The sequence below is a fragment of the Streptomyces sp. A0642 genome (genome assembly GCF_004795105.1).
In the GTDB taxonomy this organism is placed as follows: Bacteria; Actinomycetota; Actinomycetes; order Streptomycetales; family Streptomycetaceae; genus Streptomyces.
The window spans coordinates 1-115,083 of sequence record NZ_SSBL01000015.1 but is presented as its reverse complement, the minus strand read 5'-3'; the positions used below and the strand labels follow the sequence as shown (position 1 = coordinate 115,083).

At 72.0% G+C, this 115,083-nt stretch carries 99 protein-coding genes, 2 pseudogenes and 1 riboswitch (1 of these 102 only partly in view); of the genes and pseudogenes, 48 read left to right on the top strand and 53 right to left on the bottom strand.

Features of this window, described 5'->3' with window-relative positions; genetic code table 11:
* Positions 1–1,233, top strand: partial view of a PH domain-containing protein gene (locus E6R60_RS23730; RefSeq protein ID WP_136328649.1) — the 3' portion only. The gene continues 279 nt to the left of window position 1, outside the view; 1,233 of the gene's 1,512 nt are visible here — the last part of the coding sequence; its start codon lies beyond the left edge, outside the window; the stop codon is at positions 1,231–1,233.
* 109 nt (positions 1,234–1,342) lie between these two features.
* On the opposite strand, the gene pgl is transcribed toward E6R60_RS23730, so the two are convergent.
* Genes pgl through tkt form a run of 5 tightly spaced genes read right to left on the bottom strand, consistent with a single transcriptional unit; the run spans position 1,343 to position 7,922 of the window.
* Positions 1,343–2,128 (bottom strand): 6-phosphogluconolactonase, encoded by a 786-nt coding sequence (pgl, locus tag E6R60_RS23725; protein WP_136328648.1) that lies wholly within the window; start codon positions 2,126–2,128, stop codon positions 1,343–1,345.
* On the bottom strand, positions 2,125–3,147 hold the full coding sequence (opcA, locus tag E6R60_RS23720) for a glucose-6-phosphate dehydrogenase assembly protein OpcA (RefSeq protein ID WP_136328647.1): 1,023 nt from the start codon (positions 3,145–3,147) through the stop codon (positions 2,125–2,127). Before opcA ends, pgl begins: the two co-directional genes overlap by 4 nt.
* The gene (gene zwf, locus E6R60_RS23715) at positions 3,144–4,676 is read right to left on the bottom strand and encodes a glucose-6-phosphate dehydrogenase (protein WP_136328646.1); all 1,533 of its coding nucleotides are present in this window, start codon (positions 4,674–4,676) and stop codon (positions 3,144–3,146) included. The genes opcA and zwf overlap by 4 nt, the downstream gene beginning before the upstream one ends.
* Positions 4,677–4,681: 5 nt before the next feature.
* Positions 4,682–5,800 (bottom strand): transaldolase, encoded by a 1,119-nt coding sequence (tal, locus tag E6R60_RS23710; protein WP_136328645.1) that lies wholly within the window; start codon positions 5,798–5,800, stop codon positions 4,682–4,684.
* Positions 5,801–5,834: 34 nt separating this feature from the next.
* On the bottom strand, positions 5,835–7,922 hold the full coding sequence (gene tkt / locus E6R60_RS23705) for a transketolase (protein ID WP_136328644.1): 2,088 nt from the start codon (positions 7,920–7,922) through the stop codon (positions 5,835–5,837).
* Between the two features lie 532 nt (positions 7,923–8,454).
* Between tkt and E6R60_RS23700 the strand changes: the two genes are divergently transcribed.
* Together E6R60_RS23700 and E6R60_RS23695 are read left to right on the top strand one after the other, a co-directional pair.
* A complete protein-coding gene (locus tag E6R60_RS23700; RefSeq protein ID WP_168713669.1) occupies positions 8,455–9,402 on the top strand; it encodes a heme o synthase in 948 nt (315 codons plus the stop codon).
* Positions 9,403–9,551: 149 nt separating this feature from the next.
* Positions 9,552–9,908 carry a hypothetical protein gene (locus tag E6R60_RS23695; RefSeq protein WP_136328643.1) on the top strand — a complete coding sequence of 119 codons (357 nt, stop codon included), beginning with the start codon at positions 9,552–9,554 and terminating at the stop codon, positions 9,906–9,908.
* A gap of 177 nt (positions 9,909–10,085) precedes the next feature.
* Here the strand turns inward: E6R60_RS23695 and E6R60_RS23690 are convergent, their stop codons facing one another.
* The 3 genes from E6R60_RS23690 to E6R60_RS23680 form a co-directional block, all read right to left on the bottom strand.
* Entirely contained in the window at positions 10,086–11,099 is a 1,014-nt protein-coding gene (locus tag E6R60_RS23690; protein ID WP_136328642.1) for a COX15/CtaA family protein, read from the bottom strand.
* A gap of 75 nt (positions 11,100–11,174) precedes the next feature.
* Complete coding sequence (locus E6R60_RS23685) at positions 11,175–11,942, bottom strand: ABC transporter permease (RefSeq protein ID WP_136328641.1); 768 nt, start codon at positions 11,940–11,942, stop codon at positions 11,175–11,177.
* On the bottom strand, positions 11,939–12,886 hold the full coding sequence (locus E6R60_RS23680; protein WP_136328640.1) for an ABC transporter ATP-binding protein: 948 nt from the start codon (positions 12,884–12,886) through the stop codon (positions 11,939–11,941). The genes E6R60_RS23685 and E6R60_RS23680 overlap by 4 nt, the downstream gene beginning before the upstream one ends.
* Before the next feature lie 136 nt (positions 12,887–13,022).
* On the opposite strand from E6R60_RS23680, the gene E6R60_RS23675 reads away from it, so the two are divergent.
* The 9 genes and pseudogenes from E6R60_RS23675 to E6R60_RS23635 all read left to right on the top strand — a co-directional run bounded on the left by E6R60_RS23675 (position 13,023) and on the right by E6R60_RS23635 (position 21,162).
* Positions 13,023–13,763 (top strand): metalloregulator ArsR/SmtB family transcription factor, encoded by a 741-nt coding sequence (locus E6R60_RS23675; protein WP_136328639.1) that lies wholly within the window; start codon positions 13,023–13,025, stop codon positions 13,761–13,763.
* On the top strand, positions 13,760–15,181 hold the full coding sequence (gene sufB, locus E6R60_RS23670; protein WP_136328638.1) for a Fe-S cluster assembly protein SufB: 1,422 nt from the start codon (positions 13,760–13,762) through the stop codon (positions 15,179–15,181). Before E6R60_RS23675 ends, sufB begins: the two co-directional genes overlap by 4 nt.
* Before the next feature lie 182 nt (positions 15,182–15,363).
* The gene (gene sufD, locus E6R60_RS23665; protein ID WP_240802659.1) at positions 15,364–16,461 is read left to right on the top strand and encodes a Fe-S cluster assembly protein SufD; all 1,098 of its coding nucleotides are present in this window, start codon (positions 15,364–15,366) and stop codon (positions 16,459–16,461) included.
* Positions 16,461–16,778, top strand: a complete 318-nt coding sequence (locus E6R60_RS23660) for a bifunctional 3-phenylpropionate/cinnamic acid dioxygenase ferredoxin subunit (protein ID WP_136328637.1) — start codon at positions 16,461–16,463, stop codon at positions 16,776–16,778. The genes sufD and E6R60_RS23660 overlap by 1 nt, the downstream gene beginning before the upstream one ends.
* A gap of 7 nt (positions 16,779–16,785) precedes the next feature.
* Positions 16,786–17,550, top strand: coding sequence for a Fe-S cluster assembly ATPase SufC (gene sufC / locus E6R60_RS23655; RefSeq protein ID WP_136328636.1), 765 nt, complete (start codon positions 16,786–16,788; stop codon positions 17,548–17,550).
* Positions 17,547–18,815 (top strand): cysteine desulfurase, encoded by a 1,269-nt coding sequence (locus E6R60_RS23650; protein ID WP_136328635.1) that lies wholly within the window; start codon positions 17,547–17,549, stop codon positions 18,813–18,815. Before sufC ends, E6R60_RS23650 begins: the two co-directional genes overlap by 4 nt.
* Positions 18,816–18,836: 21 nt before the next feature.
* A complete protein-coding gene (sufU, locus tag E6R60_RS23645) occupies positions 18,837–19,292 on the top strand; it encodes a Fe-S cluster assembly sulfur transfer protein SufU (RefSeq protein WP_136328634.1) in 456 nt (151 codons plus the stop codon).
* The gene (locus E6R60_RS23640; protein ID WP_014156915.1) at positions 19,289–19,627 is read left to right on the top strand and encodes a metal-sulfur cluster assembly factor; all 339 of its coding nucleotides are present in this window, start codon (positions 19,289–19,291) and stop codon (positions 19,625–19,627) included. Before sufU ends, E6R60_RS23640 begins: the two co-directional genes overlap by 4 nt.
* A 198-nt stretch (positions 19,628–19,825) precedes the next feature.
* Positions 19,826–21,162 (top strand): annotated as a pseudogene (locus tag E6R60_RS23635) (DUF3616 domain-containing protein).
* A gap of 39 nt (positions 21,163–21,201) precedes the next feature.
* Here E6R60_RS23635 and E6R60_RS23630 read toward each other — a convergent pair.
* The 4 genes from E6R60_RS23630 to E6R60_RS23615 all read right to left on the bottom strand — a co-directional run bounded on the left by E6R60_RS23630 (position 21,202) and on the right by E6R60_RS23615 (position 24,150).
* Positions 21,202–22,221 carry a hypothetical protein gene (locus tag E6R60_RS23630; protein ID WP_136328633.1) on the bottom strand — a complete coding sequence of 340 codons (1,020 nt, stop codon included), beginning with the start codon at positions 22,219–22,221 and terminating at the stop codon, positions 21,202–21,204.
* Between the two features lie 163 nt (positions 22,222–22,384).
* On the bottom strand, positions 22,385–22,651 hold the full coding sequence (locus E6R60_RS23625; RefSeq protein WP_206309493.1) for a hypothetical protein: 267 nt from the start codon (positions 22,649–22,651) through the stop codon (positions 22,385–22,387).
* 126 nt (positions 22,652–22,777) lie between these two features.
* Complete coding sequence (locus E6R60_RS23620) at positions 22,778–23,383, bottom strand: TIGR03086 family metal-binding protein (protein ID WP_136328632.1); 606 nt, start codon at positions 23,381–23,383, stop codon at positions 22,778–22,780.
* 122 nt (positions 23,384–23,505) lie between these two features.
* A complete protein-coding gene (locus tag E6R60_RS23615) occupies positions 23,506–24,150 on the bottom strand; it encodes a TetR/AcrR family transcriptional regulator (RefSeq protein WP_136328631.1) in 645 nt (214 codons plus the stop codon).
* Between the two features lie 202 nt (positions 24,151–24,352).
* On the opposite strand from E6R60_RS23615, the gene E6R60_RS23610 reads away from it, so the two are divergent.
* A complete protein-coding gene (locus E6R60_RS23610) occupies positions 24,353–24,907 on the top strand; it encodes a hypothetical protein (protein ID WP_136328630.1) in 555 nt (184 codons plus the stop codon).
* A 9-nt stretch (positions 24,908–24,916) separates the two neighbouring features.
* A complete protein-coding gene (dapD, locus tag E6R60_RS23605; protein WP_136328629.1) occupies positions 24,917–25,906 on the top strand; it encodes a 2,3,4,5-tetrahydropyridine-2,6-dicarboxylate N-succinyltransferase in 990 nt (329 codons plus the stop codon).
* Here dapD and dapA read toward each other — a convergent pair.
* Together dapA and E6R60_RS23595 are read right to left on the bottom strand one after the other, a co-directional pair.
* Complete coding sequence (gene dapA / locus E6R60_RS23600; protein ID WP_136328628.1) at positions 25,903–26,796, bottom strand: 4-hydroxy-tetrahydrodipicolinate synthase; 894 nt, start codon at positions 26,794–26,796, stop codon at positions 25,903–25,905. The genes dapD and dapA overlap by 4 nt on opposite strands.
* Before the next feature lie 242 nt (positions 26,797–27,038).
* Entirely contained in the window at positions 27,039–28,160 is a 1,122-nt protein-coding gene (locus tag E6R60_RS23595; protein ID WP_136328627.1) for a peptidoglycan bridge formation glycyltransferase FemA/FemB family protein, read from the bottom strand.
* Positions 28,161–28,294: 134 nt separating this feature from the next.
* On the opposite strand from E6R60_RS23595, the gene E6R60_RS23590 reads away from it, so the two are divergent.
* The 4 genes from E6R60_RS23590 (at position 28,295) to E6R60_RS23575 (ending at position 32,829) form a co-directional block, all read left to right on the top strand.
* The gene (locus E6R60_RS23590) at positions 28,295–28,999 is read left to right on the top strand and encodes an antibiotic biosynthesis monooxygenase (RefSeq protein WP_136328626.1); all 705 of its coding nucleotides are present in this window, start codon (positions 28,295–28,297) and stop codon (positions 28,997–28,999) included.
* 208 nt (positions 29,000–29,207) lie between these two features.
* Complete coding sequence (locus E6R60_RS23585; protein WP_136328625.1) at positions 29,208–30,695, top strand: hypothetical protein; 1,488 nt, start codon at positions 29,208–29,210, stop codon at positions 30,693–30,695.
* A gap of 154 nt (positions 30,696–30,849) precedes the next feature.
* A complete protein-coding gene (locus E6R60_RS23580; RefSeq protein WP_136328624.1) occupies positions 30,850–32,328 on the top strand; it encodes an alkaline phosphatase PhoX in 1,479 nt (492 codons plus the stop codon).
* 270 nt (positions 32,329–32,598) lie between these two features.
* On the top strand, positions 32,599–32,829 hold the full coding sequence (locus E6R60_RS23575) for a hypothetical protein (protein ID WP_136328623.1): 231 nt from the start codon (positions 32,599–32,601) through the stop codon (positions 32,827–32,829).
* Positions 32,830–32,933: 104 nt separating this feature from the next.
* Here E6R60_RS23575 and E6R60_RS23570 read toward each other — a convergent pair whose 3' ends face one another.
* Together E6R60_RS23570 and E6R60_RS23565 are read right to left on the bottom strand one after the other, a co-directional pair.
* A complete protein-coding gene (locus E6R60_RS23570; RefSeq protein ID WP_136328622.1) occupies positions 32,934–34,172 on the bottom strand; it encodes a TerD family protein in 1,239 nt (412 codons plus the stop codon).
* Positions 34,173–34,249: 77 nt separating this feature from the next.
* Positions 34,250–35,059, bottom strand: a complete 810-nt coding sequence (locus E6R60_RS23565; RefSeq protein ID WP_136328621.1) for an NAD(P)-dependent oxidoreductase — start codon at positions 35,057–35,059, stop codon at positions 34,250–34,252.
* Positions 35,060–35,935: 876 nt separating this feature from the next.
* On the opposite strand from E6R60_RS23565, the gene E6R60_RS23560 reads away from it, so the two are divergent.
* On the top strand, positions 35,936–36,880 hold the full coding sequence (locus tag E6R60_RS23560; protein WP_136328620.1) for a 5-dehydro-4-deoxyglucarate dehydratase: 945 nt from the start codon (positions 35,936–35,938) through the stop codon (positions 36,878–36,880).
* Positions 36,877–38,046: a hypothetical protein gene (locus tag E6R60_RS23555; RefSeq protein WP_136328619.1), complete on the top strand. Its 1,170-nt coding sequence runs from the start codon at positions 36,877–36,879 to the stop codon at positions 38,044–38,046. Before E6R60_RS23560 ends, E6R60_RS23555 begins: the two co-directional genes overlap by 4 nt.
* On the opposite strand, the gene E6R60_RS23550 is transcribed toward E6R60_RS23555, so the two are convergent.
* Complete coding sequence (locus E6R60_RS23550; RefSeq protein WP_136328694.1) at positions 38,038–39,246, bottom strand: MFS transporter; 1,209 nt, start codon at positions 39,244–39,246, stop codon at positions 38,038–38,040. The genes E6R60_RS23555 and E6R60_RS23550 overlap by 9 nt on opposite strands.
* 266 nt (positions 39,247–39,512) lie before the next feature.
* Between E6R60_RS23550 and E6R60_RS23545 the strand changes: the two genes are divergently transcribed.
* From E6R60_RS23545 to E6R60_RS23485, 13 genes are all read left to right on the top strand, one after another.
* Complete coding sequence (locus E6R60_RS23545) at positions 39,513–40,169, top strand: GntR family transcriptional regulator (protein ID WP_136328618.1); 657 nt, start codon at positions 39,513–39,515, stop codon at positions 40,167–40,169.
* A 32-nt stretch (positions 40,170–40,201) separates the two neighbouring features.
* Positions 40,202–41,104 carry a dihydrodipicolinate synthase family protein gene (locus tag E6R60_RS23540; protein ID WP_136328617.1) on the top strand — a complete coding sequence of 301 codons (903 nt, stop codon included), beginning with the start codon at positions 40,202–40,204 and terminating at the stop codon, positions 41,102–41,104.
* Entirely contained in the window at positions 41,101–42,828 is a 1,728-nt protein-coding gene (araD, locus tag E6R60_RS23535) for an L-arabinonate dehydratase (protein WP_136328616.1), read from the top strand. The genes E6R60_RS23540 and araD overlap by 4 nt, the downstream gene beginning before the upstream one ends.
* Positions 42,829–42,971: 143 nt before the next feature.
* Complete coding sequence (locus tag E6R60_RS23530) at positions 42,972–43,901, top strand: sugar ABC transporter permease (protein ID WP_136328615.1); 930 nt, start codon at positions 42,972–42,974, stop codon at positions 43,899–43,901.
* On the top strand, positions 43,898–44,818 hold the full coding sequence (locus E6R60_RS23525) for a carbohydrate ABC transporter permease (protein WP_136328614.1): 921 nt from the start codon (positions 43,898–43,900) through the stop codon (positions 44,816–44,818). Before E6R60_RS23530 ends, E6R60_RS23525 begins: the two co-directional genes overlap by 4 nt.
* Before the next feature lie 5 nt (positions 44,819–44,823).
* Positions 44,824–46,164, top strand: a complete 1,341-nt coding sequence (locus E6R60_RS23520) for a pectate lyase (RefSeq protein WP_136328613.1) — start codon at positions 44,824–44,826, stop codon at positions 46,162–46,164.
* Positions 46,161–47,498 carry a Gfo/Idh/MocA family oxidoreductase gene (locus E6R60_RS23515; RefSeq protein ID WP_136328612.1) on the top strand — a complete coding sequence of 446 codons (1,338 nt, stop codon included), beginning with the start codon at positions 46,161–46,163 and terminating at the stop codon, positions 47,496–47,498. Before E6R60_RS23520 ends, E6R60_RS23515 begins: the two co-directional genes overlap by 4 nt.
* Positions 47,495–48,322 carry a PmoA family protein gene (locus tag E6R60_RS23510; RefSeq protein ID WP_136328611.1) on the top strand — a complete coding sequence of 276 codons (828 nt, stop codon included), beginning with the start codon at positions 47,495–47,497 and terminating at the stop codon, positions 48,320–48,322. The genes E6R60_RS23515 and E6R60_RS23510 overlap by 4 nt, the downstream gene beginning before the upstream one ends.
* Positions 48,319–49,878, top strand: a complete 1,560-nt coding sequence (locus E6R60_RS23505; RefSeq protein ID WP_136328610.1) for a glycoside hydrolase 43 family protein — start codon at positions 48,319–48,321, stop codon at positions 49,876–49,878. Before E6R60_RS23510 ends, E6R60_RS23505 begins: the two co-directional genes overlap by 4 nt.
* Before the next feature lie 110 nt (positions 49,879–49,988).
* A complete protein-coding gene (locus E6R60_RS23500; protein ID WP_136328609.1) occupies positions 49,989–51,989 on the top strand; it encodes a pectinesterase family protein in 2,001 nt (666 codons plus the stop codon).
* A 69-nt stretch (positions 51,990–52,058) separates the two neighbouring features.
* Complete coding sequence (locus tag E6R60_RS23495) at positions 52,059–53,393, top strand: sugar ABC transporter substrate-binding protein (protein ID WP_136328608.1); 1,335 nt, start codon at positions 52,059–52,061, stop codon at positions 53,391–53,393.
* A gap of 151 nt (positions 53,394–53,544) precedes the next feature.
* Positions 53,545–54,372, top strand: a complete 828-nt coding sequence (locus tag E6R60_RS23490) for a rhamnogalacturonan acetylesterase (protein ID WP_136328607.1) — start codon at positions 53,545–53,547, stop codon at positions 54,370–54,372.
* A gap of 65 nt (positions 54,373–54,437) precedes the next feature.
* Positions 54,438–55,769 (top strand): pectate lyase, encoded by a 1,332-nt coding sequence (locus E6R60_RS23485; protein ID WP_136328606.1) that lies wholly within the window; start codon positions 54,438–54,440, stop codon positions 55,767–55,769.
* A 98-nt stretch (positions 55,770–55,867) separates the two neighbouring features.
* On the opposite strand, the gene E6R60_RS23480 is transcribed toward E6R60_RS23485, so the two are convergent.
* From E6R60_RS23480 to E6R60_RS23435, 10 genes are all read right to left on the bottom strand, one after another.
* Positions 55,868–56,713 (bottom strand): pectate lyase, encoded by an 846-nt coding sequence (locus E6R60_RS23480; RefSeq protein ID WP_136328605.1) that lies wholly within the window; start codon positions 56,711–56,713, stop codon positions 55,868–55,870.
* Positions 56,714–56,824: 111 nt separating this feature from the next.
* Positions 56,825–57,553: a hypothetical protein gene (locus E6R60_RS23475; protein WP_136328604.1), complete on the bottom strand. Its 729-nt coding sequence runs from the start codon at positions 57,551–57,553 to the stop codon at positions 56,825–56,827.
* On the bottom strand, positions 57,550–58,119 hold the full coding sequence (locus E6R60_RS23470) for a SigE family RNA polymerase sigma factor (RefSeq protein WP_136328603.1): 570 nt from the start codon (positions 58,117–58,119) through the stop codon (positions 57,550–57,552). Before E6R60_RS23470 ends, E6R60_RS23475 begins: the two co-directional genes overlap by 4 nt.
* Positions 58,120–58,364: 245 nt before the next feature.
* The gene (locus tag E6R60_RS23465; RefSeq protein ID WP_136328602.1) at positions 58,365–59,816 is read right to left on the bottom strand and encodes a penicillin-binding transpeptidase domain-containing protein; all 1,452 of its coding nucleotides are present in this window, start codon (positions 59,814–59,816) and stop codon (positions 58,365–58,367) included.
* A gap of 89 nt (positions 59,817–59,905) precedes the next feature.
* On the bottom strand, positions 59,906–60,565 hold the full coding sequence (locus E6R60_RS23460) for a response regulator transcription factor (protein ID WP_136328601.1): 660 nt from the start codon (positions 60,563–60,565) through the stop codon (positions 59,906–59,908).
* Positions 60,562–61,821, bottom strand: coding sequence for a histidine kinase (locus E6R60_RS23455; RefSeq protein WP_136328600.1), 1,260 nt, complete (start codon positions 61,819–61,821; stop codon positions 60,562–60,564). Before E6R60_RS23455 ends, E6R60_RS23460 begins: the two co-directional genes overlap by 4 nt.
* On the bottom strand, positions 61,818–62,840 hold the full coding sequence (locus E6R60_RS23450; protein WP_136328599.1) for a hypothetical protein: 1,023 nt from the start codon (positions 62,838–62,840) through the stop codon (positions 61,818–61,820). The genes E6R60_RS23455 and E6R60_RS23450 overlap by 4 nt, the downstream gene beginning before the upstream one ends.
* A 92-nt stretch (positions 62,841–62,932) precedes the next feature.
* The gene (locus E6R60_RS23445) at positions 62,933–64,216 is read right to left on the bottom strand and encodes a phosphatase PAP2 family protein (RefSeq protein WP_276614021.1); all 1,284 of its coding nucleotides are present in this window, start codon (positions 64,214–64,216) and stop codon (positions 62,933–62,935) included.
* 396 nt (positions 64,217–64,612) lie between these two features.
* Positions 64,613–65,086: a GNAT family N-acetyltransferase gene (locus tag E6R60_RS23440; protein WP_136328598.1), complete on the bottom strand. Its 474-nt coding sequence runs from the start codon at positions 65,084–65,086 to the stop codon at positions 64,613–64,615.
* A 2-nt stretch (positions 65,087–65,088) separates the two neighbouring features.
* Positions 65,089–65,859 carry an IclR family transcriptional regulator gene (locus E6R60_RS23435; protein WP_136328597.1) on the bottom strand — a complete coding sequence of 257 codons (771 nt, stop codon included), beginning with the start codon at positions 65,857–65,859 and terminating at the stop codon, positions 65,089–65,091.
* A gap of 155 nt (positions 65,860–66,014) precedes the next feature.
* On the opposite strand from E6R60_RS23435, the gene E6R60_RS23430 reads away from it, so the two are divergent.
* The 4 genes from E6R60_RS23430 (at position 66,015) to E6R60_RS23415 (ending at position 69,672) form a co-directional block, all read left to right on the top strand.
* A complete protein-coding gene (locus tag E6R60_RS23430; protein ID WP_168713668.1) occupies positions 66,015–67,535 on the top strand; it encodes an aldehyde dehydrogenase (NADP(+)) in 1,521 nt (506 codons plus the stop codon).
* The gene (locus E6R60_RS23425) at positions 67,532–68,143 is read left to right on the top strand and encodes a DUF1349 domain-containing protein (RefSeq protein ID WP_136328595.1); all 612 of its coding nucleotides are present in this window, start codon (positions 67,532–67,534) and stop codon (positions 68,141–68,143) included. Before E6R60_RS23430 ends, E6R60_RS23425 begins: the two co-directional genes overlap by 4 nt.
* 383 nt (positions 68,144–68,526) lie before the next feature.
* Positions 68,527–69,105, top strand: a complete 579-nt coding sequence (locus E6R60_RS23420; RefSeq protein WP_136328594.1) for a hypothetical protein — start codon at positions 68,527–68,529, stop codon at positions 69,103–69,105.
* A gap of 123 nt (positions 69,106–69,228) precedes the next feature.
* Positions 69,229–69,672 (top strand): potassium channel family protein, encoded by a 444-nt coding sequence (locus E6R60_RS23415; RefSeq protein WP_240802655.1) that lies wholly within the window; start codon positions 69,229–69,231, stop codon positions 69,670–69,672.
* Positions 69,673–69,866: 194 nt separating this feature from the next.
* Here E6R60_RS23415 and E6R60_RS23410 read toward each other — a convergent pair whose 3' ends face one another.
* Positions 69,867–70,886: a zinc-dependent alcohol dehydrogenase family protein gene (locus E6R60_RS23410; RefSeq protein WP_136328593.1), complete on the bottom strand. Its 1,020-nt coding sequence runs from the start codon at positions 70,884–70,886 to the stop codon at positions 69,867–69,869.
* Between the two features lie 103 nt (positions 70,887–70,989).
* On the opposite strand from E6R60_RS23410, the gene E6R60_RS23405 reads away from it, so the two are divergent.
* From E6R60_RS23405 to E6R60_RS23390, 4 genes are all read left to right on the top strand, one after another.
* Positions 70,990–71,931: an AraC family transcriptional regulator gene (locus E6R60_RS23405; protein ID WP_136328592.1), complete on the top strand. Its 942-nt coding sequence runs from the start codon at positions 70,990–70,992 to the stop codon at positions 71,929–71,931.
* A 41-nt stretch (positions 71,932–71,972) separates the two neighbouring features.
* A complete protein-coding gene (locus E6R60_RS23400; RefSeq protein WP_136328591.1) occupies positions 71,973–72,692 on the top strand; it encodes a hypothetical protein in 720 nt (239 codons plus the stop codon).
* A 126-nt stretch (positions 72,693–72,818) separates the two neighbouring features.
* Positions 72,819–73,538: a DsbA family oxidoreductase gene (locus E6R60_RS23395; RefSeq protein ID WP_136328590.1), complete on the top strand. Its 720-nt coding sequence runs from the start codon at positions 72,819–72,821 to the stop codon at positions 73,536–73,538.
* Positions 73,539–73,902: 364 nt separating this feature from the next.
* Positions 73,903–74,964, top strand: a complete 1,062-nt coding sequence (locus tag E6R60_RS23390) for an aminotransferase class V-fold PLP-dependent enzyme (protein WP_136328589.1) — start codon at positions 73,903–73,905, stop codon at positions 74,962–74,964.
* Between the two features lies 1 nt (position 74,965).
* Here the strand turns inward: E6R60_RS23390 and E6R60_RS23385 are convergent, their stop codons facing one another.
* Positions 74,966–75,451 carry a MarR family winged helix-turn-helix transcriptional regulator gene (locus E6R60_RS23385; RefSeq protein WP_136328588.1) on the bottom strand — a complete coding sequence of 162 codons (486 nt, stop codon included), beginning with the start codon at positions 75,449–75,451 and terminating at the stop codon, positions 74,966–74,968.
* Between the two features lie 167 nt (positions 75,452–75,618).
* On the opposite strand from E6R60_RS23385, the gene E6R60_RS23380 reads away from it, so the two are divergent.
* A complete protein-coding gene (locus tag E6R60_RS23380; RefSeq protein WP_136328587.1) occupies positions 75,619–76,689 on the top strand; it encodes an alkene reductase in 1,071 nt (356 codons plus the stop codon).
* Positions 76,690–76,784: 95 nt separating this feature from the next.
* On the opposite strand, the gene E6R60_RS23375 is transcribed toward E6R60_RS23380, so the two are convergent.
* From E6R60_RS23375 to E6R60_RS23360, 4 genes are read right to left on the bottom strand one after another with little or no spacing between them, the layout of a single operon-like run.
* Entirely contained in the window at positions 76,785–77,819 is a 1,035-nt protein-coding gene (locus E6R60_RS23375; protein WP_136328586.1) for a LacI family DNA-binding transcriptional regulator, read from the bottom strand.
* 41 nt (positions 77,820–77,860) lie between these two features.
* On the bottom strand, positions 77,861–78,703 hold the full coding sequence (locus E6R60_RS23370) for a carbohydrate ABC transporter permease (RefSeq protein WP_240802658.1): 843 nt from the start codon (positions 78,701–78,703) through the stop codon (positions 77,861–77,863).
* Positions 78,704–78,723: 20 nt separating this feature from the next.
* Positions 78,724–79,650, bottom strand: a complete 927-nt coding sequence (locus E6R60_RS23365) for a sugar ABC transporter permease (protein ID WP_136328584.1) — start codon at positions 79,648–79,650, stop codon at positions 78,724–78,726.
* Positions 79,647–80,963: an extracellular solute-binding protein gene (locus E6R60_RS23360; RefSeq protein ID WP_136328583.1), complete on the bottom strand. Its 1,317-nt coding sequence runs from the start codon at positions 80,961–80,963 to the stop codon at positions 79,647–79,649. The genes E6R60_RS23365 and E6R60_RS23360 overlap by 4 nt, the downstream gene beginning before the upstream one ends.
* Positions 80,964–81,143: 180 nt before the next feature.
* Between E6R60_RS23360 and E6R60_RS23355 the strand changes: the two genes are divergently transcribed.
* Positions 81,144–83,189, top strand: a complete 2,046-nt coding sequence (locus E6R60_RS23355) for a beta-galactosidase (protein ID WP_136328582.1) — start codon at positions 81,144–81,146, stop codon at positions 83,187–83,189.
* A 58-nt stretch (positions 83,190–83,247) separates the two neighbouring features.
* Positions 83,248–84,816 carry an arabinogalactan endo-1,4-beta-galactosidase gene (locus tag E6R60_RS23350; RefSeq protein WP_136328581.1) on the top strand — a complete coding sequence of 523 codons (1,569 nt, stop codon included), beginning with the start codon at positions 83,248–83,250 and terminating at the stop codon, positions 84,814–84,816.
* A 279-nt stretch (positions 84,817–85,095) separates the two neighbouring features.
* On the opposite strand, the gene E6R60_RS23345 is transcribed toward E6R60_RS23350, so the two are convergent.
* From E6R60_RS23345 to E6R60_RS23320, 6 genes are all read right to left on the bottom strand, one after another.
* A complete protein-coding gene (locus tag E6R60_RS23345) occupies positions 85,096–86,121 on the bottom strand; it encodes a VOC family protein (protein ID WP_136328580.1) in 1,026 nt (341 codons plus the stop codon).
* Positions 86,122–86,222: 101 nt separating this feature from the next.
* Positions 86,223–87,116, bottom strand: a complete 894-nt coding sequence (gene thpD / locus E6R60_RS23340; protein WP_136328579.1) for an ectoine hydroxylase — start codon at positions 87,114–87,116, stop codon at positions 86,223–86,225.
* A 3-nt stretch (positions 87,117–87,119) separates the two neighbouring features.
* Positions 87,120–87,518: an ectoine synthase gene (locus tag E6R60_RS23335; RefSeq protein ID WP_136328578.1), complete on the bottom strand. Its 399-nt coding sequence runs from the start codon at positions 87,516–87,518 to the stop codon at positions 87,120–87,122.
* A 104-nt stretch (positions 87,519–87,622) separates the two neighbouring features.
* Positions 87,623–88,885 carry a diaminobutyrate--2-oxoglutarate transaminase gene (gene ectB, locus E6R60_RS23330; RefSeq protein ID WP_136328577.1) on the bottom strand — a complete coding sequence of 421 codons (1,263 nt, stop codon included), beginning with the start codon at positions 88,883–88,885 and terminating at the stop codon, positions 87,623–87,625.
* 132 nt (positions 88,886–89,017) lie between these two features.
* Positions 89,018–89,548 carry a diaminobutyrate acetyltransferase gene (gene ectA, locus E6R60_RS23325; protein ID WP_276614010.1) on the bottom strand — a complete coding sequence of 177 codons (531 nt, stop codon included), beginning with the start codon at positions 89,546–89,548 and terminating at the stop codon, positions 89,018–89,020.
* A gap of 320 nt (positions 89,549–89,868) precedes the next feature.
* Positions 89,869–90,975 (bottom strand): aminotransferase class V-fold PLP-dependent enzyme, encoded by a 1,107-nt coding sequence (locus tag E6R60_RS23320; RefSeq protein WP_136328576.1) that lies wholly within the window; start codon positions 90,973–90,975, stop codon positions 89,869–89,871.
* Between the two features lie 319 nt (positions 90,976–91,294).
* On the opposite strand from E6R60_RS23320, the gene E6R60_RS23315 reads away from it, so the two are divergent.
* Both E6R60_RS23315 and E6R60_RS23310 read left to right on the top strand, forming a co-directional pair.
* Complete coding sequence (locus E6R60_RS23315; RefSeq protein WP_136328575.1) at positions 91,295–92,395, top strand: amidohydrolase family protein; 1,101 nt, start codon at positions 91,295–91,297, stop codon at positions 92,393–92,395.
* A gap of 332 nt (positions 92,396–92,727) precedes the next feature.
* The gene (locus E6R60_RS23310) at positions 92,728–93,900 is read left to right on the top strand and encodes an SCO1860 family LAETG-anchored protein (RefSeq protein WP_136328574.1); all 1,173 of its coding nucleotides are present in this window, start codon (positions 92,728–92,730) and stop codon (positions 93,898–93,900) included.
* 258 nt (positions 93,901–94,158) lie between these two features.
* Here the strand turns inward: E6R60_RS23310 and cobC are convergent.
* The 5 genes and pseudogenes from cobC to cobM all read right to left on the bottom strand — a co-directional run.
* Positions 94,159–95,265: pseudogene (cobC, locus tag E6R60_RS23305) on the bottom strand (Rv2231c family pyridoxal phosphate-dependent protein CobC); the annotation flags it as partial.
* Positions 95,237–96,148, bottom strand: a complete 912-nt coding sequence (locus tag E6R60_RS23300; protein ID WP_136328572.1) for a sirohydrochlorin chelatase — start codon at positions 96,146–96,148, stop codon at positions 95,237–95,239. The gene E6R60_RS23300 and the pseudogene cobC, both read right to left, overlap by 29 nt.
* Before the next feature lie 53 nt (positions 96,149–96,201).
* Positions 96,202–97,908: a precorrin-3B C(17)-methyltransferase gene (cobJ, locus tag E6R60_RS23295; protein WP_136328571.1), complete on the bottom strand. Its 1,707-nt coding sequence runs from the start codon at positions 97,906–97,908 to the stop codon at positions 96,202–96,204.
* Positions 97,905–99,161, bottom strand: coding sequence for a precorrin-6y C5,15-methyltransferase (decarboxylating) subunit CbiE (gene cbiE / locus E6R60_RS23290; RefSeq protein WP_136328570.1), 1,257 nt, complete (start codon positions 99,159–99,161; stop codon positions 97,905–97,907). The genes cobJ and cbiE overlap by 4 nt, the downstream gene beginning before the upstream one ends.
* Positions 99,158–99,997, bottom strand: coding sequence for a precorrin-4 C(11)-methyltransferase (gene cobM / locus E6R60_RS23285; RefSeq protein ID WP_136328569.1), 840 nt, complete (start codon positions 99,995–99,997; stop codon positions 99,158–99,160). Before cobM ends, cbiE begins: the two co-directional genes overlap by 4 nt.
* A gap of 90 nt (positions 99,998–100,087) precedes the next feature.
* Here cobM and E6R60_RS23280 point away from each other — a divergent pair, with 90 nt between their 5' ends.
* The gene (locus E6R60_RS23280) at positions 100,088–100,810 is read left to right on the top strand and encodes a ZIP family metal transporter (protein ID WP_136328568.1); all 723 of its coding nucleotides are present in this window, start codon (positions 100,088–100,090) and stop codon (positions 100,808–100,810) included.
* Positions 100,811–100,815: 5 nt separating this feature from the next.
* On the opposite strand, the gene cobI is transcribed toward E6R60_RS23280, so the two are convergent.
* The 9 genes from cobI to E6R60_RS23235 all read right to left on the bottom strand — a co-directional run bounded on the left by cobI (position 100,816) and on the right by E6R60_RS23235 (position 114,080).
* On the bottom strand, positions 100,816–101,544 hold the full coding sequence (cobI, locus tag E6R60_RS23275) for a precorrin-2 C(20)-methyltransferase (RefSeq protein ID WP_136328567.1): 729 nt from the start codon (positions 101,542–101,544) through the stop codon (positions 100,816–100,818).
* A complete protein-coding gene (locus tag E6R60_RS23270) occupies positions 101,541–103,046 on the bottom strand; it encodes a cobyrinate a,c-diamide synthase (RefSeq protein WP_136328566.1) in 1,506 nt (501 codons plus the stop codon). The genes cobI and E6R60_RS23270 overlap by 4 nt, the downstream gene beginning before the upstream one ends.
* Positions 103,040–103,639 (bottom strand): cob(I)yrinic acid a,c-diamide adenosyltransferase, encoded by a 600-nt coding sequence (gene cobO, locus E6R60_RS23265; RefSeq protein ID WP_136328565.1) that lies wholly within the window; start codon positions 103,637–103,639, stop codon positions 103,040–103,042. Before cobO ends, E6R60_RS23270 begins: the two co-directional genes overlap by 7 nt.
* Positions 103,639–105,669, bottom strand: a complete 2,031-nt coding sequence (locus tag E6R60_RS23260) for a putative cobaltochelatase (RefSeq protein WP_136328564.1) — start codon at positions 105,667–105,669, stop codon at positions 103,639–103,641. Before E6R60_RS23260 ends, cobO begins: the two co-directional genes overlap by 1 nt.
* A 160-nt stretch (positions 105,670–105,829) precedes the next feature.
* Positions 105,830–109,480, bottom strand: a complete 3,651-nt coding sequence (gene cobN, locus E6R60_RS23255) for a cobaltochelatase subunit CobN (protein WP_136328691.1) — start codon at positions 109,478–109,480, stop codon at positions 105,830–105,832.
* A gap of 20 nt (positions 109,481–109,500) precedes the next feature.
* The gene (locus E6R60_RS23250) at positions 109,501–111,042 is read right to left on the bottom strand and encodes a cobyric acid synthase (RefSeq protein ID WP_136328563.1); all 1,542 of its coding nucleotides are present in this window, start codon (positions 111,040–111,042) and stop codon (positions 109,501–109,503) included.
* A complete protein-coding gene (locus tag E6R60_RS23245; protein WP_240802654.1) occupies positions 111,039–112,127 on the bottom strand; it encodes a cobalamin biosynthesis protein in 1,089 nt (362 codons plus the stop codon). The genes E6R60_RS23250 and E6R60_RS23245 overlap by 4 nt, the downstream gene beginning before the upstream one ends.
* A 134-nt stretch (positions 112,128–112,261) precedes the next feature.
* Positions 112,262–112,393, bottom strand: a riboswitch (cobalamin riboswitch).
* 151 nt (positions 112,394–112,544) lie between these two features.
* Positions 112,545–112,778 (bottom strand): hypothetical protein, encoded by a 234-nt coding sequence (locus tag E6R60_RS23240; protein WP_136328562.1) that lies wholly within the window; start codon positions 112,776–112,778, stop codon positions 112,545–112,547.
* A gap of 24 nt (positions 112,779–112,802) precedes the next feature.
* Positions 112,803–114,080 carry an inorganic phosphate transporter gene (locus E6R60_RS23235; protein ID WP_136328561.1) on the bottom strand — a complete coding sequence of 426 codons (1,278 nt, stop codon included), beginning with the start codon at positions 114,078–114,080 and terminating at the stop codon, positions 112,803–112,805.
* A gap of 236 nt (positions 114,081–114,316) precedes the next feature.
* Here E6R60_RS23235 and E6R60_RS23230 point away from each other — a divergent pair, with 236 nt between their 5' ends.
* On the top strand, positions 114,317–114,985 hold the full coding sequence (locus tag E6R60_RS23230) for a class II aldolase/adducin family protein (protein WP_136328560.1): 669 nt from the start codon (positions 114,317–114,319) through the stop codon (positions 114,983–114,985).
* The last annotated feature ends 98 nt before the right edge of the window (positions 114,986–115,083 follow it).

Genomic DNA, 115,083 nt, shown 5'->3' with positions numbered 1-115,083 from the left:
CTGCTCAAGCGGCGCTCCCTCGCCAGGGAACGCATCCGCAGCGTCGACCTCACCGCCCACCTCCTGCTGCGGATCCTCGGCCTGGTCACCGTCCGGATCGGCACCGGCGAACACACCGGAGGCGAACCGCCCCTGGAACTCGATCCCGTCACACGCGCCGAAGGCGAGCGGCTGCGGCGTGAACTCCTGGACCGGGCCACCGCCGGGGCGCCCGGCACGCACCGGGACGGCACGCTGGCCACGCTGGACCCCGGGTGGATCCGCTACGCCCCGGTCTCCTTCGTCGCCCCGATGCTCGGGGGAGCCGCGGTCGGCGGCGTCCTGCAGGTCAGCGACTGGGCGGGTGCTCAGGGCGAGGTCATCGACTGGGCCGCCGACCGGTTCCGGGACACCCCCCTGCTCTGGACGCTCGTGGTCCTGGTGGCCGCCGCTCTGGCGGCCGGCGTGGCGGGGGCGCTCGGGCTCTGGGTCGAGGGGTGGTGGAACTACCGCCTGGAGCGCGAACCCGGAGGGACCCTGCGCGTACGCCGCGGCCTGCTGACCTCGCGCTCGCTCTCGGTGGAGGAACGGCGGCTGCAGGGCGTCGACCTGGTGGAACCGCTGGGGGTCAGGCTGTTCGGCGCCGCCCGGCTGGACGCGATCACGACGGGTCTGACGAAGGACGAGGAGGAGCGGGGCGCCGACCACGACACCCTGCTCCCGGCCGTACCACGCCCCCTCGCCGACGCGATCGCCGCCGAAGTGCTGCGCGCACAGGGCTCTCCGGCCGCCGCCCCGCTCACCGCTCATCCTCGGGCCGCCCGGGGCCGCCGCCTGCGCCGGGCCGCGGCGGCGTGCCTGCTTCCCGCGCTGCTCCTGGCGGTCCTGGGCGCCCTGCTGACGCCCGTACTGCTCTGGGTGGCGCTCGGCTGGGCGGTGGTGTCCGTGTCCCTCACCGTGCCGCTGGCCCTCGACGCGTACCGGTCCCTTGGGCACACCGTGAGCGGCGCCTACCTCGTGACCCGCTCCGGCACGCTCCGGCGCTCCACGGCCGCACTGCGGCGGACGGGAGTGATCGGGTGGACGGTGCGGCAGTCGTACTTCCAGCGCCGGGCCGGGCTGCTGAGCGTGACCGCCACGACCTCGGCCGGCGCGGGCGCCTACACGGTGCACGACGCGGACGCCTCCGAGGGCCTGGTCTTCGCGGCGGAGGCCGTCCCCGGCCTCCTGGAGCCGTTCCTCGAACGGCCCTAGGACCTTTCGTCCGGATCAGGCCGGGCTCGCACGTGCTCCCCGTCCGGGTCCGGCACGGCGAACGGCCCGGCACACCCTCGCGGGCGGGCCGGGCCGTTCGGTACGACGCTCAGGCGGAGGCCGGCGGGTACAGGGCGCGGGGCAGCCGGGAGGCCGCCGCCGCGTCCAGCAGCCACAGCGTGCGGCTGCGGCCGTACGCTCCCGCCGCCGGGGCCTGGATCGCCCCGGCGCCCGACAGGGCGATGGCCGCGGCCTCCGCCTTGTCCTCGCCCGCCGCGAGCAGCCACACCTCGCGCGCCGCCCGGATGGCGGGCAGCGTGAGCGAGACGCGGACGGGCGGCGGCTTGGGCGCCCCGTGCACACCGACGACGGTGCGCTCGGTCTCCCGTACCGCGGGCAACTCGGGGAAGAGGGAGGCGACATGGGTGTCGGGCCCGACACCCAGCATCAGCACGTCGAACACCGGCACCGGCCCGTGGTCCTCCGGGCCGGCCGCCGCGGCCAGTTCGGCGGCGTACGCGGCCGCTGCCGCGTCGACGTCCTGGCCGTGCGGCCCGTCCGACGCGGGCATCGCGTGCACCCGGGCCGGGTCCAGCGGCACCGAGTCCAGCAGGGCCTTGCGCGCCTGCGTGACATTGCGCTCCGGATCGCCCTCCGGCAGGTAGCGCTCGTCGCCCCACCACAGGTCGAGCCGCGACCAGTCGATCGCCTCCCGGGCGGGCGCCTCGGCGAGCGCGGCCAGCAGACCGTTGCCGTTGCGCCCGCCGGTGAGCACCACCGAGGCGTGACCGCGTGCGGCCTGGGCGTCCACGATCTTCGTGATCAGCCGGGCCGCCGCGGCCTGCGCCATCAGCTCCTTGTCGCGGTGCACGACGAGCTGCGGGACGACGCTCACTTGGACGCCGCCTTCTTCGCCGGTGCGGCCTTCCTGGCAGCGGCCGGCGCCTCGGACGACGGGGCCGCCTTCTTCGCGGCCACGGGCTCCGCCACCTTTCCGAGGCGCTCCACGCCGAACTTCACCGTGGCCTCGTACACGTTGTCCGGGTCCAGACGCCGCAGCTCCTCCGCGAGGAGTTCCGAGGTCTCCCGGCGCTTCAGCGCCACCGCACGGTCCGGCTGGCCGACCATGCACAGCGTGGCGAGCGAACCGTCCGCCCGGTCCAGGACGATGTCGCCGTTCTTCGTCGTCATCCGGACCGCCGTCAGGCCGGGGCCGCCGGACGTCGTGCGCTCCACCGGCACCTTGAGCCGGTCCGCGAGCCACATGGCCAGCAGTTCGCAGCTCGGATTGTCCGACTCGCCCTCGACCGTGGCCGAGAGGACCTGAGCGGGCTGCTGGTCGAGTGCCGCCGCCAGCATCGAACGCCAGGGCGTGATGCGGGTCCAGGCCAGGTCCGTGTCACCCGGCTGGTACGTCTGCGCACGCACCGCCAGCTCGTCGAGCGGGTGCTCGGCGGAGTACGTGTCGGTGATGCGACGCTGGGCGAGAGCGCCCAGCGGGTCCTTGGCCGGGTCCGCGGGGGCGTCCTCGGGCCACCACACCACCACCGGGGCGTCCGGCAGCAGCAGGGGCAGGACGACCGACTGGGCGTGATTGGCCAGCTCGCCGTGAAGGCGCAGCACGACGGTCTCGCCGGAGCCCGAGTCGGAACCGACCCGCACCTCGGCGTCGAGCCGGGCGTCGCGGCGGGCGCGCGGCGAACGGCTGACCCGCTTGATCACCGCGATGATCCGCGAGGGGTGCTCGCGGGAGGAGTCGCTCGCCGCCTTGAGCGCGTCGTAGGCGTTCTCCTCGTCGGTGACGACGACGAGGGTGAGGACCATCCCGATGGCCGGGGCGCCGACTGCGCGCCGGGCCGAGATCATGGCCTGGTTGATCTTGCTGGACGTGGTTTCCGTGAGATCGATCTTCATGGCCGGCGCCAGCTCCGTCCGTCGCGTGCGAGCATCTCGTCCGCCTCGGCCGGGCCCCAGGTGCCGGCCGGATACTGGGCGGGCTTGCCGTGCTTGTCCCAGTACTCCTCGATCGGGTCGAGGATGTTCCAGGAGAGCTCGACCTCCTGGTGACGCGGGAAGAGGTTGGCGTCGCCGAGCAGGACATCGAGGATGAGGCGCTCGTACGCCTCCGGGCTGGACTCGGTGAAGGACTCGCCGTAGGCGAAGTCCATCGTGACGTCCCGCACCTCCATGGAGGTGCCGGGCACCTTGGAGCCGAACCGCACCGTGACGCCCTCGTCCGGCTGGACCCGGATGACCAGGGCGTTGCCGCCCAGCTCCTCGGTCGCACCGGACTCGAAGGGCAGGTACGGGGCGCGCTTGAAGACGACCGCGATCTCCGTGACCCGGCGGCCGAGCCGCTTTCCGGTACGGAGGTAGAACGGGACGCCCGCCCAGCGGCGGTTGTTGATCGTCAGCTTGACCGCGGCGAAGGTGTCGGTCTTCGACTTGGGGTCGATTCCCTCTTCCTCCAGGTAGCCGGGCACCTCCTGGCCGCCCTGCCACGCGTGCGTGTACTGGCCGCGCACCGTGTGCTTGCCCAGGTCCTCCGGCAGTTCCACCGCCGTGAGCACCTTGAGCTTCTCGGCGACCAGTGCCTTGGGGTGGAAGGAGCCGGGCTCCTCCATGGCGGTCAGCGCCAGGAGCTGGAGCAGGTGGTTCTGGATGACGTCGCGGGCCGCGCCGATGCCGTCGTAGTAGCCGGCCCGGCCGCCGATGCCGATGTCCTCGGCCATCGTGATCTGGATGTGGTCGACGTAGGACCTGTTCCAGATCGGTTCCCACATCGTGTTGGCGAAGCGCAGCGCCAGGATGTTCTGGACCGTCTCCTTGCCGAGGTAGTGGTCGATGCGGAAGACCTCGTTCGGCGGGAAGACGTCGTGCACGAGCTGGTTGAGCTCCTGCGCGCTCTCCAGGTCGTGACCGAACGGCTTCTCGATGACGGCCCGGCGCCAGCTGCCTTCCTTCTGGTCGGCCAGCCCGTGCTTCTTGAGCTGCTCGACGACCTTCGGGAAGAACTTCGGCGGCACGGACAGGTAGAAGGCGAAGTTGCCGCCCGTGCCCTGGGCCTTGTCGAGCTCCTCGATCGTGGCGCGCAGCGTCTCGAAGGCCACGTCGTCGTCGAAGTTGCCCTGGACGAAACGCATGCCCTGGGCGAGCTGCTGCCAGACCTCCTCACGGAAGGGCGTGCGCGAATGCTCCTTGACGGCGTCGTGGACGACCTGGGCGAAGTCTTCGTCCTCCCAGTCGCGGCGCGCGAAACCGATGAGCGAGAAGCCCGGCGGCAGCAGGCCGCGATTGGCCAGGTCGTAGACGGCGGGCATCAGCTTTTTACGGGACAAATCGCCCGTGACGCCAAAGATGACCAGGCCCGACGGCCCCGCGATGCGCGGGAGCCGTCGGTCCTGGGCGTCACGGAGCGGGTTGGCTCCGGGAACACCAGACAAAGTGGTCAGCCCTCCGAAGGGGCGAGGCGCTTGAGCTCCGCCTCGGTCGAGTTGAGCAGGTCGTTCCAGGCCGCCTCGAACTTGTCGACGCCCTCGTCCTCCAGCAGCTGGACGACGTCGTCGTAGCTCACCCCGAGCTTCTTGATCGCTTCGAGGTCGGCACGGCCCTGGTCGTACGAACCGGCGACGGTGTTGCCGGTGATCTCGCCGTGGTCGGCCACCGCGTCCAGAGTCGCCTCCGGCATGGTGTTGACCGTGTTCGGCGCGACGAGGTCGACGACGTAGAGGGTGTCCTTGAGGGACGGGTCCTTCACGCCGGTGGAGGCCCACAGCGGGCGCTGCTTGTTGGCGTGCGCCTTGTCGAGGGCGGCCCAGCGCTCACCGGCGAAGACCTCCTCGTACGCCTCGTAGGCCAGGCGCGCGTTGGCGAGCGCGGACTTGCCCTTCGCGGCCTTGGCCTCGTCGCTGCCGATCGCGTCGAGCCGCTTGTCGATCTCCGTGTCCACACGGGACACGAAGAACGACGCCACCGAGTGGATCTTGGAGAGGTCCAGGCCCGCGGCCTTCGCCTTCTCCAGGCCCGCCAGGTAGGCGTCCATGACCTCGCGGTAACGCTCCAGCGAGAAGATCAGCGTGACGTTGACGCTGATGCCCCGGCCGATCGTCTCGGTGATCGCCGGCAGGCCGGCCTTCGTCGCCGGGATCTTGATGAGCGTGTTCGGGCGGTCCACCAGCCACGCGAGCTGCTTGGCCTCGGCGACCGTGGCCAGGGTGTTGTGCGCCAGGCGCGGGTCGACCTCGATGGAGACCCGGCCGTCCTGGCCGTCCGTCGCGTCGAAGACCGGGCGCAGGATGTCGGCCGCGTCCCGGACGTCCGCGGTGGTGATCATGCGGATGGCTTCCTCGACGGTCACCTTGCGGGCGGCGAGGTCGGTGAGCTGCTGCTCGTAACCGTCACCCGAGGAGATCGCCTTCTGGAAGATCGAGGGGTTGGTCGTGACACCCACGACGTGGCTCTGGTCGATCAGCTCAGCGAGGTTGCCCGAGGTGATCCGCTTGCGCGAAAGGTCGTCGAGCCAGATCGCCACGCCCTCGTCGGAGAGGCGCTTGAGTGCGTCTGTCATGAGAATTACATCTCCTACTTGTCGTATAACGGCGTCAGCGCGTGGCGGCGGCGAGAGATTCCCGCGCGGCGGCGGCGACGTGCTCGCCGGTGAAACCGAACTCACGGAACAGGACCTTGGCGTCGGCCGAGGCGCCGAAGTGCTCCAGCGAGACGATCCGGCCGGCGTCCCCGACGTACCGGTACCAGGTCAGGCCGATGCCCGCCTCGACGGCGACGCGGGCCTTCACGGACGGCGGCAGGACGCTGTCCTTGTACGCCTGGTCCTGCTCCTCGAACCACTCGACACACGGCATCGAGACGACACGCGTGGGGATGCCGGCCGCCTGGAGCTCCTCGCGCGCCTCGACGGCGAGGTGCACCTCGGAACCCGTACCGATCAGCAGGACCTGGGGCTCGCCGCCCTCGGCGTCGAAGAGCACGTAGCCGCCCTTGGCGACGTTCTCGTTCGCCTCGTACGTCGGCACGCCCTGCCGGGTCAGCGCCAGGCCGTGCGGGGCGCCCTTGCCGAACACCTTGGTGTAGCGGCGCAGGATCTCGCGCCAGGCGAGGGTCGTCTCGTTGGCGTCCGCCGGGCGGACCACGTTCAGGCCCGGGATGGCGCGCAGCGAGGCCAGGTGCTCCACCGGCTGGTGGGTCGGGCCGTCCTCGCCGAGACCGATCGAGTCGTGCGTCCACACGTACGTCACCGGCAGGTGCATCAGCGCGGACAGACGCACGGCGTTGCGCATGTAGTCGGAGAACACCAGGAAGGTGCCGCCGTAGATGCGGGTGTTGCCGTGCAGCGCGATGCCGTTCATGGCCGCGGCCATGGCGTGCTCGCGGATGCCGAAGTGGATCGTGCGGCCGTACGGGTCCGCGCCCGGCAGCGGGTTGCCGGCCGGGAGGAACGACGACGTCTTGTCGATCGTGGTGTTGTTCGAGCCCGCGAGGTCGGCGGAGCCGCCCCACAGCTCGGGGATGATCCCGCCGAGCGCCTGGAGCACCTTGCCGGAGGCGGCGCGGGTGGCGACGCCCTTGCCGGGCTCGAAGACCGGGAGTGCGTCCTCCCAGCCCTTGGGCAGCTCGCCCGCGGCGATCCGGTCGAACTCGGCGGCGCGCTCCGGGTTGGCGGAGCGCCATGCGTCGAAGGACTTCTGCCACTCGGCCTTGGCCTCGCGGCCGCGGTCCAGCGCCTCACGGGTGTGCGCGATGACCTCGTCGGCGACCTCGAAGCTCTTCTCCGGGTCGAAACCGAGCACGCGCTTGGTCGCGGCGACCTCGTCGCCGCCGAGCGCGGAGCCGTGCGAGGCCTCGGTGTTCTGGGCGTGCGGGGCGGGCCAGGCGATGATCGAGCGGGCCGCGATGAACGACGGGCGCTCGGTCTCGGCCTTCGCGGCCATCAGCGCCTTGTACAGACCCGCCGGGTCCAGGTCGCCGCTGGGCAGCTGCTCGACGCGCTGGACGTGCCAGCCGTACGCCTCGTAGCGCTTGAGGGTGTCCTCGGAGACCGCGGTCTCGGTGTCGCCCTCGATGGAGATGTGGTTGTCGTCCCACAGCAGGACCAGGTTGCCCAGCTTCTGGTGCCCGGCCAGCGAGGACGCCTCCGCGGAGATGCCCTCCTGGAGGCAGCCGTCACCGGCGATCGCCCACACCATGTGGTCGAAGGGGGAGGTGCCGGGGGCGGCCTCCGGGTCGAACAGGCCGCGCTCGTAGCGGGCGGCCATGGCCATGCCCACCGCGTTGGCGACGCCCTGGCCCAGCGGGCCGGTCGTCGTCTCCACGCCGGTGGTGTGGCCGTACTCCGGGTGCCCCGGGGTCTTGGAGCCCCAGGTGCGGAAGGCCTTGAGGTCATCGAGCTCCAGGCCGTACCCGGCCAGGTAGAGCTGGATGTACAGCGTCAGGCTGGTGTGGCCCGCCGAGAGCACGAACCGGTCGCGGCCGGTCCAGTCGGCGTCGGCGGGGTCGTGCCGCATCACCTTCTGGAAGATGGTGTACGCGGCGGGAGCCAGGCTCATGGCCGTACCCGGGTGGCCGTTTCCGACCTTCTGTACGGCGTCCGCGGCGAGGACGCGGACGGTGTCCACGGCCCGCTGGTCCAATTCGGTCCACTGGAGGTCTGTGGTGGTCGGCTTGGTGCTCACCCTGAGTCAGGGCTCCTCTCCACTGTCGTCAAAACCGGTGACTGTGACGCACCGGGCATGGCCGAGCCTACCCCCGTCAGGACCCATGATTTCCGGCTCCTTCCAGGGTGCGGGCGGCCCGTCGAATCCGCCTCCCGTATGAGCGCGGAGGCTCACCGATGGGCTCACTCCGATGAGCGCGCGGGCCCACTCCTGAGGCCTCCGATGAGCGTCACCGGGCACCCTTGAGACCTCCGTTCGAGCGCGCCGGGGTACGTCTGTGCGGCGCGTCGGAATGCGTCTGTGCGAGCGACACGCGTGCGGGCCGCCGGCGAGGCGCGGGAGCGGGGCGGGTGGTGCGCGCACCGGTGCCGCGCGGGAATGCGTGCGAGCGTTCGCACATGTGCCGCGGCAACGCCACGCGCCGCATGAACACGACCCCACCCCCGCGAAGGGCGCCCTGCCCCCAACGTCTACAGTGGTCTGGTTCGCGCAAGTCTTTACCGGGCCTTCACGCCCGGAGCTTGCTGGGATTTCTCTGTCAGGGGTGTGCGTGACGGCCGTCGAGTCCCGACCCGCAGGGGTCGCCTTGACTCCGAGCCCAGGGGGCCATCGCCCATTCGGGGCCCGTGTCAAGGCATTCGTGGCACTGACCAAGCCTCGGATCATCGAGCTGTTGCTGATCACCACTGTTCCGGTGATGTTCCTGGCCGCTCAGGGTGTACCCGACCTGTGGCTCGTACTCACTACCACCATCGGCGGGTATCTGTCCGCCGGCGGTGCCAATGCGCTGAACATGTACATCGACCGTGACATCGACGCGCTGATGGACCGCACGTCGCAGCGTCCGCTGGTCACCGGCATGGTCGGCCCGCGCGAGTGCCTGGCCTTCGGCATCGCCCTCGCGGTGATCTCGACGGCCTGGTTCGGCCTGCTGGTGAACTGGCTGTCGGCGGCCCTGTCGCTCGGCGCCCTGCTCTTCTACGTCGTCGTGTACACGATGATCCTGAAGCGCCGTACGTCGCAGAACATCGTCTGGGGCGGCATCGCGGGCTGCATGCCGGTGCTCATCGGCTGGTCCGCCGTGACGAACTCGATGTCATGGGCCGCGGTGATCCTCTTCGCCGTCATCTTCTTCTGGACGCCGCCGCACTACTGGCCGCTCTCCATGAAGGTGAAGGACGACTACGCGCGGGTCGGCGTCCCCATGCTCCCGGTCATCGCCTCCAATCGGGTGGTGGCCCGCCAGATCGTGCTCTACAGCTGGGTGATGGTGGCCGTCTCGCTGCTGCTGACCCCGCTGGGCTACACCGGCTGGTTCTACACGGCGGTGGCGGTGCTGACCGGCGGCTTCTGGCTCTGGGAGGCGCACGCCCTGCTGAACCGGGCCAAGTCCGGTGTCACCGGCGGGAAGCTCAAGGAGATGCGGCTGTTCCACTGGTCGATCACCTACGTGTCCCTGCTGTTCGTCGCCGTGGCCGTGGACCCCTTCCTGAGGTGACACGCCCGCCCTTCCGTACGAACCCGCTTTCTGCACGACCTGCTTTCCGTACGACCTTTCCGTACGACCTGCCGACGGGCGGGGAGCGTGGCACAGGCCACGGTCCCCGCCCGTCGCACGTTCTTCTACCCATCGGTAGCATCCTGTGCATGGCAGAGACGGCTGAGACCCAGCAGGTGGACGGCAAGCAGGCGGCGCGCGCGGAGCGCAGGGCGGCCCGGCTGGCCAAGCAGATCAGTGCGTTCGCGAAGGCGCACGGCGGGGCGGAGGGTCAGCTCGCCTACATCGGGCAGACCGGCACCCGCATCGTCCTCGTCGGTGAGGACGGCGGCTGGGGCGACCTCGTCGCCCCCTCGTACGCGGTCGCCGAGAGCGCCGCGCAGAAGTCCGGGATCACGATGCACGAGTCCTTCGACGGCGAGTTCGCGGCGAAGGTCCACACGGGCCCGTACGAGTGGAGCCGGATGGCCGGCATCCAGGTCGGCGGCCCGTCGAACAAGGCGTAACGCCCTGCGCCTGGCGCGGGGGGCGTCACCTCACCGCAGGGGTCCCGCCCCACCCCGGGCGTATCGCCCCACCACAGGCGTCACGCCCCACCACGCGAAGAGGGGCTCCCCGTACGACGGCACGCGTGCCGTCGTACGGGGAGCCCCTCTTCGCGTGGGAGGACTCCGGGAAGGGCGTCAGCCCGCCGTGGCGGGCTCCGGCCGCTCGGCCGCCGGGCCGGGCACCGGGGCCTCGGCCGCCGGCCGCTCCCGCAGCGACAGCAGGACGCGCACGACGCCGATCCACACCAGGCACGAGCCCAACATGTGCACCCCGACCAGGATCTCCGGCGTGTCGGTGAAGTACTGCACGTACCCCACCACCCCCTGGGCCATCAGGATCAGGAAGAGGTCACGGGCGCGGTGCAGGGGGCCCACGGGCGCGTCGACGGCCTTCAGGACGAACCAGAGCGCGACGGTCAGCGCCACCACGACCCAGGCCAGGTCGGCGTGCAGCTGGGCGATCGTCTTCCAGTCGACCGGGATGCGGTGGACGTCGCTGGAGTCGCCGGCGTGCCGGCCGGCCCCCGTGACCACCGTGCCCACCGCGATCAGCAGCCCCGCCGCGACGGCCAGCAGCCAGGTGAGCTGGGAGACGGCCTTGCCGACCAGGGGGCGCGGCGCCGTGTCGCCCTCCCGGGCGCGCTGCCACGTCACCAGGGCGACCGTCAGCAGCGCGGTGGAGAGCAGGAAGTGCGCCGCGACGGTGTACGGGTTGAGGCCGACGAGCACCACGATGCCGCCGAGCACCGCGTTGCCCATGACCACCCAGAACTGTGCCCAGCCGAGCCGCGTGAGGCTGCGGCGCCAGGGCTTGGCGGACCGGGCGGCGATGATCGCCCATCCGACCGCCGCGCACAGGACGTAGGTGAGCATCCGGTTGCCGAACTCGATGGCGCCGTGGAAGCCCATCGCACTCGTCGCCGTCAGGCTGTCGTCGGTGCACTTGGGCCAGGTCGGGCAGCCGAGGCCGGAACCGGTCAGCCGCACGGCACCGCCGGTGACGACGATGACGACGGCCATGACGACCGCCGACATCGCCGCACGGCGCACGGTCCGGGGGGACGGCGTCCAGCGCTCGGCGATGAAAAGGAGGGGGTTCCGCACGGCTTGAGCGACGTGGGCTCGGGTCAGCTTGGGCACGCGCACCATCGTAGGCGGCCGCTTGTGCAAGCTTTCACGAGGGGGACGAGTTGCGCCAAAGCGCGACGCAACGCATCCGCGGGCTCACTCCCAGCGGAAGAACCTCGCCGCCGCGCCCAGGCCCAGCACCGTCCACACCGCGAGGATCCCGAGGTCTCCCCACGGCATCGCGGCGCCGTGCTGCAGCACGTCCCTGAGGCCGTCCGAGAGGGCGGCGATCGGCAGCAGCCCCAGCACGGACTGCGCCGCGTCCGGGAACTTGTCCAGCGGCACGATGACCCCGCCGCCGACCAGCAGCAGCAGGAAGACCAGATTGGCGGCGGCCAGGGTCGCCTCCGCCTTCAGCGTCCCGGCCATCAGCAGGCCGAGCCCGGAGAAGGCGGCGGTGCCCAGCACCAGGAGCAGCAGCACGGCGAACGGGTTTCCGTGCGGCGACCAGCCCAGCGCGAAGGCGATCACCGTCAGCAGCACGACCTGGAGCACCTCGGTGACCAGGACCGCGAGGGTCTTGGCGGTCATCAGCGCCCACCGGGGGAGCGGCGAGGCGGCGAGCCGCTTGAGCACGCCGTAACGCCGCTCGAACCCGGTCGCGATGGCCTGGCCGGTGAACGCCGTGGACATCACGGCGAGGGCGAGGATGCCGGGGGTCAGGAAGTCGACCGACTCGCCCGAGCCGGTGTCCACGATGTCGACCGCGCTGAACAGCACGAGCAGCAGCGTCGGGATGATCACCGTCAGCAGCAGCTGCTCGCCGTTGCGCAGCAGCATCCGGGTCTCCAGCGCGGTCTGCGCGGCGATCATGCGCGGCAGCGGGGCGGCGCCCGGCCGGGGGGCGTACGTACCGGCGCTCATGCGCGCAGCTCCTTGCCGGTCAGTTCGAGGAAGACGTCCTCCAGGGTGTGGCGCTCGACGGAGATGCCGGAGGGCATCACACCGTGCTGGGCGCACCAGGAGGTGACGGTGGCCAGCAGCTGCGGGTCGACGTCGCCGGTGATGCGGTACGCGCCGGTGGCGAGCTCGGCCGCCTGCGTGCCGTCGGGCAGCGCCTTCAGCAGGGAGCCGAGGTCGAGACCGGGGCGGCCGGTGAAGCGCAGGGTGTTCTCGGCGCCCCCGCGGCACAGCGTCTCGGGGCTGCCCTGGGCGAGGAGGCGGCCGGCGTCGATGATGGCGACGTCGTCGGCGAGCTCCTCGGCCTCGTCCATGAAATGGGTGGTCAGGACGACCGAGACGCCGTCGGCGCGCAGTTCACGCACGAGGTCCCAGGTGGAGCGGCGGGCCTGCGGGTCGAGACCCGCGGTCGGCTCGTCCAGGAACACGAGCTCCGGGCGGCCGACGACAGCCATCGCCAGGGCGAGCCGCTGCTGCTGGCCGCCGGAGAGTCGGCGGTAGGTGGTGCGGCCGCAGCCGCCGAGGCCCAGCCGTTCGATGAGGGCGTCCACGTCCAGCGGGTGGGCGTGCAGTTTCGCCATGTGGCGGAGCATCTCGTCGGCGCGCGCGCCGGAGTAGACGCCGCCGGACTGGAGCATGACGCCGATCCGGGGGCGCAGACGCGCCGCGTCGGCGACCGGGTCGAGGCCCAGGACCCGGACCGTCCCGCCATCCGGACGGCGGTATCCCTCGCAGGTCTCGATCGTGGTGGTCTTGCCCGCACCGTTGGGGCCGAGGACCGCGGTGACCGCGCCGGCCCGGACGTCCAGGTCGAGGCCGTCCACCGCGGCTTTGCTGCCGTACCGCTTCACCAGGCCGCGGACCTGGACGGCCGGGCCGGAGAGGGGTGGGGCGGGCTCGCTCTTCATGGGCGGTAAGTCTAGGCAGCCGCTCACGGGCACCCGGTCCGGGGGCTTGATTAGGTAACCCTAAGTGATGAACTGCACCCTTGATCGTTCCGGACCGTGGTTGTCAGGGCCGAGGGAATTACGCAACAATGGCGTTGTGAAATACCAGGGCGAGGCTCCGCAGGAGGAACTCGCGACCGGAGAGCGCTCGACGCGCAACCGGGTCGCGCGCTCCATCCTGGACCACGGCCCGTCCACCGTCGCCGATCTGGCGAAGCGCCTGGGACTCACCCAGGCGGCCGTCCGCCGCCACCTCGACGCCCTCGTCTCCGACGACGTCGTGGAGGCCCGCGAGCAGCGGGTGTACGGGGCGCGGACCCGTGGCCGCCCGGCCAAGGTGTTCGCCCTGACCGACTGCGGCCGGGACGCCTTCGACCAGTCGTACGACAAGCTCGCCGCGGATGCCCTGCGCTGGATCGCCGAGACCTCGGGCGACGAAGCGGTCATGGCGTTCGCCCGGGCCAGGGTCGCCGACCAGTCGGCGGCCTACCGCGCGGCCGTGGAGGCCGCGGAGCCCGAAGCCCGCACGGAGGCACTGGCCAAGGCCTTGTCCGCCGACGGGTACGCTGCAACGGCGCGCAGCGCGCCGGGCCCGCAACAGGGTGAGCAGCTGTGTCAGCACCACTGCCCGGTCGCCCATGTCGCCGAGCAGTACCCACAGCTGTGCGAGGCGGAGACGGAGATCTTCTCCAGCCTCCTGGGGACCCATGTGCAGCGTCTGGCCACCATCGCCCACGGCGACGGCGTGTGCACGACGTACATTCCGCGCAGCGGACACCCCACCCCACAGACCACCGATTCAGCATCTGCAAGCACGGCCGGGAGGAACCCCGCATGACGCTCCCTACGGAGACTGCCCACCCTGAGCTCGATGGCCTGGGCACGTACGAATTCGGCTGGGCCGACTCCGACGCGGCAGGCGCAGCGGCCAAGCGCGGCCTCTCCGAGGCTGTCGTCCGCGACATCTCGGAGAAGAAGAACGAACCCGAGTGGATGCTGAAGCTGCGGCTCAAGGGCCTCAAGCTCTTCGGCAAGAAGCCCATGCCGAACTGGGGCTCGGACCTGTCGGGCATCGACTTCGACAACATCAAGTACTTCGTGCGCTCCACGGAGAAGCAGGCGGAGTCCTGGGAGGACCTGCCCGAGGACATCAAGAACACGTACGACAAGCTCGGCATCCCCGAGGCGGAGAAGCAGCGCCTCGTCGCCGGTGTCGCCGCGCAGTACGAGTCCGAGGTCGTCTACCACCAGATCAACGAGGAGCTGGAGGCGCAGGGTGTCATCTTCATGGACACCGACACCGCGCTGAAGGAGCACCCGGAGCTCTTCAAGGAGTACTTCGGCACCGTCATCCCCGTCGGTGACAACAAGTTCGCCTCGCTGAACTCGGCCGTGTGGTCCGGCGGCTCCTTCATCTACGTGCCGAAGGGCGTGCACGTAGAGATCCCGCTCCAGGCCTACTTCCGTATCAACACGGAGAACATGGGCCAGTTCGAGCGGACGCTGATCATCGTCGACGAGGACGCCTACGTCCACTACGTCGAGGGTTGCACCGCGCCGATCTACTCCTCGGACTCCCTGCACTCCGCGGTCGTCGAGATCATCGTGAAGAAGGGCGGCCGCTGCCGCTACACGACGATCCAGAACTGGTCGAACAACGTCTACAACCTGGTGACCAAGCGCGCCGTCGCCTACGAGGGCGCGACCATGGAGTGGGTCGACGGCAACATCGGCTCCAAGGTCACCATGAAGTACCCGGCCGTCTACCTGATGGGCGAGCACGCCAAGGGCGAGACCCTGTCCATCGCCTTCGCCGGCGAGGGCCAGCACCAGGATGCCGGCGCCAAGATGGTCCACATGGCTCCGAACACCTCCTCGAACATCGTCTCCAAGTCGGTGGCGCGAGGCGGCGGCCGCACCTCCTACCGCGGTCTGATCGAGATCGGCGAGGGCGCGCCCGGCTCGAAGTCCAACGTGCTCTGTGACGCGCTGCTGGTCGACACGATCTCGCGCTCCGACACGTACCCGTACGTCGACGTCCGCGAGGACGACGTGTCGATGGGTCACGAGGCGACCGTCTCCAAGGTCTCCGAGGACCAGCTCTTCTACCTGATGAGCCGCGGCATGACCGAGTTCGAGGCGATGGCGATGATCGTGCGCGGCTTCGTCGAGCCGATCGCGAAGGAACTCCCGATGGAGTACGCCCTCGAGCTCAACCGGCTGATCGAGCTCCAGATGGAGGGTTCGGTCGGCTAGCAGGCCGGCGCCCGAACCCCCCTGACATCTGTCCGACTGAGAAAGCGAGCACTACGACAGCCATGGCTGAGGCTCAGAACTCCCCCACTCTCGGCTCCGCTCGAGCGGGGGGACCCCCACCGGCCGGTTCGACGACCGCCGGCTCCATCGCGGTGGCCGCCGAGTCGACCGTCGCCACGCGCATGAGCGCGCCCCCGTCCTTCGACGTCGCGGACTTCCCGGTCCCGCACGGCCGCGAGGAGGAGTGGCGGTTCACGCCGCTGGAGCGGCTGCGCGGGCTGCACGACGGCACGGCCGTCGCCACCGGCAGCGGCGTCAAGGTCGCCATCGAGGCCCCCGCGGGCGTCACGGTCGAGACCGTCGGCCGCGACGACGCCCGCCTCGGCAGGGCCGGCAAGCCCGTGGACCGGGTCGCCGCGCAGGCGTACTCCTCCTTCGAGCAGGCGTCCGTCGTCACCGTCGAGAAGGAGGCCGTGCTCACCGAGCCCATCCGGATCGCCGTGCACGGCGAGGGCGGCGTGGCCTACGGCCACCAGGTCGTCGAGCTGGGCGCCTTCGCCGAGGCCGTCGTCGTCATCGACCACACCGGTGACGCGGTGCTCGCCGCCAACGTCGACTACGTGCTGGGCGACGGTGCCAAGCTGACCGTGGTCTCCGTCCAGGACTGGGACGAGCAGGCCGTCCACGTCGGCCAGCACAACGCGCTGGTCGGCCGCGACGCCTCCTTCAAGTCCATCGTCGTCACCTTCGGCGGCGACGTGGTCAGGCTCCACCCGCGGATCGCGTACGCGGGCACCGGCGGTGAGGCCGAGCTCTTCGGTCTGTACTTCACCGACAAGGGCCAGCACCAGGAGCACCGCCTCCTGGTCGACCACAACACCCCGCACTGCAAGTCCAACGTGGCCTACAAGGGCGCGCTGCAGGGCGACGGCGCCCACGCCGTATGGATCGGCGACGTCCTCATCCAGGCCGCCGCCGAGGGCACCGACACCTACGAGATGAACCGCAACCTCGTCCTCACGGACGGTGCACGGGTCGACTCGGTGCCGAACCTGGAGATCGAGACCGGTGAGATCGTCGGCGCCGGCCACGCCTCCGCGACCGGCCGCTTCGACGACGAGCAGCTGTTCTACCTCCAGTCCCGCGGCATCCCGGCCGAGGAGGCCCGCCGCCTCGTCGTGCGCGGCTTCTTCGCCGAGCTGGTCCAGCAGATCGGCCTGCCGGACGTCGAAGCCCGTCTCCTCGACAAGATCGAGACCGAGCTGAAGGCGTCGGTCTGATGACCTTCGTCAAGGCGTGCGCGCTGAGCGAGCTGGAGGACGACACCCCGAAGCGGGTGGAACTCGACGGCACGCCGGTCTCCGTCGTCCGCACCGAGGGCGAGGTGTTCGCGATCAACGACATCTGTTCGCACGCGAACGTGTCGCTGTCCGAGGGCGAGGTCGAGGACTGCATGATCGAGTGCTGGCTGCACGGATCGAGCTTCGACCTCCGCACCGGCAAGCCGTCCGGCCTCCCCGCGACGCGCCCCGTCCCCGTATACCCCGTCAAGATCGAAGGGGACGATGTGCTCGTCTCCGTCACCCAGGAGTCCTGAGTCACCCATGGCAACGCTTGAAATCCGCGACCTGCACGTCACCGTCGAGGCCGACAACGCCACGAAGGAGATCCTCAAGGGCGTCGACCTGACCGTGAAGCAGGGCGAGACCCACGCCATCATGGGCCCCAACGGGTCCGGCAAGTCCACCCTCGCCTACTCGCTGGCCGGTCACCCCAAGTACACGGTCACCAGCGGCACGGTGACCCTGGACGGCGAGAACGTCCTCGAGATGACCGTCGACGAGCGCGCCCGTGCGGGCCTGTTCCTCGCCATGCAGTACCCCGTCGAGATCCCCGGTGTCTCGGTCTCCAACTTCCTGCGCACCTCCGCCACCGCCGTCCGCGGCGAGGCGCCCAAGCTGCGTACGTGGGTGAAGGAGGTCAAGGAGTCGATGGCTCAGCTGCACATGGACCCGGCCTTCGCCGAGCGCAACGTCAACGAGGGCTTCTCCGGCGGCGAGAAGAAGCGCCACGAGATCCTCCAGCTGGAGCTCCTCAAGCCGAAGGTCGCGATCCTCGACGAGACCGACTCCGGTCTGGACGTCGACGCCCTGCGCATCGTCTCCGAAGGCGTCAACCGGGTCCGTGAGACCGGCGAGGTCGGCACCCTGCTGATCACGCACTACACCCGGATCCTCCGCTACATCAAGCCCGACTTCGTCCACGTGTTCGCCAACGGCCGCATCGCCGAGTCCGGTGGCGCCGAGCTCGCCGACAAGCTGGAGAACGAGGGCTACGAGGCATATGTGAAGGGTGGCGCTTCCGCGTGACTGACGCCCGACAGGGGCTCACCGGCCTCCTCGACACCGAGGCGATCCGCAAGGACTTCCCGATCCTGGACCGCACGGTCCACGACGGCAAGAAGATCGTGTACCTGGACAGCGCTGCGACCTCGCAGAAGCCGCGCCAGGTGCTCGATGCCCTCAACGAGTACTACGAGCGGCACAACGCCAATGTGCACCGCGGCGTGTACACGATCGCGGAGGAGGCCACGGCGCTGTACGAAGGCGCCCGTGACAAGGTCGCCGCGTTCATCAACGCGCCCAGCCGCAACGAGGTGATCTTCACCAAGAACGCCTCGGAGTCGCTCAACCTCGTCGCCAACATGCTCGGCTGGGCCGACGAGCCGTACCGCGTCGACCACGAGACCGAGATCGTCACCACGGAGATGGAGCACCACTCCAACATCGTGCCGTGGCAGCTGCTCTCGCAGCGCACCGGCGCGAAGCTGAAGTGGTTCGGCATCACCGACGACGGCCGGCTCGACCTGTCGAACATCGACGAGATCATCACCGAGAAGACGAAGATCGTCTCCTTCACGCTGGTCTCGAACATCATGGGCACGATCAACCCGGTCGAGCAGATCGTCCGGCGCGCCCAGGAAGTCGGCGCGCTGGTCTGCATCGACGCCTCGCAGGCCGCCCCGCACATGGTGCTCGACGTGCAGGCGCTGCAGGCCGACTTCGTGGCCTTCACCGGCCACAAGATGGTCGGGCCGACCGGCATCGGCGTGCTGTGGGGACGGCAGGAGCTCCTCGAGGACCTGCCGCCGTTCCTCGGCGGCGGCGAGATGATCGAGACCGTGTCGATGCACTCGTCGACCTACGCCCCGGCACCGCACAAGTTCGAGGCCGGTACGCCCCCGATCGCCCAGGCCGTGGGCCTCGGCGCGGCCGTGGACTACCTGTCGGCGATCGGCATGGAGAACATCCACCGCCACGAGCAGGCCATCACCGCGTACGCGGTGAAGCGCCTGCTGGAGGTCCCGGACCTCCGGATCATCGGTCCGCCCACCGCGGAGGACCGCGGCGCCACGATCTCCTTCACGCTCGGCGACATCCACCCCCACGACGTGGGCCAGGTGCTCGACGAGGAGGGCATCGCGGTCCGGGTCGGACACCACTGCGCACGACCCGTCTGCCTGCGGTACGGAATTCCTGCGACGACGCGAGCGTCGTTCTATCTGTACTCCACGCCCGCCGAGGTCGACGCCCTGGTGGACGGTCTGAACCACGTCCGGAACTTTTTCGGTTAGACAGCGGCTGAGGGTTGACTGGTGAAGCTTGATTCCATGTACCAGGAAGTGATCCTGGACCACTACAAGCACCCCCACGGGCGCGGCCTGCGGGACGGCGATGCCGAGGTGCACCACGTCAATCCGACGTGCGGTGACGAGATCACGTTGCGGGTGCGGTACGACGGCGAGACGATCGCCGATGTGAGCTACGAAGGCCAGGGCTGCTCCATCAGCCAGGCCAGCGCCTCCGTGCTGAACGAGCTGCTGGTCGGCAAGGAACTGGCCGAGGCGCAGAAGATCCAGGCCGCGTTCCTGGAGCTGATGCAGTCCAAGGGACAGCTGGAGCCGGACGACGCGATGGAGGAGGTGCTGGAGGACGCGGTCGCGTTCGCCGGCGTCTCCAAGTACCCGGCCCGGGTCAAGTGCGCGCTGCTGAGCTGGATGGCGTGGAAGGACGCGACGGCGAAAGCGCTGTCCGAAGGGAAGACGGCATGAGCGAGAACGAGACTCTGACCACCAAGCCGGCCTCCGAGGAGGAGGTCCGCGAGGCGCTGTACGACGTCGTCGACCCCGAGCTGGGCATCGACGTCGTCAATCTGGGCCTGATCTACGGCATCCACATCGACGACGCCAACATCGCGACCCTCGACATGACCCTGACGTCCGCGGCCTGCCCGCTGACCGACGTCATCGAGGACCAGGCGAAGTCGGCCACCGACGGCATCGTCAACGAGCTCCGGATCAACTGGGTCTGGATGCCGCCGTGGGGCCCGGACAAGATCACTGACGACGGCCGCGAGCAGCTGCGCGCGCTGGGCTTCAACGTCTGAGCACGTCCGTACGCGTGTGAACGGCCTCCGGCATCCGCCGGGGGCCGTTCGGCGTTGTTCGTCCGCCGTACCCCTGGCGTGCCCCCGAGGTTGGCACGGGAACCGCAACCTACTCCTCGACACCACGCCGACGAGAGGTACACCGTGCCGCATCCCCCCGTCCTCCGCCGCCGGACCGGCGCCGCCGCAGCGGGCGCCCTGGCGCTGGCCGCCCTGGGTCCCGTCGCACCCGCGCACGCCGCGAGCTATGGAACGCCCACGATCACACTGTCCGCCGGCTACCTCTCCGGCGCCGTCGGCGCCACCGGCGACCCGGCCGTGACGGTCACCGTCGCGCAGAGCGGCGCCGACGCCGGCTCCCTCGGCGTGACCGCCTCCGCCAGCTCCAGGGCGTCCGTCGCCGGCACCGGCGACGTGACCGTGACCGGCACCGGCGCCACCCGGCAGCTCCGGGTCGCCGCGCACGCCCGCGGCTACGCCGACCTCACCATCAAGGTCACCGGACTCGGCGGCAAGAGCGCCACCAAAACCCTGCGTTTCGCGGCCTCCGCCGCGGTGCAGAACGCCCCCGACACCCGCTACCTCACCGGATCGTCCGATTCCTCGGCCGCCGTCGACGCCGGGGACGGCTATGCGGTGGTCGCCGACGACGAGTCCAACACACTGCGCCTCTACGACCGCTCCTCCTCCGGCGCGCCCGTACGGACGTGGGACGTGGCCTCGGCACTCGGTGTGTCCAAGGAGATCGACATCGAGGGCGCGGCCCGCGTCGGCGACACCGTCTACTGGACGGGCTCGCTGGGCAACAACAAGGACGGCGAGTACAAGGCCGACCGGAACACCGTCTTCACGACCACGGTGAGCGGTTCCGGCGCCACGACCCAGCTGACCGTCACAGGCTCGTACAAGAGGCTCCGCGACGACCTCGTCGCCTGGGACAAGGCCAACGGCAACCGTTACGGTTTCGCCGCGGGCACGGCCGACGGGGAAGCGCCCAAGCAGATCGACGGCTTCAACATCGAGGGACTGGAGTTCGCCCCCGGTTCGACGACCACCGCCTACCTCGGCTTCCGCGCGCCCCTCGTCCGGCCGGAGCCGGGCGGCAAGGCGCTGATCGTGCCGGTCACCAACTTCGACAAGGTGGCCGGCTCCGGGGCGAAGGCGGTGATCGGCACGCCCATCGAGCTGGACCTGGGCGGGCTCAGCATCCGTGACATCCGCAAGAACTCCGCCGACCAGTACCTGATCGTGGCCGGTTCCTGGGCGGCGGACGACAACTCCGACCCGTACGCCCTCTACTCCTGGGACGGCGTCGCGGGACACGCGCCGCAGAAGCGGCTCGACCTGCCGACCGCCGACCCGGGCGGCTGGGAGGCGGTCGTCGGCGTTCCGGACCTGAACACGCCCGGCGCACGGGCGCAGCTGATCACGGACGCGGGTCGGCGGACCTGTACGGGGACGGCACCGAGGCCAAGGACCTCGACCACGCCGAGTGGAAGAAGTCCCGCGCCACCTGGTTCACGGTGGGCGGCTGATGTCGTGCCGCACCGGCTGAGCGCCGCCCGGACGCGGTCTCAGGCCGTGTACTGCGGCGGCACCGCCGCGGCCTCGGCGAGGACCGGGCCCAGGTTCTCGGTGCGGATGCGGCGGTCGACGTACAGCAGCCCGGCGACCAGCGGCGGGAACGTGGCCACGATCATCTGGGACACCAGCTGGCCGACGAGCAGCGACAGCACATAGCCGCTCATGGCGACGACGACCGACGCCGGATTCGGGTCGGCGCCCAGATTCATCGAGCCCAGCGCCCCGGAGAACATGCCGAGCAGCGTGAACGGCAGCTGGATCACATAACTGGCCACCCCCGCCATGGCGCCGGCCAGCAGGGTGATCCCGAAGATCCGCCACCAGTCCCCGCGCACCAGCCGGGACGAGCGGCGCATCGCCGCGATCGGGCCCTGGTTCTCGAAGACGACGGCGGAGGGGGCCAGGCTGAACTTCACCCAGAGCCACGTCGCCAGGGGGGCCGTCGCCAGGGCGCCCAGGACGCCGATCAGGATCACGGCGAACTGGGCGCCGCCGCCGTCCGTGCTGACCGCGGCGACCACGAGGGCGACGAAGCCGACCCAGGCCAGCAGGATCGGGACCAGCATGATCAGCCAGGTCAGCAGGACCGTCCCGATCACGGCGGGCATCCGGCTCCAGGCCCGCCTCCAGATGACGGGGAACGTGGTCGGCCGGCCCAGCACCGCCTCCTGCAGGACCGCGGGGGCCGCCGTGTACATCAGGGCCGTGGACAGCACGGCGGCGATCATGCCCACCACCGCGACCGAGCCGAAGGCGACGACCAGCGGTACCCAGTCCTCGCTCCGGGCGTTCTCGTCGGCGCCGAGCGCCAGGATCCGGTCCAGATGATCCGCGACGGCCGCGTACGCGATCGCGGCGGCGGCCACCACCACGGCCAGCGCCCCGCTGTACGCGGCGGCGCCGACACCGAGCAGCTGCTTGCCGTAGCGGCCCACGACGGCGAAGGCGCCGCCCAGAAGATCCCCGAGCCGCAGCGGCCCCAGGGGTATCACCCCAGGCTTGGGCGGCATCCAGCCACCGCCCCAGCCACCCCACCCGGGCTGTCCCGGAGGCCCCCCGTACGGCGCACCCCCGTACGCACCGCCGCCCCACCCTGCGTCCTGCGCCACTGCTGCTCCGTCGGTCCGTCACTCATGAACTGGCATGTACTGGACGGCCACGGTAGCGCCCCCGTCACCCTTTCGGCCCATGGCCTCCCCGTCGCTGGCGCCTGCCCCCCCGGAACAGCTCGGCCTCGACATCGGGCGAGACGCGCCCGCCGCTGCCCACGCCCAGGGCGGCGATCCCGTTCCAGTGCCCGAACTCGCCGGCGGGGTCGATGTCCCACCACGGCCATCGCACCGCCAACTCGTCCCACGTGACGCCCCGCTCGACCGTGGTCGTCGTGGGGCAGGCGACCGACAGCACGTCGCCGACCCGGAAGTCCCCCGCATCCCTCATCCGGCCAGGGTAAAGGGGCGACGTCGGCGGTCCGCACGGATCCACCCGTCGGGGCGTGGCTCGCAGCGGCGGGACGATGCCGATGCCGAGGGTCCGGCGGCGCGCCGGGCCGACCGGGCGGCGGGTTCAGGGGGCCGCCCGGGCCGGGGTCCAGTCCGGTGATCTGCCGAGCACGGTGAGAACCAGGTCGAGCGTCGGCGCCCCGGGGGCCGGGGGAAGCGCCGGCCGGAACGGCGCCGCCGGGGCTGTCCTGCGATCGTCGTCCGGCACCCGCAGGGCGAGGGCGAGCGCGGTTTCGACGGTTTGCTCGTCCAGGTCGAGGCCGACTCCCAGGGTCCGGGCCAGGTCCCAGCCGTGGACCACTTGGTCGAGGAAGTGGAAACCGATCGCTTTCGACGCGGGGAAGCGGAACGTGGTGCTGATCTCCGGAAGGGCGAACTCCCGTGTGGTCACGCTCGGCGGGGCGAAGGCGTCGATGACCGCGTCGGCCGCGGCGCGGTAGGTCCTGAACGCTTCGCCGCCGAGCGCGCGGGGCCGCCACGCGGAGAGGTCACCCCCGTTCCCCGCCGCGGCGGCGGCGAAGCCGTGGTGCTGGCCGGCCATATGGGCCACGAGTTGGCCCAGGGTCCAGTCGGCGCAGGGGGTGGGCCGGTCCCAGTCCCGGGGGTCGGCCCGTTCCAGGATGCGTACGGTCTCCAGTACGGCGTCCCGGTCCAGCTTCCGGATGTCCATGCGGAACCTCTCAGCGAGTAGCGGACCACGTGTCCCCTGGCGGGGTGAGGAAGAAGCTAGCACGATCGTGCGTGCAGTTACCTGGCGTTTAAGGCGCCACCCCCGAGGGGTCCCGGAGGGTGTCAGGGGGATTCGGGGAGCTGGGACGGGTCGGTGGCGACGCCGCGCAGACGGCTCAGGATGGCCTTGGCCGCCTTGTCGTAACTGGTGAACTCGTCGTGCAGAACGGATTCGGCGTTGGCCATCTCCATGAACGCGGTCAGCTCGAAGACCAGTTGGGGGACATCGGCCTCCGTGTCGAGCCCGCCCGCCACCTGCGCCTCGCGCGCGGACTGTTCGAGGAACGCGATCCAGTTGGTGCGCGCCGCGGCGAGGAGGTCGTGGACCTTTCCCCGGCGGGCGTCGTACTCGGCGGAGACCGAGTAGAAGAAGCAGCCACCCGGGAAGACGCGCGTCCTGGAGTAGTCCAGCCAGTTCTCGCACAACGCCCACAAGTGCGTGACGCCCGGCGGCAGATCGCGGGCGGGCTGGACGACGTGCTCCTGGTAGACATGGACGGCGGCCCGGACCGTGGCGAGCTGAAGGTCCTCCTTGGAGCCGAACAGGGCGAACACGCCGCTCTTGCTCAGCTTCAGCTCGGTCGCCAACTGCCCCAGGGAGAGCCCTTCCAGGCCGCTGACCGAGGCGATGTCCACCGCGCGTTCGAGGATCAGCCGGCGTGTCTGGTTCCCGCGCGCGATCCGCCCGTCGGTGTGTGTCGCTGCCATGGCCGCCTGTCTCTCCTGCGCCGGACCCGTCGCGGTGCCGAGGGCGTTCCAGTCTACCGAGTAGGCGGACGACTGTGCGTTCGGTGAGGAGCGAGCGTCCTGTGAGCTCGGTCCTCGTTCGGGAGAGGGGAGGTAAAAATACGCACGGGCGTGCTTATATATGCATGCCAGTGCACCGCCCCCCAGCGAACAGGAGCACGCCATGTCGGCCACCGTCTGGTTCACCTCGTGGAAGTCCGGCCCCGCGGGGGGCCCCTCGGCCGGGGGACCCGGCGGCGGCGCCGCACTCGTGAGCGTCACCGAGTTCACCCCGCGCCGGCCCTGGTCCGCCCCCGGTGTCGCCATGGCCGGGATGGCGCTGCGACGCGTCTGGGACGGCCTCGACGGCGCGGTCGGCCTCTGGCTGTGGGTCGACCCCGACCCGCTGCGCCCGCGGTCCGGTTCCGTCTCCGTGTGGCGCGCGGAGCGGGATCTGTACGCCTTCGTGGCCCGCCCGGACCATGCGCGGATCGTGCGCTCCCACCGCGACCGGGGGAGCATGCGCTCCACCACCTGGACGACCGGGAGCTTCGACCCGGACGCCACCCGGGAGGCGGCCAGGTCCTTGCTCTCCGGCCGTTCCGCCTGGCCCGTCCGACGTCGGGAGCGCGGGCCGGAGGCCGCAGCGGTGCCGGGCCTCCCCTCGTGCGGGGCCGCCCGGGCCGCCGCTCGCCCGGACGCTGAGACCGGTTGGCCCGGGCCGCCCCCCGCCGGTTAGGTTCTGGTCATGACCGACACGACTTCCCCCCGTACCACCGGCGCCGTCGCCGCCGGCCTCGCCACCATCGCCGGCGACGGTTCCGTTCTCGACACCTGGTTCCCCGCTCCCGAGCTCACCGACGAGCCCGGACCGGCCGGAACCGAGCGGCTCACCCCCGACGCCGCCGTCAACCTGCTCGGCGAGGGCGCCGCCAAGGCCATCGGCCTGGACGCCCGCCGCGGGGTCGAGGTCGTCGCCGTCCGCACGGTCATCTCCTCGCTCGACGACAAGCCGCTCGACGCGCACGACGTGTACCTGCGCCTGCACCTGCTCTCGCACTGCCTCGTCCAGCCGCACGGCCAGAACCTGGACGGCATGTTCGGCCTGCTCACCAACGTGGCCTGGACCTCGCTCGGGCCGGTCGCCGTCGACGACCTCGAGAGGGCCCGGCTCAACGCCCGCGCCGACGGCCTGCACCTCCAGGTCACCTCCGTCGACAAGTTCCCCCGCATGACGGACTACGTCGCGCCGAAGGGCGTCCGCATCGCCGACGCCGACCGGGTGCGGCTCGGCGCGCACCTCTCCGCCGGCACCACCGTCATGCACGAGGGCTTCGTCAACTTCAACGCGGGCACCCTCGGCACCTCCATGGTCGAGGGCCGGATCTCCGCCGGCGTCGTCGTGGGCAACGGCTCGGACATCGGCGGCGGCGCCTCCACCATGGGCACGCTCTCCGGCGGCGGCAAGGAGCGCATCGTGATCGGCGAGCGCTGCCTGGTCGGCGCGGAGGCCGGGGTCGGGATCGCGCTCGGCGACGAGTGCGTCGTCGAGGCCGGTCTGTACGTCACCGCCGGTACGCGGGTCACCCTGCCGGACGGTCAGATCGTCAAGGCGCGCGAGCTGTCCGGCGCCTCGAACATCCTGTTCCGCCGCAACTCGGTGACCGGCGCCGTCGAGGCGCGGCCGAACAACGCGGTCTGGGGCGGCCTCAACGACGTCCTGCACAGCAACGACTAAGAAGCGGCGAGCAGCCGCTCGTACGCCCCGCGCAGCCCGTCGGCCGTCTCCCGGCCGGCGGGCTGCAGCGGTTCGCGGACCGGGCCCGCGTCCAGAAGGCACTTCGCCGTCACCGTGCCCGGCAGCCCGGACGCCATCATCAGCTCGGTCAACGGGGCCAGGAGGCCGTTCAGCCGGGCCGCCCCGGCCGTGTCCCCGGCGTCGAAGGCGTCCAGTACGGCGCGCAGCGGACCGGGCGCCACATTCGCCACCGTGCTGACGTATCCGGCGCCCCCCACCGCGTACAGCGGCAGGTTCAGCTCCTCGCAGCCCGAGTAGTACGCGAGCGCGGTGCCGGCGATCACCTTCGTCGCGCCCAGCAGGTCGTACGAGCAGTCCTTCACCGCCACGACGCGCGGGTGCTCCGCCAGCCGCAGCATGGTCTCCGGCTCGATGCGCGTGCCGGTGCGGCCGGGGATGTCGTACAGCATGAGGGGAAGGCCGGCCGACTCGGCGACGCGCAGGAAGTGCGCCTCCACGGCGGCCTGCGGGGGGCGGCTGTAGTACGGGGTGACGACGAGGAGGCCGTCCGCGCCGGCCTGTTCCGCCTGCGCGGCGAGCTCCAGGGTGTGCCGGGTGTCGGCGGTGCCGATGCCCGCGACCAGCGACACCTCCGGGCCGACCGCCTCCCGTACCGCGCGCACCAGGGCGGCCTTCTCGGCATCGGAGGTGGTGGGGGACTCGCCGGTGGTGCCGCTGAGCACCAGGCCGTCGCAGCCGCCGGCCACGAGCGCCGCGGCGTGCGCGCCGGCGGCCTCCGCGTCGAGGGCGCCGGTGGCGGTGAAGGGCGTGACCATGGCGCACAGGGTGCGGCCGAAGGGGCGGGGGCGGGAAGGTGAGGACGACGTCATGCCGGAAGTGTCCGCCGTCGGACCATGAAGGTCCACTTAGTTGTTCTCCGGGTGAAGGTGAAGCAGTGCTCAACTGTGGCCGGATCGGAGGGCGATCCGAAGCCCTCATGACGCGCGGACAAGCCCGGCGGGCAGATCCTGACGGGTGGCACCCGGCATCACGTCCCGGATGCTCGCGCCCGCCCCGGACACGGCGTCGCGCAGCCACCCGCCCGCGCCCGCGCCTGCGTGCGTACGGCGGCTCAGCGCCGGGCCATGTACAGGCCGAACGCCTTGTGCAGCAGCTTGTTGACCGGATAGTCCCACTCGCCGACGTACTCCGCGGCCCGCCCTCCGGTGCCCGCCTTGAACCGCAGCAGGCCCAGCAGGTGGTTGCCCTCGTCGAGGGTGTCGGTGATGCCCCGCAGGTCGTACACGGCGGCTCCCCGCTCGTGCGCGTCGCTCATCATCCGCCACTGGATCGCGTTGTTGGGCTGCACCTCGCGCCGACGGCTCGTCGAGGCGCCGTACGAGTACCAGACATGGGTCCCCACGGTCAGCATCGTCGCCGCCGACAGCACCTCCCCGTCGTGGTGGGCGAGGTAGAGCCGCATCCGGTCCGGGTCCTCGGCCCGCAGCGCGGTCCACATACGCTGGAAGTACGCGAGCGGGCGGGGGACGAAGCGGTCGCGCTCGGCGGTCTCGCGGTACAGCTCGTAGAAGACCGGAAGGTCGTCGAGGCCGCCCTCGACGACCTTCACGCCCGCCTTCTCCGCCTTCTTGATGTTGCGCCGCCACTGCTGGTTCAGCCCGTCGCGGATCTCCTCCAGCGACCGTCCGGCGAACGGCACCTGGAACACGTACCGCGGCTGACCGGCGCTGAAGCCGTCCGCGTCCCCGTCCGCGCCCTGCTGCCAGCCCAGCCGGCGCAGCTGCTCCACGACCTCGGCGGCCCGGGGCTCCGTCACATCCGCCTCGACGTCGCGCAGCCGCCCCGCGGCCGGGTCCGCGATGGCGTCCTTGACCGTCGCCGCCTCCCAGCGGCGGGCGATGACGGGCGGGCCCATCCGTACCGTGAACGCGCCCCGGGCCCTGGCGTGCGCCACCAGCGGATCGAGCCACGGGCGCAGGTCGCCCTCGTCCCACGGGACGACCGGGCCCTCCGGGAGATAGGCCAGGCACCGCTTCAGCCCGGGGACCGGGCGGTACAGGACCAGAGCGGCGCCGACGACCCGCCCCGCGTCGTCGATCCAGCCGATGCTCTCCGCGCGCCAGTCGGGCTTCACCCCGCCCCACGACGGGACCTGCATATGGCTCGCCGAGCCCCGGCCGGCGACGAACGCCAGGTGCTGCTCGCTCGTGATCTCCTCGACCCGCAGCGTCATGCGGTACTCCGTTCGTTGTCCGATCCGTCAGCCCGGAAGCGGCGCGCGGGCCGCGGTTGACCTCAAGCGTGCTTGACGTATCAGGGTGGCTGTCACGGGCGCACCGCAAGGGTGCGCCGGTGGGAGGAGCAGTCATGACAGTGGAGTTCGTGTCCCGGCCCGATGTCACCCGAGCGGATGCGGGGCTCGTCGGGGCCGGCACCTGGGACGTCGGCACGCCGGAGCGCGGGCGGCGGGCCGTCGAGGCCGTCCGCGCCGCGTGGCGGGCCAGGCCCTGGCCCCACCCGGGCCTGCTCTCGTACAGCGTGTACGCCGGGGAGAACGGCAGGACGCTCTTCCACTACGCGCAGTGGACCACCGGGCAGAGCTACCAGGACTTCGTCCGGGAGGGCCGCGACGAGCGGAACGCCGAGATCGACGCGGCCGTGCCCGGCATCGAGCGGCTCGGCCCGCACACCTACGAGCTCTACCGCTCCTCGTCGCCCGGCGGCGCCGAGCCCGGTTGTGTCGTCGTGGTCGACGTCGAGTTCGACGGGGCGGACAAGGCCCGCCAACGCGACTGGGTGGACGGTGTGTTCGAGGCCCTCGGGACGGACCCCGCCCCCGCGCCCGGCGGACTCGCCGGCCACTTCCATGTGAGCACCGACGGGAGGCGGGTGCTCAACTACGCGGAGTGGGTGAGCGCGCAGGCCCACATCGACGCCCTGGCCGCGCCCGGCGACGGCATCGGATCGCGCACGCCCCAGTGGGAACGGGTGCGGACCTACCCCGGTGTCACCGGCGGCGGCGTGCGCCGCTACACCCCCGTGCTCACCCTGCGGCCGGGGGAGGGCGGATAGACAGCGGGGGCGGAAGCCCTTCGCGTGGGCGCCTCCGTCCCTGCGGGAAGCGGTTTTCCCGCCCTTCCGGCGGCGGGCCGCCTTCCGTTCCGTGCACCGGGCGGCAGGGGAGGAAATGCGTCTAGGCTTGGGCCGCCCTACCCCGTACACGCCCGGAGCCGCGGCCCCGGCGAGGTGTACGCCCGCACGTTTTCGAGGAGACCCCGTGATGTCCGCAGAGCGTCCCACCCTGCCGCCGGTAGGGCTGCACACCGAGGCGGAGCTGGCACGGGACGCGCTCGCCGCGCCGCTGCTCGCCCGTGCCGTCCGGCTCGCCCGCTGGGCCGGCCCCGACACCCGCGTCGGCGCCGGCGGTGAACTCGTCGAGGCGCAGTTGCCCGCGGCGGCCGAGCACCTGGGCCTCACCGCGGACGAGGACGGTGCCGCGGAGGCCAGCGAGGCCTGGCGGCTCGCCGTCGACACCGGCCTGGTCGAGGTCGAGGACCCGGAGCCCGAACTGGACGCCGACGCCGGCACGGACGGGGAGGACTTCCCCGGCGAAGCGGAGGGGACCGTCACCGTCGGGGAGAATCTGGCGCTGCTGACCGGCGGTTCGCCGCAGGACGTCCTGTCGATCTGGCTGGAGGGCCTGGAGGCCGTTCACGCCGACGCCACCGCCCCGGTCTTCGACGACTTCGCCGACCTCGTCGGCGAGGACGGATCCGTCGACTTCGACGCGCTGGACTGGGACCCGGAGACCGAGGCGGAGTTCCTCGACGGAGTGCTCGGCAACCTCTACCTGCTCACGGCCGGCGAGGGCGCGGCCGACGAGTCCGTACCGCTGCCCGCGCTGGCCGCCTCGATGATCGTCCCCGACGACATGGGCGAGCCCACCGACGACATCCTGGAACAGGTGTCGGACGCGATGATGCGCCTCGACGACCAGTTCCGCGTCCTCGAACCCATCGGCATCGTCGAATACCGGCCGGTGGACGAGGCGTTGCTCGCCGAGGAGGGCGAGGAGTCCGTGCCGCCCGACGACGACGACGTGACCCGGTACGGCATGGTGAAGCTGACCCCGCTCGGCGTCTACGGGATCCGCGCCCGGATGCTGGACGCCGGTGTGGACGCCCCGGCCATCGGCGATCTGGCGGACAAGGGCGCCGACGTCCTGCTCGGCGGCATCGCGTACTACCCCGAGGCGGCGGCCCGCGGCGAGATCGAGCTGTGGCTCGCGCGGCACGGCGCGGGCGGGGCGGCCGGCGAACTGCTGGACGCCGCACGGGGCGAGGACCCGCAGGCCCCCCTGCGGCGGCTGCACTGCCAGCAGGCGCTCGCCCTGGTGGGCGCGGACGCCGAACCCGCGGTGCGCGCCGTGCTGGACGACCCCCAGCTCGGCGGACTCGCCCGGGTCTGGCTCGCCGAGCGGGGCGCCGCCGACGTACCGGCCCCCTCCGAGGCGATGATCTTCTGGCTCGCCATCGACACGATCGCCGCCCAACTGGAGGTGGACGGCGATCTCGACGAGCTCCAGGGCCTGGTCGAAGGGCTGTCCGGCCAGCACAGCGGCTTCTTCGACGAGGCCTGGCGGGTCGACCACCCCGCCACGGCGGACGTCCTGGAGGCGATGGGGCGGCTGCACAGCGACAAGAAGCAGGCGAAGGACGCCCGCAAGGCCGCGTTCAAGGCCCGCTCTCGGGGCGGTTCGGGCAGCTGAGACGCGGCAGGTGGCGGCCGGCGGGGCCCGGCCGCCACCGAGGATGTTCACGGAAGGCATTCCCTCGAAGTCGTCCTCAGTTCAACTGGTGTTGGGGCAGGGGCGGGACGGTGATCCCGCAATCAACCCGCCCCAGCAGCACCAGGAGTACGTGATGGCCTTCACGCGCAGGGAATTCACCAGACAGTCCGCCCTCACCGGTGCCGGCATCGCCCTCACCGGAACCGTCGCCGCGCTGGCCACCGCACCCGGCGCCCTCGCCGCCGAGGACTCGAAGCACGGCCACGAAGGCCAAGGCCACGGTCATGACCACGACGGACACGGGCACAGCCGCGAGCCCGGCTACGGGCCGCTGCTGCCCGACCCGAAGGGCATACTGGCGCTGCCCGCCGGATTCTCGTACAAGGTCATCACGCACAGTGGCGTCACCAAGCTGGAGACCGGTGAGTACACCCCCTCCAACCACGACGGCACGGCCGCCTTCGAGGGTGCGCGCGGCGTGACCCTCCTGGTGAACAACCACGAGCTGAACGGCACCCGGGCCGGCTGGGCGCACCCGGTCCCGCTCACCGACGGCCTCGTCTACGACCCGGTCGCGGCCGGCGGCTGCACCGTCGTGGAGACCCGCCGCGACGGCCGCACCGCCGAATGGGTCGGCATCGCGGGCACCTCCACCAACTGCGCCGGCGGCTCCACCCCCTGGGGCACCTGGCTGACCTGCGAGGAGACCGAGGACAAGGCCGGGAAGAACGGTCTGCTCAAGGACCACGGCTACGTCTTCGAGGTCGATCCGTACGACAAGCGCGCCAACCGTGATCCGCGCCCGATCAAGGCGTTCGGCCGCTACGCCCACGAGGCCGTCGTCATCGACCCCAAGCGGGGTCACGCCTACCTCACCGAGGACGCCTCCGGGCCCAACGGGCTGTTCTACCGCTGGGTGCCGCCGCAGGGCTTCGAGCACGGCCGCGGCAAGCTCCGCACCCTCGCCGACGACGCCGGTGTCCTCCAGGCCACCAAGTGCTTCGACAAGAGCGGAAAGTTCGTCGACGACCTCTCGCGCGCCACGCAGATCGGCACCGTGTACGGCGTGGACTGGGTCGACGTGCCCGACCGCGACGCGAAGACCGTCTCGGTGCGCAAGCAGTTCGGCGCCCAGGACGTCACCCGCGCCCGCAAGCTCGAAGGCATGTGGTGGGGCGACGGCGGCGCCTACGTCGTCTCCTCGTTCGCCCGTGGCGAGAGCCCCGTCGCGCACGACGGCCAGGTCTGGTTCTACGACCCGAAGCGCCGCACGCTGACGCTGAAGGTGCTCCTGGGCGTCAACGCGGACCCGTCCAAGGACGGGGCCTTCGACGGCCCGGACAACATCACCGTCTCGCCCTACGGCGGCCTGGTCATCTCCGAGGACGGCGAGGGCGTCCAGCACCTGTTCGGGGCGACCGAGAGCGGCCGCACCTACCCCATCGCGCGCAACGAGCTGAACATCGGCACGGAGGCCGAGCCGGAGTACAGCGAGTTCACCGGCGTGACGTTCTCGCCCGACGGCAGGACGCTCTTCGCCAACATCCAGACGCCCGGCATCATGCTGGCCATCACCGGTCCGTGGAAGCGCCACCCGCGTCGGGAGCAGTAACCCCCAGCGGATGGACCGGCCCGCTCCCGCGGCGGCACCGCCGCACCGGAGCGGGCCGGTCCGGTGCCCGCCCACCACGCCCCGCGGGGAAGCGATAACCGCCACATCCGGGCCGGTTCCGCGGACGCCGCCGCACGGCCGGCGCCCTTGGCGGAAGCGGGGAGGAGCGGCCCACCGTCCCGGAACCGCTGATTACGAATCCGGCATCAGTGCGGCCCCAGGAGCGGTCGGGCATGGCGTCGGGCGTTTCCAGGGCGCATACTCAAGGTAATGAAACAGTCAGCCGGATCCCGGCGTCACCTGCCTTCCAGTCCCTTCAACCGCCCGGCCCAGGCGGCCCCACCGGTCGAAATGTTCGATGTGGGCGACAGGGTGTCGCACGACCAGTTCGGACTCGGCCGAGTCCTTGCTGTCGAGGGCGACAACGACGCAGTGCTCATCGACTTCTCGGGGCGACAGGGGAGGATCCTGAGCCCGTACTCCAAGCTGACCAAGCTCTGAGAGAAGCGACGAGCACGCGCCGCGTACGCCGTATTTCTCTCGCCGACCGCCCTTCAGGGGCACCCGCGTCAGCCGGGTGCCCCTGAAGACGTTTCCGTCCGCCCCTACAGGGACTGGGCGGCGGGCTTGACCATGCCGCGGACGGTGCGCGACTTCACGAAGTCGCCCATCGCGGTCATCTCCCACTCACCGGAGAACTGCTTGATCAGCTTCGCCATCATCACGCCGGTCTGCGGCTCGGCACCCGTCAGATCGAAGCGGACCAGCTCCTCGCCGGTGGCCGCGTCGATCAGCCGGCAGTAGGCCTTCGCCACCTCGGTGAACTTCTGGCCGGTGAACGAGTTGACCGTGAACACCAGGCCGGTCGCCTCCGGGGGGATCCGGCCCAGGTCCACGACGATCACCTCGTCGTCTCCGGCGCCCTCACCGGTGAGGTTGTCCCCCGAGTGCTTGATGGCCCCGTTCAGGATGGAGAGCTTGCCGAAGTAGCAGCTGTCCAGGTGGTTGCGGCTGGGGCCGTAGGCGATCACCGAGGCGTCGAGATCGATGTCCTTGCCACGGAACGCGGGCTCCCAGCCGAGGCCCATCTTGACCTGGGAGAGCAGCGGGCGGCCGCCCTTGACCAGCGACACCGTCTGGTTCTTCTGCAGGCTGACCCGGCCCTTGTCCAGGTTGATCTTGCCCGAGGCGGGGGGCCCCGGGGGTGCGGCGGGCGGGGCCGCCGGAGCGGCCGCCACCGGGGGAGCGGCGATCCGCGGGTCCACCGGCGCGGCGGCGGGGGCCGGGGGCGCGACCGGCGCGGCGGCGGGGGCCGGGGGCGCGACCGGCGCGGCGGCGGGCTCCTCCTCGACCGAGACGCCGAAGTCGGTGGCGATGCCCGCCAGTCCGTCGGCATAGCCCTGGCCGACCGCCCGGGCCTTCCACGCGCCGGCCCGGCGGTAGATCTCCATGACCACGAGCGCGGTCTCGGCACCCAGCCGGGGCGGGGTGAACGTGGCCAGCACACTGCCGTCGTCCGCGTTGCGCACCGTGGCGGTGGGCTCGACGCCCTGGAAGGTCTGCCCCGCCCCGTCCGGGCTCGCCGTGACGACGATCTTCTCGATGGCGGGCGGCACGGCGGCGGTGTCCACCACGATGGCGTCCGGCGCGGAACCGCCGCCGGAACGGTAGGTCACACCGGGGCCCGCGGGCTGGTTGTAAAAGATGAAGTCCTCGTCGGATCGCACCTTGCCGTCGGCGGTGAGCAGCAGGCCCGACACGTCGAGCCGCACGGGAGCGGCGACGTCCACCGTCACGCGGAGGGCGGAGAGGGGGATGTTCGAGCCGGGTGTCATAGCGGTCATGCAGGGGGTAACGAATGACCCGGCTTTGCCGTTCCCTTACCTTCGGCCGGCTTCGCCCGTACGGCGGCACCATCCGCTCAGTACGGCCAGATCGGCGGGTTGGTGCAGAAGTGGCCGCCGAGGTGGGCGTGGTCCGGATTGTCCGGGTCGAGCTCGCCCTGCTCGGCGATGAGCTTCGCCGCGTACTCCTCCGAGTCGTCCTGCGGTTCGTAGCCGAGGGAGCGGGCCGTCGACAGGTCCCACCACAGGCGGGTGTTGTCCGAGGAGCCGTGGATGACGGTGTGCCCCACGTTCTCCGCGGTGAGCGCGGCGTCGAAGAGCCGGGCGCCGTCGGCGGGGCTCATCCACACCGACAGCATCCGGACGGACGTCGGCTCGGGGAAGCACGAGCCGATCCGCACCGAAACGGTCTCCAGCCCGTGCCGGTCCCAGTACAGCTGCGCGAGGTCCTCGCCGAACGACTTGGAGAGGCCGTAGAACGTGTCCGGGCGGCGCGGGGTGTCGACGGGGATGAGCGGGTCCCCGTCGCGCGGCCGCGGGGTGAAGCCGATCGCGTGGTTCGACGACGCGAAGACGATCCGCCGCACGCCCTCCGCGAGGGCGGCCTCGTACAGGTTGTACGTGCCCTCGATGTTCGACCGGAGGATCTTGTCGAACGAGGCTTCCAGGGAGATGCCGGCCAGGTGGATGATCGCGTCGACCCCCCGCACCGCGTCGCGCAGCGCCTCCTTGTCGGCCAGGTCCGCCGTGATCGCGTCCGGCTCGCCCTCGATGGGGAACATGTCGAGCAGGCGGAGTGCGTAGCCGTGAGCGGGCAGCAGTCCGCGCATCAGGGTGCCGAGACCGCCGGCTGCGCCGGTGAGCAGGACGGTGCGGGGAGCGGTCATTCGCGGATCTCCTCGATGTACGGGGGCGGCGGGGGCGGCTTCGCTCGCCGGGTCCGTGGACTGCATTCACATGCGTGGACAAGTTACGGAGCGGTGGGGTTTTGCGTCAAGGTCGCCCGGCGACCCTCGCGGGTGCGGGTCCCCTTGCGGGGTGCGGGTCCCCTTGCGGCGTGCGGGTGCTCCGCGGGGCGGCGGTGCTCCGGCGGGCCGGTTCCGTCCTCAATCGCCGGACGGGCTGTGGTGGTGCGGGTGCGCCGTGTTGTGCGGGTGTTCGCCTCTGTCCGGTGGGTGGGGGTGGGGGCCCTCCGGGGAGACTCCTCAGAAATGGCGTGTGCGGCTGGGTGGGAAAACGGCTGGGGTCGTACGCCATTTCCTGCGGGGACTCCCCTGCACGCCCCCACCCGGCCTCAGTCGCGTGTGCACACCGGCCCTGCGACTGTCGCAGACGCACGGCGGGCAGGTTCGGGGGCGTGCAGGGGAGTCCCCGCAGGACGACGAACATCGACCCGGGTCCGCTGCGTACCGGCGGAACGTTCGTCGTTTGAGGAGACGCCCCGGAGGGACCCCGAACCCCCACCCACCGGGTCAGGGCGCCTCCGCAACACGGTGCACCCGCGCATCTCAAGCCCGTCCGGCGTTTGAGGGCGGAACCCCCCGCCCCGGCAAGGGGCAACGAAAACAGGGCGCCGCGCCCCGCAAGGGCCCCGCCCCCGCAAGGGGACCCGCACCCCGCAGGGCCCCGCCCCGCCCCCCGCAGGGGCAAGGCGGGGGCAGTCGTCTTGACCCGCGGCGGCTCCCTGGCTAGCGTACGTTCATAAGTATGGACGTCAGTCAGAACTGTGCACGCCTGCATCCGCATCCGCTCAGGGAGCGCCCGTGACCTCAGCCCCACTCGCCGCCCGACTCACCGCTGTCGCCGGGCCGCTCTTCTTTCCCGTCACCGCCTACGGGCCGGACGGCTCCGTCGACCTCGACGTCTTCCGTGCGCACGTGCGCAAGGGCGTCGACGCCGGTGCGGCGGCCGTTTTCGCGTGCTGCGGCACGGGTGAGTTCCACGCACTGACGCCCGAGGAGTTCCGCCTCGTCGTCGCCGCGGCCGTCGAGGAGACCGCCGGGGCGGTGCCCGTCGTGGCGGGCGCCGGATACGGCACCGCGCTGGCGGTCCAGTTCGCGAAGCTCGCCGAGGAGGCCGGCGCGGACGGCCTTCTCGCCATGCCGCCGTACCTGGTCGTCGCCGACCAGGAAGGGCTGCTGGCCCACTACACCGCGCTGGCCGCCGCCACCGGCCTGGAGACGATCGTCTACCAGCGCGACAACGCGGTCTTCACGCCCGAGACCGTGGTCGCGCTGGCCCAGACGCCGGGCATCATCGGACTCAAGGACGGCTACGGCGACCTGGACCTGATGCAGCGCATCGTCAGCGCCGTCCGCACCGGGCTGCCCGGGCGGGAGTTCCTCTACTTCAACGGGCTGCCCACCGCCGAGCTCACCGGCCTCGCCTACCGGGGCATCGGCGTCACGCTCTACTCCTCCGCCGTGTTCGCCTTCGCGTCCGACATCGCGCTGGCCTTCTACCGCGCCCTGGAGTCCGGCGACGACGGCCTCGTCAACGCGCTGCTCGACACGTTCTACCGTCCGCTCGTCGAACTGCGCGCCCAGGGCCGCGGCTACGCCGTCTCGCTGGTCAAGGCGGCCGTCCGTCTCCAGGGCCTGGACGTCGGCGAGGTGCGCAGCCCGCTCACCGAGCCGCCGGCCGCGCACATCAAGGAGCTGACGGCGATCATCGAGGCCGGCCGCGCCCTGCTGGGGGAGCGCGGGTGAAGACCTCCGTCTTCCTGTATCCGTGGGACGTCGTCGGTGACCCGGGCGCGGCCGAGCGCGTCGCCGGGCTCGGCGTCCAGCAGGTGACGCTCGCCGCCGCCTACCACTCCACCCGGGCGCTGACCCCGCGCCATCCCGCCCGCCGCATCGTCACGGCGGAGCACGCCGCGGTGCTCTACCCGCCGGACGCCGACCGGTGGGCGGGGCGGACGCTGCGCCCGTACCCGCAGTCCTGGGTCGATGCGGTCGACGCCTACGCGGAGGCGGCCGGGGCGCTGGCGGGAGCCGGGCTCGACGTGCACAGCTGGGTCGTGCTCGCGCACAACTCCCGGATGGGCGCGGAGCATCCGGAGACGTCCGTGGTCAACGCCTACGGGGACCGGTACCCGTGGGCCCCGTGCATCGCGCAGCCCGAGGTCCGGGCGTACCTGGTGGACCTGGCCGCGGAGGCGGCCGTACGGGACGGGGCGCGCGGCACGGAACTGGAGTCGTGCGGCTGGTACGGCTTCGCGCATCTGCACGCCCACGACAAGATCGCGGGCGTCGGCCTCGGCGACGCGGCGCAGTACCTGATGTCGCTGTGCTTCTGCCCGGACTGCCGGGCCGGGTACGGCGGGCAGGGCCTGGACGCCGAGGAGTTGGGCCGGGCCGTGCGCCGGGCGTTGGAGCCGGTGTGGTCCGGCGCCGGGGCGCCGGAAGCGGGCTGGGGCGGTGTCGAGAAGCTGCTCGGCGCCGATCTCGCCGCCGCCACCCTGCGGTGGCGTACCGGGGTGGCCCGCGGGCTCCAGGAGTCGGTGGTCGCCGCGGTGCGGGCGGCCGCCGGGACCGGGTTCCAGGTGCTGTTGCACGCCGACCCCGCCCCGTACCGCTCCGGCGCCAACGTCGGCGTCGACCCGGAGCACATCCTGTCCGTGGCCGACGGCGTGGTGCTCCCCTGCACCGGCGACGACGCGGCGCGCGAGGCCGTGCTCGGCCCGTTCGCCGGTCGCGGCGGCGTCCTCGCGGCCAACCTCACCGTGGTGCGGGGGATGGGCGGCAGCCCCGGGACGCTGGCGGGAGACGCCGCCCACGCGGCCTCGCTCGGCGCGAACGAACTGCGCCTGTACCACGCGGGGCTGGCCTCGGGACCGGACCTCGCGGCCGTCGCCGCAGCGCTCTCAGGCTGATACGCGCGGGCCGGCGGGGACGGAACCCCGCCGGCCCGTGACCAGCCAGGCCGCCGTCAGCAGGGCCGCCGCGCCCACCAGCGGCAGCAGCACCGTCACGTCCACCAGGGAGACCAGCCCCGCGCCGAGTGCCAGCGCCACCGCGTTGGGCGCCATCATCAGCGTGCCCGCGGTCGCGGCCGTCCGCCCCAGGACGGCGTCCGGGGTCTCCCGCTGCACCGCCGTCATCGCGGCGATCAGCACGCACGGCAGCCCCGCCCCGATCAGGCCGCAGGCGAGGAGCGCGACCGCGTCGTACGGCAGGGCCCGCAGCCCCACGCCCACCGCGAACGCGGTGATCCCCGCTGCCGTGAACACCCGTTCCGGCAGCCGCCGCAGCAGCGGTCCGGCCAGCAGACCGATCGTCACGGACCCGGCGCCCTGCACGGCGGAGAGCACACCGGCGTACGCGGGGGAGTGGCCGAGCGTCTTGTCGACGACGGCGTAGAGCGCCGCCCCGTTGAGTCCGGCGCACAGCATCGTGACCGATCCGGCGAGCACCAGCGGCCCCAGAACGGGCGAGTCCCGGAGCTGCCGCAGCCCGGAGCGCCGCCCGCCCCCGCGGTCCGCGGCCGGGGCGGGCGTCCGTACGCGCAGCAGTGCGTAGAGCCCCCCGGCCAGGGCGAAGGAGGCCGCGTCCAGCAGGGCCACGGCGCCGCCGCCGAAGCGGGCGTAGAGCGCCGCGCCGGTGAGCGGGGCCACCAGTTTCATGCCCTCGTTGGCCATCATCCGCAGGCCGTTGAAATCGCCCAGCAGGCGGGTGTCCACGGCCTGGGCGACCACCGCCGACTCGGCGGCGTCGTTAAGGACGTAGCTGGTCCCGTACACCACGAGGACCGCGAACAGGAGCCAGATCCGTCCCGCCGAGTCCACCGCGGTCAGCGTGGTCAGCAGCAGGGCCATGACGAGGTTCGATCCCACCAGCAGGGGTTTCCTGGGCAGCCGGTCGGCCACCGTCCCGATGACCGGCCCGAAGAGCACCGGGAGCCAGACGGCGGACAGGGCGAGCGCCGCCAGGCTGTCCGAGCCCGTCAGCGACTTGACCCAGACGCCGGCGGCCAGCGACATCGCGGTGCTGCCGAATCCGGACACCACGATCGCCGCGAGGAACAGGGCCGCTGTCCCGTCCCGCAGTACGCGCCCCGTCGCCGATCCCGTCATCGCGCCCACCGAACCTCCCTGACCTGCGCCTTCATGAGGCAATCAGGCTGTCCCGTAAGGCCGTTGCGGAGCATCGGGCAGATGCCGTACGCCGCGCGGCGGAGGCGGCCGGGCCATGGGATCGGTGTACGGCACACGTCGTAGTCCGGTGAACTTCTTCTGTCAGAAGCGTTGACGAAACATTCGCGCCGCCTCTAGCTTCATCGCGTCGTACTTCGTACGTCATATATGAGACGCGATACGCGAGATGCGAGAGCCCTTCACTCATGACCTTTGCGCCCACCCCGATTCCGTCCCGCACCCAGTACGTGCTGGAGGCGATCAAGCACGCGATCCTGACCGCGCAGCTGAGACCAGGGCAGGCGCTCGTCGAGACCGAACTCGCCGCGCAGTTCGGGGTGTCCAAGACCCCCGTCCGTGAGGCGCTCAAGACGCTCGCCGGGACCGGCCTGGTCGTCATGAGCCAGTACAAGGGCGCCATCGTGCGGCTGGTCGACGCGTCCATGGCCCGAGAGGTGTACGACGTGCGGCTGCTGCTCGAGCCCGAGGCGCTGCGCCGTTCCATCACCCGCAGGGCCTCGCTCGACGCGGCCCAGGAGGCCCTGGAGCGCGCCGACTCGGCGGGCGACCAGGCCGACAGGTCGCTCGCCAACCGGGACTTCCACCGGGCGCTCTACCTCCCGTGCGGCAACCCGCTGCTGGCCCGGATGCTCGACGAGGTCCGGGACCAGGCGGCGCTCGTCTCGACGGTCGCGTGGACGGCCATCCCGTCCTGGGAGCGGGAGGCGGCCGAGCACCGGGAGATCCTGCGGCTCGCGCTCGCGGAGGACGCGGAGGCGGCGGCCGGGGCTCTCCACGACCACATCGCGTCGTTCGTGCGCCGCGCGTTCCCCGACGACGTGGACGGGGGCGGGGCGGCGTGAACCAGCAGCACACCGACGAAAGGCCTGTCCGCATGGACCTCACACCGCTGAAGGCGGCCCTCGCAGACGTCGTGGCGATCCCGGTGACCCCGTTCGCCGGGGACGGCGCCATCGACACGCAGGCGCACCGCGCCCTGCTGCGCAGGCTGCTCGACGGCGGCGTACGCATCCTCACCCCGAACGGCAACACCGGGGAGTTCTACGCGCTCACCCCCGAGGAGCGGCGCACCGTCACCGAGCTGACCATCGACGAGGCCGGCGGCCGCGCCACGATCCTGGTCGGCGTCGGGCACGACGTGCCGACCGCCGTCGCCGCCGCCGAGCACGCCCGCGACGCCGGCGCAGAGATGGTGATGGTGCACCAGCCCGTTCACCCGTACGTCTCGCAGGACGGCTGGATCGACTACCACCGGGCCATCGCCGAGGCCGTTCCCGGGCTCGGCGTCGTCCCCTACATCCGCAACCCGCACCTCGACGGGGAGTGCCTGGCGGTCCTCGCCGACAGCTGCCCCAACGTCATCGGCGTCAAGTACGCCGTCCCGGACGCCGCGCGCTTCGCCGCCTTCGCCCGGGACGCCGGACTCGACCGCTTCGTCTGGGTCGCCGGCCTCGCCGAGCTGTACGCCCCCGCCTACTTCTCCGCGGGGGCCACCGGATTCACCTCCGGCCTCGTCAACGTCGCCCCCGGCGTCTCGCTGGCCATGCTGGAGGCGCTGCGGGCCGGTGACCATCCGGCGGCCATGAAGGTCTGGGAGCAGATCCGCCGCTTCGAGGAGTTGCGAGCCGACCAGCAGTCCGCCAACAACGTGACGGTCGTCAAGGAAGCCCTGGCCTCCCTCGGCCTGTGCGGCCGCGACGTCCGCCCGCCCAGCCGGGTGCTGCCCGAGTCGCAGCGCGCCGAGGTCGCCGACCAGGTCGCCGGGTGGTCCATATGACCGGCCGCATCGCCCCCGAGGAGCTGCGCAGCCACCAGTGGTACGGCACCGACGGGCTGCGCTCCTTCAGCCACCGCGCCCGCACCCGCCAGCTGGGCTACCTCCCCGAGGAGCACCTGGGCAAGCCGGTCATCGCGGTCCTCAACACCTGGTCCGACATCAATCCGTGCCACGTCCACCTGCGCGACCGCGCCCAGGCGGTCAAGCGCGGGGTGTGGCAGGCCGGCGGCTTCCCGCTCGAATTCCCCGTCTCCACCCTCTCGGAGACGTTCCAGAAGCCGACCCCGATGCTCTACCGCAACATGCTGGCGATGGAGACGGAGGAGCTGCTGCGCTCCTACCCCGTCGACGGTGCGGTGCTGCTGGGCGGCTGCGACAAGTCGACGCCCGCCCTGCTGATGGGCGCCGCCTCCGTCGACCTGCCCGCCGTCTTCGTACCGGCCGGGCCGATGCTGCCGGGGCACTGGCGCAACGAAGTCCTCGGTTCCGGCACCGACATGTGGAAGTACTGGGACGACAAGCGGGCCGGCCTCATCGGCGACTGCGAGATGGGCGAACTGGAGAACGGGCTCGCCCGCTCACCCGGCCACTGCATGACGATGGGCACCGCCTCGACCCTCACCGCCGCCGCCGAGGCGCTCGGCGTCACCGTCCCCGGGGCCTCCTCCATCCCGGCCGTCGACTCCGGCCACGACCGGATGGCGGCGCAGTCGGGCCTCCGGATCGTCGAACTGGTGTGGCAGCAGCGGAAGCTGTCGTCGATCCTCACCGCGGAGGCGTACGAGGACGCCGTCGCCACGGTCCTCGCGCTCGGCGGCTCCACCAACGCCGTCATCCATCTGATCGCCATGGCCGGCCGCTCCGGCGTCAAGCTCACCCTGGACGACTTCGACCGCATCGCCCGCACCGTGCCCGTGCTGGCCAATTTGCGGCCCGGCGGGAAGTACCTCATGGAGGACTTCCACTTCGCCGGCGGGCTGCCCGGGTTCCTGGCCCGGCTGACCGACGTCCTGCACCTGGACCGGCCCACGGTCGCGCACGACACCCTGCGCGCCCAGCTCGACGGCGCGCTCGTGCACAACAGCGACGTCATCCGCGCACGCGACAACCCCCTGGCCGACGAGGGCGGCGTCGCGGTCCTGCGCGGCAACCTCTGTCCGGACGGGGCGGTCATCAAGCACATCGCCGCCGAGCCCCGGCTGCTGCGCCACACCGGTCCCGCGGTCGTCTTCGACGACTACAAGGAGATGCAGCGCACCATCAACGACCCGGCCCTGGCCCTCACCCCGGACCACGTCCTGGTGCTCCGCAACGCCGGCCCCAAGGGCGGCCCGGGGATGCCCGAGTACGGCATGCTGCCGATCCCCGACTACCTGCTGAAGCAGGGCGTACGGGACATGGTGCGGCTCTCCGACGCCCGGATGAGCGGCACCAGCTACGGCGCCTGCGTCCTGCACATCGCTCCCGAGTCCTATGTCGGCGGACCTCTCGCCCTGGTCCGCACCGGTGACCTCATCACCCTGGACGTCGAGGCACGCCTGCTCCACCTCGACGTCACGGAAGAGGAGCTGGCGCGGCGCGAGGCCGAGTGGACGCCACCGGCCACCCGGTACGTGCGCGGCTACGGGGCGCTGTACCACGACCAGATCACCCAGGCCGACACCGGCTGCGACTTCGCCTTCCTGGCCCGGCAGGGAGAAGTCCCCGACCCCTACGCCGGCTGAACGGCACCCCGGAATTCCGGCGCCCCGCCTCGTTCGGCCCGCCGAACGGCATGCGGTAAGCGCTTGTGCACGCCACGCACCACCTCGCACAGCACCCTCAGCACCACCTCGCACCCCCGTACCTGAGAGAACGGAGACGTGTCATGGCCCAAGCCGCCGCTGTGGCCACACCACCGAAGGTGCCCAGGCGCCGCTCCGCGAGCCCACGCCGACTGCCGTACCTGCTGATCGCCCCCGCGGGGCTGCTGATGCTGGGCTTCATCGCCTATCCGGTGATCAGCGTCTTCTACTACAGCCTGCAGAACTACAACGTCACGAAGCCGTGGCGGAACGGCTTCGCGGGCTTCGACAACTTCACCCGGATCTTCACCGAGGACGACCAGTTCTGGACGACGCTGGGCTTCAGCGCCCAGTGGGTGGTGGTCCAGGTCGCGCTCCAGCTCACCCTCGGGCTCGCCCTCGCCCTGATCGTCAACCAGAGCTTCATCGGCCGCGGCATCTCCCGTGCGATGGTCTTCTCGCCGTGGGCCGTCTCCGGGGTGCTGACCAGCACCATCTGGATCCTGCTCTACAACTCCTCGACCGGGTTCAGCCGCTACCTCGCGGACGCCGGGATCGGTGACTACGGAACCTCCGTGCTCTCCGACACCGGAACCGTCTTCTGGGCCGCGACGGTCGCCGAACTCTGGCGCGGGGTCCCCTTCTTCGCCATCCTCATCCTCGCCGACCTGCAGTCCGTCTCCAAGGAGCTGTACGAGGCGGCGTCGGTCGACGGCGCCGGGCGGATGCGCCAGTTCTTCCACATCACCCTGCCCCACCTGCGGGACGCGATCATCCTGTCCACGCTGCTGCGCGGGGTGTGGGAGTTCAACAACGTCGACCTGCTCTACACCCTCACCGGCGGCGGGCCTGCCGGCGAGACCACCACCCTGCCGCTCTACGTCGCCAACACCGGCATCGAGGGCCACGACTTCGGATACGCCTCCGCGCTCACCACCGTCGCCTTCGTGATCCTCCTCTTCTGCTCGATCGTCTATCTGCGCCTGAGCAAGTTCGGAGGCGACCACAAGTGACTGCCGCACTGGCCGAGAAGCACGGCACCGACGCCGCACGGCCGTCCGCCGAGGACAGCCCTCCCCCTTCCCCGCACCGGCGCACCAGGCCCGGCCGCGAACGCGCCTTCGACGACGTGCCGCGCTGGCAGATCTACGTCCCGCTCGGCGTCTACCTCGTCTTCACCCTCGTCCCCTTCTACTGGATGTTCCTGTTCGCCGTGCGCCCCTCGGGGTCCACCTCGCTGGTGCCCTGGCCGATGACGGGGGAGCACTTCTCCAAGGTCTGGAACGAGCGCAGCTTCGCCGTCTTCTTCCAGAACAGCATGATCGTCGGGGTCTGCACCCTGATCAGCACGACGCTCGTCGCGCTGGCGGGCGGCTACGCGCTCGCCCGGTTCAACTTCAAGATCAAGAACGCCTTCATGCTGGCGCTGCTCTGCTCGCAGTTCATCCCGGGCGCGCTGATGCTCGTACCGCTCTTCGAGATCTTCAAGAACCTCCAGATGATCAACTCCCTGGGGAGCGTCGTCATCGCCGAGACGGTGTTCCAGCTGCCGCTCTCCATCATCCTGATCAGCGGATTCATCAAGAACGTGCCGGTCACGCTGGAGGAGGCGGCCTGGGTGGACGGCTGCTCGCGCTTCCGCGCCTTCTGCGCGGTGGTGCTGCCGCTGCTGCGGCCGGGCCTCATCGCGGTCGGCTCCTTCGCCTTCGTGCACAGCTGGAACCACTTCCTGTTCGCCCTGATGTTCCTCAGCGAACAGGACAAGCAGACGATCCCGGTCGGCCTGAACACCCTCATCGGCGCGGACAGCGTCGACCTGGGCGCGCTCGCCGCGGGCGGTGTGATCGCCGCGGTCCCCGTGGTGATCGTCTTCGCCTTCATCCAGAAGTGGCTGATCACCGGCTTCAGCGCCGGCGCAGTGAAGGGCTGACGCACATGACCGCACTCCGCACGCGACCTGCGCGCCGCACCGCCGCCGCGCTCACCCTGCTCCTGGCGGGCGTCGCCTTCCAGCCGGGCGCCGAGGCAACCACCGCGCAGCCGCCCGCCGCCCCCGCCCGGGACCTGGGCCGCGAGGTCCTGCCCGACGGTGACGGCTGGGCCGCCGAGGGACCCGGCACCACCGGCGGCTCGGCGGCCGACGACGCCCACGTCTTCACCGTGCGCGACCGCGCCCAGCTCGTCGCCGCACTGGACGGCGGCAGCTCCGTACCCAAGATCGTCAAGATCGTCGGGACGATCGACGCCAACACCGACGACAGCGGCCGCCGGCTGGACTGCGCCGACTACGCGACCGGCGGCTACGACCTGAAGGCGTACCTCGCCGCCTACGCCCCCGCCACCTGGGGCGCCGCCAAGCCCGCCGGGCCGCAGGAGGACGCCCGCAAGGCGTCCGCCGCCCGGCAGGCCGAACGCGTCGAGCTCCTGGTCGGCTCGAACACCACCCTCGTCGGCCTCGGCCGGGGCGCCGGCATCAAGGGCGGGAGCCTCCAGGTCAGGGACGCCGGCAACGTCATCGTGCGGAACCTCGAACTCCGTGACGCCTACGACTGCTTCCCCGCCTGGCAGCCCAACACCGGCGGCCTCGGCGACTGGAAGACCGCCTACGACACCCTGTGGCTGCGGGGCGCGAACCACGTCTGGGTCGACCACGTCACCGCCAGTGACAAGGGCCACCCCGACGACCACGAGCCCACGTACTTCGGGCGCAACTACCTGCGCCACGACGGACTGCTCGACATCACCAACGGCGCCGACCTGGTCACCGTGTCCTGGAGCCGGTTCGCCGACCACGACAAGGCGATGCTGATCGGCAACGGCGACGGTGTCACCACCGACCGGGGTAAGCTGCGCGTCACCCTGCACCACAACGAGTTCGACTCCGTCGTGCAGCGCGCCCCGCGCGTGCGCTTCGGCCAGGTGCACCTCTACAACAACCACTACACCGTCCCCGCGGACGGGGAGTACCGCTACTCCGTCGGCGTCTCCACCGAGTCCCGGATCATCGCCGAGAACAACGCCTTCACCACGCCCGGCCACGTCGAGGTCGCCGACCTGGTGAAGAGCTGGAACGGCAGCCTGCTCCAGGAGCGGGGCACCGAGTTCAACGGATACCCGGTCGACCTGGTCTCCATCTACAACGCCTACAACTCGGGCAGCGAGAAGGACCTGGCCACCGACGCGGGCTGGGAGCCCACCCTGCACGGCCCGGTCGGCACCGCCGCCCGCGCCGCCGCCGACGTGGCCCGCGCGGCGGGAGCGGGGAGGCTCGGATGAACGCCCGCCCGACCCCCCTGCCGATCGTCCTCGCGGGCGCCCGGGGCCACGGCCGCTGGCACCTCGCCAACATCCGACGCCTCCAGCACCAGGGCCTCGTCCGGCTCGCCGGAATCTGCGAGCTGAAGCCGCTCGACGACAGTGAACTCGGCGCCTTCGCCGGGGAACTCCCCAAGCAGTCGGACGACTTCGGAGCGCTCCTGGACTCCACCGGGGCCCGCGCCGCCGTCATCTGCACCCCGATCCAGACCCACACCGCACTGGCGCTCACCGCCGCCGCCCGAGGCGTCCACCTCCTGCTGGAGAAACCGCCCGCCGCGACGCGGGCCGACTTCGAACGGATCCTGGCCGGGGTGCGGGACGCCGGCATCGCCTGTCAGGTGGGGTTCCAGTCCTTCGGCTCGCACGCCGTGCCCGCCATCCGCGAGCTGGTGAGCGGCGGCGCCATCGGCACCGTCGAGGGCTACGGCGCCGCGGGCGCCTGGGTCCGCGACGAGGCCTACTACCGGCGTGCGCCCTGGGCCGGGCGGCGCCGGATCGGGGACACCGACGTCGTCGACGGGGTCCTGACCAACCCGCTCGCCCACGCCGTCGCCACGGCCCTCGAGCTCGCCGGCAGCGGCACCGCCCAGGACATCGCCTCCGTCGAGACCGAACTCTTCCGGGCCCACGACATCGAGGCCGACGACACCTCCTGCGTACGCGTCACCACCACGGCCGGGGTCCCCGTCACCGCCGCCGTCACCCTCTGCGCCGAACAGGCGGGGGAGCCCTATGTGATCGTCCACGGCGACCGCGGCCGGATCACCTTCTGGTACAAGCAGGACCGGGTCCTCGTCCAGCGCGCCGGACACGGCCCCGACGAGGCGGTGCACGGACGGACCGACCTCCTGGAGAACCTCGTCGACCACCTGGCGGGGGATGCCGCACTCCTCGTACCGCCGCACCGCACCGGCGCGTTCATGGAGGTCGTCGAGGCCGTGCGCACCGCCCCGGAACCGGTCGCCCTCCCGGCCGACGCCTGGTACACCGTGCCCCCGGCCGGCTCCGCCGCCGCCCGGCGCGTGGTGCGCGGCATTGACGGACTCGTCGCGGCGGGAGCCGACACCCTCACGCTCTACTCCGAACTCGGCGTCCCCTGGGCGCTCAGGTCCTGTCCGGAGCTCCCCCGCGGCGTCGCGGCGTCCGGCACCGCCGCCTCCGGCGTTGTCGTCAGCCGGGAGGGCTCCGCCTTCTCTCCCTCCTCCGCCCTGGATGCGGCGGCACCGGACGCCGCTCCTTCTCCCGCGCTGGAACCCCGGAAAGGACCTACCACCGAGGTGAGTTCATCGTGACGACCACCGCACTGCTGAGCTGCGCCGGCCGCCCGGTCGGCCGCTACACCTACCTCCCCGCCGCCGACGGCCGCCCCTACCTGCACCCCGTCACCACCCTCGCCGGCATCCCCGTCACCGAGGAGCGCCCGGCCGACCACGTGCACCACCTGGGCACCTCCGTCGCCGTCCCGGACGTCGCCGGACACAACTTCTGGGGCGGCCGCACCTTCGTCCGCGACCAGGGGCCCACCGTGCTCGACAACCACGGGGTCCAGCGCCATCTCGGCTGGAAGCTCCGCGATCCGGACGGATTCGTCGAGGAGCTGAGCTGGGAGGCGGACGACACCGAGCTGCTGCGCGAGCACCGCACGGTCGCCACCGCCGAACTCTCCGCCACCGCCTGGGCCCTGGACTTCTCCTTCTCGCTCGCCAACCGGGGGAGCGCGGACCTGTCGATAGGCAGCCCGGCCACCAACGGCCGGCCGGGCGCCGGATACGGCGGCTTCTTCTGGCGCGCGCCCAAGGAACCCTCGGCGCCCGTTGTGTTCAGCGCATCCGCGGACGGCGAGGAGGCGGTGCACGGACGGCCCGCCGACTGGGTGGCCATGAGCGGGGACGGCTGGACCCTGGTCTTCGCCGGGGCGACCGAGGAGACCCGCCGGGATCCGTGGTTCGTGCGGACCACCGAGTACCCGGGCGTCGGCTCCTCCCTCGCCGCCGACCACCGCCTCCCCGTCCCCGCGGGGGCGACGATCGTGCGCCGGGTCGTCACCGTCATCGCGGACGGCCGGCTCGACCGCGACGCGGCCGCCGCGTACGCCCGGCGGGCGGTGACCGCGTGAGCGCCCCGGACGAGCGCCCCTGGACCGCCGACCTCGGCGGCGGCACCTACCGCAACCCGGTGCTGAACGCCGACTGGTCCGACCCCGACGTCATCCGGGTCGGCGACGACTTCTACCTGACCGCCTCCAGCTTCGGCCGGGTCCCCGGACTGCCGCTGCTGCACTCGCGCGACCTCGTCAACTGGACCCTCATCGGCCACGCCCTGGAGCGGCTGGAACCTGCCGCGGACTTCGCCGTGCCCCGCCACGACTGCGGGGTGTGGGCACCGTCGCTCCGGCACCACGCCGGACGGTTCTGGATCTTCTGGGGCGACCCCGACCACGGCATCCAGCAGATCAACGCCGAGGACATCCGGGGCCCCTGGAGCGCCCCCCATCTGGTCAAGGCCGGCAAGGGACTGATCGACGCCTGCCCCCTGTGGGACGAGGAGACCGGCGAGGCCTACCTGGTCCACGCCTGGGCCAAGTCGCGCTCCGGCATCAAGAACCGGCTCACCGGCCACCGGATGAGCCCCGACGGACTGGAGCTCCTCGACGAGGGCAAGACCCTGATCGACGCCGACACGATCCCCGGCTGGTTCACCCTGGAGGGCCCCAAGCTCTACCGGCGGGACGGCGAGTTCTGGATCCTCGCCCCGGCCGGCGGGGTGACCAACGGCTGGCAGGGGGCCTTCCGCTCCCGGGAGTTCTTCGGTCCGTACGAGGAGCGCGTCGTCCTCGCCCAGGGCCGGACCGAGGTCAACGGGCCGCACCAGGGCGGCTGGGTCACGACCGCCGCCGGCGAGGACTGGTTCCTGCACTTCCAGGAGCGCGGGGCGTACGGGAGGGTGGTCCACCTCCAGCCGATGCGCTGGGACGCGGCGGACGGCGGCTGGCCGGTCATCGGCGACGGGGGCGAGCCCGTCTCCGTCCACACCAAACCGACCGCGCCCGAGCAGTCCGTCACGGCCCCGGCCAGTGGCGACCGCTTCCCGGGCGGCCGCTACGGCAGGCAGTGGCAGTGGACCGCCAACCCCCGCCCCGGCTGGACCGTCGAGCACGGCGGGGACGGGCTGCGGCTCAGCTGCGTACGGACCGCGTACGCGCACGATCTGCGGGCCCTGCCCAACGTGCTGGTCCAGCGGCTGCCCGCCGAGACGTTCACCGTCGAGACGGAACTGACCCTCGGCAGTGAGGTGGTGGGGGCCAAGGCCGGTCTCGCGGTCCTCGGGGACGCGTTCAGCTGGATCGGCCTGGAGCGTGCGGCGGACGGCGCCGACGGGATACGGCTCGTGCACCGGTACGCCGAGACGGTCGCCGAACACGAACGCGACGCCGAACACGGCAGGCCGGCCCCCGACGGCCGGGTCCGGCTCCGGATCGAGGTCGCCCCCGGCGCCCGCTGCCGCTTCTCCGCCGACACCGGGGACGGGGCCGGGTTCCGGCCCTCCGGCCAGGTCTTCGCCGCCACGCCCTGGCGCTGGGTCGGCGCCCTGCTCGGCCTGTTCGCCACCGCACCGCCCGGGACGGGGCCGGCCGGGACGGCCTGCTTCACCGGGTTCCGCACCACCGCGTGACCCGCAGGGACCTCACGCGCATCGCCTGACCCGCAGGGGCCTCTCCCGCACCGCCTGACCGCGGGGAAATCATCCGCACCGCCTGATCCGCATGTACAGGAGCCGCATCGATGCACCTGAGTAACAAGCGCACCAGAGCACGAACCCTCGCCACGGCCCTCGCGCTGGCCGCCGCGGTCCTCGTTCCGGCCGCCCCTTCGGCCGGCGCCGCCGCCCAGCCCGCAGGTCCGGCCGCCGCGCACGCCGGCTGGTCCGACACCGCGCACGGATTCGCCTCCCTGGCGGGCGGGACCACCGGAGGCGGCGGCGGAAAGGTCGTCACCGTCTCCACCCAGGCCGACCTGGTGCGGTACGCGGCCGCGCCGGAGCCCTACATCATCCGGGTCGCCGGAACGGTCGCCGTCGAACCGTTCGGCCACGACATCGTGGTCGCCTCCGACAAGACCATCGTCGGCGTGGGCGACACCGCTGAGATCGTCCACGGCGAACTGCACCTGAACCCCGGCACCCACAACGTCATCATCCGCAACCTCACCATCCGCGACTCGTACGTCGAGGGTGACTGGGACGGCAAGACCACCGATTTCGACGCCATCCAGATGGACTCGGCCGACCACGTCTGGATCGACCACAACCGCCTCACGCACATGGGGGACGGCCTGCTCGACATCCGCAAGGACAGCGAGTACATCACCGTCTCGTACAACCACTTCAGCAACCACAACAAGGCGTTCGGCATCGGCTGGACCGCGAACGTCAAGACGCAGATCACCATCGACCACAACTGGTTCGAGGGCACCAAGCAGCGCAACCCCTCCGCCGACAACTGCGCCTACGCCCACCTCTACAACAACTACCTCTCCGCGCAGGTCGCGGACGGCGACCCGGTGTGGACGTACGGCAACTGGGCGCGCGGCGCCACGAAGATGGTCATCGAGAACAGCTACTACCGGGACGTCCAGCACCCCTACCAGGCGGACGCCACGGCGGAGCTGGTCCAGCGCGGGTCGGTCCTGCGGAACACCACGGGACGCACCGACGCCTGGGGAGCCGCCTTCGACCCGCGCGACTTCTACCCGTACCGCCTGGACCGCGCGGCCGACGTGCCGAAGCTGGTCACCCGCGACTCCGGGCCGCAGGAGGACATCGGCACCGAGACCGTGCTCCGCGTCCCCGGCGCGTACGCCACCGTGCAGGCCGCCGTGGACGCCGTGCCGCAGGGCAACGACGGCCGGATCACCGTGCGGATCGCCCCCGGCGTCTACCGCGAGCACGTCAGGATCGGCAGGAACCAGCCGTACGTCTCGCTCGTCGGCACGGGCAGGCACCGCTCGGACACGCTCGTCGTCTTCGACACCCCGTCGGGCGAGCTCAAGCCGGACGGCACCACCCAGGGCTCCTGGGGCAGCGCGACCGTCGTCGTGGAGGGACACGACTTCAGCGCCCGCAACCTCACCTTCTCCAACGACTTCGACGAGGCGTCCGTCGAGCTGAACGGTGAGCAGGCCCTCGCCGTGAAGACCACCGGCGACCGGCTGACCTTCGAGAACACGGCGTTCCTCGGCAACCAGGACACCCTGATGACCGACACCCCGGTCCTCACCCAGAAGGCCCGGGTGTACCTCAGGGACGTCTACATCGAGGGAGACGTCGACTTCATCTACGGCCGCGCCACCACGGTCATCGAGCACTCCGTGATCAAGGCGCTGAGCCGTGGCTCGGCCACCAACAACGGCTACATCACGGCCGCCTCGACATGGAAGGACAACCCGTACGGCTTCCTGATCACCCGCAGCCGGATCATCAGCGACGCCCCCGCGGACACCTTCCACCTCGGCCGGCCCTGGCACCCGAGCGGCAACCCCGACGCGGTCGGCCAGGTACTGATCCGCGAGACCCTGCTGCCGGCGGCGGTCAAGGCCACGCCGTGGAGCGAGATGGGCGGCTTCCCGTGGCAGGAGGCCCGGTTCAGCGAGTACCGGACGTACGGGCCCGGCGCCGCGGTGACCGCGGACCGGCCGCAGATGACCGCCGCGGACGCCGCGCACCACGAGATCTCCGACTACCTCAGGGGCGAGGACGGCTGGTCGCCGCAGGGCGCCCACCACTGACCCGGAGCCCCTCGCACCCCCCATGCAGTGCACACGACCCACCAGAGAACCGAGAGAGAAGAGCCGACCATGACCATTTCGAAGACGCAGCGGGGGCGTGCCGCGGCCGCGGTGTCCCTGGCCGCGGTGCTCGCACTGACCGCGACCGCTTGCGGTGACGACGGCAGCGACACCGGCACCGAGGGCAGCGGCAAGGGCGAGATCACCTTCTGGGACAACAACGGCGGTCCGCGCACCGCCGTGTGGACCGAGATCATCAAGGACTTCGAGGCGAAGTACCCGGACATCAAGGTCAAGTACGTGCCGATCCCGATCGCCGACGTGCAGTCCAAGTACGACACGGCCATCGCGGGCGGCGGCCTGCCGGACGTCGGCGGCGTGGGCACCGCCTACCTCGCCAACATGGTCTCGCAGGAGGCCCTCGACCCGCTGAACGACCGGATCAAGGGCTCCTCGCTCAACGGCAAGCTCGTCGAGGGCATGGTCGCGAGCGTCAAGGCCGCCGGCGGCCGGGGCGACGACATGTACTCCGTGCCGACTTCCGCCAACAACGGCGCCCTCTGGTACCGCACCGACCTGTTCAAGGCGGCGGGCCTCGAAGCACCCACCACCTGGGCCAACTTCTACAAGGCCGCGGAGAAGCTCACCGCCGCCAAGGACAACAAGTTCGGCTACACCATCCGCGGGGGCGCCGGCTCCATCGCCCAGGCGATCGACGCCTCGTACGGCCAGTCCGGCATCACGGAGTTCTGGAACGGCGACAAGACGACGCTCAACGACCCGAAGAACGTCGCCGCGCTGGAGAAGTACGTGGCGTTGTACAAGAAGGCGACGCCCGCCGCCGACGTCAACAACGACTTCACCAAGATGGTCGCCCAGTTCGACACCGGAACCATCGGCATGCTGAGCCACAACCTCGGCTCCTACCAGGACCATCTGAAGGCGCTGGGCAAGGACAAGTTCGCCGGGATACCGAACCCGGTCGGTGACGGCGGCACTCGGGTCCAGGTCTCCAACCCGGTCGACGGGCTGGGCCTGTTCCGGTCGAGCAAGAACAAGACCGCCGCCTGGAAGTTCATCGAGTTCGCCGCCTCGCACGAGTCCAACAGCAAGTGGAACGAGTCCGCGGGCGCCATCCCCGCCAACACGGAGGCCGCCAAGGACCCGTGGGTCAGCGCCACCGAGCCGACCGAGCTCGCCGCGAAGGCCCTCACCGACGGCTCCACCAAGATCGTGCAGCTGCCGTACTACCTGCCGGACTGGAACAACATCAGCAAGGCGGACAACGAGCCGGAGTTCCAGAAGCTGCTGCTCGGCAAGGTCACGGCGAAGGCCTTCCTCGACAAGATCGCGGACGAGCTGAACAAGGCCCAGAAGGAGTGGAAGGAGATCGGCAACGGCTGAGGCCGGCCGGTCCCCCGGTGACCGGGGACCGGCGGCGGCTCGGGTCGCGTCCCGCCGCCGGTCCCTCTCCCCCTGCACTTCTCCTTGCACCCCGTACCGCCGTACGCCTCCGTACGCCCCGCTACGCATCCATGAGAGAGGCAGCCCCACCGTGTCACTCACCCGCAGGCAGACCGCGGCCGCCCTCGCGGCGCTGCCCCTGGTACTCGCCACCGGCACCGCCGCGGCGGCGCACAGCCCGGCCGGCCGCCCCCGGCCCCGTACCCTGCACATCGCCGGCGATTCGACCGCCGCGCAGAAGTACGCGGACGCGGCGCCCGAGACCGGCTGGGGCATGGCCCTGCCGTTCTTCCTGGGCCGCACGCAGACCGTCGCCAACCACGCGATGAACGGCCGCAGTTCGAAGAGCTTCATCGACGAGGGGCGGCTCGCCGCCCTGCTGGAGGAGGTGCGGGAGGGCGACCTCCTGCTGATCCAGTTCGGCCACAACGACGAGAAGACCGAGGACCCGGCCCGCGGCACCGACCCGTACACCACCTACCAGGACTGCCTGCGCCAGTACGTGCACGCCGCACGGTCCCGGCGGGCGCGCCCGGTCCTGCTCACCCCGGTGGAGCGCCGCCGCTTCGCCGCCGACGGCACGGCCAGGCCCACCCACGGCGAGTACCCGGCCGCGATGCGCGCGCTGGCCGCCGAGGAGCGCGTCCCCCTGCTCGACCTCCAGGCGCTCACGCTGGCGCGCTGGCAGGAGCTCGGCCCCGAGGGCACGCTCGGGTACTTCAACTGGCTCGAGCCCGGACAGTCGCCCAACTACCCCGACGGCCGGCAGGACAACACGCACTTCCAGCCCCGCGGCGCCGTCGAGGTCGCACGGCTCGTCGCCCGCGCCCTGGTGGCCGGGCGGGTCCTGGCCCCGCACGACGTACGGCGCACCGATTCCGCGATCCCGCTCGAATGGATCACCTGGCCGCAGGCCTGACGCCTGCCCCGCGCCACTTCACCTCCCCGCTCAGCTTCCCCTTCCTCACCACCGAAGGAACCGCCATGCCCGCACGCATCTGTCATGCTCGCGCCATCGCCTTGGTGCTGGGCTGCGCCTCCCTGGCGCTCGCCGTGTCCGTCCCCGCCCAGGCCACCGGGCGCGGCCACGGCCACCACCCGGGCATCGACCGGGCCGTCCTCGCCCAGGGCGACGGCTGGGCCGCAGCCGACGGCTCCACCACCGGCGGCGCCGCCGCGACCCCGGACCACGTCTACACCGTCAGCAACCGTGCCGAACTCATCGCCGCCTTCGAGGAAGCGGGAGACGCCCCGAAGATCATCAAGATCGACGGCACCGTCCACGGGAACTCCGACGCCGCCGGGACCCCGATCGACTGCGCGGCGTACCAGACCGACGGCTACACCCTGGACAGGTACCTCGCCGCCTACGACCCGGCCACCTGGGGCCGCGACGAGGTCCCGTCCGGCCCTCTGGAGGACGCCCGGCTCGCCTCCGCCGAGCTGCAGAAGGCCGCGGTCAACGTCTACGTGCCGTCCAACACGACGCTCGTCGGGGTCGGCAAGGACGCCACGGTCATCGGCGCCAGCCTCCAGATCCGAAACGTCTCCAACGTCATCGTGCGGAACATCTCGTTCGAGGACACCTACGACTGCTTCCCCCAGTGGGACCCCACGGACGGCGTCACCGGCCACTGGAACTCCGAGTACGACAACCTCGTCGTCTACGGCTCCGACCACGTCTGGGTCGACCACAACACCTTCAGCGACGGGGACCGCCCCGACGCCGGCCAGCCCCGCTACTTCGACGAGCTGTACCAGCAGCACGACGGTCTCTTCGACATCGTCAAGGGCGCCGACCTGGTCACCGTCTCGTGGAACGTCCTCAAGAACCACGACAAGACGATGCTCATCGGCAACAGCGACGGCGCCGGCGCGACCGACAGCGGCAAGCTGCGGGTCACCCTGCACCACAACCTCTTCAAGGACGTGAACGAGCGGGCCCCCCGCGTCCGCTTCGGACAGGTCGACTCCTACAACAACCACTTCGTCGCCACCACGGGCAGCGTCTACGGCTACACGTACGGCATCGGCTCCAAGTCCCAGCTCGTGGCCGAGCACAACGCGTTCAGTCTCGGGGCCGGATTCGACCAGGCGAAGATCCTCAAGAAGTGGTCCGAGTCCTCGCTGACCGCCGCGGACAACTACGTCAACGGCCGCCGGACGGACCTCATCGCCGTCCACAACGCGGGCGTCCCCGCGGAACAGCTCACCGCCGGAGCCGGATGGACGCCGGTGCTGCGCACCAGGATCGACCACCCGCGCGCCGTCCCGGGCCTGGTCGACCGGGGTGCCGGAGCCGGCCGCCTGCGCTGACGGGGAACGCCTGGGCCGGCCCGGAACGCCTGGGCCGGCCGGGAACGACGGAAGCGGTGGAGGCCCGGCGAGGGCCTCCACCGCTTCTTCGCGCGCTCCTAGTTGTAGGAGATGTCCGACGCGGAGTACTTGCAGTACGTGCCGTCCGGCCCGCTGCCCGTCTGCGTCGGCTCGTCGCCGTCGTCGTTGCCCGTGTAACGGACGCACGGCTTGATCTTCTTGCCGCTGTCACCGTGGATCCGGACGGACCTCAGCGTCGCGGTGTCCCCGTAGTTGGTGTTGATCCCCACCAGGGCCTTGCCGGGCGCCGTGACATCGACGTCGCTGACCGCGATCGTGCGCTTGTACTGCTTGGAGCAGTTGCCGCAGGAGCGGACGAGCTTGCCGAAGTCCGAGACCTGGAAGCCGCTGATGGTCAGCGTGCCCGCGCCGTTGAACTGGAAGACCTTGTCGTCGGCCTTCCTGGCGCCGCCGCCGGTCACCTTGTACGTGGCGCCCGACGAGGTGCCCTTGAAGGACGCCGCGTCCTCGCCGACGTCCTCCCACCACACGTTCTGGATCGTGCAGCTGCCCTTGCAGTGAATGCCGTCGGCGGCCGGCGAGCCGACGACGACGTTCTTCAGGACGGCCCCGTCGGCCAGTTCGAAGATCGGGTCCTGACCCTCGTCCTGGCCGCCGTCACCGAGGTCCCCGCTTCCGTAGAAGCGCTTCAGCTTGCCGTCGTACGTCCCCGAGACCTTGATGGTCGCCGAGACGGCCTGCGAACCCGCGGGCGTCGGCCAGGCGGCCGCCGCGGTCGCGGTGGTGGCCGCGCCGGCCTGGACCAGCAGGCCGGTGGTGAGCGCGGCGCCGGTGAGGGAGAGCGCGGCGGCCGAAGCGACGATCATGCGACGGCGGCCGGAGCGCCGGGCGTGGCTGCCGTGCGGTACGGCTCGTTTCTTCATGTCGGTGTCCCGTTCCTTATCGGTGGGGGGAGCGTTGCGCTCCTTGGTCGCCACCGCGGGCACAAAGGTTGCCGGGTCCCGTGGTCCTCTCGTCCCGTCCGCCGGATACGGTCAGCGTCCGGGGCCGAAGTAGTCGCCCACCGATGCCCGTTCACCCGTGGTGACGACCGCGTGCGCGGTCACGTAGTCGCCCGTGGCGTCCCGGGGGCCCTCGGCGTGGTTGTACTGCCCGGCGAACGTGTGGGTGCCGGCCGGTACGGTCCGCCCCGCCCGCAGCGCCCACCGGTAGACGAGATAGCCGCCGTCCTCGGACACCGACATGGTGAAGTCGTCCGCCGGCAGCGAGCGCCAGGCCCCCGTGCTGTTCACCCCGCCGGTGAACGCCACCCGCAACTCCACGGTGAGCGAGGACAGCGGCCGGTCCGTCCGCAGCGTCACATCGCTCTGCGCCCAGTACGCGTTGGAGTGCGGGTCCACGACCCCGTCCATCCACAGCGGCCCGTCCTCGGTACGCAGCCGGCCGAGGGCTGCGGGCGGGGTCACGGACGGCGTGGGGGAGGCCGTCGGCGGGGCGGCCACGCGCTCCCCGTGCCTTCCGTCCGCACCTTCCTCACCGGCGGAAGTGACGGCGACCGCACCGAACGCCAGCACCCCGCAGACCGCGGCCGTCGCCCCCGCCACCCGCAGCCACGGCCCCGCGGCCCGGCGCGGGCGCACCACCCGGCCCGGCGGACGGCCCTCGGTCACGCCGCGCTCCACCCGGGCCAGCATCCGCTCCCGGTCGGGGCGGTGGGCCTCGGCGGCCTCCCGCAGCCGCACGGACAGCTCGTCGTCCTTCACCGGTCTCCTCCGCTGCGGTGCGCCCCGACGGCCGCCTGCACCTGCGCGGCGGCGGAAGTCTCCGGACCGAGCAGCCGCTGCAGTTCCGCGACGGCGCGCGAGGTCTGGCTCTTCACCGTACCCACCGAGATGCCCAGCACCAGGGAGGTGTCGCGCTCCGAGAGGTCGAAGGCGTGCCTCAGCACCACGCAGGCGCGCTTGCGGAACGGCAGTCTGCGCAGCGCCCCCTGTACGTCGACGACCGCCGAGACGTCCGGACCGTCGACCGTCTCCCCGCCGCCGCGCGGCGCCCAGAACAGCGCGATCCGCCGTCGTTCGCGCACCGCGGTGCGGATCCGGGTCCGCGCCATGTTGGCGACGACCCCCCGCGCGTACGCCACCGGATGGTCGGCGCTCCTGACCCGGTCCCAACGGTGCCACAGCGCCAGCAGGGCGTCGGCCGCCAGATCGTCGGCGGCATCGGCCTCACCGGTCAGCAGATGCGCCAGCCGGGCGAGTTCGGCGTAGTGGGCCTCGAAGAACTCATGGAACTCGGCGGCAGCGGCATGGTCGGTGGACGTGCCCACAGCTACCTCATCTCTGCGTTCGAATCCCGGCGCCCGCCCGCTCGGGCTGTGTACGTTCCCAGCCGCCGCCCGGCCGCCTCCCACGGTGAGCGGGCGGGGCGAGAGCGTACCAGCGTGGCAGGGAAGCGCTTCGACGCGGGTGCGTAACCAAGTAAGACGTAACCGGGCGAAAACCTGAAGGGCCCGGACACGCGAACGTCCCGGCTCCCCGGGCGGGGGTGCCGGGACGCTGCTCCGGTTGCGGCCTACCGCCGGAGCGCGGCCTCCATCATCTTCTTCGCGATGGGCGCCGCGAGACCGTTGCCACTGACCTCCGAGGCCGCCGAACCCGAGTCCTCCACGATCACGGCGACCGCGACCTCCCGACCGCTGGAGTCGTCCTTCGCGTACGAGGTGAACCACGCGTACGGGGTGTTGCTGTTGCCCACGCCGTTCTCCGCGGTGCCCGTCTTGCCGCCCACCTCGGCCCCGTCGATCCGGGCGTTGGTGCCGGTGCCCTGCTCTACGACGGTCACCATGGCGCTCCGCAGCTGCCTGGCCGTGGACGAGGACACGATCCGCTCCGTGTCCCCGTCCTCGAAGTCCTCCAGCGTGCCGCCGTCCGCGTCCGTCACCTTGGACACCATGTGCGGTGCGGCGAGTTCGCCGTCGTTGGCGAGGGCCGCGGAGACCATCGCGATCTGCAGCGGCGTCGCGGTGACCTCGAACTGGCCGATGCCGCTCAGCGCGGTCTGCGCCTTGTCCATCCCGGACGGGTAGACGCTTTCCGAGGCCCGGACCGGCACGTCGAGCTTCTCGGTGTTGAAGCCGAACTTCTCCGCCATCGCCCGCACCTTGTCCTGGCCGAGGTCGGCGGCGACCTTGCCGAAGACGTTGTTGCAGGAGTACTGGAGGGCCACGCGCAGCGTCGCGTTCTCGCAGGGGGCGGTGGCGCTTTCGTTCCTCAGGGGGGTGCTGGTCCCCGGCAGCGTGTACGGGACGGGGCTCCTGGTGGGCTCGTCGACCGAGCCGTACAGCCCGTTCTCCAGCGCGGCCGACGCCACGACCAGCTTGAACGTGGAACCCGGTGCCAGCGGCTGCCGCAGCGCGCGGTTGACCAGCGGCTTCTCCGGATCGCTGAGCAGCTTCTGCCAGGCGTCGCCGTCCGTCGTCCCGCTGATGTCGGAGGGGTCGTAGGACGGGGAGGAGACCATCCCCAGGATCTGCCCGCTCCTCGGGTCGATCGCGACGGCCGCGCCCTTGTCGTCGCCGAGCGCGCCGTACGCCGCCTTCTGGACGTCCGGGTCGATCGTCGTCAGCACGTCGCCGGGCGCACTCCGCTTGTTGGTGAGCGCGTCCAGCGGATTCTTCAGCCGGGTGTCGGTGCCGTCGAGTACGTGGCTGTAGATCCCTTCGAGCTGGGTGGAGCCGTACGCCTGCGAGCCGTAGCCGGTGACCGCCGCGTACAGGTCCCCCTCCTTGTAGGTGCGCTTGTACGCGAGATCGCTGCCCTCCGTCCTCTTCGATCCGGTGACCGGGGAGCCGGCCACGATGATGTCGCCGAGCGGCTGCGCGTACTGCGCGATGGTCTTCCGCCGGTTGTGGTCGTCTTCTGCGAGCGCCCGGGCCTGGTACGCCTGCACCCAGGTCGCCCGCCCCAGGAGGGCGAGGACCAGCAGCAGGGAGAAGACCGAGGCGCGCCTGATCGTCTTGTTCATCCCGCTGGAGGGACGAGCGGGAGGCGTCTCACCGTTCCCGTCTGTGCCGCTTCTCACCCCTTCCTCATCAACGCGCCCGTGCTCCCGGGTCAGCCGGGCGTGATGAATCCCGACTCGTACGCCGCGATGACCGCCTGGGTGCGGTCCCGGGCCCCGGTCTTCGCGAGGACGGCCGCCACATGGCTCTTCGCCGTCGCCGCGCCCACCCGCAGCCGCGCGGCGATCTCCGCGTTGGTGAGGCCGCTCGCCATCAGCCGCAGGACGTCCGCCTCCCGGTCGGTGAGCCTGGCCGCCCACGGCGGGGGTGCGGACGGCCGCCCCTTCCCGTACGCGGCCGCCAGGCCCCGGACCGCGGCGGGGAAGAGCAGCGAGTCGCTGCGGGCGACCAGCCGCACCGCCTGCACCAGGTCCTCCGCCGCCGCCCGCTTGAGCAGGAAGCCCGCCGCCCCCGCCCGCAGCGCGTCGTACACGTAGGAGTCGTTCTCGAAGGTGGTGACGACGACGATGCGGGGGGCCGGGTCGAGTGTGGCCAGGATCTGCTCCGTCGCCCGGATTCCGTCGATCTGCGGCATCCGGACATCCATCAGCACCACGTCGGGGCGCAGTTCGCGGACCACGGAGACGGCCTCCGCCCCCGTCGACGCCTCGCCGACGACCTCCAGGCCGGTCTCCGCGTCCAGGATGACCCGCAGGGCGGTGCGGACCATGCGTTCGTCGTCGGCGAGGACGATCCGGACCGGTGTGCTCATCGCTGCTCCTGTGCGGGGGTGGGGAAGGGGAGGCGGGCGGTGAGCCGCCAGCGGCCCTCGTGTTCTCCTGCCTCGGCACGGCCGCCGAGGAGTACGGCCCGCTCGGTGATGCCGCGCAGCCCGCGGCCGCCGCCGGGGCGCACCACCGGGGGCCGTCCGGACAGCGGGCTGTCCAGCACGGTCTCCAGCTCCCCGGCGCGCACCGTGATCCGCAGCCGGACCGGTTCCCCGCGCCCGCCGTGCCGCAGCGCGTTGCTCAGTCCTTCCTGCACGATGCGGTACGCCTCGCGGGACACCGCAGCGGGGACCGTGCGCGGATCGCCGTCGGCGGTGTGCGCGACGGGCAGTCCGCAGTGCGCCAGCAGCCCGTCCAGTGCGTCGAGCCCCGGGCCGGAGGGCGCGGGGGGCGCCCCGGCCCCGTCGTGGTCGTCGCGGCGCAGCATCCCGAGCACGGTGTCGAGTTCGCCGACCGTGCGCCGGGTCGTCTCCTCGATCGCGGTCAGCGCGTCCCGGACGAAATCGGGGTCGCTGTCCAGGACCCTGCGGGCCGCGCCCGCCTGGAGGGTGACGGCGCTGAGCGCGTGGCCGACCGAGTCGTGGAGTTCGCGGGCCAGCCGGTTGCGGACGGCCAGTTCGGCCGCACGGCGTTCGGCGGCGGCCAGCCGGTCGTCCGGGGTCGGGCCCAGCAGCACCGGCGCCCGGTTCGCCAGCAGCGCCCCGGCCGCCGCCGCGCACCCCGCCAGGGCCACCAGCATCGCGAGCCCGGCGAAGGGCGCCAGGGCCAGGACCCAGGTGCGGTCGAGGGCGGCGGGCAGCCGCAGCACGGGGGAGTCCCGCGCCGTGAGGAACGGCAGCCCGATGACGGCGACGGCAAAGGGGACGAGCGACAGCGTCATGCCGCTGATGACGCCGCCGAGCCCCACGTGCAGGGTGAACCAGGCAGACGAGCGGACCCGGGCCTGCCGGGTCCTGGCGGGTCCGTCCGCGAGCGGCCGGTCCGGCGGCAGACCGCACAGGGCGCGGGCGGCGGACACCGAGAGCGGCCGGGCGAGCGGCACGAGTGCGGTGACCGCGGCCATCGGCAGGGCGTAGGCGAACGCGGTCAGCTGGTTGACCGGCGAGCCGAAGACATCGCCTTCGCTGCGGTACAGGCCGACGAACACCATGCCGACCAGGAAGTACGGCATCAGGAGGGCGCCGCCGATGATCAGGTGCAGCCAGCGCTGGCGGGCCCGCCGGCCGAGCAGGGGCGTCACGCCCGCCGGCCCGCCGGTCCGTTCGCGGCCGAGCGCTCCACCAGGAAGTACGCGCCCAGGGTCATCACCAGCGTTCCGACCAGCATCTGCACAGCGTAGATCAGCACCATGGCGGCGGTGGGCCGATCGGCGAGGTCGTCCACGTTGCTCAGGGAGGCGATGCTCATCCAGCCGCCCCAGCAGGCCGTCGCTCCGGAACCGCCCCAGGCCAGGACGAGCGGCACCCGCAGCGGCAGTGCGGAGTTCCGGCGGAAGGCGAGCAGCAGGATGCCGGCGACTCCGGCGGCGACGAAGAGGGCGAAGACCGCTTCGAGCGCCGCGGAGCCGCTGGTGCGCTCCTGGATCCGGCTCTCGTTGAGACCGGCGGTCGAGCCGGCGGCCCAGAGCAGATGAAGGGTTCCGGGCACCAGGGCGAGCAGCGAGGCGGCGACGGCGGCGGCCCGCAGCGCCGGAGAGGTGGGGCTGTCCGGCAGTTCGCGGAGCGTGCCCTGCCAGAGGTGGCCCCAACGGTCCCTGGCGTACAGGGCGAACAGGGTGCCGAGGGCCAGTCCCTGGACGATGAAGCCGGTGTAGACGACTCCGAAGACCCACTCGTCCAGGAAGGGGCGGCCCGCGTCCGCCTTGTTGACGGTCTTCCCGCCCAGGAGCCGGACCAGCAGCTGGAGGGGATAGCCGGTCATGATCGGCAGCAGCAGGCCGGTCGCCACCCACATCGGCAGGGCGAGCAGCCAGGCGGGCACGCGCCGGCCCCAGGCCTGGGTGAGCAGCAGGGCGATGACCACGACGGCGCTGTCCATCAGGACCGACGCGCCGTTGGCGACAGCCATCGGCGTCCGGTGGTCGAGGAGCGGGCTGCCGGCCGGAATCCCGACGTGGCTGCCCGAGATCCAGGCGGTCTTGAGGACGATGTAGGGCAGGCAGAAGACGATCGCGACACCGCGCAGGGCGGTGCGGAGACGGTCGGTGACCGGCGCGGCGGCCTCCGGTGCGGGAGCGGGTGCGAGGGGTGTCCGTGTCATGGCGCCCACGCTGCCGTGCGGCCGGTCCGGGCACGTCATGCCCGGCGACGATCCGTCTCCGCCGGACGGCGGAGACGGAACGCCGCGGCGGCTCAGACCAGTTCGGGCTGCAGCTCCGGCTGCCGTACCGGTGCGGGCTTCGGGTCCCAGTGCCTGGTGGTGCGCACGTACGCGTAGACCACCGAGGCCGTCGCGAGGACGAGCAGCGGGCCTGCCACCCAGGGATGGGCGGCCATCTGCGTCGGCAGGAAGCGGGCGGCCACCAGGATCGCGGCGAAGACCGCGGCGCCGTAGGCGACCAGCTGGGTGCCGGACCGGTCCCAGCCGCGTTCGAGTGAGCGCAGGGCCGTCTCGATCGTGACGGTGAAGATCACACCGGTGATGATGTCGATGCCGTAGTGGTAGCCGAACCCCAGCGTCGCGGCGAGGGTGGCGATCAGCCAGAACGTGCCCGCGTACCGCAGGAACCGGGGGCCCTTGCGGGAATGGATGAAGATCGTGGTGGCCCATGCGGTGTGCAGGCTGGGCATGCAGTTGCGCGGGGTGAAGTCGTCGAACGGCATGTGCTGCGGCCCGGTGCGCGGCGGCAGCGTGTCGGGCCACAGGTTGGCCGCTGCCCAGTGCCCGCCGTCGGCGCCGAAGGCGAAGACCGGTCCGACGACCGGGTAGATCATGTAGATGGCCGGTCCCAGGAGCCCGATGACCAGGAAGGTGCGCACCAGGTGGTGGGCCGGGAACCGGCGCTCGGCCGACACGTTGCGCAGCTGGAACAGCGCGACGACGACCGCGGCGACCGCGAGCTGGGTGTAGACGGAGTCGAGGAAGACCTCGCCGAACGAGCCGGTCGACCTGACCAGCCGGCCCACCAGCCACGAGGGGTTGCCCAGCGCGTGGTCGGCGGTCGCCACGTACTGGTCGAGCACCAGCGGGCGGGTCTTCGACGTGATGAGCAGCCAGGTGTCGCCGGTCTTGCGGCCGGTCACCAGCAGCAGGCCCAGCCCGACGCCCTTGAGCAGCAGGAGGCGTTCCGGTCCGGTGCGGCGGGTGACGGCGATGACCGCGCACCCCAGGATCACCCACAGCGCGCCGTTGCCGAAGGGGTGGCCGTGGGTCACCGGGGCGTCGGCCACCCATCGCACCAGCAGGATGACGAGGTCGATGCCGATCGCGGTGCCGATCGCGAAGAACCGCTGCCGCCAGGTGAGCACGACCATCATCAGGCCCATGCTGGCGTAGAGCAGGAAGCCGGATGCGGGGGCGAATATCACCTCGCGCGCCTGGGCGGCGATCGGCCCCGGCAGGCCGTAGTGACGCGCGGCGATCTCCAGAGCGACGAGGAATCCGAGGCCCACCACCGCCGCGGCCGCGAACAGCAGCGTCCGTGGCCGACGCCAAGTGCCCGGCGTACTTCCGTTGGTTATTCGCGAAAACACCCGCGATGCTATAGGTATCAAGAGTTTGGCCGATGTGAGAGATGGTGGTCGGGTACGTCACGCCGTGGGTCATTTGTCGCGCCGGACAGCACGGTCCGCCGGTACGGTGCGGACCACGAGGCCAATCGCCATGAATCCGTGCATGTTATCGGAGTGGTGTTCGAAGGCTGCGACGGTCATGACGATTCCGCGGCAGGCCGGCCGGCCTGCCGCGTGCCCCGGGGCGGCGGTCCCCGGGGTGGCGGTTCTCAGTCGGGCAGGGGTGGACGCGTCACGCGGGCAGGGGGCGCAGGTCACCTGGGAGGGGCGGAACCGGTCACAGGGGAGGGGCGGAACCGCTCACCCGGGAAGGGTGAACAGCAGCTCGTCCGTCTCCTCGCCGCGCGCGTGCGCATAGCCGTGGTCCTCGCCCGTCACGGTGAACCCGCACTTCTCCAGTACCCGCCGCGACCCCGTGTTGTCGGCCGCCGCGCGTGCGTGCAACGGACGTTCCGGTACGGCGTCGAGCAGCGCGCGCAGGGCGGCGGTGGCCACACCGCGGCCCCAGTGGGCCCGGTCGATCCAGTACGTGACCTGCCGGTCGTCCGGTGCCCCGTACACTCCGGCGTTGCCGACCACCGCACCGTCCGCGAGGACCGTGCGCATCACGACCGACGGGTGCGCGAGGACGCGCTTCCAGTGCGCGTCGAACGCGTGCCGGTCGGTCGGGTCCTCGCTGGTGAAGGCGGCCGTGCGGACGGACTCCGGGTCGGACATCCAGGCGAAGAACAGCGGCAGGTCGGTGTCGTGCACCTCGCGCAGCGAGACGTCCACGCTCAGAGCCTCCGGGTGGCGAGCGTCAGCCGGTCCCGCGCGTCGAACAGAGCGTCCTTGACCATCTGCTCGTGGGCCGGTGTGAGCCGGGCGACCGGCACCGAGCAGCTGATGGCGTCCCTGGCCGGGGTGCGGTACGGGACCGCGACGCCGAAGCAGCGCAGCCCCAGGGTGTTCTCCTCGCGGTCCACCGCGTAACCCTGCTCGCGGATCACGTGCAGCTCCTCGATGAGCTTCTCCCGGTCGGTCAGGGTGTGCTCCGTCAGCGCGGGCAGCGTCTCGGGCAGCATCTTGCGCACCTGCTCGTCGCTGTGGGTGGCCAGCAGCGCCTTGCCGAGCGAGGTGGAGTGGGCGGGCAGGCGGCGGCCGACGCGGGTGAAGGGGCGCAGATAGTGCTGGGACTGGCGGGTGGCGAGGTAGACCACGTTCGTCCCGTCGAGCCGGGCGAGGTGGATGGTCTCCGTGGTGTCGTCCGAGAGCCGGTCCAGGGTCGGGCGGGCCGCCGCGACGACCTCGTCGCCGTCGATGTACGAGGTGCCGACCAGGAGCGCCCGCACCCCGATCCCGTACCGCGTCCCCGTCGCGTCCGTCTCCACCCAGCCCAGCTCGACCAGCGTGCGCAGCAGCATGTAGAGGCTGGACTTGGGGTATCCGACGGCCTCCTGCACCGCGGCGAGGGAGTGCATGCCCGGCCGCCCGGCGAAGTACTCCAGCAGCTCCACCGTCCGTACCGCGGACTTGACCTGTGCTCCACCAGACTCGGCAACCGACATCGCCCTACGCCCCTTCCAACCCACTTGGGAAACCCTGCGACTTCTTGCCAACACCGAACGCCCGGAAATAGAGTCGCTTCATATTCACGATCAGGAACTCTGTTCAGAATACCGAACAACTTCTGATGTGTGGCAGTGGAGCGGAAGGAAACACGGTGGCAGCATCACCAGTCTGGAGCGTCGACCCCCGCACCGGGAACCCGCGTGAGCAGGTTGCGGTGGAGGCTACAGCGGAGGAGGTCGACCGCGTGGTCCGGGCCGCTCACTCCGTACGGGCTTCCCTCGCCGACCGTGCCGTGCGCGCCGCGTTCCTGCGCACCGCCGCGGATCTGCTCGCCGGGGCCGGTGAGCACGTCATCGAGGCCGCCGACGCCGAGACGGCGCTCGGCCCGGCCCGCCTGACCGGCGAACTCGCCCGCACGGCGGCCCAGTTCCGTGCCTTCGCGGAGGTCGTCGACGAGGGCGCGTACCTCGACATCCACATCGACCACGAGGACGCCACCCGCACCCCGCCGTGGCCCGACCTGCGCCGCTACAAGATCCCGCTCGGCGTCGTCGCCGTCTACGCGGCCAGCAACTTCCCCCTCGCCTTCTCCGTCCCCGGCGGAGACACCGCCAGCGCCCTCGCGGCCGGCTGCCCGGTCGTGATCAAGGCGCACCCCGACCACCCCGCGACCTCCGAACTGTGCGCATCCATCCTGCGCCGGGCCGCGGCGCAGCACGGGCTGCCCGAGGACGTCGTCAACCTGGTGCACGGCTTCGAGGCGGGCGTCGAACTGGTCAGGCACCCGCTGATCAGCGCCGCAGGATTCACCGGCTCGATCCGCGGCGGCCGCGCCCTCTTCGACGCGGCGGCCGCGCGACCGGTCCCCATCCCCTTCCACGGCGAACTCGGCTCCCTCAACCCCGTCGTCGTCACCGAGGCGGCCGCCGCCGAGCGCGGCGAGCAGATCGGCGCCGGACTCGCGGGCTCGATCACCATGGGCGCGGGCCAGTTCTGCACCAAGCCCGGCTTCGTCCTGGCCCCCGCCGGTGAGACCGGGGACCGGCTGCTGAAGTCCCTCACCGGGGTGGTCAGCGACACCGAGGCCGGAGTCCTGCTCGACCACCGCATGCGCGACGCGTTCCTCGCCGGAGTGAGCGAGCGCGCCGCACTCCCGGACGTGGAGGCCCCGGTCACCCCCGGAGCCGCCGGGGAGCACACCGTCGCGGCCGGCTTCCTGACCGTGCCGGCGCACCTGCTCGCCGCCGAGGGCCCGCACGACGCGCTCCTGGAGGAGTGCTTCGGCCCGGTCACCGTCGTCGCCCGCTACACCTCCGAGGACGAGATCACCGCGGTCCTGTCCCGGCTGCCCGGCAACCTCACCGCCACGCTCCAGACCGCCACCGAGGAAGCCGACGACGGCGCCGCCGCACTCCTGGCCGCGCTCACCCCGCTCGCCGGACGCATCCTCGTCAACGGCTGGCCGACCGGCGTCGCCGTCGCGCCCGCCCAGCACCACGGCGGCCCCTACCCGGCCACCACCTCCACCTCCACCTCGGTCGGGGCCACCGCGATCGAGCGCTGGCTGCGCCCGGTCAGCTTCCAGACCACCCCCGACGCCCTGCTCCCGCCGGAACTCCGCGAGGACAACCCGCTGGGCCTGCCCCGCCGCGTGAACGGACGCCCCGCATGACCCTGCGACTCCCCGAACTCCCCTTCGGCCTGGAGCCCTTCGGCCCCGCCACCGGCTGGAACTACGAGGCAGGCGTGCTCACCGGCCGCGCGGGCGCCCGCCAGGACCGCTTCGTACCGCCGGACGGCGAGGCCCTCGACCCGGCGAGCGACGCCCCCCGGCTGCTGGGCCCCGCCCCCGAGGGCGACTTCCAGCTGATCGCCCGGGTGCGCGTCGGCTTCGCCGCCGCCTACGACGCGGGGGTCCTCTACCTCCACGTCGGCGACCGCGAGTGGGCCAAGCTCTGTTTGGAACTCTCCCCGGAGCGCCCCACCATCTGCACCGTCGTCACCCGAGGCCACTCGGACGACGCCAACTCCTCCGTCGTCGACGGCGACACCCACTGGCTGCGCCTGTCCCGCACCGGCAACGCCTTCGCCTGCCACGCCTCGCCCGACGGCGAGAAGTGGACCTTCGTCCGCGTCTTCGCCCTGGGCGACCCGGACCGGGCCGCCACCGCGTCCGTCGGCTTCCTCGCACAGTCGCCCACCGGCGAGGGCTGCGAGGTCTCCTTCGACCACATCGAATTCCGCCCGACGGGCCTCGCGGACCTGCGCGACGGCAGCTGACCGCAGCCGCGCCTCGATGCCCCCGCTTTCCTTCCTTGTCCGGAGGGCGGGGGCATCGGTGCGGGTGGCCGTACCGCCGGGACCGCATCGAGCGGTGTCCCGCCCCCTGCCGGCGCCAGGGTGCGACCAAGATCGAGGACGGGTATGACGCGCATCGTCGCGAGCCCGGAGGAACCGCGGCTGGTCGACGCCGTAACCGGTGTACACGGTCTCCTCCTGCTGGTGGTCGTGGCGCGGCACGAACCTGCTCACTTCGTGATCAACAGAGCAAGAGGTTCCTGAACAGCTAAAATGGGGCAGAAGGCCCACCGGGAGGGCTTGGCTGCGTTCGCAGCCAGTTCTTGATCTCGGTCACTCGGTCACTCGGCTGCGAAGGACCCCCCATGACGTCGGAGACGGCCTCGGTCGCGCAATCCGGGCAGGAATCGGTAGTCATCGCCAGTTTCGACAGCCGCCATCGCGCCGAGCGCATGCTGGTGTCGCTCGGGCGAGGCTTCCGCGAAATGGCCCGTAAGGGCGGCACCACTGCCGTGGTGATCAGCGGAAACGCCGACGGCTCGCTGAGGCTGACGCAGTCCCGCGTGGTCACGGCCGGCGGTTTCACGAACGCCCTGTTCCGTGTGTCCCTTTCTTGGATGGTCGGGTTCATGGGTCTGTTCTCCACGCTGAAGGGGGCAAAGGTCGGGGCTCACGCCGCTGGAGTACGAAAAGGGCACGTCAGGTCCACCTCGCAGCAAGCCCACAGGATCCTCGCCGAAGTCGGCCCGCATGCTGCCGTGACACTGGTCCGCTGCAAGGACACAGGCACCGGGCAGAGGGTCGCCGCCGCAGCGGCCGAGCGTGCACGAGAGAGTTGGGACGGCTCGCTGGCGGAGTTCCTCGCCGCCCTCGACCCCGGTAGTGCTCACGACTGGGTGCGCGCCGCTGTCGGCGATCCCTCCCGCACGAGCCGCGGCCTGTGACTGACAGCGCCGGCCCCGGACCGGCCCGCCGGGCGGTCAGACCTCCGCGCCGGATGATCGCGCGGACTGTTCTGCGGATCATCGGGTCCACCACCGCCTTGGTGGCCCTGTACTTTGCTGCCCTTGAACCGCTCCTGGTCCGCCGTCGCGGTGCTCGTGGCCGGACTGTTGGCGTTCACGGGGTTGGTCGCGCTTCAGGTCCGCTCGATCATCCGGTCACAGTTCCCGGGACTGAGGGCCGTCGAAGCGCTGACCACGAGCGTTCCGTTCTTCCTGCTGCTGTTCGCCGGCACTTACGTCGTCATGGCAGCGATGTCGGCCGGCAATTTCGACGGGCCGCTGACGCACACCGACGGGTTGTACTTCGCCGTTACCGTCTTCTTGACCGTGGGATTCGGTGACATCACGGCCAAGAGCGAGGCAGCTCGTCTCGTGGTCACCGGGCAGATGATCGCTGATCTCGTCATCCTCGGGCTTGCGATCAAGATCATCATGGGCGCTGTCAGCCGGCCCCGATCACCGGAAGGCGCCGGCGGTGCGCAGCCCCCCGAGGAGATTCACCACTGAGGGTGTGGGTCGAACTGCCTCTCGTCTCTGACGCGGCCGCCGGGGCGGCTCGTTCGGGTGCCGGTTCAGTACGGGGCCGAGCCGGCCGGTTCGGTGACGGTGCACGCCTTCCGGGTGGGGGAGACGAGGACGGGCTGACCGTACGCCGGCCGGAAGGGCTCACCCTCCCGGCCGGGTGAGCCACCGCATGCGGTTCAGTGCCGGATCGTCACCACGATCTTGCCCGTGTGGGCGTTGGACTCCATCAAGCGGTGTGCGTCGGCCATCCGCTCCAGCCCGTCGAAGGTGGCTCCCACGACCGGAGCCAGCGCGCCGCTGCGCAGACCCGAGCCGATGAAGTGGGCGGCGCGACGGCGGCTCGCCGGGTCCGCGGTCAGGTGGAGGTTGTTGTAGCCGATCACGGTCAGGGGCCAGTTCATCGGCAGTACGGTCGGCCGCCCGTCCAGCCACCCGTACACGATCAGCGTCCCGTCAGGGGCCGCCGCCTCGCCCAGCGTGGTCAGGCCCGGTCCGCCGATCGCGTCGAAGATCACTTCGGCGCCCCTGCCGCCGGTGATGTGCCCGACCTCCTTCACCACGTCCTCGTCGTCCGTCGTGATGACATGCGCGGCCCCCGCGTCCAGCAGTCGCTGCTTCTTCGCCGCGGTACGGGTGGTGGCGATCGGGACCGCCCCGATCAGCCCGGCCACCTGAAGGGCCGCCGTGCCGACCCCGCTCGACGCCCCGGTGACCAGCACATGGTCGCCGGCGCGCAGACCGCCCTTCTCCAGCAGGGCGCCGTAGGCGGTGGAGTACGTCAGCCAGGCGGCGGCCGCGTGCACGGCGTCCACGCCCGCCGGCCGGGGGAGCACCCGCCCGGCCGGAACCACCACGCGCTCGGCGTAGAGGCCGTGGCCGCTCAGGTCGCCCCCGGGGCCGGCCAGCACGTGGTCGCCGGGCGCGAGTTCGGTCACTCCCGCACCGACCGCCTCGATGACCCCGGCCGCCTCGTAGCCGTTCCGGGAGGCCGGCAGCGTCGGCTGGTAGAAGTACGTGCCCGCGCGGAAGAGCGCCTCGGCACGGTTGAGGCCCAGCGCCTCGACCCGGATGAGCACCTCACCGGGGCCGGGCGAGGGCAGCGGCACCTCCTCGACGGTGAGGACATCGGGGGCGCCGGTGGTGTGGAAGAGAACGGCCTTGGTGGTGGCGGGCGTTGCCCTGTTCGTTTCGGTCATGAGCACCACCGTACGAAGCCGCTGCGAGACGATCCATGTCTCAGAAGCGCCTCTCCATGTCCCATCGTCTTCCGCTGTTGCCGGCCGTGGATACCCTGACGTCATGGATGTCCTCAGCGACGTGATCACGGCCGTACGGGCCGGCCGCCCGCACTCGTCCCGCCGCACCAAGTACGGCCCCTGGGGCATGCGGTTTCCCGCATCCGAGGGAGCCGGCTTCCATGTGGTGCTCCAGGGGTCGGCGTGGCTGATCCCGCCCGGCGGTACGCCTCCTGCCGTCCGGCTGGGCGTCGGCGACGTGGTGTTCCTGGCCCACGGCCGCGGACACGCGCTGGCAGACGATCCCGGAACGCCCCTGGCCGACGTCGTCCCGGGCCCGGACGGCGCCTGGCCGACGCCCGCCGACGACCCGCCCCCCTCCGCGCCGGCCCCGGTCACGCAACTCCTGTGCGGGGCCTACCAGCTGAACCGGGCCCGGGCACATCCGCTCCTCTCGCACCTGCCCGACGTGGTGCACCTCCCGGCCGGGGCCGGCGCGCACCCCGCGCTGCGCTCGGCGATCGACCTGCTCGGCAGCGAGCTCCGGACCCCGCTGCCCGGCTCCGACGCCCTGGTGCCGGCGCTGCTCGACACCCTGCTGCTGTACATCCTGCGCACCTGGTGGCTGGGGGAGCAGGCGTCGTCCGGCCCGGACGGGCAGCCGGCGGGCTGGTCGCAGGCCCTGGCCGACCCGGCGGTCTCCGCCGCACTGACCGCCGTCCACGACGACCCGGCCCGCTCCTGGACCGTCGCGGATCTCGGCTCCCTGGGCGGTCTCTCCCGAGCGGCCTTCGCCCGCCGGTTCACCGCCCTGGTCGGTGAACCGCCGCTGGCCTATCTGACCTGGTGGCGGATGACGACGGCGGGCCGGCTGTTGCGGGCCGACGACGCCCCGCTGCGCTCGGTCGCCCAGCGGACCGGATACACGTCGGAGTTCGCCTTCGCCAAGGCGTTCAAGCGGGAGTACGGAATGGCCCCCGGGCAGTACCGCCGCCAGGCGGGCTGACGGGCGGGCTTCGTGACGGCTCACCACGGTGGAGGCAGGACATGCGAGGTGTGGTGCGGGTCTTCTGGGGCCCCCGGAAGGAAACGCCCCAAGAGCTCGCGGGACGCTGGAAGGCGACGCTGGATGCGCTGCCCGCGCTCATTCCGGCGGGTGGCTCCGCCCCGGCGGGACAGCCGTGGACCTGGACGCGGCACCATGCCTGCGGCAGCCCCACGGAACTCCGGCCGGACGGGGCCGGGCTGGCCGCCGCACTTCAGGCCGACCACGACTCCCCGCAGACCTCGGACGGGGCCGGACTGAGCCTGTCGAGCAGGGGGGAGCCGGGCTGGGAGATCAGTATCTCCGGGCGCGGCGGCGGTGAGTCGGCGTACGTGCCCCAGGCCGTCGTGCTGGCGGTCGTCTCCCCGGACGGCGCCCAGATCCCCGAAGCCGCGCTGCTCGCCCTGCTCGCGGACGTCTGGCAGCCGGACTTCGGCGATGCGACGGACGACGAGCTGCTCGACGCGCTGGAGGAGCGGGCCGGCTTCGACTACACGCTCTCCCAGGTGAGCGTCGGGCGGCTCGCCTACCTCTCCCCGGGGCGGGCGGCGCGGGCTCCCGCCGGAGTGGGCGTGGTCCGCGAGGAGCTGCGCGGAGCGGGCGTGCTCCTCGGCATCGCGCCGCCCGGCGACATCGAGGCCGTCGTGGACGCCTATGTGCGCCTCCGCGACGCCGGCGTGCTGGAGCCTCTGCCCCGTCCGATGAACCGCACCCTCCTGTGAGAGGGGCGGCTCCCCGGGGGCGGGGTCGCGGGAATGGCCGGCGCCCCCGTGCGCGTTCCCCTCTGAGCGGAGGGTCCCTCCGTGCTGCGGGAGCAGCCGCACGAGAGCCTGGAGAGAAGAAGAGTCATGCGCGTCGAGATCTGGAGCGACATCGCCTGCCCGTGGTGCTACATCGGCAAGGCCCGGTTCGAGAAGGGCCTGGCGGGGTTCGCCCATCGCGACGAGGTCGAGGTGGTCCACCGCTCCTTCGAGCTCGACCCCGGACGCGCCAAGGGCGACACGGGGCAGGTCATTGACATGCTGGCGCAGAAGTACGGACGCACCCGCGAGGAAGCGCGGTCCATGGAGGCGAACGTCGCGGCCAACGCGCAGGCCGAGGGGCTCGGCTACCTCACGGAGGGCCGTGACCACGGCAGTACCTTCGACATCCACCGGCTGCTGCACCTGGCCAAGGCCCGAGGGCGTCAGGACGAGCTGCTGAGCCTCGCCTACCGGGCGAACTTCGCCGAGGAGCGTTCCGTCTACGACGACGCGGTGCTGGTCGACCTGGCCGTCGAGGCAGGTCTGGACGCGGACGAGGCGCGCGCGGTGCTCGCCGATCCGCAGGCGTACGCGGCCGAGGTGCGGGCGGACGAGCAGGAGGCGTCCGAACTGGGCGCCAACGCGGTGCCGTTCTTCGTGCTCGACCGGCGGTACGGCATCTCCGGCGGTCAGCCCGCCGAGGTCTTCGCCCAGGCGCTGGAGCAGGCGTGGAAGGACCGCCCGCTGACCGCGATCGGCGGGGATGCGGCCGCCTGCGACGCCGACGGGGCGTGCGAGGTCCCGCAGGCGGGCGGCACCGTCTGAGCCCGTCGGCCGCCGCGATGGACGCGGCAAGCGGCCGGGAGTGTCCGCGCGTGTGAGCCGCAGGCATGAAGGGGGGCGCGTCCGTGCCCGTGAGCCGCGGGGATGGATGCGGCTGGCGGTGTCAGCGTCCGAGCCCGTGAGCCGCGCGCATGGATGCGGCAGGCGGTGTCAGCGTCCGAGCCCGTGAACCGCGCGCATGCATGCGGCAGGCGGTGCGAGCCTCCGAGCCGGGGAGCCCGCGCGCACGAATGCGGCAAGCGGAGACCCCTTCCGAGCCCGTGAGCTGCGGTCATAAGTTCCGCTTGGGTGCACCCCGTGACTCTTGGTGATTGACTATGAGTCAAGGGGAATCCAGGCTGGGCCCATGACGATCTCTTCGCTCAGCCGTGCGGTGGCCGCCGAATTCGCACCGCGGACCGCCTACCTGAACACCTCCTCCTGCGGGCTGCTGCCCCGCCGCACCGTGGACGCGGTGAAGGCGCTCGTCGACGAGAACGCCTCCGGCCGCAGGGCCGGTGCGGGCGACTTCGAAGCGGTGGACCGGGCGCGGGACGGTTTCGCGCGTATCGCCGGGGTCGGCGCCGGCCGGGTCGCGGTCGGCAGCTCCGTCGCCGTCCATGTGGGACTGGTGGCCTGTTCCCTGCCGGCCGGAGCCGAAGTGCTGGCGCCCGAAGGGGAGTTCAGCTCGGTCACCAGTCCGTTCGCGGTACGTGGCGACCTCCGGATGCGGTACGTCCCGCTGGCGGAACTCGCCGACGCCGTGCGCCCCGGGACCGCGCTCGTCGCCTTCTCCTCGGTGCAGTCCGCCGACGGCCGGCTCGCCGACCTGGGGGCCGTGCGCGCCGCGGCGGCCGCCCACGGGGCCCGTACGCTGCTGGACGCGACCCAGTCCGCGGGCTGGCTCCCGCTGGACGCGGGGGCGTACGACTACACGGTCACCGCCGGGTTCAAGTTCCTGCTCTGCCCCCGGGGCGCGTCCTTCCTGACCGTCACCGAGGAGGCCCAGGAGTCGCTGCCGCCGGTGTTCGCGGGCTGGGTCGCGGCCGCGGACGCGTGGAACAGTCTGTACGAGCCGGTCCGCAGGCTCGCCGCCGACGCCCGCCGCTACGACGAGCCGCCCGCGTTCCTTCCGTATCACGGCGCCGAGCAGTCCCTCGCGCTGCTGAACGAGATCGGCGTCGACGCTCTCCACGACCACGCCACGGGGCTCGCGGCCCGCTTCCGGGACGGGCTGGAAGGGCTGGGCCACAAGCCGGTGCCGGGGACGTCGGCCGTCGTCGCCGCACCCGGACTCGGCGACCGGGCCCCGGACCTGGAGCGGGCCGGCGTCATGGTCTCCAACCGGGCCGGCAACCTCCGGGCGGCCTTCCACCTCTACAACACCGAGTCCGACGTGGACCGTGCGCTGGACGTGATCTCGGGCTGAGTCAGCGGTTCTCCGGGCAGTCCGCCGTCTCCCGGCAGAGGTTCTCCTCGACCTTGGCGAGCAGCCGGGCCAGCTCCCTGCGTTCCCCGGCGTCCAGGCCCGCGAGCGTGTGCTCCTCCAGATTCGTCCAGGCCCCTTCCACCTGGGAGAGCAGCGCGCAGCTGTTGTCGGTGGCCTCGACCAGGACGGCCCTGCGGTCGGCCGGGTCGGGGCTGCGGCGCACATGGCCGGACTGCTCCAGGCGCTGGAGCATCTTGGTGACGGTGGAGGGGTCCAGATCGACCGCTTTGATCACCTCGGACTGCCGGACCGCCCCCGCGTCCCAGAGGTACATCATCAGGAACTCCTGCCCGGGGTAGAGGTCCGCCCCCTTGAGCAGTTTCCCGGCCGCGATCCGGTGGAGCCGGGCCACCCGTGACAGGGCATGGCTGACGGGGCCGCCGCGGGCGGCGCTGGGCAGCTCGGTACAGGCGGGATCGGAGGTCATCGGGGGCTCCTCGGGTGGTGCGGGGCGGCTCCGCGGCGGCCGGGCGCGGCTTCCCGGCAACTTTACCTTGGTCGGCCAACTAATACGCTACAGTGGCACGCGTCGCAGATGCTTGGCCGACCACATAGTTTTGATTGGCCGGCCACATACTTCCCTGGGGGCTTCTCATGACCACCGCATTCGACTCGCTCGACCTGGCCGGCACCCCGCTCGCCAACCGCATCGCACTGGCGCCGATGACGCGCAGCCGGGCCGGCGAGGGCGGCGTCCCGACGGAGCTGACGGCCGAGTACTACGCCCAGCGCGCCTCGGCGGGACTCCTCATCACCGAGGGCATCCAGCCGTCGGTCGTGGGCCAGGGCTACCCCAGTACCCCGGGACTGCACAGCGACGAGCAGATCGCCGGCTGGCGCAAGGTCACCGACGCCGTGCACGACAGGGGCGGCCGGATCTTCGCCCAGCTCATGCACACCGGCCGCATCGGCCACCCGGTCCTGCTGCCCGACGGACTCACCCCCGTCGGCGCCTCCCCGGTCGCCGCCACCGGACAGGTCTTCACCCACGTGGGCCCGAAGGACTTCGTCACCCCGCGCGAGCTGACCGGCCCCGAGATCCGGGAGACGATCGCCGACTTCGCCGCAGCGGCGCGGGCGGCGGTGGACGCAGGCTTCGACGGGGTGGAGCTGCACGGCGCCAACGGGTACCTGATCCACCAGTTCCTGGCGCCCAACACCAACCTGCGCACCGACGAGTGGGGCGGTTCCGTGGAGGGCCGGATACGGTTCGCCCTGGAGACCGTGCGTGCCGTCGCGGCCGAGATCGGAGGCGCCCGCACCGCCATCCGCCTCTCGCCCGGCAACCCGTACAACGACATCGACGAGCCCGCGCCCGAGGCCGCGTACAGCGCCCTCGTCCAGGCGATCGAGCCGCTCGGGCTCGCCTATCTGCACCTCCTGGAGAGCGCGGCCGGCACTCGGGAGCTGACCGAGTCCCTGCGCAAGCAGTTCGACGGAACCCTCATCCTCAACCCGGCGAGCGAGGGCCCCACCGGGCCCGACGCGCTCGCGCTGATCGAGGAGGGCGTCGCCGACGTCATCTCGTACGGGGTGCTGTTCCTGGCCAACCCGGACCTGCCCGAGCGGCTGCGTGCGGGCGGCCCGTTCAACGCCGCGGACGCCGCCACCTTCTACGGCGGCGACCACCGCGGCTACACCGACTACCCGACGCTCGGGGCGTGACGACGGTTCGGCCGCACCTGCCGGACCGGCCGGACCTGTCGGAATGACGGGAGCCACCGGAGCGGCCGGCCGCGGCGCACCCCCGTGCGCCGCGGTCAGGCCGATCCGCGACGGACCAGCTCGGTGGGCAGTATCACCGCGGCCGGGTCCTCCCCGCCGATCTGTGCCAGCAGCACCCGCACCATCTCGGAGCTGATCCGGTCCCACGGCTGACGGATCGTGGTCAGCGCCGGCCTGGAGGCGAGCGCCGCGGGGGAGTCGTCGAAGCCGCCCACCGCGACGTCCTGCGGCACCCTGCGCCCCGCCTTCTCCAGCGCCGCGAGCACGCCCTGCGCCATCAGGTCCGAGGCGACGAACACCGCGTCCACGTCCGGGGCCCGCTCCAGCAGCAGGCCGGCGGCCGCCTCGCCGCCGGCTCGGCTGTAGTCGCCCGGGACGATCAGCGCGTCGTCGGCGGGGAGCCCGCAGTCGGCCAGCATCTCGCGGTACCCCGCGAGCCGCTCCACCCCGCCGGGGGTGTCCAGGGGGCCGCTGACCGTACCGATCCGGCGGCGCCCCGACTCGTACAGGAAACGCACCATCTCCCGGGCGCCGTCCCGGTCGTCGGCCGCCACATAGCTGACCTTCGAGCCCTGGCCGAGCGGCTTCCCGCAGGCGACCAGGGGGACCCCGGCCTCGTGGAGCTGGGCGGCGACCGGGTCGCCCGAGTGGCTGGAGACCAGCAGGACGCCGTCGACATGGCCGGCGATGTACCGCATGTTCCGGCGGCGCTCGGCCTCCGTGCCCGCGATCATCAGCAGCAGCGGGATGTCGTGCGCGGCGAGCGCGCTCGTGCAGCCGCGCAGCAGCACGTTGAAGTTCGGGTCCTCGAAGAACCGCTCCTGAGGCTCGGTGAGCAGGAACGCCACCGAGTCGGAGCGGCCCGTGATCAGCGACCTGGCGTGCCGGTTGACCGTGTAACCGGTCTTGCGGATCGCGGAGTTGACCGCGTCCAGCGCGGCGGGGCTGACGTTGTGGCCGCCGTTGAGCACCCGGGAGACCGTGCCCCGGGAGACTCCGGCCTCCCGTGCCACGTCATGGATCGTCGGCGGCCGGCGGCGTCCCGTACCGGTCTGTTCTGTGCGGCTCATGGTGCGTGATCTTTCATCAAATGTCTTCCTGGCGGGGCCCGTCAGGACTTTACGGCCCCGGAGAGCAGGTCGAGGCTCCAGAACCGCTGGATGACCAGGAACAGGGCGATCAGCGGGACGATCGCGAGCAGTGCGCCCGTGATTACCAGCGTATAGAGGGCCGGAGTGCTGGACCCCTGCTGGAGCAGGGTGAACAGCCCCAGGGTGACCGGGAACTTCTCGTCGTCGCCGAGCATGATGTACGGCAGCAGGAAGTTGTTCCAGATCGCGACGAACTGGAAGAGGAAGACGGTCACCAGGCCCGGCAGCATCATCGGCAGCGCGATGGTCCGGAAGATCCGCCACTCGCCCCCGCCGTCCATCCGCCCGGCCTCGATCACGTCGCCCGGCACGGCGGCCGTCGCGTAGATCCGGGCGAGGTACACCCCGTACGGCGAGAGGATCACCGGCAGCATCACCGACAGATAGGAGTCGGTCAGGTCGGCCTTCGCCATCAGCAGGTACTGCGGCACGGCCAGGATCACCGGCGGCATCAGCACCCCGGCCAACAGGATGTTGAAGATGCTCTCCCTGCCGCGGAAACGGTAGACCGCCAGCGCGTAGCCCGAGACGGCGGAGACGCCCGTGGACAGCAGCGCGCCCACGCCGGCGTAGAGGGCCGAGTTGGCCATCCACTTCCAGTACACGCCGTCCCGGTACGCCGAGAGGTCGGCGACGTTGTCCGCGAAACCGGTGCCGGGCAGGAAGGTGAAGGTGGAGAACAGTTCGCTGCCGGACTTGGTCGAGGCGACCAGGATCCAGGCGACGGGGAGCAGGCAGTAGAGCGCGCCGAGCAGCAGGGCGGCGGTGGGCGCGAGGGCGAACCGGCGGGGGGCCGGGGGCAGGCGCCTGAGGTGCGGCGTGGTCACTGGGAGTCTCCCTGCTTCGTACGGGAGTTGGCCGCCTTGAGGAAGCCGAAGGACAGGGCCAGGGTGGCGGCGGCGATGATGACCGCCTGGGCGGCCGCCGCGTAGATGTCGTTGTTGACGAAGGCGTCCTGGTAGACCTTCATCAGCGGACTCCAGGTGGTGGAGAGGGAGTTGGTGAGCGGCTTCAGCGTCGTCGGCTCGCTGAACACCTGGAGGGTCGCGATGATCGAGAAGAAGAACGTCAGCACCAGGGACGGCGCCACCATCGGGATCTTGATCCGGAGCGCGATCTGCCACTGCGAGCAGCCGTCGAGCCGGGCGGCCTCGAAGACCTCGACCGGGATCGCCCGCAGCGCGGTGTAGATCACGATCATGTTGAAGCCGGTGCCGCCCCAGACCGCGATGTTGGCCAGGGCGAGGTAGAGCGGTCCGCCGTCGAGCAGATCGGGCTGCGGGAGCCCCGCCTTGTCCAGCAGGTAGTAGAACGGGCTGACGTCGGGCAGGTAGAGGAAGCCCCACATCAGGGCGGCGACGACGCCCGGGATCGCGTACGGGAGGAAGATCGCCAGCCGGCTGAACCCGCCCAGCCGGAGCCGTTCGGTGTCCAGGAGCAGGGCGAAGACGAGGGCAAGCCCCAGCATCACCGGGACGACGATCGCGCCGTAGCCGAGGATGCGCAGCGCGCCGTGGAGCAGTTCGGAGTCGGAGAACGCCTCGGTGTAGTTGGCGAACCCGGCCCAGATCTCCCGGCGGGCGCCCTTGCCGAGACCGAGGCCGCTGACCTCGGTCCGGCGGAAGCTCAGGTAGAGCGCGTAGCCGATGGGCAGGGCGAAGAAGAGCAGGAACAGCACGGTGGCGGGGATCAGGAAGGCGTACGGGGCGCTCTTGACCCCGTACGGCTTCCGGCGGCGTGCGCGTGTCACTCGGAGACTCCGAAGCCCTGCTTCTTCAGGTCGGAGACGGTGGCGTCCTGCATCGCGGTGAGCGCCGGTGCGAAGTCGGATTTGCTCTTGGCGGCCTGGGCGAAGTTGTCCTTGAAGGCGGTGTACGCGACGTTCACGTTCGGCCCCCAGGCGGCGGGGGCGGTGCCCCGGGCGATCTTCGCGGCCTCGGTGTAGAAGTCCGGCTGGTTGGAGAAGTAGGCCGGCGGCTTCGCCAGCGCGCCCCCGGTCTGGGCGGCCGTGGCCGCGGGGTAGATGCCGCTCTCCTTCACCAGTGCGGCGAGGGCGGCCGCGTCGGTGTTCAGCCACGTGGCGAAGGTGGCCGCGGCCTCCTTGTGCTTCGAGTCGTTGGTGACGGCGGTCGAGGAACCGCCCCAGCTGCCGGTGACGCTCTCGCCGGACTTCCACTGGGGGAGCGGAGCCATGGCCCACTTGCCCGCGGTGCCGGGCGCGGCGGTGGTCAGCGTGCCCGGCGCCCAGACGGCGCTGACCCAGGCGATCTGCTTGCCCGTGTCGAGCGCCTTGTTCCAGGCCGGGGTGTACATCGGCTGGTTGTCGATGGCGCCCTCCTTGACCAGGCCGCCCCAGAAGCTCGCGACCTTCCGCGTGGCCGGGTCGTCGATGGCGACCTTCCACTTGTCGCCGGAGGTGGTCCACCACTGGGCGCCGGCCTGCTGGGCCAGGCCCGCGAAGAGGCCGGAGTCGTTGGAGGAGAAGGTGGTGAGGTCCTTGTCCGGGGCCTTCTTCTTCAGCGCCCGGGCGGTCTCGGCGAACTCGTCCCAGGTCGTGGGCACGGACAGTCCGTACTGCTTGAAGAGGTCCTGGCGGTAGTAGAACATCAGCGGGCCGGAGTCCTGCGGCAGCGCGTACAGGGCGTCCGAGCCGAGCGTCGCCTGCTGCCAGACGCCGTCGGCGAACTCGCCCTTGGCGTCGCCCGCCTCCTTGGATATGTCGGCCAGCACGTCGTTGGAGACGAGGGTGGGGAGCGCCTGGTACTCGGCCTGGACCAGGTCGGGAGCCTTGTGCGCCTTCGCCGCGGTGATGATCTTGGTGACCAGGTCGTCGCCCGACGCCTGCTTCTTCACCGTGACCGTGATGCCGGCCTTCTTGCCCTCGCCCTTGTTCCAGATGTCCGCGACCTTGTCCAGGCCGGGGGCCCAGGCCCAGTAGGTGAGCGAGACGGGGCCGGAGGCGGCCGGGCCGTCGTCACCGTCGTCCGACGAGCCGCAGCCCGTGAGCAGTGCGGTGGCGGCGAGCGCGGCGGCCGTGGACGCCGCGACGATGCGGTACTTCATGGGTGTCTCCCCTGACGAGAAGCGAGGGTGCAGCGCTGATGTGCGCTGTGAGCGTTCACAGTAGAGAAACGAAACCGACACTTGTCAATGGTTGTTGCTGTGCGGTTATGTTGGCTCTGCGCCACCGAGAGGGTGTGTGCACGTTCCCAGAAGTTGTACCAAAGAGCCCAGGAGACGCCCATGCCGCACACCCCTCGCGCGACTGCCCCGCAGGGTCTGCACCAGCTGGCCTTCGGCGGCGACTACAACCCCGAGCAGTGGCCGGAGGAGGTCTGGCCCGAGGACATGCGCCTCATGCGGGAGGCCGGCGTCACCATGGTCAGCGTCGGGATCTTCTCCTGGGCGCTGCTGGAGCCCGAGCCCGACCGTTATGACTTCGGCTGGCTCGACCGGCTCCTGGACCTGCTGCACGCCCACGGCATCCGCGCCGACCTCGGCACCCCCACCGTCGTCCCGCCCGCCTGGTTCTACCGCGCCCACCCCGAGGCGCTGCCGGTCAGCCGGGACGGCGTCCGGTACGCCTTCGGCTCACGCGGCGCGATCTGCCACAGCAACCCCGACTACCGGGCCGCCGCGGCGAACATCACCGAACAGCTCGCCCGCCGGTACGCGGACCACCCGGCCCTCGCCCTGTGGCACGTCCACAACGAGTACGGCGTCCCGGTCAGCGCCTGCTACTGCGACAACTGCGCCGCGCACTTCCGCCGCTGGCTCGCCGCCCGCCACGGCAGCGTCGAGGCCGTCAACGAGGCCTGGGGCACGGCCTTCTGGGGCCAGCGCTACCGCGGCCTCGACGACATCGACCCGCCCCGCACCACGCCCACGGTCGGCAACCCGGCCCAGCAGCTGGACTACGCCCGCTTCGCCGACGCCACCATGCGCGAGAACTTCTGCGCCGAGCGCGACATCCTGCACCGGCTCGCCCCCGGCATCCCGGTGACCACCAACTTCATGACCGCGCTCAGCCAGTGCGACTCCGTGGACTACTGGGCCTGGGGACGGGAGGTCGACCTCGTCACCAACGACCACTACCTGATCACCGACGGCCGCCGCACCCACGTCAACCTCGCCATGGCCGCCGACCTCACCCGCTCGGTCGCGGGCGGCGCCCCCTGGCTGCTCCTCGAGCACTCCACCGGCGGCGTCAACTGGCAGCCCCGCAACCCCGCCAAGCGCCCGGGCGAAATGGCCCGCAACAGCCTCGCCCATGTCGCCCGCGGTTCCGAGGGCGCGATGTTCTTCCAGTGGAGGCAGTCCCTGCGCGGCGCGGAGAAGTTCCACTCGGCGATGCTCCCGCACGCCGGCACGGACTCCCGGATCTGGCGCGAGGTCACCCGTCTCGGCGCCGATCTCGGCCTGCTGCACGAGATCCGCACGACCCGGACCGTCGCCGACGTCGCCATGGTCTGGGACTGGCAGTCCTGGTGGGCGCAGTCCCTGGAGTGGCGTCCGAGCCAGGACCACGACGCCCGCGAGCGCGCCGACACCTTCTACGCCTCGCTCTTCGACCGGCACCTGACCGTCGACTTCGCCCACCCCGACGCCGACCTGTCCGGCTACCCCCTGGTCGTCGTCCCGGCCCTCTACCTCGCCACCGAGGAGACCGGCCGCAACCTGCGCCGGTACGTGGAGGGCGGCGGCACGCTCGTCGTCTCGTACTTCTCCGGCATCGTCGACGCCCACGACGCCGTCCACCCCGGGCCCTACCCGGGCGCGCTCAGGGACGTACTGGGCCTGACGGTCGAGGAGTTCTCCCCGCTCGCCGAGGACGGCGTGGTCCGCCTGATCACCCCCGAGGGCGCCCCCGAGGGCCCCGAGCTCACCGGTGACCTGTGGTCGGACGTGGTGATCCCGCGCGGCGCCGAGACCATGTGGTCCTACGCCGACGGCCTCGCGGCCGGCCGCCCCGCCGTCACCCGCCACCGCCTCGGCGAGGGCACCGCCTGGTACGTCTCCACCCGGCTGAGCGGCGCCGACCTGGACGCCGTGCTCGACCGGGCCTGCGAGGACGCCCGCGTCGCCCCCCGCACCGGCCTCCCGTACGACGTCGAGGCCGTCACCCGCACCGGCGACAGCGGCACGTACCTCTTCGTGATCAACCACACCGGGGGCGAGGCCAAGGTGCCGCTCGACGCCCCCGGCACCGAACTCCTCACCGGAGAACCGGCCACGGGCCACCTCGCCGTCCCGGCGGGTTCCGTCCGCGTGGTCCGCCTCGACGGCTGAGGACGCACGACCGCATCCCCTCCACGCAATTCCGCGCACGGTCGAAGGGACATCGACGATGTACGCAACGACGCACGGCAGGAAGAGAGCGGCGGTGCTGGCCGCCTCGCTCTCCGGCCTGCTGCTGGCCGCACTCCCCGCAATGCCCGCACACGCGGCCGCGGCCGCCACCACGCCCGTCAACACCGGCTTCGAGTCCGGCACGACCGGCTGGTCGACCTACTCGGCCGGCGGCCAGAACGCCGCCTCCTTCACCGAGGCGGGCGGCCACGGCGGCAGCACCCGGCTCAGCCACTGGTCCGCCTCCGCCTACAAGGTGGAGACGTACCAGTACCTCACTGGCCTCACCGACGGCACGTACACGCTGAGCGCCTGGGTCAGGTCGGGCGGCGGCCAGAACTCCGCGTACATCGCCCTGCGCAACTGCGGCAGCGCCGAACAGCGCACCGACCTGCCGCCCACCGCGAACGGCGCGTGGATCCGCCTGGTCACCTCGGTCAAGGTCACCGGCGGCTCCTGCACCCTCAGCCTGAACTCGGACGCCCACGCGGGGGAGTGGGCCAACTTCGACGACATCGCCTTCACCAAGGGGACCACCGGCCTGAGCGTCAGGGGAGGAGACCTCTCCACCCTCCCGAAGAACGAGGCGCACGGCGCGGTCTACCGCGGTGCGAGCGGCGCCACGGGCGACGCGGTGGGTCTCCTGAAGTCCGCCGGCATGAACTACGTCCGTCTCAAGGTGTGGGTGAACCCGGCCGACGGCTACAACGACAAGACCCACGTCCTGGCCATGGCCAAGCGCGCCAAGGCCCTCGGCATGAAGACGCTCATCGACTTCCACTACTCCGACGCCTGGGCCGACCCGGGCAAGCAGAACAAGCCCGCGGCCTGGTCCGGACACGGCTACGCGCAGCTGAAGAAGGACGTCTACGACCACACGTACGACGTGCTGGGCGCGCTCAAGGCCCAGGGCACCACCGCCGACATGGTCCAGATAGGCAACGAGATCAACGCCGGAATGCTCTGGCCCGAAGGGTCCACCGACAACTGGACCCAGCTCGCCGGTCTCCTCACCTCCGGCGCGAACGCGGCGAAGGCCGTCTCCTCCGGCACGAAGGTGGCCCTGCACCTCGCCAAGGGAGGCGACAACGCCGGCACACGCTGGTGGTTCGACAACGCGGTGGCGCAGAAAGTGCCGTTCGACGTCATCGCCCTCTCGTACTACGGCTACTGGCACGGCCCGCTGAGCGACCTCCAGACCAACCTCGACGACGCCGCCTCCCGGTACGGGAAGCCGGTGCTGGTCGCCGAGACGGCCTACGCCCACACCCTCGCGGACGCCGACGGCCTGGAGAACAACATCGCCACGGCCGGCCAGCTCGTCTCCGGCTACCCGGCCACCCCGGCCGGTCAGGCGGCCAACCTGCGTGACGTGATGAACGTCGTCGAGGCCGTCCCCGGCGGCCGGGGACTGGGCGCCGTCTACTGGGAGCCGGCCTGGACCGCGGTCAGCGGCAGCGGCTGGGACCCCGCCGACCCGTCCTCCGGCAACGCCTGGGAGAACCAGGCGCTGTTCGGCTACGACACGAAGCTGCTCCCGGCAGCGAACTGGTTCTCCCACCGCTAGGGCGTGTTTCGAAAGGCCCGCCTGCTCGGCGACGCCTAGCACTTCCCCGAGCTCTCGGCTTCGCTCGAGCAGGGGAGACCCCATTGCTCGCCGCGTTGTCGGGGTCGCCCCGATACAGCCAGTATCGGGGCGACCCTCCGCCTTGCGATCGCACGCACCAGACGCCGCCGAGCCCGCCCTCCGGGCGGACGGCGCTACTTTCGAAACACGCCCTAGCAGCCCGGACCAGGGACTTTCCGCTGCTGTCCCGCGGCGCCGCGGGACAGCACCGCACCAGCCCTAAGGCTGCGGGGTCCCCTCCAGCGGGGCCCCGTGCCACTTCCACGAGGTCACGCGCTCGCGGCCCGGCAGATCCGCGCGGCCGGTGGACCAGAGCAGGACGGTCCACCGGTCCTCGGCGTCCGGGGCGTCGGGGAAGAGCCGGGCGAGGACCCGGTCGCAGAGGTCGTTCGGCGGGGCCCAGTCGAGCGCGAGGCCGGCGGCGACGTCGTGGGTGTGGACCAGGGTCTCCACGATGCCCATCGCGGCGAAGCCTTCCGGGTCCGAGACGCCGTAGGAGTGGAAGGACCGGGTGCCGGGCGAGGCCGTCCGCACCATCGCGGACAGCAGGGCGCCGCTCGCCTCCAGGGTCCGGAGCAGTCCGGCGGGACCCGCCTCCGGGTTCGCGAAGATCGCGTTCCAGGGGCCGCCCTCGCGTTCCGGCGCCCAGCGGTAGGGGACCTCGCCCTCCAGCGAGGGCGTACGCGGGCCGAGCTGGACCGCGTACGCGAACAGGTCGTCGCTCAGGTGCTCCACGGTCTCCCAGCAGTCCCAGGAGAGCGATCCCGCCGGAATGTGCCAGTCGTCGGCCGGCGACTGCCCGAGCGTGTCCACCGCCAGCCGCACCGCCGACGTCACGTCGTCCGCGGTGACGGGGAGCCGCGTCCCGGACAGCCGGGCCCGCTCGCCCGCACTGCACTCCACACAGAACTCGTTGCCCTCCGGGTCGGCCAGGGTCACCCAGCCCCGCCCGTTCGGCCTGCGGTGGTCGCCGACCAGCGTGGCGCCGAGGGCCAGGAGCCGCTCGACCTCCTCGTCGCGGGTGCGGTCGTCCGGCTGGATGTCGAGGTGGACGCGGTTCTTGGAGCGCTTGGGTTCCGGCACGGTGACGAAGAGGAGCGCGGCGCCCGGGGTCTCGACCAGCGCCTCGGGGTCACCGGGGAAGTCGTCCTCGGCGAGACAGACGCCCAGGACCCCGGCCCAGAACGTGCCGAGCTCGTAGGCGTCGGCGCAGTCGACGGTGACGTGGTGTACGTGTGAAGTCATGGGGTCACCTTCTCCGCTGCCCCGCGCCGGGGTCCAGCGAGTTGAACGCGGAGGGGCGGGACGCGCTGATGCGTCCCGCCCCTCCGGCCGTTCGTACGCCCCTACTTCACCGGCGTGAAGTCACGCGCCCCGATGAACTCCGGGCGGCGGATCGGAGCCGCGAACGGCTCCTGCGCCGTGTTCTCCACGCTGTTGAACACGATGAAGACGTTGCTGCGCGGGTACGGGGTGATGTTGTCGCCCGACCCGTGCATCGCGTTGCAGTCGAACCAGGTCGCCGAACCGGCCCTGCCCGTGAAGAGCCTGATGCCGTGCCGGTCGGCCATCTTCGTCAGCGCCTCGTCGGACGGGGTGCCGGCGTCCTGCATCTGCAGGGACTTCTTGTAGTTGTCCTTCGGCGTCTCGCCCGCGCAGCCGAGGAACGACTTGTGCGAACCGGGCATGATCATCAGCCCGCCGTTGGTGTCGTAGTTCTCGGTCAGCGCGATCGACACGGACACGGTCCGCATGTTCGGCAGACCGTCCTCGGCGTGCCAGGTCTCGAAGTCCGAGTGCCAGTAGAAGCCCGAGGCCCCGAATCCGGGCTTCACGTTGATCCGCGACTGGTGGACGTACACGTCCGAGCCCAGGATCTGACGGGCCCTGCCCACCACGCGCTCGTCCCTGACGAGCCGGGCGAAGACCTCGCTCAGCCGGTGGACCTCGAAGACCGACCGTACGGAGTCCGACTTCGGCTCGATGATCGAGCGTTCGTCGGCCCGCACCGCCGGATCGGCGATCAGCCGCTCCAGCTCGGCGTGGTACCCGGCCACCTCGTCCGGGGTGAGCAGCTGGTCGACGGTGAGGAAGCCGTCGCGTTCGAAGCCCTGGAGGTCCTTGGCGGAGACCGGACCCGGTGCGCCCGGCGCGGACCAGATGACCGGGTCCTGGCGGGGAGTGGTCATCTCGGCGGCGCCGCGCGAGGGGTACAGGTCGGCGCGTACATCGGTGGTCATGGTTCAGCCCTCCTCGGTCAGCAGTGGGTAGACACCGTTCTCGTCGTGGTCCTCCCGTCCGGTGACGGGGGGGTTGAAGACGCAGACACAGCGGAAGTCCGTCTTGGGACGCAGCGTGTGGTGCTCGTGGCCGTCCAGCAGGTACATCGTGCCGGGGGAGATCCAGTGCTTCTCGCCGGTCTCGTCGTTGGTGAGCTCGGCCTCGCCCTCGGTGCACAGCACGGCCTCGATGTGGTTGGCGTACCACATCGACGTCTCCGTGCCCGCGTACAGCACGGTCTCGTGGAGGGAGAAGCCGACCTTCTCCTTGGCGAGCACGATGCGCTTGCTCTCCCAGGTCCCGGAGGCGGCCTTCACATGCCGGTCGGTGTTCTCGATGTCACTGAACGATCGGACGATCACGGGGGGTCGGTGCCTTTCTCTCTGCAACGGTGTGACGTGGCGGGGCCGTACGGGACGGCCCCGGGTCCGAGGCGGTCGGGCGGCCTCGGGCCCCCGACCGCCTCTCAGGCGGTCTCGCGGACGGAGCGGGCCAGCGTGCGCAGGCCCTCGTCCAGCTCCTCGTGGGTGATGGTCAGCGGCGGCAGCAGCTTGACGACCTCGCTCTGCGGGCCGGAGGTCTCCAGCAGCAGCCCCAGCTCGAACGCGCGGGCGCAGACCGCGGAGGCGCGCGCCGGGTCGTCGAACTCCAGGCCCCAGACCAGTCCGCGGCCGCGGAACCGGGCGCTGTCGTGCTCGCCGCAGATGGCCAGCAGGGTCTGCTCGATCTGCTCGCCGCGGGCCAGCGTCTGCTTCTCCATCTGGCCGTCCGCCCAGTAGGCGTCGAGCGCGGCGGCCGCGGTGACGAACGCCGGGTTGTTGCCGCGGAAGGTCCCGTTGTGCTCGCCGGGCTCCCAGATGTCCAGCTCGGGCTTGAACAGGCAGAGGGACATGGGCAGTCCGTAGCCGCTGATGGACTTCGACAGCGTCACGATGTCCGGCGTGATGCCGGCCTCCTCGAAGGAGAAGAAGCCGCCGGTCCGGCCGCAGCCCATCTGGATGTCGTCGACGATCAGGAGCATGTCCTGGCGGTGGCACAGCTCCTGGAGCGCGCGCAGCCACTCGGCGCGGGCGACGTTGATGCCGCCCTCGCCCTGCACGGTCTCCACGATCACCGCGGCGGGCTTGTTGAGCCCGGAACCCTGGTCCTCCAGGAGCCGCTCGAACCAGAGGAAGTCGGGGACCTGGCCGTCGAAGTAGTTGTCGAACGGCATCGGTGTGCCGTGCACCAGCGGGATGCCGGCCCCGGCCCGCTTGAAGGCGTTGCCGGTGACGGCGAGCGAGCCGAGCGACATGCCGTGGAAGGCGTTGGTGAACGAGACCACGGACTCGCGGCCCTTGACCTTGCGGGCCAGTTTCAGCGCCGACTCGACGGCGTTGGTGCCGGTCGGGCCGGGGAACATGACCTTGTACGGCAGGTCGCGCGGGCGCAGGATCACGTTCTGGAAGGTCTCAAGGAACGCGCGTTTGGCGGTCGTCGCCATGTCGAGGCCGTGGGTGATGCCGTCGCGCTCGATGTAGTCGATCAGCGCGCGCTTCAGCACCGGGTTGTTGTGGCCGTAGTTGAGCGAGCCGGCTCCGGCGAAGAAGTCGAGGTACGTGTGGCCGTCCTCGTCGGTCAGCCGGGCGCCCTGTGCCCGGTCGAAGACGGCGGGCCAGCCGCGGCAGTAGCTTCGTACCTCGGACTCGAGGGTCTCGAAGACGCTGAGGGCGGGCGGGGTGATGGTCACAGCGGGTCTCCTGCGTGAGGGGGGTTGTGACGGGCGGCGTAGAAGGTCGTGACGGCGACGGGCCGTGCCCGCCGGACGGCATGCCGGCGGGCGGGCCCGCCGGAGGGCGGGCGGGGCCCGGAGGACTGCCGGTCAGGCGTGGAACGGGCCGATGCGGTAGAGCACTTCCGGCAGATGGGTGCCCTCGGGGAACAGGCCGCCGTCGAAGAGCACCTCGCGCTCCAGTGCCACGTCGTGGCGCTGCGCGTAGGAGGTGAACAGACGGTCCGACGCCGCGTTGTCCGGGGTGATGGTCGTCTCGACCGAGGCGAGGCCCTGCTCCGCGGCGACGCGGGCGGTCAGGGCGTCCAGCAGCTTGGCGGCCAGGCCGGTACCGCGATGGCCGTGGTCGACGGCCACCTGCCAGACGACGAGCGTCTCGGGGCGGTCGGGCCTGATGTACCCCGTCACGAAGGCGACCGGGGAGCCGGTCTCGTCGCGGGCGACCACGGAGGTCGCCGCGAAGTCACGGCACCACAGCAGGTAGCTGTACGAGGAGTTGAGGTCCAGGACCTCGGAATCGCGGGCGATACGCCAGATCGCGGCTCCGTCCTCCACTCGGGGGGTGTCGATGGTGAGGAATTCGCTTCGGGCACGTGCAAAGTCTGCTGGTGCGGCGGTCATGCGAATTGAATTTACCCAGCAAATTTCTAAATTGCATCGGCCCAGAGGGTTGGGCGGACTGGAGGTCTGTGTTATCGCGCGCGCATGCGTCCGAGCACGAAACCGCTCCGTTTTCATCCGATTTGGATGGTATTTATCCGGCATAACACCCCCAGGTGTGGAGTCGGTCACAAGGATGTAACTCTCACGCGACGCAACCGAATTGCGGAGTTCGAGCACCCTCGAAACTGAGGTGTTTAGCCGTCGGGAATCCGGGCAAAAGAATGCGGGGAGCTGCCCTGGATAAAGCCGCTCCCCGCATGTGTGGATGACGCCGGAATTTATGCGCCGGTCCAGGTTTCCGAAACGGCCTTCCGGGCAGCCTCGAGATCGACCTGCAGGCCGTCGTCGGCCAGCGCCGCCCCCAGAGCCGTGAGCGAGGAGAGCACCGCGCCCCGCGTCGCGTCCACCCCGTAGTGATTGACCCGGATCATCTCCTTGGAAAGCGCCCCGCCTCCCGCGATCAGCGGCAGCGACGGGTCGGCCGCCAGCGCACGCGCCACCAGGTCCGCCGCGTCCACGCCGTCCGGCGTCCGCAGCGTGGTCGCCACGGGCGCGGCGTCCCGCGCCTCGTGCACGTACGGCGTCAGACCGCCTCCCAGCGCCACCGCACCGGCCCGGGTGGCCGCGGCCGCGGTGGAGTGACGGGCCATCAGCGCGTCCATTCCCTCCGCCTCGATCCGCTCCACGCAGGCCTCCAGGGCCAGCATCTCCAGCTGGGCCGGGGCGTGCAGCAGGGCCCGGCGGCCGCCGTCGATCCAGCGCTCCTTCCAGTCCAGCAGGGAGAGGTAGGAGCGGCGAGGGGCCTGCGGGTTGGCGGCGATCCGCTCCCAGGCACGTGCGCTCACCGACACCGCGGACACCCCGGCCGGACCGCCCATCGCCTTCTGCGCCCCGATCACGCACAGGTCGACGCCCCATGCGTCGGGGAGCAGCGGCTCGGCGCCCACCGAGGCCACGGCGTCCAGCATGAACAGGGCCCCGTGCGCCCGGACGACCTCGCCGATCCCGGCGACCGGGTTGGTGTTGCCCGTGGCCGCCTCCGCGTGCACCAGCGACACGAAGTCGATCTCCGGGTGAGCGGCCAGCGCCTCGGCGACCTGGCCGGCGGTGACGGCCGTGTGGAAGGGCACCGCGAGATCGATGACCTCGGCGCCGCAGTCGCGCAGCCAGTTGCCGAACGTCTCCCCGTACGGCCCCGTGACGATGTTCAGCGCCGTCGAACCGGGCCGGGCGCCGCCTCTGATGCAGCCTTCGAGGGGCAGGAGCGCCTCGCCCTGCATGATGACGACGTCCTGCTCGGTGGCGAGGAGACCGGCCACCCGCCGCTCGATCGCCGCGAAGTGCGCGGCGGTGAGCGGGGTGAGGTCGAGGAAGGGGTGCGTCACGGTGGTGCTCTCTTCGGGATCGGATCGGTGTGCGGCCGGGCCTGCGGGCGGGGCCTGCACCGAGGGTACCGAGCCGTGCGCGGACGGCCCGGGCCGTGTCCGCCGGACCGGCAAGGACCTCTCCGTCCGCCTGCTCCGGATGCTTCCGCCGGACCGGCTGGGCCCGTGCGCCGGACTGTCCGGGACGCCTCCGTCCGCCTGCCCCGAATGCTTCCGCCGGGCCGTCCGGGATGCTTGCACCGGGCCGTCCCGGATGCCTCCGCCGGACCGTCCCGGGCGGGGCGGGGCGCGCGGCGCGCGGGCTCGTACAGTGCTGTGCATGAGCGATCACGAGGCGCCGCGGGTGCTGCAGGTGAAGGGGCGGGTGCTCGTCGGACCCGAGGAGGTCAGGGACGAGCTCTGGGCGGTCGACGGACGGGTGACGTACGAGCGGCCCCCCGGCGCGGACGACGCGGTCGTCGTCACCGGCTGGGCCCTGCCCGGACTGGTCGACGCCCACTGCCACGTCGGGCTCGACCACCACGGCGCCGTGGACGTGGCGACCACGGAGAAGCAGGCACTGGACGACCGCGAGGCCGGCGCGCTGCTCCTGCGGGACGCCGGCTCGCCCGCCGACACGCGGTGGATCGACGACCGTGAGGACCTCCCGAAGATCATCAGGGCCGGCCGGCACATCGCCAGGACCCGCCGCTACACCAGGAACTACGCGTACGAGATCGAGCCGGACGAACTGGTGGCGTACGTCGCGCAGGAGGCGCGCCGCGGGGACGGCTGGGTGAAGCTCGTCGGCGACTGGATCGACCGCGAGGTGGGCGACCTGACCGCCTGCTGGCCGCGCGAGGCCGTCACGGCGGCCATCGCCGAGGCGCACCGGCTGGGGGCCCGGGTCACCGCCCACTGCTTCGCCGAGGACTCCCTCCGGGATCTCGTCGAGGCCGGCATCGACTGCATCGAGCACGCCACCGGGCTGACCGAGGAGACCGTCCCGCTCTTCGCCGAGCGCGGCGTCGCGATCGTCCCCACCCTGGTCAACATCGCCACCTTCCCCTCGCTCGCGAAGGGCGGCGACGCCAAGTACCCCCGCTGGTCGGCCCACATGCGCCGACTGCACGAACGCCGTTACGACACCGTGCGCTCCGCGTACGACGCGGGGGTGCCGGTGTTCGTCGGCACCGACGCCGGCGGGGTCCTCGCCCACGGCCTGGTGGCCGACGAGGTCGCGGAGCTCGTCAAGGCGGGCATCCCCGCGCTGGAGGCGCTGTCCGCGACGACGTGGGCCGCCCGCGCCTGGCTCGGCCGGCCGGGGCTGGAGGAGGGCGCACCGGCCGACCTGGTGGTGTACGACGAGGACCCGCGGGCGGACGTGCGCGTGCTGGCGGCGCCGCGGCGGATCGTCCTCGACGGGCGCGTGATCCGCTGAGTTCTCCGGTCCGGGGCCGGGCGGGCCCGGGATGCGCCGTGTTGACCGGCAGTGACCCGGAGCTCGCCCGCTCGTTGAATCACTTCCCGCGCGCCGGTACGAAGCCCCTTCGAGCCCTCCGCGTTCGGTGAAACGGGTGAACTCGAGGAACGCGCGTGCCGGAATAATCGAATACCGAGGCGAAAACCACCCTTTGGGGTGAACTCACGTCGGGTGTCTGTCAGTTCACCCTCTGTGCGTAAAGATTCACGGAGTCGAGGCCACCGGTGCCCGCGATGTCCCCCATTGGACGGCGCCGGTGGCTCCATGTCTCTTGTGGGGGTTCCACCATCTTGAACAGCAACACCTTCCGCCTCGCCGCCCTGGCGGTCGCCGCCGCTCCCGTCGCCCTGCTGGTCGCCGTCCCGGCGCAGGCCGCCACCGCGACCACCGCCACGACCACCGGCGACGGGAAGGCGAGCGCGGTCGTGCTCCGTACCGCACTCGACGTCTCGCTCCTGAACAAGACGCTCGATGTGCCGCTCAAGGCCACGCTCAACGAGGTCCACGCGCCGCGGAGCGCCGAACAGACCGCGTTGACCGTGAAGCTCGACGGTGTGGAGGGCGGAAGGCCGGTCAGCGTGCTGCGTGCCGATGTGGCCACGGCGAAGGCGACCGTGCGCAAGCACCGGGCCGAGGGCTACAGCAATGTGGTCAAGGCGCGTCTGCATGTCCCCGGTCTGCCGCTGCTCCCGCTGGTCGAGGTCGAGCAGGTCACCTCCAAGGCCGTCTGCGAGGTCGGCCACAGGCCGGTCGCGGAGTCGAACGTCCTGGGACACGTGCGGGTCCTCGGCAAGCGCGTCCGCCTGACCGCCGGAGGGACCACGCAGATCGCGGTGAAGGGCGTGGGGTCGGTGACGCTCGCCCTGTCGAAGACGAGCACCACCTCGCGCACCGCGGCGGCTGTGGCGCTCCAGTTGAAGGTCTCGGTCAACCCGCTGAACCTGAACGTCGCGGATGTGAAGGGGGAGGTCACGCTCGCCGAGGCCACCTGCGAGACGCCCAAGAGGCCCGGTTCGGGTGGCGGTACGGGTGGCGGTGACAACGGCGGTGGTCACAGTGGCGGGTCCGCCAACGGCGGCGGTGACAGCGGGGGGTCCGCCAACGGCGGCGGTGACAACGGCGGCGGTGACAACGGGGGTGGTGACAACGGGGGTGGTGACAGCGGCGGTTCGTCCGACGGCGGTTCGTCCGACGGCGGTTCGTCCGACGGCGGGGCCACCGACGGCGGTTCCACCAGCGCCGGTTCAGGCACCGCAGGTTCCTCGGCCGGCTCCACGGGCGGCGACACCGGCGGAGACGTGAAGACCCAGACCGGCACCGGTGACGCGCCCCGGACCAGCGACGCCGACCTCGCCGAGACGGGCAGCAGTTCCACCACGCCGTACATCGCCGGTGGCGCCGCGCTCCTGCTGGCGGCCGGCGCCGGCGCGATGGTCGTGACCCGGCGCCGTGCGCAGGACTGATACCGGGGGGAGGGGAACAGGGCCCGAGGGGGCGGCCGGGGGGCCGTAGGGGGAACGGGGAAGAGGGGGAACGGGGGAACAGGAGAACGGGAGCGGTGTTCCGTACACGGAGCACCGCTCCCCGCTCGGTGCCCGGCACGCGCTGTGCGGCGAACGCGGTCCTGCCGCCCGGCGACGGGCGAGGGGCCGCGCACCGGGACGCACCGCGACGCGGCGGGTCAGCGGACGGGGCGGGCGGGCCGCACGGGGGTCATCCACTCACCGGCTCACCACGGACAGCGCCTGGAGTGCCTGGTCGAATGCCTGCAGGAAGCGGTTGGTCGTCGTACGGTCCCGCACCGCCAGCCGCAGCCACGCGTCGCCGAGCCCCGGAAACGTATCGCCGCGGCGGGCCGCGAAGCCCAGCATCCGCAGCCGCTCCCGTATCTCCGCGGCCCGCTCCAGCCGGATGAGGACGAACGGTCCCTGCGCCGGCTCCACCACACGTATCTCGGTGAACTCCCGCAGCCCCGCCACCAGATGGCAGCGGTCCACCGCGATCCGGTCCGCCGCCGCGGCCGCCTCGGCCAGTGCCCGCGGCTCCACACACGCCTCCGCCGCCGCCAGCGCCGGCGAGGAGACCGGCCACAACGGCTGGGCCTCCTCCAGCGTGCGGATCGTCTCGGCCGCGGCCGTCACGTACCCGATCCGCAGCCCGGCGAGTCCCCACGTCTTGGTGAGGCTGCGCAGGACCACGAGCCCCGGGATGTCCGTACGGCCGCACAACGCCTCGCGCTCGCCCGGCACCGCGTCCATGAACGCCTCGTCGACCACCAGCGTCCGGCCGGGACGCGCCAGCCGTTCCAGCACGGCCGCGGGATGCAGCACGGACGTCGGGTTCGTCGGATTTCCGACGACCACCAGATCCGCGTCGTCCGGCACGGCCGCCGGATCCAGCCGGAAGCCGTCCACGGCCCGCAGCAGCACCCGCCGCACCTCGTGCCCGGCCGCGCGCAGCGCCGCCTCCGGCTCGGTGAACTGCGGATGGACCACGACCGGCCGCCGGGCCGGCAGCGCCCGCGCGATCAGCACGAACGCCTCCGCCGCACCCGCCGTCAGCAGGACCCGCTCCGGCGGCAACCCGTGCCGGGCGGCGACCGCCGCACGCGCCGCGCGCCCGTCCGGGTACGCGGCGAGCGTGCCGAGGGACGCGGCGATCCGCTCCTTCAGCCAGGCCGGTGGGGTGCCGGCCCGTACGTTGACGGCGAGATCGGTCAGATCCCGTCCCCGTCCCCGTACTTCCACGTCACCGTGGTGACGCAGATCGTGCGCGCCCGCGCCTGTGGCGTCGGGGCGTTCAGTGGGAGTGTGCATGACCGCCATGGTGGGGGTGGTGGTGATGGCCGTCGTCGTCAGGGTGGAAGTGCGGCTGCTGCGGCAGTCCCACCTTGTCCTCGAAGCCCGGCAGCGCGATCCGGTACACGCAAGAGTCGCAGTTCATCCGCAGATCGCCCTTGACGGCCTCCCGGTAGCGCTCCATGACCAGATCGAGCAGTTCCTCCGCGGCGCCGATCACTTCGGCCGACCGGACGTCCAGCTCCGGGTGGGCGGCGGCCCACTCCGTGGTCTGGTCACGCACACGGTCCGGCAGAATGCCGGTGAAGAGGAAGTACGGCAGAACGACTATGCGCCCCGCACCCAGCTTCACGCAACGGTCCAGACCGGACGGCACATCAGGGGCGGCCAGCGAGACGAAAGCGGTTTCCACGCCCGCGTAGCCCCGCCCCTCCCAGAACAGCCGCGCCGCCTTGTGCACCTCGGCGTTGGCGTCCGGGTCGGTGGAACCGCGTCCCACCAGCAGAATCGTCACCTCGGACCGGTCGGTGTCGCCCAGCACCTCGTCCACGCGCCGCTCCAGCACCTTCAGCAGCGCCGGATGCGGGCCCAGCGGACGCCCGTACGTGTACGAGATGCCGGGGTGGCGCTCCTTCTCGCGGGTCAGCGCCGCAGGGATGTCGCCCTTGGCGTGGCCGGCCGACACCAGCATCAGCGGAACGGCGGCGAAGTGCTTGACGCCCTGTTCGACGAGCTCGGTCACGGCGTCGCCGAGCGGCGGCGGCGACAGTTCGATGAATCCGCCGGCGACGGGCAACTGCGGGTTGCGGGCGCCGAGTTCGGCCACGAAGTCGCGGAAGGCGGCGGCCCCGCCCTCGTCCCGGGTGCCGTGGCCGGCGATGAGCAGGGCGGGCTGGGCGGACGGGGTGTTCACGGGTTCTCCTCGGTGTTCCTGGGGGTGGGGGCGGGGGGTGGCGGCGGACCGGCTCACGGCGCGGTCGTGGCCGACTGCCAGCGGTAGCCGCGCGGGGTGACCATGCGGCCGGCGATCTCGCGGGTGGCCGTGTTGCCGACGGTGACGACGGTCATCATGTCGACGGTCGCCGGGTCCAGGGCGGCCAGCGAGGTCACCCGGCTGGACTCGTCGGGCCGGGAGGCGTTGCGCACGACGCCCACCGGCGTGGTCGGTTCCCGGTGTTCCGACAGAATCGACAGCGCCTTCGGGAGCTGCCAGTCGCGGCCCCGGCTGCGCGGGTTGTAGAACGTCACGATGATGTCGGCCTCGGCCGCGGCCCGGACCCGGCGCTCGATGACCTCCCACGGCGTGTGCAGATCGGAGAGGCTGATCGACACGTGGTCGTGGCCCAGCGGGGCGCCCAGGATCGCGGCCGCGGCCAGTGCCGCCGTCACCCCCGGCACTCCCACCACGTCGATGTCGGCGCCCGCCTCGGCCAGCGCCGGCGAGGCCATCGCGTACACGCCCGCGTCACCGCTGCCGATCAGCGCCACCGCATGGCCCTTGCGCGCCTCGGCGACCGCGGTCCGGGCCCGTTCCTCCTCGGCGCCTAGGCCCGACTCCAGGACCGTGGTGCCCGGCCGCAGGAGATCCCTGATCTGGTCGACGTACTGGTCGAGCCCGACCAGTACCGACGCCCGGCGCAGCTCTTCGCGGGCGCGCGGTGTCAGCAGGTCGCGCGCCCCGGGGCCGAGCCCCACGACGGCGAGCCGCCCGCGCGGCGCCCGGCGCACCACCGCACAGGTCGCCATCGCGGCCCGTCCCTCGGGCGCCGACTTCCGTTTCGGTACGAGGAGTTCGCCGCCCTCCGCGAGCGCCGCGGCCTCCGCCACCGACGGCGTGCCGACGGCGGCGAGCGGCGCGTCGGACGGATGCGGCACCTCGATCCGGGCCAGCGCCCCGGCGGGATACGTCCGCAGCGGCACGCCCAGCTCAGCGGCGGCCGCCACGATCGCGGGCTCCTCGCCCTTCGCGTCCACGGTCACCAGTTCCGCGATGCTCAGCGGCGAGAGCCCGGCCTCCGCGAGCGCGTCCCGGATCAGCCCGAGCACCTCGCCCGCGGGCGCGTCCTTGGACGCGCCGACCCCGACGGCGAGGGAGGCGGGCCGCAGCACGGCCTCGCGCGCCGCGAGTGCGACCACCCGGTCGGTGAGGTGCAGCACGGCGGCGCTCGCGCCCCCGGCCGCCACGTTCGGCGGCAGCGCGGGCAGCGGCCACACCGCATCCGCCCGCAAGGCCACCGGAGCCCCGTCCAGCATCGCCCGCGACACCCCCGCGACATCCCCCTCCACGGGGAGCCCCAGCATGTCAAGGCCGGGAACGCCCACCGCGTCCGTCGCCGTCGTCACCACCGGCGCGGCCCCCAGCACCTCGCCGACCGCCACCGCCAGGGCGTTCGCCCCGCCGCCGTGCCCGCCGAGCAGCGCCACCGCGTGACGCCCCGCCTCGTCCACACAGACGACTCCGGGATCGGCCGACTTGTCCCGGAGCAGCGGACCGACCAGCCGCACCACGGCCCCCGTCGCCAGGAAACACACCAGCTGCTCGCACTCGGCGAACGCCCGCCGCACTGCCTCGCCCACCGGGCCGTCGTAGACCACGGCTCGGCCGGGCCAGGCCGCGGCCAGCCGGTCACGGGCGACGGCGCCCGCCGCCGTCGCGGAGATCAGGCCGATCACTGGGTTGCTCCTTCACTTGCACCGGCCGCGGAGCGGACGCCCCACAGCAGAAAGACCGGGTTGGCCGCGGCGAGCCGGGTCACGTCACCGGGCAGCGGCGCCAGCCGCGACGACTGCAACAGCACGCCCTCGGGGGCGAACCCGGCAGAGGCCAGCGCCGACCGCACCGGACCCACCCGGTCCAGCGCCGCCACCGCCACCACCACGGCACGCCGCGCCCGCCGGGCGCACGCCGTCACGATCGCGGGCAGCTCACGTCCGCCGCCCCCGATGAACACCGCGTCGGGGTCCTCCAGATCGGAGAGCACCGTGGGTGCGGCGCCGTGCACCGCCCGCACGTACACCCCGTGCGCGGCGGCGTTCGCCCGGATCCGCTCAACCCCGTCCGCGGTCTTCTCGACCGCCACGGCGGCCGCGCCGAGCCGCGCGCACTCCACCGCCACCGATCCCGAACCGGCGCCGACGTCCCACACCAGATCACCGGTGCGCGGCCCGAGCCTGGCCAGCGCCAGCGCCCGCACCTCGAACTTGGTGATCATCGAGTCCCGGTGTTCGAACTCCGCTTCGTCCAGCGCCCATCCGGCCGGACCGGCGTCCGCACCGGCCACCGTCCGTACCGGCGACAGGGCCCGCGACTCGTCGAGGCACAGCACCACGCTCACCGGATCCGGCCAGGGCCGGGCCGCCGCCTCCCGGGGCGTCAGCCGCTCGACGCGCTCGCGCTCCGGGTCGCCGAGCGCCGTCGCGACGACCAGGATCCGCTCCTCGCTCCGGTACAGCAGCCCGGCCGCCAGCTCCGCCGGCCCGGCGCCCGGCCCCGTCAGCACCGCGACCTTCGGGTGCGCGAAGCACACGTTCACCGCGGTCCTCGGATCACGCCCGTGCGCGCTGACGACGACCGCGTCGTCCCACGGAAGACCGAGCCGGGCGAACGCCACCGCGATGGACGGCGCCCCCGGCCGCACATCGAGCGCCGCGGAACCGAACCGCTCCGCCAGCGCCCGGACGATCCCGAAGAACCCCGGATCACCGGAGGCCAGCACCACGACCCGGGCCCCGTCCTCGGCGAGGTGCCTGCCGATCCGGTCGAGCGCGGGAGACAGCGGCCCCAGGACCACCCGCCCGGCGCCCGCCGGCAGCGCGGCGCCGTCCAGATGGCGCCGGGCACCGACGACGAGGGTGGCCCCGGCCAGCGCCTCCACGGCGTCGGGGGTGAGCGGCGCCCCCGTACCCGTACCGAAGACGCGGATCACGAGCCGGACCGCTGGGCTCGCAACTCGGCGCGTGCCGCCTTGTCGGCCTTGCGGTACCCGTGGAAGTGCCCCGGGTGGTACAGGTGCGAACGCGTCCCCGACGCCGACAGGGCCGGGCCGACCAGGAACAGCGTGTGCTTCCAGAGCTTGTGCTCCTTGACCGTGGCCTCCAGCGTCTCGATCGTGCAGTGCAGGATCAGTTCCTCGGGCCACGTCGCCTGATAGGCGATCACGACGGGCGTCGACGTCGGGTAGCCGCCTTCGAGGAGCTCCTGGGTCAGCTGACCGGAGCGGGCCGCCGACAGGAACAGCGCCATCGTCGTGCCGTGCCGGGCGAACTCCCGGACCTCCTCGCCGGGCGGCATCGGGGTCTTGCCCCCGCCGAGCCGGGTCAGGATCACCGACTGCGCCACCTCGGGGATCGTCAGCTCGCGCTGCGCGATGGCCGCGACCGCGGAGAACGACGACACGCCGGGCACGATCTCCACCGCCACGCCCAGCTCACCGCAGCGGTCGACCTGTTCCTGGGTGCCGCCCCACAGCGCCGGGTCGCCGGAGTGGATCCTGGCGACCTTCAGCCCCTCGTCCGCCGCCCGCCGGTACACGGCGACCACCTCTTCGAGGGACATCTGCGCCGAGTCCAGGATCTCGGCGCCCTCCCGGGCGTGGTCGAGGACCTCCGCCTGCACCAGGCTGGCGGCCCAGATGACGATGTCGGCGTCCGCGATGGCCCGCGCCGCCCGGAAGGTCAGCAGATCGGCGGCGCCGGGGCCGGCACCGACGAACGTGACGGTGCCGTGGGCGGGCGCGGCGACCGCGTCGACTGCTTCGGACATGGAACGGTCCTTTCAGGACGGAAGACAACGGGACATGACGGTGGGCGCCCGGAGATGCGGGCACCGGGGTCAATCGGCTAGCAAGAGCCCATGGCGGTGTTCGTCGCGCTCGGCGCGTTCCTGATGACCCTGGTCGGCGGCTGGGTCGCCCAGCGCGTCACCGACCGCCGCCACCTGGTGCTCGGATTCGCCGGCGGACTGATGCTCGGCGTCGTCGGCCTCGACCTGCTGCCGGAGGCCATGGAGGCCGCGGGCGGCCTCGTCTTCGGCGTACCGGCGGCCCTGCTGCTGTTCGTGGGCGGCTTCCTCTTCGCGCACCTGGTGGAGCGTCTGCTCGCCGTACGCCAGGCCGCACACGGGGCGAGCGAGGAACGCGTGCCCCAGGTCGGACTGACGGCGGCGGCGGCCATGGTCCTGCACAGCCTGATGGACGGCGTGGCCCTCGGCGCGGCCTTCCAGGTCGGCGGAGGCATGGGAGCGGCCGTCGCCCTCGCCGTCATCACCCACGACTTCGCGGACGGCTTCAACACCTACACGATCACCAGCCTGTACGGAAACGCCCGCCGCAAGGCCCTGACGATGCTGTACGCGGACGCGTCGGCGCCCGTCGTCGGCGCGGCGACGACGCTCGTGTTCACCCTTCCGGAGGAACTCCTCGGCTGCTATCTCGGCTTCTTCGGCGGAGTGCTGCTCTACCTCGCCGCAGCCGAGATCCTGCCCGAGGCGCACCACGACCACCCGGCCCGCTCCACCCTGCTGTGCACGATCGGGGGAGTGGGCTTCATCTGGCTGGTGGTGGGCTTCGCGCAGTGACCGCCTCACAGCTTGCCGCCCCGCCCGCCGTCGCGCGGCGCGGGCGCGATCAGCGTGGAGAGGTACGGCAACGGGCCGTCGGCCAGTTCCGCCGCCGGCCGGATCGACTCCTCCGGCAGCCCGAGCGCCGAACCCCACACCGCGTCCTCGGTCCGCCCCGTCTCGCTCAACGCCGCGGCGACCTCCTCGGCCAGCCGCCCGAACTTGTACGCGACGACCGTCCCGGGCCCCTTGAGGGCCTCCCTCAGCACATCCGCCCCGGCGGTCACCGGCACGAGCGTCAACGGCTCGGTGCCCTCGGTCAGCACCGCGCCGCTGCGCGCCGCCAGATCCTGCATCGCCGTGATCCCCGGCACCGTCACCACGGCCGTCCCCGGCAGCAGCTCACCGATCGTGTGCGCGAGATACGTGAACGTCGAGTACACATTGGGGTCCCCGATGGTCGCGAACGCCACCGAGCCATGCGTACGCAGCAACTCCGCGACCCGCCCGCCCGCCTCGTCCCACGCCGCCTCCCGGCGCGCCCGGTCCGTCCGCTCGTTGAGCGCGAACACGACCCGCACGACCTTCTCGGCCCCGACGTAGTGCAGCACCGTCGCCTCGGCGCGGCCCCGCTCCCCGGTGTCCATCACGGGCACCACGACGACCGCGGCGTCCCGCAGCGCGTTGACGCCCTTGACGGTCACCAGCTCCGGATCACCGGGCCCGACGCCGACCCCTACCAGTGTGTTCATCCCTTGCACCTCTCCACGAATCGGCGGGCCGCACCGGGCGCCGAAGCCCAGTGGGTATGCAGATAACTCGCGTGCACGCCCTGCCGCACGAACCCCTCCAGGCGCCGCTCCGGCTGGTGCATGCCCCAGGCCGGTGTGTCGCCCGCGCCGGGCTCCAGCACGGTGCGGTGGAACTCGTGCCCGCGCATCCGCGTCCCCGCGGCCGCCAGCACGCTGTCGGAGACCGCCACGGCGTCCCGGTACCCGAGCGTCAGCCGCTCCGACATCCGCGCCTCGGCGTCCAGCACCCCGCACATCGGCCGCCCGTCCAGCGACCGCGCCAGATACAGCAGCCCCGCGCACTCGGCGGCCACCGGAGCCCCGGACGCCGCCAGCTCCGCGACGGCCCCGCGCAACGACTCGTTGGCCGACAGCTCGGGCCCGTACACCTCGGGAAACCCGCCCCCGACGACGAGCCCGCGAGTCCCGTCGGGCAGCGCCTCGTCCCGCAACGGATCGAACGGCACCACCTCGGCCCCGGCGGCGGCGAGCAACTCGCCGTGCTCGGCGTAGGAGAAGGTGAAGGCGGGACCGGAGGCGACGGCGACGACGGGAGCCCCGGAATCCAGCCCCTCCGGCGAACTTCCCGGCGCTGCCCGCGTACCCTCCAGCTCCGGTGCTTGAGGAGCGGGGGCCAGCGGGCGGCGTTCCCGGTCACGCGAAGGGCCGGGGAGGGAAACGGCACCGCCGAGGGCGGCATCGCCCCCCACAGCCTCCGCCGCGCCCTTCACAGCCTCCACCGCGCTCCACACCGCACCCGGCACCGGCGGCGCCGAACGCGCCAGGGCCATCAAGGCATCCAGGTCGCACCCGGCCCGCACCCGGTCCCCCATCGCCGCGACGGCGGCCACCGCGTCGCCCCGCCGCTCGGCCACCGGCACCAGCCCCAGGTGCCGCGACGGAACCGCCACCTGCGCGGCGCGCCGCAGCACCCCCAGCACCGGAACCCCGGACTCGTCCAGGGCCTCCCGCAACAGCGCCTCGTGACGGTCCGAGCCGACCTTGTTCAGGATCACCCCGCCGATCCGCACCTGCGTGTCCCAGGAGGCGAATCCGTGCACCAGCGCCGCCACGGACCGCGACTGCGACGACGCGTCCACCACGAGCACCACCGGCGCCCGCAGCAACTTCGCGACCTGCGCCGTGGAGGCGAGCTCTCCCTGCCCCGACGCCCCGTCGTACAGCCCCATCACGCCTTCGACGACCGCCAGGCCGCACCCCTGCGCACCGTGCGCGAACAGCGGAGCGATGAGCTCCGGCCCGCACATGTACGCGTCGAGATTGCGCCCCGGCCGCCCGGTGGCCAGCGTGTGGTAGCCCGGATCGATGTAGTCGGGGCCCACCTTGTGCCCGGACACGGCGAGCCCCCGCCCGGCGAAGGCGGCCATCAGACCCGTCGCGACGGTGGTCTTGCCGCTGCCGGACGCCGGCGCGGCGATGACCAGGCGCGGCACGTTCACCACTCGATGCCCCTCTGGCCCTTCTGCCCGGCGTCCATCGGGTGCTTCACCTTCGACATGTCGGTCACGAGGTCCGCCGCGTCCACCAGCGCGTCCGGCGCGTTGCGCCCGGTGATCACCACGTGCTGGCTTCCGGGCCGGCCGCGCAGCACCTCGACGACCTCATCGGTGTCGACCCACCCCCAGTGCATGGGGTAGGCGAACTCGTCCAGCACGTACAGCCGGTACGTCTCGGCGGCCAGATCACGCTTGACCTGCTCCCAGCCCTCCCGCGCGGCCGCCTCGTTGTCCAGCTGCTGATCGCGCTGGACCCAGGACCAGCCCTCGCCCATCTTGTGCCAGGCCACGGACCCGCCCTCGCCGCTCGCGCCGAGGACCTTCAGCGCGTTCTCCTCGCCGACCTTCCACTTCGCCGACTTCACGAACTGGAAGACCCCGATCGGCCACCCCTGATTCCAGGCGCGCAGGGCGAGCCCGAAGGCCGCCGTCGACTTCCCCTTGCCGATGCCGGTGTGCACCACCAGCAACGGCCGGTTGCGGCGCTGTCGGGTGGTGAGTCCGTCGTCCGGCACGCTGACCGGCTGTCCCTGCGGCATTACGCGGCCCTCCTGCTGTAGCCCTGAACGTCCTTGACGAGCCCGGCGATCGCATCAGCCCGCAGCTCGTCGAGCGTGACGGCGGTGCCGCCCAGATCACCCGCGAGGCTCCCCGCGAGCCCGAGCCGTACGGGCCCCGACTCGCAGTCCACGACCACGGAGGCGGTGCCCTCGGCCTCGTGCAGCCGTGCGGCCCGCGCGGCCAGCGCCACCGGCTCCGGCCCCCCGGTAGCCCGTCCGTCGGTCACCACGACCAGCAACGGCCGCCGCGAGGGATCGCGGAGCCGCTCCACCCGCAGCACGTCATGCGCCTTCAACAGCCCCGCGGCCACCGGGGTACGCCCACCGGTCGGCAGCATCTCCAGCCGCGCGGCGGCCGCGTCCACGGACGACGTCGGCGGCAGCACCACCTCGGCGTCCTTGCCCCGGAAGGTGATCAGCCCGACCTTGTCCCGACGCTGGTACGCGTCCATCAGCAGCGACAGCACCGCACCCTTCACCGCGCTCATCCGCTGCCGGGCGGCCATCGACCCGGACGCGTCCACGACGAACAGCACGAGGTTCCCCTCGCGCCCCTCGCGCACCGCCTGCCGCAGGTCGTCCCGCCGCACCACCAGCCCCCGCCCCGACCGGCCCCGGGCCCGCTGATGCGGGGCGGCGGCCTGCACGGTCGCGGCCAGATGCAGCTTCGTCAGCGCGCCCCGCGGCCGCCGCGCGCCGGTCGTCCGGCCGTGCTCCGTACGCGCCCGGGACCGCCGCCCCGCCGTGCCCTCGCCCAGACCGGGCACGCTCAGCACCTTCGTACGGAACGGCTCACCGGCCCGTACGGGCTGCTGCTCACCGCCCCCGGAGGACGGTCCCCGGGCCGGCTCCCGCTCCTTCTCCCCGCCCTGCTCGGGTACGGACTGCGCGGGCGTGTCGTCGGCTCCGCCCTCGCCCTGCGGCGGTGTGCCGGGGCCCTCGCCCCCCGGCGGGCGCCCACCGCCCCCCGGGCCGTCCGGGTCCGGATCGTCGTCCTCGGAGCTGTTCTGCTCCAGCGTGTCGTCGAGCTTGTCCTCGTCGAGCCCCGGCGCGTCGAAGGGATTGCGCCGGCGCCGGTGGGGGAGGGCGAGCAGGGCGGCCTGCCGGACGTCCTCGGCGAGCACGTCCGTGCGCCCGGCCCAGGCGGCCAGAGCGGTGGCGGTCCGGGCCATCACGATGTCGGCCCGCATCCCGTCGACCTCGAAGGCCGCGCAGGTGGCCGCGATCTGGCGCAGGGCGCCGTCCCCGAGCCGCACTCGGGGCAGCAACGCGCGCGCGGCCACGATCCGCGCCCGCAACGCGCCCTCCTCGTCGGCCCACCGGGCGGCGAACGCGGCCGGATCCTCGTCGTACGCGAGCCGGCGCCGCACGACCTCGACCCGCAGGTCGGTCTCGCGGGACGCGGCGACCTCGACGGTCAGCCCGAACCGGTCGAGCAACTGCGGGCGCAGTTCACCCTCCTCGGGATTCATGGTCCCGACGAGCAGGAAGCGCGCGGCATGCCGTACGGAGACGCCTTCGCGCTCGACGTAGGAAGCACCCATGGCGGCGGCGTCGAGCAGCAGGTCGACCAGGTGGTCATGGAGGAGGTTGACCTCGTCGACGTACAGAATCCCGCGATGGGCGTCGGCGAGCAGCCCGGGCTCGAAGGCCTTCACGCCCTCGGCGAGCGCCCGCTCGATGTCGAGCGCCCCGACGAGCCGGTCCTCGGACGCGCCGACGGGCAGCTCGACGGTCCGCGCCGCCCGTGACACGCCGGGCCCGGCCTCGTGGGGCCCGTCGGGACACGCCGGATCGGGGGACACCGGGTCGCAGGAGAACCGGCAGCCGGGGACGACGGACACCTCGGGCATGAGCGCGGCCAGGGCGCGCACGGCGGTGGACTTGGCGGTCCCCTTCTCGCCGCGCACGAGGACGCCGCCGACGGCGGGCGAGACGGCGTTGAGGAGCAGGCCGAGCCGGAGGTCGTCCTGCCCGACGAGGGCGGTGAAGGGATAAGGCGTACTCACAGGACCTCCTTGGGGGAGCGGTTCGATGTCAGCCTCCGGGGGTCCCCCCGGACGGGGTCCGGGGGAGTCCGGGGAGCGGGGGTCCGGGGGCGGAGCCCTCGGTCACGGGAAGGGGCCGGACACGGGAGGAGGCCCGCCGCGGGCGCCCCGCGACGCCCGCTCACGCGTCCCCCTCCAGATCCCCTTCGAGCTCCAGGTACGTGGCCCGCAACCGCTCCAGCGTCTCCGCGTCCGGCTCCGCCCACAGCCCCCGCTCCGCCGCCTCCAGCAGCCGCTCCGAGATCCCGCGCAGCGCCCAGGGGTTGGACCTCTGCATGAACTCCCGGTTCTCCGGATCGAAGACGTACTCGGCCGACAACTTCTCGTACATCCAGTCGTCGACCACCCCCGCCGTCGCGTCGTACCCGAACAGGTAGTCCACGGTCGCCGCCATCTCGAAGGCGCCCTTGTACCCGTGCCGCCGCATGGCCGCCATCCAGCGCGGGTTCACGACCCGCGCGCGGAAGACCCGGTGGGTCTCCTCGCCCAGCGTCCGCGTCTTCACCTGATCCGGCGTCGCCGAGTCGCCCACATAGGCCTCGGGCGACTCACCCGTCAGATGCCGCACCATGGCGACCATCCCGCCGTGGTACTGGAAGTAGTCATCCGCGTCGACCAGGTCGTGCTCCCGCGTGTCCACGTTCTTCGCCGCCACCGCGATCCGCCGGAACGCCGTCTCCATGTCCCCGCGCGCCGCCCGCCCCTCCAGCCCGCGCCCGTACGCGTAACCGCCCCAGACCGCGTACACCTCGGCCAGGTCCGCGTCCGAGCGCCAGTTGCGCGCGTCGATCAGCGGCAGCAGCCCCGCCCCGTACGCCCCCGGCTTCGAGCCGAAGATGCGTGCCGTGGCCCGGCGCCGGTCACCGTGCTCCGCGGTGTCCTCGTCGGCGTGCGCCCGTACGTAGTTGGCGTCGGCCGGCTCGTCCAGTTCCGCCACCGCGCGCACCGCGTCGTCGATCAGGCCCACCACATGCGGGAACGCGTCCCGGAAGAAGCCCGAGATGCGGACCGTCACGTCGATGCGCGGCCGGCCCAGCTCGCTCACCGGCACCACCTCGAAGCCGGTGACCCGGCGCGAGGCCTCGTCCCACACCGGGCGGCAGCCGAGCAGCGCCAGGATCTCCGCGATGTCGTCGCCCTGGGTGCGCATGGCGGACGTGCCCCACACGGTCAGGCCGACCGACTTCGGGTAGGCGCCCGTGTCGGCGAGGTACCGGGCGATCAGCGAGTCCGCGAGCGACTGGCCGACCTCCCACGACAGCCGGGACGGGATCGCCTTCGGGTCCACCGAGTAGAAGTTGCGGCCGGTCGGCAGCACGTTGACGAGCCCGCGCGTCGGCGAACCCGAGGGGCCCGCCGGGACGAAGCCGCCGTCCAGGGCGAGGAGGATGTGGTCGATCTCGTCGGTCGTCCGGGCGAGCCGGGGCACGACCTCCTCGCAGGCGAATCCGAGGACGGCGACCGCGTCCGGGAGTTCGGAGCCCAGCACCTCCCGCACCAGACCGGCCACCGCCGTGAGCTCCCAGCCGCGCGCCTCCATGCCCTCCGCGAGGCGGCGGCACAACTGCTCCAGCAGGTCGATGGCGTCCGCGCCCGTCCTGGCCGGGCCGTCCACCAGCTCACTCAGCTCGGCCGGCACCTTCACGGCGGCGCCCGGCTCGCCCAGCAACTCCTTCTCGCTGAGCCCGAAGTGCCCGGCGAGCGCCGCCCGCAGTCCGGGCAGGGCGTTCGCCGTACCGCCCCACACCTGCGAGGCGCGCAGCACGGCCAGCACCAGGTTGACCCGGGCCTCGTCGGCCGGGCCACCGCCCAGGATGTGGAGACCGTCGCGGATCTGGACGTCCTTGATCTCGCAGAGGTACCCGTCGATGTGCATGACGAACGAGTCGAAGGCGTCGTCGCCCGGCTGCTCGTCGACATGCAGGTCGTGGTGGAGCTCGGCGGCCTTGACCAGCGTCCAGATCTGCGCCCGCACGGCGGGTGCCTTCGTCGGGTCGAGATCGCTGACCAGCGCGTACTCGTCGAGCAGCTGCTCCAGCTTCGCCAGATCCCCGTACGTGTCGGCGCGCGCCATCGGCGGCACCAGGTGGTCCACCACCGTGGCGTGCCCCCGGCGCTTGGCCTGGGTGCCCTCGCCCGGGTCGTTGACGATGAACGGGTAGATCAGCGGCAGCTCGCCGAGCACCGCGTCCGGGCCGCAGCCGGCGGACAGCCCGAGGCCCTTGCCGGGCAGCCACTCCATCGTGCCGTGCTTGCCCATGTGGACGACCGCGTCCGCCCCGAAGGAGTTCTCCAGCCAGCGGTACGTCGCCAGGTAGTGGTGCGAGGGCGGCATGTCCGGGTCGTGGTAGATCGCGATCGGGTTCTCGCCGAAGCCGCGCGGCGGCTGGATCAGCACCACCACGTTCCCGAACTGGAGCGAGGCGAGGACGATGTCCTCCCCGTCCACGTAGAGGGAGCCCGGCGGCTCGCCCCAGTGCTCCAGCATCGAGTCGCGCAGTCCCGGCTCCAGGGTCGCGAACCAGGCCCGGTAGTCGGCCAGCGGGACCCGGGCGGGGGCCGCCGCGAGCTGCTCCTCGGTCAGCCACTCCACGTCGTGGCCACCGGCGTTGATGAGGCGGTGGATGAGTTCGTCGCCGTTGTCCGGGTGACCGTCGACCCCGTAACCGGCGTCGCGCAGGGCGTCCAGGACGCGGACGGCGGAGGCGGGCGTGTCCAGGCCGACCGCGTTGCCGACGCGGGAGTGCTTGGTGGGGTAGGCGGTGAAGACGAGGGCGAGCTTCTTCTCCGCGTTGGGCTTGTGCTTGAGGACGGCGTGGCGCACGGCGATCCCGGCGACGCGTGCGGCCCGCTCGGGGTCGGCGCGGTACACGGGCACCTCGTCCGGGCCCTGCTCCTTGAACGAGAACGGCACGGTGATGAGCCGGCCGTCGAACTCGGGGATGGCGACCTGCATCGCCGCGTCCATGGGTGTCAGGGCCGCGTCCGACGCCTCCCAGGAGGCCCGCGAGGAGGTGAGGCAGAGCCCCTGGAGCACCGGCACGTTCAGGTCGGCGAGCGCGCCGATGTCCCACGCCTCGTCGTCGCCCCCGGCGGAGGCGTCCGACGCGCGGGTGCCGCCGGCCGCGAGCACCGTGGCGACCAGGGCGTCGGCCCGGCCGAGGAGCTCGTACAGCCCGGGGTCCGCCCCGCGCAGCGAACCGCAGTACACCGGGAGGGCGTTGGCGCCGCGCGCCTCGACGGCGTCGCACAGCACGTCGACGAACGAGGTGTTGCCGGAGAGGTGGTGCGCCCGGTAGAAGAGCACGCCGACGGTCGGACGCCCCTCGGTGAACGTACGGCTGCCGTGCAGTCCCCACTCGGGCATCTTCTGCGGTTCGGCGAAGCCGTGCCCGGTCAGCAGGACGGTGTCGGAGAGGAAGCGGGCGAGTTCGACCAGATTCCCGGGGCCGCCCTCCACCAGGTAGCGCAGCGCCTCGGCCACGACGCCGGCCGGCACGGACGACTCGGCCATCAGCTCCGCGTCCGGCACCGACTCGCCGCCGAGCAGCACGGTCGGGATGCCGGAGGCCTTCAGGGCCGCGAGGCCGTCCTCCCAGGCGCGTTTGCCGCCCAGGAGGCGGACGACGGCGACGGTGGAGCCCGCGATCAGCGCGGGCAGCTCGTCCCGGACGTCGATACGGGTCGGGTTGCCGATCCGGTAGGGGGCGCCCGAGGCGCGGGCGGCGAGGAGGTCCGTGTCGGCCGTCGACAGCAACAGCACGGTGCTCAGCGGGGCGTCGAGTGGGGCGTTCATGCGCGTGCTCCAGGTGCTCCGGGGGCGATGAAGGGAAGTCCTGCCGGTGCGCCCGACTCGATGAGTCGCCACAGCGCATCGGTGTCCGCGTGTTCTTCGATCAGGTCGCCGAGGCGGTCGAGCTGTTCCTCCCGCAGCGCGGCGAAGCAGGTGTCGGGCGCGGGCTCGAAGCGGCGGCCGGCGGCCCGGGCGATCTCGGTCAGGAAGCGGCGGCGGAAGGCGTCGCTCTCCAGCGAGCCGTGCCAGTGGGTGCCCCACACGGCGCCGGCCCGGCAGCCGTCGAGGCGGTGTCCCCGCCCGTCGGTGAGAAACGGTTCGCCGCCCCGCACGTCCGCGACGCCGTGGTGGATCTCGTACCCCTCGACCGGGGCGCCGAGTGCCTCGCCGACCGGCCGGGCGAGGGTCTTCTCGCGGTCGAACCGGATGCGTACGGGCAGCAGCCCGAGCCCGTCGACCTGCCCGGCGCGCGACTCCACGTCGTCCTCGATGTGTTCGCCGAGGATCTGGTAGCCGCCGCAGATGCCGAGGACCGGGCGGCCCTCGGCGGCGCGCCGCAGCAGCGCGTCGGCGAGCCCGCGCTCGCGCAGCCAGGCGAGCGCCTTCACGGTGCCGCGGGTGCCCGGCACGATGACGAGGTCGGCGTCGGCCAGCTCCTCGGCGCGGTCCACGAAGCGGACGACGACGCCCGGTTCGGCGGCGAGCGCGTCCACATCGGTGAAGTTGGACATCAGCGGCACGGCGCACACGGCGACGCGCAGGATGTCCTCGCCGTGCGGCGGCGCGACGGCCGATTCGCGGACGGTGCCGCGCAGCGAGACCCGCAGTCCGTCCTCCTCGTCGATGCCCAGGCCGTGCGCGAAGGGCAGCACCCCGTAGGTCGGACGGCCCGTCAGCTCGCGGAGCATGTCCAGGCCGGGCTCCAGCAGCGAGACGTCGCCGCGGAACTTGTTGACCAGATAGCCGGCGATCAGCGACTGGTCCTCGGCCGAGAGCAGCGCCGTCGTGCCGAAGAACGAGGCGAAGACCCCGCCGCGGTCGATGTCGCCGACGACCACCACCGGGAAGCGTGCCGCCCGCGCGATGCCCATGTTCACGATGTCCGTGCGCCGCAGATTGATCTCGGCCGGACTGCCCGCCCCTTCGCAGATCACCGCGTCATACGTGCCCCGGAGTTGCTCCAGGCAGTCCACGACCGTGGACAGGAGCGACTCCTGACGGCCGCCGTGGTAGCCGCGGGCACTCATCTCGCCGACCGGACGCCCCATCAGGACGACCTGGCTGGAGCGGTCGCTGCCGGGCTTGAGCAGCACCGGGTTCATCAGGGCGGTCGGCTCCACCCGGGCGGCCTGGGCCTGCATGGCCTGGGCGCGGCCGATCTCGGCGCCCTCGCGGGTGACGAAGGAGTTGAGCGACATGTTCTGCGCCTTGAACGGCGCGACCTTCACGCCGCGGCGCACCAGCCAGCGGCAGATGCCCGCCGTGACGACGCTCTTGCCCGCGTCGGAGGTGGTCCCGGCGACCAGCAGCCCGCCGCTCATATCAATCTCCGTCCTGAGAGTCGAGGTGCCGCGGTACGGGTGCCCGCGGTACGGGTGCCCGCGGTACGGGTGCCCGCGGTACGGGTGCCCGCGGTGCGCGGCCGTGCGGCGGGGGCGCCCTGGGTGCGGCTCCCCGCGATCCGCCGTGCCGCGAGCCCTGCGCCCAGGCGGGCCGCCACGCTCACGCCGAGGGCCAGTGCGCTCACCCGGCGCGACAGCCGCACGGCCCGCTCGATGTCCGCGGGCTCCACGGCCCGTCCCGTCCCGCCGTTGAGGACGGGACGGTGTTCGACCCGGCCGCCGTACGAGAGCGTCCCGCCGAGCCGCACCCCGAGCGCCCCCGCGAACGAGGCCTCCACCGGGCCCGCGTTGGGGCTCGGGTGCTTGGCCGCGTCCGCCCGCCAGGCCCGGACCGCTCCCCGTGGCCGCCCCCCGGCGGTCACGGCGAGCAGGGCCGTCAGCCGGGCGCCCGGCCAGCCCGCGAGGTCGTCGAGGCGGGCCGAGGCCCAGCCGTAACGCCGGTAGCGGGGCGACTTGTGACCGACCATCGCGTCGAGCGTGTTCGCCGCGCGGAACCCGACGAGTCCGGGAACCCCGCCCAGCGCGCCCCACACCAGGGCGCCGACCACGGCGTCCGAGGTGTTCTCGGCGACGGACTCCACGACGGCCCGGGCGATCTGCGGGCCGTCCAGGTACTGCGGGTCGCGGCCGCACAGACGCGGCAGCCGCGCACGGGCCAGTCCGAGGTCCCCGGCTGCCAGGGCGTCACCGATGGACCGGGCCTCGCGGCCCAGCGACGTACCGCCGACGACGGTCCAGGTGGCGGCGGCGGTCAGGACGACGGACGCGGCGGGGTGGCGGCGCAGCGCACGGGCGGCCAGGGCGGCGCCCCCGGCGGCGCCTCCGGCGCAGATCAGGGTGTGCAGCGCGCCCCACCCGCGGTGGTCGCGCCACAGACGGCGTTCGACGCCTGCCGCGGCCCGCCCGAAGGCGGCGACCGGGTGCCCCCGGCGGGGATCACCGAGCAGCAGATCGCCGATCAGACCGGCCGTGGCGCCGTACGCGAAGATGCGATCGGCACGCACGGTTCAGCCGGCCGTTGCGCCTCGGAGGGTCTGGGGACCTGTTCGGAGTGGCACAGGGACGGACGCACGGCAGCCGGGCATGGCGATATGTCCTCACTCAGGGTCCGCGCCCTGGTTCGACGTGACGGCGACGAGAGTCTCCTGGCTTCCGGATCCGCAGTTCCCCCGGCCTTCCAGTCCGCTTGCGTGGACCGTGACTTCCGTGGTGGGGGACTGCTCCCCGGTGACAGTGGCGGGACCGCGCCGGATTCGCACCGGCTTCCTCTGCTGTCGCCGTAATGGCTCCGGCAGTCCACCACGCCCCGCGAACACCCGTCAACTCGCCGTTGACCTGCGGCGGCGCAGTGTGCTGAGACGCACATCGGGCCGGACGCACACGAGGTGCGTCCGGCCCGATGCGGGTGGGTCGGGTGGGGCTCAGGCGACGATCAGATAGATGCCGTACGCCACGGCCGCGGCGCACAGGCCGAAGCAGACGTACGCGCCGGTGCGCGCCAGCAGGAGCGATCCGCCCCCGGAGCCGCCCTGCGCGGCCGGTTCCGGCTGCTTGGAGAGGCCGACGATGCCGAGGGTGAAGAGGCCCACGAGCGCGACGGTGGCGACGAGGGAGACGCCGAAGACGGTGCCAAGGGCTGCCCAGTCGATGTTCATGTGGATCTGTCCTTACCGGGGCTCTTAGACCGTGGCGGGTCGGGCCGGGTCGGCGACCGGTCCGGCCGGGGCCGGGATGGTGGCCGTGAGGTCGTGGGTCTGCGCGGCCGCGGTGGGCGGCGGGCTGACGGCCGCGATGGCGGTGGTGACGACGCCCGCCGGCTCGCCGGTTCCGGCGTCCGCGTCCTGGCCGCCGGGTGCCACGTCGCCGTGCCCGACGGGCTTGCGGCGCGACAGCGTCCAGATCGCACCGGAGCCCGCGATCAGGAGCGCCGCGACGACCACGACACCCCAGGTGCCCTGCTTGGTGAGGAACTCCGCACCCGCGCCGACCAGACCGGCGGCCGGCAGGGTCAGGCCCCAGGCGACGAACATCCGGGTGGCCGTCGACCACCGGACGACGCCGCCCTTGCGGCCGAGGCCCGCGCCCATGACGGCGCCCGAGCACGACTGCGTCGTGGAGAGCGAGAAGCCGAGGTGGGAGGAGGCCAGGATGACCGTGGCCGCACTGGTCTGGGCGGCGAAGCCCTGCGGCGGCTTCAGCTCGGTCAGGCCGCTGCCCATGGTGCGGATGATGCGCCAGCCGCCCAGGTAGGTGCCGAGTGCGATGGCGAGGCCGGCGCACACGATGACCCAGACCGGCGGGTTGGAGCCGGGGGCCAGGACGCCGCCGGTGACCAGGGCGAGCGTGATGATGCCCATCGTCTTCTGCGCGTCGTTGGTGCCGTGCGCGAGCGAGACGAGCCCGGCCGAGGCGATCTGCCCGGCGCGGTAACCCTTGGCGGTGGCCTTCTCCTGGGCCCCGCCCGTGGCCTTCCCGCCGAGGCGGTACGTGAGCCGGGTGGCCAGCAGCGCGGCCAGACCGGCGACGACCGGCGCGGCGACCGCGGGGAGCAGCACCTTGGTGACGACGGTGCCGCCGTCGACCGACGACCAGCCCGCGGACATCACCGCGGCGCCGATCAGGCCGCCGAACAGCGCGTGGGAGGAGCTGGACGGCAGGCCGACCAGCCAGGTCAGGAGATTCCACAGGATGGCGCCGACGAGCGCCGCGAAGATGACCTCGGTTCTGAGCCCGTCTTCGTTGATGATCCCGCCGGAGATCGTCTTGGCGACCTCCACCGACAGGAACGCGCCTACGAGGTTGAGAGCGGCGGACATGGCCACCGCTGTCTTGGGTTTGAGTGCGCCGGTCGAGATGGTGGTGGCCATCGCGTTGGCGGTGTCGTGGAAACCGTTCGTGAAATCGAACACTAGAGCTGTCACGATCACAATCGCGAGCAGCAGCGTGATGTGTTCCATTTACCCAGGCAATCGTTCGACGTCAGTGGCACGTGGACCGTAGGCAATCTGAGTGAACGGAAGATGAACTGGGCAGGGCGTTGCGGTGACCCCAACCGGAGTGCCGCCGCCCTTTTCGTCCGCCGGGTGACGGTGGGATTCCGGTACAGGCCGGTGTGGGCCCGGAATCCGGGGTCCGCGCGGGCCGTCGGGGGAGGGGCGGCGAGGGTCCGCTCATCCGTTGAAAGGATCTTCGTATGAGCGGTGAGTGGCGGGATTCGATCGAACGGGCCTGGGACGCGGTCGTCACCACGGCCCGCAGGACGGCCTCCGAGGGACTGGTCGTGGGCACTTCGGGCAATGTGTCGGCGCGGATCGGCGGGACCGTCCTGGTCACCCCGAGCGGAGTGCCGTACGACCGGCTCCGCCCCGAGGACCTGACCGGAGTCGATCTGGAGGGAAATCAGGTCCTCGGCGACCTGGCCCCCACCAGCGAACTCCCACTCCATCTCGCGGTCTACCGGAACACCGACGCGGCTGCCGTCGTGCACACCCACGCCGTGCACGCCACGGCCGTCTCCACGCTGGTCGCCGAGGTGCCGTCGGTCCACTACGCCGCCGCGATGCTGGGCGGTCCCGTGCGGGTCGCCGGCTACGCCCGGTACGGCACGGAGGAACTGGCCGAAAGCATGCTCACGGCGCTCCGCGACCGCACCGGCTGCCTGCTGGGCAATCACGGGACGGTCACCTACGGCGCGACCCTGGACGAGGCGTACGACCGCACCGCCCAGCTGGAGTGGCTGTGCCGCCTCTGGCTCACCGCCAGCTCCGTGCCCGGCCGCACCCCGGCCTTGCTCACACCGGAGCAGCTGAGCGAGGTCGGGGAAGCGCTGAAGGGGTACGGGCAGCCACGCGGGAGCCGGTGAGAGGGGGGCGGGTGCTGGGCGAGGCGCTGGGTGGGGGTGCCCCTGCCGGCCCCGACGCTGGGCGAGGGCGGCCACTGCCCGGCCGGGGGGCGGACAGG

What these genes read in the sequence shown, in the direction of transcription:
- araD (WP_136328616.1), top strand. Translation starts at nt 41,101, where the DNA reads ATGACCGGCCGCATCGCCCCCGAGGAGCTGCGCAGCCACCAGTGGTAC.
- E6R60_RS23425 (WP_136328595.1), top strand. Translation starts at nt 67,532, where the DNA reads ATGACCCTGCGACTCCCCGAACTCCCCTTCGGCCTGGAGCCCTTCGGC.
- E6R60_RS23520 (WP_136328613.1), top strand. Translation starts at nt 44,824, where the DNA reads ATGACCGCACTCCGCACGCGACCTGCGCGCCGCACCGCCGCCGCGCTC.
- ectA (WP_276614010.1), bottom strand. Translation starts at nt 89,548, where the DNA reads ATGACCGCCGCACCAGCAGACTTTGCACGTGCCCGAAGCGAATTCCTC.
- E6R60_RS23575 (WP_136328623.1), top strand. Translation starts at nt 32,599, where the DNA reads ATGAAACAGTCAGCCGGATCCCGGCGTCACCTGCCTTCCAGTCCCTTC.
- E6R60_RS23465 (WP_136328602.1), bottom strand. Translation starts at nt 59,816, where the DNA reads ATGAACAAGACGATCAGGCGCGCCTCGGTCTTCTCCCTGCTGCTGGTC.
- E6R60_RS23680 (WP_136328640.1), bottom strand. Translation starts at nt 12,886, where the DNA reads ATGAAGAGCGAGCCCGCCCCACCCCTCTCCGGCCCGGCCGTCCAGGTC.
- E6R60_RS23315 (WP_136328575.1), top strand. Translation starts at nt 91,295, where the DNA reads ATGAGCGATCACGAGGCGCCGCGGGTGCTGCAGGTGAAGGGGCGGGTG.
- E6R60_RS23590 (WP_136328626.1), top strand. Translation starts at nt 28,295, where the DNA reads ATGACAGTGGAGTTCGTGTCCCGGCCCGATGTCACCCGAGCGGATGCG.
- E6R60_RS23355 (WP_136328582.1), top strand. Translation starts at nt 81,144, where the DNA reads ATGCCGCACACCCCTCGCGCGACTGCCCCGCAGGGTCTGCACCAGCTG.
- thpD (WP_136328579.1), bottom strand. Translation starts at nt 87,116, where the DNA reads ATGACCACCGATGTACGCGCCGACCTGTACCCCTCGCGCGGCGCCGCC.
- cobI (WP_136328567.1), bottom strand. Translation starts at nt 101,544, where the DNA reads ATGAACACACTGGTAGGGGTCGGCGTCGGGCCCGGTGATCCGGAGCTG.
- E6R60_RS23550 (WP_136328694.1), bottom strand. Translation starts at nt 39,246, where the DNA reads ATGACGGGATCGGCGACGGGGCGCGTACTGCGGGACGGGACAGCGGCC.
- E6R60_RS23450 (WP_136328599.1), bottom strand. Translation starts at nt 62,840, where the DNA reads ATGACACGGACACCCCTCGCACCCGCTCCCGCACCGGAGGCCGCCGCG.
- E6R60_RS23420 (WP_136328594.1), top strand. Translation starts at nt 68,527, where the DNA reads ATGACGTCGGAGACGGCCTCGGTCGCGCAATCCGGGCAGGAATCGGTA.
- E6R60_RS23410 (WP_136328593.1), bottom strand. Translation starts at nt 70,886, where the DNA reads ATGACCGAAACGAACAGGGCAACGCCCGCCACCACCAAGGCCGTTCTC.
- dapA (WP_136328628.1), bottom strand. Translation starts at nt 26,796, where the DNA reads ATGACGTCGTCCTCACCTTCCCGCCCCCGCCCCTTCGGCCGCACCCTG.
- E6R60_RS23660 (WP_136328637.1), top strand. Translation starts at nt 16,461, where the DNA reads ATGACCTTCGTCAAGGCGTGCGCGCTGAGCGAGCTGGAGGACGACACC.
- E6R60_RS23395 (WP_136328590.1), top strand. Translation starts at nt 72,819, where the DNA reads ATGCGCGTCGAGATCTGGAGCGACATCGCCTGCCCGTGGTGCTACATC.
- sufC (WP_136328636.1), top strand. Translation starts at nt 16,786, where the DNA reads ATGGCAACGCTTGAAATCCGCGACCTGCACGTCACCGTCGAGGCCGAC.
- E6R60_RS23530 (WP_136328615.1), top strand. Translation starts at nt 42,972, where the DNA reads ATGGCCCAAGCCGCCGCTGTGGCCACACCACCGAAGGTGCCCAGGCGC.
- E6R60_RS23540 (WP_136328617.1), top strand. Translation starts at nt 40,202, where the DNA reads ATGGACCTCACACCGCTGAAGGCGGCCCTCGCAGACGTCGTGGCGATC.
- E6R60_RS23620 (WP_136328632.1), bottom strand. Translation starts at nt 23,383, where the DNA reads ATGGACATCCGGAAGCTGGACCGGGACGCCGTACTGGAGACCGTACGC.
- E6R60_RS23515 (WP_136328612.1), top strand. Translation starts at nt 46,161, where the DNA reads ATGAACGCCCGCCCGACCCCCCTGCCGATCGTCCTCGCGGGCGCCCGG.
- E6R60_RS23640 (WP_014156915.1), top strand. Translation starts at nt 19,289, where the DNA reads ATGAGCGAGAACGAGACTCTGACCACCAAGCCGGCCTCCGAGGAGGAG.
- opcA (WP_136328647.1), bottom strand. Translation starts at nt 3,147, where the DNA reads ATGAAGATCGATCTCACGGAAACCACGTCCAGCAAGATCAACCAGGCC.
- E6R60_RS23345 (WP_136328580.1), bottom strand. Translation starts at nt 86,121, where the DNA reads ATGACTTCACACGTACACCACGTCACCGTCGACTGCGCCGACGCCTAC.
- E6R60_RS23240 (WP_136328562.1), bottom strand. Translation starts at nt 112,778, where the DNA reads ATGAACATCGACTGGGCAGCCCTTGGCACCGTCTTCGGCGTCTCCCTC.
- E6R60_RS23570 (WP_136328622.1), bottom strand. Translation starts at nt 34,172, where the DNA reads ATGACCGCTATGACACCCGGCTCGAACATCCCCCTCTCCGCCCTCCGC.
- E6R60_RS23405 (WP_136328592.1), top strand. Translation starts at nt 70,990, where the DNA reads ATGGATGTCCTCAGCGACGTGATCACGGCCGTACGGGCCGGCCGCCCG.
- E6R60_RS23485 (WP_136328606.1), top strand. Translation starts at nt 54,438, where the DNA reads ATGCCCGCACGCATCTGTCATGCTCGCGCCATCGCCTTGGTGCTGGGC.
- cobO (WP_136328565.1), bottom strand. Translation starts at nt 103,639, where the DNA reads ATGCCGCAGGGACAGCCGGTCAGCGTGCCGGACGACGGACTCACCACC.
- E6R60_RS23695 (WP_136328643.1), top strand. Translation starts at nt 9,552, where the DNA reads ATGGCAGAGACGGCTGAGACCCAGCAGGTGGACGGCAAGCAGGCGGCG.
- E6R60_RS23380 (WP_136328587.1), top strand. Translation starts at nt 75,619, where the DNA reads ATGACCACCGCATTCGACTCGCTCGACCTGGCCGGCACCCCGCTCGCC.
- E6R60_RS23595 (WP_136328627.1), bottom strand. Translation starts at nt 28,160, where the DNA reads ATGACGCTGCGGGTCGAGGAGATCACGAGCGAGCAGCACCTGGCGTTC.
- E6R60_RS23630 (WP_136328633.1), bottom strand. Translation starts at nt 22,221, where the DNA reads ATGCCGCCCAAGCCTGGGGTGATACCCCTGGGGCCGCTGCGGCTCGGG.
- E6R60_RS23495 (WP_136328608.1), top strand. Translation starts at nt 52,059, where the DNA reads ATGACCATTTCGAAGACGCAGCGGGGGCGTGCCGCGGCCGCGGTGTCC.
- E6R60_RS23250 (WP_136328563.1), bottom strand. Translation starts at nt 111,042, where the DNA reads ATGAGCGGCGGGCTGCTGGTCGCCGGGACCACCTCCGACGCGGGCAAG.
- E6R60_RS23690 (WP_136328642.1), bottom strand. Translation starts at nt 11,099, where the DNA reads ATGGTGCGCGTGCCCAAGCTGACCCGAGCCCACGTCGCTCAAGCCGTG.
- tal (WP_136328645.1), bottom strand. Translation starts at nt 5,800, where the DNA reads ATGACAGACGCACTCAAGCGCCTCTCCGACGAGGGCGTGGCGATCTGG.
- sufB (WP_136328638.1), top strand. Translation starts at nt 13,760, where the DNA reads ATGACGCTCCCTACGGAGACTGCCCACCCTGAGCTCGATGGCCTGGGC.
- E6R60_RS23385 (WP_136328588.1), bottom strand. Translation starts at nt 75,451, where the DNA reads ATGACCTCCGATCCCGCCTGTACCGAGCTGCCCAGCGCCGCCCGCGGC.
- E6R60_RS23685 (WP_136328641.1), bottom strand. Translation starts at nt 11,942, where the DNA reads ATGAGCGCCGGTACGTACGCCCCCCGGCCGGGCGCCGCCCCGCTGCCG.
- E6R60_RS23480 (WP_136328605.1), bottom strand. Translation starts at nt 56,713, where the DNA reads ATGAAGAAACGAGCCGTACCGCACGGCAGCCACGCCCGGCGCTCCGGC.
- E6R60_RS23435 (WP_136328597.1), bottom strand. Translation starts at nt 65,859, where the DNA reads ATGTCGGTTGCCGAGTCTGGTGGAGCACAGGTCAAGTCCGCGGTACGG.
- E6R60_RS23460 (WP_136328601.1), bottom strand. Translation starts at nt 60,565, where the DNA reads ATGAGCACACCGGTCCGGATCGTCCTCGCCGACGACGAACGCATGGTC.
- sufD (WP_240802659.1), top strand. Translation starts at nt 15,364, where the DNA reads ATGAGCGCGCCCCCGTCCTTCGACGTCGCGGACTTCCCGGTCCCGCAC.
- E6R60_RS23610 (WP_136328630.1), top strand. Translation starts at nt 24,353, where the DNA reads ATGTCGGCCACCGTCTGGTTCACCTCGTGGAAGTCCGGCCCCGCGGGG.
- E6R60_RS23375 (WP_136328586.1), bottom strand. Translation starts at nt 77,819, where the DNA reads ATGAGCCGCACAGAACAGACCGGTACGGGACGCCGCCGGCCGCCGACG.
- E6R60_RS23615 (WP_136328631.1), bottom strand. Translation starts at nt 24,150, where the DNA reads ATGGCAGCGACACACACCGACGGGCGGATCGCGCGCGGGAACCAGACA.
- E6R60_RS23230 (WP_136328560.1), top strand. Translation starts at nt 114,317, where the DNA reads ATGAGCGGTGAGTGGCGGGATTCGATCGAACGGGCCTGGGACGCGGTC.
- E6R60_RS23585 (WP_136328625.1), top strand. Translation starts at nt 29,208, where the DNA reads ATGTCCGCAGAGCGTCCCACCCTGCCGCCGGTAGGGCTGCACACCGAG.
- E6R60_RS23350 (WP_136328581.1), top strand. Translation starts at nt 83,248, where the DNA reads ATGTACGCAACGACGCACGGCAGGAAGAGAGCGGCGGTGCTGGCCGCC.
- E6R60_RS23360 (WP_136328583.1), bottom strand. Translation starts at nt 80,963, where the DNA reads ATGAAGTACCGCATCGTCGCGGCGTCCACGGCCGCCGCGCTCGCCGCC.
- E6R60_RS23500 (WP_136328609.1), top strand. Translation starts at nt 49,989, where the DNA reads ATGCACCTGAGTAACAAGCGCACCAGAGCACGAACCCTCGCCACGGCC.
- E6R60_RS23580 (WP_136328624.1), top strand. Translation starts at nt 30,850, where the DNA reads ATGGCCTTCACGCGCAGGGAATTCACCAGACAGTCCGCCCTCACCGGT.
- cobM (WP_136328569.1), bottom strand. Translation starts at nt 99,997, where the DNA reads ATGTCCGAAGCAGTCGACGCGGTCGCCGCGCCCGCCCACGGCACCGTC.
- E6R60_RS23565 (WP_136328621.1), bottom strand. Translation starts at nt 35,059, where the DNA reads ATGACCGCTCCCCGCACCGTCCTGCTCACCGGCGCAGCCGGCGGTCTC.
- E6R60_RS23235 (WP_136328561.1), bottom strand. Translation starts at nt 114,080, where the DNA reads ATGGAACACATCACGCTGCTGCTCGCGATTGTGATCGTGACAGCTCTA.
- E6R60_RS23390 (WP_136328589.1), top strand. Translation starts at nt 73,903, where the DNA reads ATGACGATCTCTTCGCTCAGCCGTGCGGTGGCCGCCGAATTCGCACCG.
- E6R60_RS23545 (WP_136328618.1), top strand. Translation starts at nt 39,513, where the DNA reads ATGACCTTTGCGCCCACCCCGATTCCGTCCCGCACCCAGTACGTGCTG.
- E6R60_RS23280 (WP_136328568.1), top strand. Translation starts at nt 100,088, where the DNA reads ATGGCGGTGTTCGTCGCGCTCGGCGCGTTCCTGATGACCCTGGTCGGC.
- E6R60_RS23400 (WP_136328591.1), top strand. Translation starts at nt 71,973, where the DNA reads ATGCGAGGTGTGGTGCGGGTCTTCTGGGGCCCCCGGAAGGAAACGCCC.
- E6R60_RS23625 (WP_206309493.1), bottom strand. Translation starts at nt 22,651, where the DNA reads ATGAGGGATGCGGGGGACTTCCGGGTCGGCGACGTGCTGTCGGTCGCC.
- dapD (WP_136328629.1), top strand. Translation starts at nt 24,917, where the DNA reads ATGACCGACACGACTTCCCCCCGTACCACCGGCGCCGTCGCCGCCGGC.